This window comes from uncultured Microbacterium sp. (assembly GCF_947489255.1).
Classification (GTDB): Bacteria; Actinomycetota; Actinomycetes; order Actinomycetales; family Microbacteriaceae; genus Microbacterium; species Microbacterium phycohabitans.
The window spans coordinates 509,909-625,251 of the sequence record NZ_CANLCY010000002.1 but is presented as its reverse complement, the minus strand read 5'-3'; the positions used below and the strand labels follow the sequence as shown (position 1 = coordinate 625,251).

The window sequence follows — 115,343 nt, the reverse complement described above, 5'->3', positions numbered from 1 at the left end:
CGGCGTCGCGGTCACCTACGCCCAGGTCGCGGTCAAGGCCGAGGTGCACCAGCGCCTGACGATGGATGCGCGGACCCTGGTCATCCTCGACGAGGTGCACCACGGCGGCGACGCGCTCAGCTGGGGCGACGCCCTCCGCGAGGCCTACAGTCGAGCGACTCGCCGCCTGCTGCTGTCGGGAACGCCCTTCCGCAGTGACACCGCGCCCATCCCGTTCGTGGAGTACCACCCCAACTCCAAGGGCATCCGCCTCTCGCGCACCGACTACGCCTACGGCTACCGCCGCGCCCTCGACGACGGCGTCGTGCGCCCCGTCTTCTTCCTCGTCTACGCCGGTCAGATGCGCTGGCGCACCAAGGCGGGCGAGGAGATGGAGGCCCAGCTCGGCCAGGACAACACCAAGGACATCACCTCGCAGGCCTGGCGCACCGCGCTCGACCCAAACGGCGACTGGATCCCCGCCGTGCTGCGCTCGGCCGATCGCCGCCTCACGGAGGTGCGCGAGACGGTCCCGGATGCCGGAGGCCTGGTCATCGCGACCGACCAGACCGCCGCGCGCGCATACGCCGCCATCCTCGAAGACATCAGCGGCGAGAAGGTCACCGTCGTCCTCTCCGACGAGGCCGAGGCCTCGGGCCGCATCGAGACGTTCTCGAAGGGCACGACCCGGTGGATGGTCGCCGTGCGCATGGTGTCGGAAGGTGTCGACGTGCCGCGCCTCGCCGTCGGTGTCTACGCCACGAGCGCCTCGACCCCGCTGTTCTTCGCCCAGGCCATCGGGCGTTTCGTGCGCGCACGTCGTCGCGGTGAGACCGCGAGCGTGTTCCTGCCCAACGTCCCGCAGCTGCTCGCCCTCGCCGGCGAGATGGAGGCGCAGCGCGACCACGCCCTCGACCGCGACAGCGACGCGGAAGACCAGTGGAACGCCGAAGAAGACATGATGGATGCCGCCGAGCGCGAGGACAAGGCGTCCGACGCGCTCGAGCAGGAGTTCGAGTACCAGGCGCTGGGGTCCCTCGCCCACTTCGATCGGGTGCTGTTCGACGGACAGGAGTTCGGTCAGCTCGCGGTGCCCGGGACGATCGAGGAGGAGGAGTTCCTCGGCATCCCGGGTCTTCTCGAGCCCGAGCAGGTGCACGAGGTGCTCATGTCGCGGGCCACGCGGCAGTCGCGGCACCGTTCGACGCGCGAGGCGAGCGAGAAGGAGAGCGGGGTCGAGCCGCCGTCGGTCGACGAGGGCGGGCTGCCCGGGCCCCTGCACCGCACGCTCAAGGAACAGCGCCAGCTTCTCAACACGATGGTCGGGCTGTACGCCCGCCAGACCGGTGAGCCGCACGGTCTGGTCCACGCCGAGCTCCGACGCCTGTGCGGTGGTCCCGCCGTCTCGCACGCCACCGTCGCGCAGCTGCAGGCGCGCATCGACGTGCTCCGTCGTCGCGTGCACTCCTAGAACCGGACGACCGGATGCCGGGGAGCCGTCATCGGCGTGCCCCGCCGTCGCGTGTACTCCTAGAACCGGACGCCTCGACGCCGCGAGCCGTGGACGCGCATCGACGTGCTCCGCCGTCGCGTGCACTTCTCGAACCGGACGTCCCGACGCCGCGGACCGGTGAAGCGGAACCCGGCACTTTCGCGCCACCGAAACACTGGCATCCCGCCCGCGGGATCCGCGTCTTTCCGGGCTTCGGAGCCCCGAAATGCTGGCAGTATCGACCGACGCGCCCGGGGGAGGGATTCCCCCTCACTACGGTGGGGACGACCCGAAGGAGCCCCCGTGACGACCTCCGCCACACCCACCGCCCGCGATCGCCGTCGATGGGCGCGCTACCTCGTCGACGAACGCGCCGAGGCCCGCGTGTACCGCGAGCTCGCCTCCCGTCGAACGGGTGAGGAACGCGACATCCTGCTCGAGCTCGCCGAGGCCGAGGGCCGGCACGAGCAGCACTGGATCGACCTGCTGGGCGAGACGCCCAAGCGGCTGCCCGCGCCCGGGATCGGCACGCGCCTGCTGGCGTGGATGGCCCGCCGCTTCGGCTCGATCTTCGTCCTCGCCCTCGCGCAGAACGCCGAGGCCCGCTCGCCCTACGCCGACGAGCCCTACGCCACCGCCGCGATGGCCGCCGACGAGCGCGTGCACCACGAGGTCGTGCGCGGCCTCGCCGCCCGCGGCCGTCGTCGCCTGTCCGGAACCTTCCGCGCCGCCGTCTTCGGCGCGAACGACGGCCTCGTCTCCAACCTCGCCCTCGTGATGGGTGTGGGCGCCACCGGCGTGGCGCCCAGCTTCGTGCTGTTCAGCGGCATCGCGGGCCTGCTCGCGGGCGCGCTGTCGATGGGCGCCGGCGAGTTCGTCTCGGTCCGCTCGCAGCGCGAGCTGCTCGAGGCCACCGAGGAGAGCGACTTCGCCGACTCCGCCCTTCCCCACCTCGACCTGGATGCCAACGAGCTCGCCCTCGTGTACCGCACGCGCGGGATGGACCCCGACGCCGCCCTCGACAAGGCACGCGAGGTCGTCACCGCCGCCCAGGCCGGCAGCGCCCCGGTCGCCGCGGCACCGGGGGAGTCGTCGCACGAGGTCGTGGGCAGCGCGTGGGGCGCGGCGCTGTCGAGCTTCCTGTTCTTCGCCTCGGGCGCGATCATCCCCGTGCTGCCGTGGATCTTCGGCATAAGCGGCTTCGGCGCCGTGGCGCTCGCTCTCGGCCTCGTCGGCATCGCGCTGATCGCCACCGGAGCGATGGTCGGTCTGCTCTCGGGCGCCTCGCCGCTCAAGCGCGGTCTGCGCCAGCTCGCGATCGGCTTCGGCGCGGCCGCGGTGACCTACGTGCTGGGTCTGCTGTTCGGGGTCTCGGCGGCCTGATCCCCGCGGGCCCGACGCGCCGCGCCTCAGCGCAGGCGTCGGGCCCGCGCCGGACCCCGGGTCAGCCCCGCTCGGCCGCGGCCACCCGTGCGGCCTCGCGCACCGCACCGACGTTCTTCCGGCCGGCGCGCGAACCGGCGAGCTTCGCGGTGATGTGCTCGCGCACCGTGACCGGCTCGTACAGCGCCGGCGAGTCGGCCGAGACGAATCCCGGGAGCGGGGCGATCACGGCATCCGCGTTGCCGTCGTGGAAGAACGCCGCGGACCGGCGCCGCTCGATCGTGCCGTCGATCACCGGGGGCTTCACCCGGTGCAGGGTCGACAGCCACTTGTCGTTCGTCAATCGGGCGGCCACATCTCCGAGATTCACCAGCAGGGCGCCCTCGGCCGGCGAGACGTCGTTCCACGACCCGTCGAGCCCCAGCACCTGCAGCCCCGCGACCCGATCCGCCCACAGCACGGTCACGAGCCCGAAGTCGGTGTGCTCTCCCATGCCCGTCAGCCCCGCCCCGAGCTCGATCGAGCCCGGCGGCAGGGCGTAGTTGTTCATGCGCAGCACGTCGATCGAGTGGTCGGTGACGTCGCCGAAGAAGTCGTCCGGCACCCGTAGGGCCGCGGCGAAGATGCGGGTGAGGGTCTGCGCCACCCGACGCGCCTCGTCGTAGTAGGTCGTGACGGCGGGTTCGAAGCCGGCGGTGTCGTCGGGCCAGGTGTTCTCGGCGTAGTCCTCGGCGGTCGCCGTCGTGCCCGGATACTCGCGCCACGACGTCCCCACGTTGAACGCCTCGAAGAAGTCGTTCATGCGTGTGACCGGGTCGACTCCCAGGCTGTAGCTGAGCGACTCGCTCTTCGGCGGGCTGTATCCGCGGTTCTCCCCGCCGGGGCGCACGTACTTCTTCTTCGCCTCCAGGGGCAGCGCGAAGAAGTCGTCCAGGCCCTGCTGCAGGTCGTCGATGACCACGTTCGGGATGCCATGCCCCACGATCTGCATGAACCCCACCGTGCGACACGCGTGGTCGACGGCCGCGACGACCGCCGCACGCGCGTCCGGCGAGCCGGGACCCACCCACGCCGAGATGTCGATGGTGGGGACGTGGAAGCGAGCCATGCGTGATCCGATCTGCCGGGGGAACGCCTCGACGCTAAGCGCGCCATGTCACACCGGTGTTTCTGCGGCGTCACGGTTCGCGGAGCCTCCGGCGGTGCCGACCCGACCCCGGACGGATCGGGAGATCGCCCGCGCGGGCGGAACCGTCGGCGGCGCGGGTTCGACCCCGCATGGGTTGCAAGCCCTCCCGCTCCCGCAGCAACGAGAAAGACCCCCGGGGATGAACCCGGGGGTCTTTCTCATGTGTGCGCGAGGGGGGACTTGAACCCCCACGCCCTATACGGGCACTAGCACCTCAAGCTAGCGCGTCTACCTATTCCGCCACCCGCGCATCTGGGTGTTTGTCACTTTCGCAACGAGGAACGACATTACCATGCCCCGGGCCCCGCCTCTAACCGACGGCGACGCCCGGGCGCGTCCCCACTCGGCCACCCTCGCGCGCCGCGCCCCTCTTGTGACGGCGTGCGTCGGGGGAGCGCCCCGGCCGCCGGTACCGTAGTGCGCATGCCCGAGCTCGAAACCGACGTCCCCGAGGTCGCCCGCATCGCATCCGATCTCATCCGCTTCGACACCTCGAACTACGGCGGAGGGCGCGCGAACGGCGAGCGCGAGGCGGCCGAGTACGTCGGGGCCTACCTCGAGGGCCTCGGGCTCGACACGGAGTACTACGAGCCCGTCGAGCGCCGCACCAACGTCTGCGCCCGCGTGCCGGGTCGCGACCGCGACAAGCCGGCACTGATCCTGCACGGACACCTCGACGTGGTGCCCGCCGTCGCCGAGGACTGGAGCGTCGATCCCTTCGCGGGAGAGATCCGCGACGGCATCCTGTGGGGCCGCGGAGCGGTCGACATGAAGGACATGGATGCCATGATCCTGACCTCCGTCGCCGATCTGCTGCGCGCGGGGGAGCAGCCCGAGCGCGACGTGATCGTGACGTTCTTCGCCGACGAGGAGAACGGCGGCGTCGAGGGCTCGGCGCGCGTCGTGAAGGACCGCCCCGAGTGGTTCGCCGGCGCCACCGAGGCCATCAGCGAGGTGGGCGGCTACTCGATCGCCGTCGGCGACCGCCGCGCCTACCTGCTGCAGGTCGGGGAGAAGGCCCTCATCTGGATCAAGCTCGTCGCCCGCGGGCGGGCCGGACACGGCAGCGGTCTGCACGCCGACAACGCCGTCACCCGACTCGCCGAGGCCGTCGCGGCCCTCGGTCGCACCGAATGGCCCGTCCGACTCACCGACACCACGCGTGCGCTCCTGGCGGGCCTCGCCGACATCACGGGTGACGACGCGGGCGATCCCGACACTCTCGCGAAGCGCACGGGCGCGGCATCCAGCTTCATCCGGTCCACGCTGCGCACGACGACCAATCCCACGGGCCTGACCGCCGGGTACAAGCACAACGTCATCCCCGACCGCGCGGAGGCGCTCATCGACGTGCGCGTGCTGCCCGGCACGGAGCAGGCCGCCCTCGACGACATCCGTCGCATCGTCGGCGACGGCGTCGAGATCGAGATCGTGCACCAGGACATCGGTCTCGAGGTGCCCTTCTCAGGCGGCCTGGTCGACGCCATGGTCGCGCAGCTCGGCCGTCACGACCCCGGCGTGCCCGTCGTGCCGTACCTCATGGGAGGCGGCACCGACAACAAGGCGCTGTCGACCCTCGGAATCTCCGGCTATGGATTCGCACCGTTGCGACTTCCCGCCGGTCTCGACTTCACCGGGATGTTCCACGGTGTCGACGAGCGCGTCCCCGTCGACGCGCTCGAGTTCGGTCGACGTGTTCTCGCCGACCTCCTCCGGACGTACTGAAGGACCGCATGCATATCTTCGAGGTCATCATCCTCGGGCTCGTCCAGGGCCTGACCGAGTTCCTCCCCATCTCCTCCAGCGCCCACCTGCGCATCGTGGGGGAGTTCCTCCCCTCGCAGACCGACCCGGGCGCGACGTTCACCGCGATCACGCAGATCGGCACGGAGCTGGCCGTGCTGATCTACTTCCGCAAGAAGATCGGCCGTGTCATCTCGCGGTGGTTCCTCTCGCTCAGCGGCAAGGTGCCGCGCAACGACCCCGACGCCCGCATGGGCTGGCTGGTCATCATCGGCACGATCCCCATCGCGCTGCTCGGCGTTCTGCTGCAGAGCCTCATCCGCGATAACTTCCGGAGTCTCTGGATCACCGCGGTGGTGCTCATCGTCTTCGGCATCCTGCTGGGTCTCGCCGACCACTACGGCAAGCGCCGTCGCGACCTCGACGACCTGACGTACCCGCACGGCATCGCCTACGGTTTCGCCCAGGCGCTCGCGCTCGTGCCGGGCGTCTCGCGCTCGGGGGCGACCACCACGCTCGGCCGCGCCCTCGGGTACAAGCGAACCGCCGCCGCCGAGTACTCGTTCCTGCTGGCCGTGCCCGCGGTCTTCGCGAGCGGTCTGTTCGAGCTGTACAAGAGCTTCGACGAGGGCACCGGCCCCTACACCCTCGGCGAGACGGCCATCGCGACCGTCATCGCGTTCGTCGTGGGCTACCTCGTCATCGCGTTCCTCATGCAGTACCTCAAGCGCGGCAGCTTCCTGCCGTTCGTGATCTACCGCATCGCGCTGGGCCTGCTGATCATCGTCCTGCTGCTGACCGGAGTCATCCCCGCGGTGTCGACGGTCATGACCAGCTGATCCCGGATGCCACGACGGCGCCGTCCCGAGCGGGGCGGTGCCGTCGTCGTGTCCGGACGTCCGGTGTCTTCGTCGGGTTCAGCCGTCTCGCGTGGGATGGGAGGTCCCTGAGCCTGTCGAAGGGACCGGTGCCGTCGTCGTGTCCGGGCGACGGGTGAGTTCGGCGGGCCTAGCCGCCTTCCGACCGACCGCACGCGCCGGCCGGCGCCGCCTAGCGACGCGGCGGGTCGTCGCGACCGGGCTTGGTGGGACCCTCGCCCCCGCGGCGCAGGTACCGCTCGAACTCCTGGGCGATGGCATCCCCCGAGGCCTCGGGCGAGTCCCACGTGTCGCGGGTCTGCTCGAGCTGACGGATGTAGTCACTCATCTCCTCGTCGTCGGCCGCGGCAGCGTCGATCGATGCCTCCCACTGGCGCGACTCGGCTTCGAGATCGCCACGCGGAACCGTGATCCCGGTGATCGCCTCGAGCTTCTCGAGGAGCGCGAGCGTGGCCTTGGGCGAGGGGGTGTGCCCCGCGACGTAGTGCGGGACGCTGGCCCACAGGCTCGCCGTCGGGATGCCGACCTGCTCCGACGCGTGACCGATGGCGCTCAGGATGCCGACGGGGCCCTCGTACAGGCTCCGCTCGAGCCCGAGCGACTGCCGCACGCCGTCGTTGTCGCTGCCGGCGAAGACCGAGATCGGCCGCGTGTGCGGCACGTCGGACATCATCGAGCCGAGCGCGACGAAACCGGTGACGTCCTCGCGCAGGGCGACATCGATGAACTCCGCCGCGAACGCCTGCCAGGCGCGCGCGGGCTCCACGCCCACCAGCAGCCAGATCTCCGCATCGCCCGACCGCTCGGTCGGACGCAGCAGCTTCGCCTCGGGCCAGGTGAGCGTCCGCCGCCCCTCGGCATCCAGGCCGATCTGGGGGCGCGTGTACTGATAGTCGAAGTACAGCTCGGGGTCGACCGTGTGCACGACCTCGTACTCCGCGTCGGCGCGCAGAAGCGCCGCGGCCGCGGACGCGGCTACTCCGGCGTCGTTCCAGCCGTCGAAAGCGGCCACGATGATCCGGCGACCCAGTGCGTCCACGCAACCTCCTCTGCCCCGTCGGGGCTTCGTTCCAGGATAGGCGCACCCGTGCGCGGGCGGTCGGACCCGCCATCCCCCCGGGCGCGGGGGAGGAGCCGCGCCTTCCATAAGATGGAACGATGACTTCTTCCGCCCTCGCTGCGGTCCTCTGGGACATGGACGGCACCCTGGTCGACACCGAGCCCTACTGGATGGCTGCCGAGGTGCCGCTGGTCGAGCGCTTCGGGGGCACCTGGTCGCACGAGCAGGCCCTGGGCATGGTGGGTCTCGCGCTCGAGGACTCGGCGCGCCTGCTGCAGAACGCGGGGGTGCCGTGGGGCGTCGACGAGATCATCGCTCACCTGACCGACGAGGTGCTGCGCCAGCTCGCGAGCACGGGCATCCCGTTCCGTCCGGGCGCTCGCGAACTGCTCGCCGACCTCAAGGCGCACGGGATCAAGACCGGGCTGGTGACGATGTCGATGCGGCGCATGGCGCTCTCGATCGCCGACCTGATCGACTTCCCCGCCTTCGACGTGGTCGTCGCCGGCGACGACGTCGAGCGACCGAAGCCCCACCCCGACCCATACCTGCAGGCGGCCGAGGCCCTGGGCGTCGACATCCGCTCCACCGTCGCGATCGAAGACAGCCCCAACGGCTTGCGATCGGCGATCGCCAGCGGTGCGGTCGCGCTCGGCGTGCCCCTGATGGTGCCGCTCGACGACGTCGGAGCGCACAGCCTCTGGCCGAGCCTCGAGGGCCGCACCGCCACCGATCTCCGCGCCCTCCACGGCGCGCACACCCCGACCCGCCCCTCCGAAACGCGAGCGAACCGATGAGCGAGACCCCCCACCTGAGCGGACCCTTCCGCATCGGCGACCGCGTGCAGCTGACGGGACCCAAGGGCCGCATGCACACGATCACCCTGCGCGAGGCGGGCGAGCTGCACACCCACAACGGCGTGCTGAAGCACTCCCTCCTGGTCGGCCAGCCCGACGGCAGCGTCGTCACCAACAGCTCCGGCCACGACTACCTGGCCGTGCGCCCCCTGCTGCGCGACTTCGTCATGTCGATGCCGCGGGGAGCGGCGATCGTCTACCCGAAGGACGCCGCGCAGATCCTCGCCCAGGCCGACGTGTTCCCCGGCGCCACGGTCGTGGAGGCCGGCGTCGGCTCGGGCGCCCTGTCGCTGTGGCTGCTGCGCGCGATCGGCCCGGCCGGCCGCCTGCTGTCGTTCGAGCGGCGCGAGGAGTTCGCCGACGTGGCCCGCGCCAACGTCGAGACCTTCCACGGCGAGCACCCGGCGACCTGGGAGGTCGTCGTCGGCGACCTCGTCGAGAGCCTCCCGGATGCCGTGGCTCCGGCATCCGTCGACCGCGTCGTGCTCGACATGCTCGCGCCCTGGGAGTGCATCGACGCCGTCGCCGACGCCCTCACCCCCGGCGGCGTGGTGCTCTGCTACATCGCCACGGCCACGCAGCTCAGCCGCGTCGCGGAGTACATCCGCGCGACGGGCCTGTTCACCGAACCGGATGCCAGCGAGACGATGGTCCGCGGCTGGCACGTCGAGGGACTCGCGGTGCGCCCCGACCACCGCATGGTCGCGCATACGGGCTTCCTCATCACGGCGCGCCGCCTCGCTCCGGGCGCGATCCCGCCCGAGGTGAAGCGCCGCGCGTCGAAGTCGAGCTACGGCGACGAGGACGTGGAGCTGTGGACGCCGGGCGCCGTGGGCGATCGCGAGATCACCGACAAGAACCTGCGCAAACGCGTGCGCGAGGCGCAGAAGTCGGCCGAGGGCGTCCGCCAGTCGGTCGCGGGCGCGGCCGCGGTGGTCGAGGAGACCCCGGCGGGGGAGTAGCGCGCCCGCGGGGCGAGAGTCTCGTCCGCCGCCGGTCGAGACGGCGCATGCGGGGCGAGCCCCCCAGGTGGGGCGGCGGGTGAGAGCCGCGGGAGCACCTAAACTGTTCCGGTGCGCAGACTTCCCGCTCTCGTTGCCGTGACCGCTCTGGCCGGAATCGGCCTCGTCGGGTGCTCGGCATCCGCCGCCTCGTCGTGCCCGACCCCCACCGACGCCGGCATCGCGTCGGTCGTCGAGGCGAGCGGCGACCTCGGCTCGGCGCCCACCGTCACGGTGCGCTCGCCCTTCCTCCCGGAAGAGGCCGGCACCGACACGCTGATCGCCGGCGACGGGCAGCGCATCACCAGCGACAAGCAGCTCGCGCTCGTCGACGTCACGGTGCTCGACGCGGCGACCGGCGAGCAGCTCGTCGCCACGAAGTACGACTCCGACCTCTCGACCGCGACGCCGCTGCCGCGTCTCACCCAGGCCGTGCCGTCGATCGCTCCGCTGATGACCTGCGTGGCCGAGGGTTCGCGCGTGGCCGTGGCCATCCCGGGCTCCGACCTCGGCGCCGACGGGGCGAAGGCCCTCGGCGTCACCGAGGGCGACGGTGCCGTCTTCGTCTTCGACGTGCGCAAGGTGTTCCTGCCCGCCGCCGACGGGGCCGACCAGTACAACGCCGATTCCGGCATGCCCTCCGTCGTGCGCGCACCCGACGGGCAGCCCGGCGTCGTGATCCCCGCCGGCGACGCCCCGACCGAGGTCCGTTCGCAGGTCATCAAGAAGGGCGACGGCGACGTGCTGACCGCCGACTCGTCGGCGATCATCCACGTCCAGGGCGTCGCATGGGGCGCGAAGACCACCTTCGCCTCCACGTGGAAGAACGGTGCCCCCGGGCAGGCGACGGTCTCCGCCCTGCCCCCGGCCCTCGCCTCGGCGCTCGAAGGACAGCCGGTCGGCTCGCAGATCCTCGTCGTCGTGCCCGCCGACCAGACGCAGGCGGACCAGCAGGCGCTGCAGGCTCCGGCGAACACCGCGCTGGTCTACGTCGTCGACATCCTCGGCACCATCGGCTGAGTCCGACCCCTCGCGTCGTTTCGAGACCGGCCCACCGCCGCCACTGCGCGCGGGGGCCGGTCTCGGTGGTTCGGGCCCGGCCCCGGCCTAGGATGGGCGGGTGCCCGCCGCTTCCCGCAACGCTCCCGAGGAGCGTCTGGTGAACCTCGTCGTCGCGCTCATGGCGACCGAGCAGGGCCTGACGAAGGACACGATCCTGTCGTCGGTGGCCGGCTACCGCGAGCAGCTCGAAGCGGGGGCCTCGAAGGACGCGCTCGAGAAGATGTTCGAGCGCGACAAAGAGAACCTGCGCGGGCTGGGCGTGCCGATCGAGACGATCGGCAACCGCGCCGACCCCGACGACCTGCGCGAGGCCCGCTATCGCGTGCCGACCGCCGAATACGCCCTTCCCGCCGACATCTCGTTCAGTCCCGCCGAGATCGCCCTGCTCAACATCGCCGGCGGGGTGTGGGGGAGCGAGTCGCTGTCGGTCGATGCGCGCAGCGGTCTGCGCAAGATCCGCGCCCTGGGCATCGCCGTCGACGAGCCGATCATCGGCTACGCCCCGCGCATCAGGGTGCGAGACGCCGCCTTCGGTGCAGTGCAGCGCGCGATCGAGCAGTGTCGCACGGTCACCTTCACGTACCTCCGCCCCGGTGACGCGCATCCTCGCGAGCGCCGCCTGCGTCCTCTCGCTCTCGTGGAGTACGAGGCGCGGTGGCACGTCTACGGCTTCGACGTGAACGTCGGCGCCGATCGCACCTTCCTGCTCTCGCGCATCGTCAGCGACGTGACCCTCACCCGCGAGAAGTTCCCGCCCGCGTTGCGCGAGGGGGCCGGGGAGCGCGCTCTCGGGGGACTGAACGACGTCGCCGCCCGCCAGCGGGCTCTGCTCGAGGTGCACCCGGGCACCGAAGCCGCCCTGCGCCTGGCGCGGCGGGCGGAGCAGGCGCCGCAGGGCATCGTCGTGCCCTACGTCGACCTGCACGTCTTCGCCGACGAGTTGGCCTCCTACGGACCCGAGGTGCGCGTGGTGGAGCCCGCGGGTCTGCGCGCCGAGGTGATCCGACGCCTCCGGGCGACCCTCGAACGGCACGGAGGGGCCGCATGAGCGCCGATCGCCCCGGAGCCGACCGTCCGATCGCCGCCCTCGATCGCGCGGCCCTCCTCCTGCAGCTCGTGCCGTACCTACTGGGCAAGGGCGAGGTGAGCGTCGCGGAGGCCGCCGCCGAGTTCGACGTCGCGCCCGAGCAGATGCGCGCGATGGTCGAACGCCTCACGGTGATCGGACTACCGGGCGAACGGGGCTACTGGCAGCTGCCGCACGACCTCTTCGACATCGACTGGGACCTGCTCGATCGCGACGACGTCATCGCGATCACCAACACCGTCGGGCTCGAGCGCTCCCCGCGCCTGACCGCCCGCGAGGCGGCGGCGCTGCTCGCAGGGCTCCAGCTCGCCCGCAGCCTGCCCGGCGTGGGCGACAGCGACGTGGTGACCGGCCTGCTCGAGAAGCTCGCCCGGGGAGCGGCCGCCGCCCCGCCGCCCGTGATCGTCGCCCCCGGACCCGTCGACGGCGTGCGCGACGTGGTCGACCGCGCCCTTCGCGAGCGCGTCGCCGTGACCTTCACCTACCGGGCTCCGGGTGCCGCCCCGGCGTCTCGGACCGTCGACCCGATCAAGGTGCACATCGCGAACGGCCAGTGGTACCTGCAGGGCTGGGACTACCTCCGCCAGGCCGTGCGCACCTTCCACCTCGACCGGGTGGGCGAACCGACCCTCACCGACATCGCGGCCGTGCACGGCGCCGACCCCGTTCCGGAACTCTTCGCGCCGGGCGACGATGAGGTGGTCGCGCGTTTCCGCTTCCCGCGCGCGGTGGCGCCCCTCCTGGCCGACTACCTCGACCGCGCCGAGATCGAGGATGCCGACGACGACACCGCCGTGGCATCCCTGCGCCTCGCCGACGAGCAGAGCCTGAAACGGCTCGCCGCCCGCCGAGGGGGAGAGGTGGAGCTCCTGGAGCCCCTCGGCGCGCGACGGGCCGCGGCAGCGTGGGCCGCGGCGGGACTGGCGCAGTACGCCGACGGGGACTGACCGGGCGGCGGGCCTGCGGGCTACGGGGCCGCTACCGGGATTTCTCCGCGCGTCGGATCACCCCTCGTGCACGCGGGTTACACTGGAGACTCGCCCGACAACGACGAGGAGTCACCATGCTCGGCAATCTCACCGGATGGCACCTGCTGGTCGTCCTCGCGGTCATCCTCCTTCTCTTCGGTGCGGCGAAGCTTCCCGCGCTCGCCAAGAGCATGGGCCAGTCGGCCCGTGTGTTCAAGAGCGAGATGAAGGAGATGAAGCGCGACGACGAGGTCGCGGCCGCGCAGTCCTCCGACGTCCCGCGCCCCGCCGACAACGGCACCGCGTCGACCGTGGCACCCGAACCGCGCAGGTCGACCGACCCCACCGTCTGACGCGTGGCGACGGCACGATCGCCGCGGATCGACCTCCCCGAGGAGCCGCGGCGCGATAAGCGCATGTCGATCGGGGCGCACCTGGTCGAACTGCGCAAGCGGTTGATGATCGCAGCACTCGCCCTCGTTGTCGGCATGGTGATCGCGTTCATCATCACCGACCCGATCATCCACCTCATCACCGAGCCGATCCGCGAGATCGCGGCGCGGCGAGGCGACGACTTCTCGGCACTGAACTTCACCTCGGTGACCTCGGCGTTCGACCTGCGCATGCGCATCGCCTTCTCGATCGGCATCTTCCTGTCCGCGCCGGTCTGGCTCTGGCAGATCTGGGCGTTCATCATGCCCGGCCTCACGCGCAAGGAGATCCGCTACACCGTCGGCTTCGTGGCATCCGCGGTGCCCCTGTTCTTCGTGGGCTGCTGGGTCGGCCTGCTGATCGTTCCGCACGTGATCGAGCTCATGTGGGGCTTCACCCCCCAGGGCGGAGTCAACTTCTACAGCGCCGTCGACTACTACGACTTCGTCTTCAAGCTGCTCATCGTGGTCGGCGTCTCGTTCGTGCTGCCGGTGTTCCTCGTCGCCCTCAACGTCGCCGGGGTCATGAGCGGCAAGGCCATCCTGAAGGGCTGGCGCGTCGCGATCCTCATCGCGACCGTGTTCTCGGCCCTCGCCACCCCCGCGGCCGACATCGTCAGCATGGTCATGCTCGCCGGCATCCTGGTGGTGCTGTTCTTCGCCGCGGCCGGGGTGTCGATGCTGTTCGACCGCCGCCGTGCTCGTGTGGCGGCCGCCGCGGGTCTGCCGGCCGGACCCATCGCGTGACGTCCCCGAGTCCCGCGGAGCGTTTCGCCCGCGCGAGCGCCCGCTCGTCGCACCCGCACACCGCCGACTTCGCGGAGATGCAGAGGTTCGATCTCGACGACTTCCAGATCGCCGGATGCCACGCCCTCGAAGACGGGCGGAGCGTGCTGGTGGCCGCCCCCACCGGCGCCGGCAAGACGATCGTCGGCGAGTTCGCGATCCACCTCGCCATGCTCGAGCCGGGCGACAAGGCGTTCTACACCACCCCCATCAAGGCGCTGTCGAACCAGAAGTTCCACGAGCTGCAGGAGGTGTACGGCGACGACGAGGTCGGCCTGCTCACCGGCGACACCAACATCAATGCCTCCGCGCGCATCGTGGTGATGACCACCGAGGTGCTGCGCAACATGCTCTACGCCGACTCGCCGGCGCTGCGCGGGCTGCGGTTCGTCGTCATGGACGAGGTGCACTACCTCGCCGACCGCTTCCGCGGCGCGGTGTGGGAAGAGGTCATCATCCACCTCCCGCCGTCGGTGAAGCTCGTGTCGCTGTCGGCGACCGTGTCGAACGCCGAGGAGTTCGGCGACTGGCTCGACACCGTCCGCGGCGACACCGAGGTGATCGTGTCGGAGACGCGCCCGGTTCCGCTCGAGCAGCACGTGCTCGTGCGCGGCGACCTGCTGCCGCTGTTCGACGATCGTGCCGGCGTCGCCACCGCCCAGGTCAATCAGGAGCTGCTGCGCATCCGCGGCGGCAACGCCGGCGGGTACGAGAACAACCGTCGCGCGCAGGAGTACCGCTCCGCGCGGCACGCCGGGGGACCGCGCCACGCGCACCAGCGACGCGGCGGACACAAGCCGCTGCGCGCCCAGCAGGGACCCCGCATCGAACGCATCGACCGGCCCGAGGTCGTCGAGCTGCTGCAGCGCAATCACCTGCTCCCGGCGATCTTCTTCATCTTCAGCCGCGCCGGGTGCGACGCGGCCGTGCAGCAGCTTCGCCGCGCCAACGTGCGTCTGACCTCGGCCGAGGAACGCGTCGAGATCCGGCAGATCGTCGACGAGCTGACCTTCACCCTGAAAGACGAAGACCTCGCGGTGCTGCACTTCTGGGAGTGGCGCGACAACCTCGAGCGGGGCATGGCGGCCCACCATGCGGGGCTCCTCCCGGCCTTCAAGGAGGTCGTCGAAGAACTGTTCCGCCGCAAGCTCGTCAAGGTCGTCTTCGCCACCGAGACGCTCGCCCTCGGCATCAACATGCCCGCGCGCACCGTCGTTCTCGAAAAGCTCGAGAAGTTCAACGGCGAGGCCCGCGTCGCGATCACCTCGGGGGAGTACACCCAGCTGACCGGCCGCGCCGGCCGCCGCGGCATCGACGTCGAGGGTCACGCGGTCGTGCAGTTCACCGAGGGGCTCGACCCCCAGTCGGTCGCCGCCCTCGCGTCGCGCCGTACCTACCCGCTGAACTCGAGCTTCCGGCCGACGTACAACATGGCCGTGAACCTCATCGACCAGTTCGGACGCGCCCGCGCGCGCGAGATCCTCGAGTCGTCGTTCGCGCAGTTCCAGGCCGACCGCTCGGTCGTGGGTCTGGCGCGGCAGGTGAAGGATGCCGAAGAGTCGCTCGACGGCTACGAGAAGGCGATGACGTGCGACCGCGGTGACTTCCGCGAGTACTCCACGATCCGCCGTGAGCTCAGCGACCTCGAGAAGATCAACCGCCGCGACGCCACCGCGCCGCGGCGTCTGCGCGACGAGCGGCAGCAGCAGATCCAGTCGCTGCGGCGCCGGATGCAGCGGCATCCGTGTCAGTCGTGTCCCGACCGCGAGGCGCACGCGCGGTGGGCGGAGCGGTACTGGAAGCTCAAGCGCTCCACCGACAAGACCCGCCAGCAGATCGACCAGCGCACCGGCACCGTCGCGCGCGTGTTCGATCGCGTCGTCGAGGTGCTCGCGGCCCTCGAGTACGTCTCGATCGGAGACGACGGCGAGACCGTGCTCACGCGCGCGGGGCGCACGATGCGCCGCATCTACGGCGAACGCGATCTGCTCGTCGCCGAATCGCTGCGGCAGAAGCTGTGGGAGGGTCTCGACGCCCCCTCGCTCGCCGCGCTCGCGTGCTGCCTGGTGTACGAACCGCGCCGCGACGAAGCCGGGCCGGGGGAGCGGGGTCTGCCCCGCGGGGCGTTCCGGGGAGCCCTGGATGCCACGCAGACGCTGTGGCAGGAGCTCGACGACCTCGAACGCGATCACCGTCTGCCGGGATCGGAGTCGCCCGCCTCGGGTCTCGCCCCCGCGATGCACGCGTGGGCGCGCGGTCTGCCGCTGGACAGCGTGCTGACGCTGGCCGACATGGCCGCGGGTGACTTCGTGCGCTGGGCGAAGCAGACGATCGACCTGCTGGATCAGATCTCGCTCGTGGCCGAACCGCCGCTCGCCAAGACCGCCCGTTCGGCGCTCGACGCGGTGCGCCGGGGCATCGTGGCGTACACGTCGGCATGAGCGGAACGATTCCGCCCGCGCGGCCTCTGCTGCGCCTGGCCTTCGCCGCGCCGCTCTCGGTGGTGGCGGGACTCCTGCTCGTCACCGCCTATCCGGCACTGGCGTGGTGGCCGATGGCCTTCCCCGCCGTCGCCCTGGCCCTCGTCACGCTCATCGGTCGCCGGTTCTGGTCGGCCGTGCTCGTGGGCTTCCTGTTCGGGGTGGCCTTCTTCTCGGTCAACCTCCTCTTCACGGCGCGGTATCTCGGGCCGATCCCCTGGGCGGCGCTGTTCGTCCTCGAGGCGCTCCTGACGGCGGCGTTCGCGGTGCCGATCGCGCTGGCCTACCGGTGGATGCCGCGGGCCGCCCCGGGGGTCCTCGGTCGCACGCTCGTGCTCCCGGTGCTGGTCGCGGGCCTGTGGGTGCTGCGCGAGCAGATCGTCGGCTCGTGGCCGTACGGAGGCTTCCCGTGGGGGCGGATCGGCGTCTCGCAGGTGAACGGGCCGTTCGCCGAGGTCGCGTCGTGGGTGGGGATGTCGGGGCTGTCGTTCCTGATCGTGCTGGTGTGCGCGATGGGGATCGAGCTCGTGCGGCGTCGGCGCTTCCGACGCGGGATCGTCGTCCTGCCCGTTGCCGCTCTCATGGCTGTGCTGCTGCTCCTGCCGCAGTTCCCGACGAGCGCTGCGGGGTCGCTCCGCGTCGGTGCGGTGCAGGGCAACGGTCCGGCGGGGTACTTCGACCAGCGCGCGCGCAACGCCGTGCTGAACGCGCAGCTGGCGGCATCCGCCCCGCTCTTCGGCGAGCGGATGGATGTGCTGCTGTGGCCCGAGGGAGGCGTCGACTCCGATCCGACCGCCAACGGCGCGACGTCCGCCGTGCTGGAGGAGTTGTCGCGTCGCGTCGAGGCGCCGCTGCTGATCTCGGCGGTGACCGAGCGCGGCTCGGAGCTGTTCAACTCCGCCCTGCTGTGGACCGCGGACGGCCAGACGGGCGCGACGTACGACAAGCGGCATCCGGTGCCGTTCGGCGAGTACGTGCCCGACCGGGCCTTCTGGGAGCCCTTCGCCCCCGACCTGATCGGACTGATCGGGCGCGAGTACACCCCCGGCGAGGCGACTCCCCTGATCGACCTGAACGGGGTGGGCGTGGGTCTGGCGATCTGCTTCGACGTCATCTACGACGACGTCGTATGGGACGGCGCGGACGCGGGCGCCCAGGTGTACATGTTCCAGACCAACAACGCCGATTTCCGCGGCACCGACGAGAACCTGCAGCAGCTGGCCTTCGCGCAGATGCGCGCGATCGAGACGGGCCGCTCGGTCGTCAACCTCTCGACGGTGGGCACCAGCCAGGTCATCGCCCCCGATGGGTCGACGCTCGATTCGCTTCCCATCGACACGGCGGGCGCCATGCTCACCGAGGTGCCGCTGCGCACGGGGCTGACGCCCGCGGTGGTCATCGGCCCGGCGGTGAAGATCGTGCTCGGGTGGGGGAGCCTGGCCGGGCTGATCGCGGCGGGGATCGCGGCGCTCGCGAGGTCGCGGGCACGAAAGAAGACGCCGGCCCCCGCGGGGACCGGCGTCTGAATCCTCAGGACGTCCTGATCAGGACGTCAGGCGCTGAGCTTCTCGTTGCCCGCGCCGCGACGGGCGCGCACGAACGCGAGACGCTCTTCGAGCAGCTCTTCGAGCTCGGGGAGCGTACGGCGCTCGAGCAGCATGTCCCAGTGCGTGCGGGCGGCCTTGTCGCCCGAGTGATCGACGGTCGCAGTGCCGTCGCCGATGCGCAGCAGCGCTTCGGCGCCGCACGTGCGGCACTCCCAGGACTCCGGAACCTCGGCGTCGGCAGCGAAGGTCAGGACGGTGTCACGTCCGCAGGTGCTGCAGTTGTAGGTGTGTTGTGCACGGTCGTGGAACACGACGCCGTCTTCGCTCTGGAGGCTTTGGGCGCCGAGTCGGATGCCGCGGAGACTGCGGTCTGCCATTTTGTGGTCCTCTCGTCGGTCACCATGTATAACGCTCGCACCTGTGCGCTTTATTCGAACGGCGACGATCGCGGCGCCTTTCACAGAGGATGCTCAGACAGACGGTGTTCCCCGTTCGTTCACCAGGGCGAGAGCGGCATCGGCGCGGTCGGTGACGAGCCCGTCGACGCCCGCGTCGAGCAGGCGCGCCATGTCGTCTTCGGCGTTGACCGTCCACACGTGCACCTCGACACCGGCCGCGTGAGCGGCGCGGACGAGCCCCGGCGTGACCACGCGGACCGGGCCCTGTCGCTCCGGGATCTGCAGGGCGTCGAGCCCGTCGAGGAGCGCGCGTACGCGGCGGTTCCGCCGCAGCGCGAGGGCGGCGAGGAGCCGGGCCACCGTGGCCGAACCGGGGGAGGTGGCCGGACGCCGCGCCGCCCCGGCGGCCTCGGCCGCGGCGAGAGCGGCCAGACGGCGCTCGTCGGAGAAGCTGGTCACGAGGACCCGGTCGGCGTGCGGGGCGACGAGTCGCCCCACGCCGTCCGCGGCGGCGGCGGCTTTGACGTCGCGGTTGAAGCGCACCTCGGGGAAGGCCTCGAGGGCCTGCGCCAGGGTGATGAGACCGCCGCGCTCGGACATGAGGTCTTCGAGCTCGTGCAGACGCACGTCGGCGATCGCGCGGGGATCGTCCGCGACGCGCCGCAGGTCGTCGTCGTGGAAGAGCACCACCTCGCCGTCCGCGGTCAGGTGGCAGTCCGATTCGACGTAGGCGGCACCCGCGGCGTGCGCGGAGGCCACCGCGGCGAACGAGTTCTCGACCACGCCGTGCTCGGCGGCATCCGGGGTCACGAGTCCGCGGTGGGCGAGCACGCGCGGGGCGTCGGGGGAGAGGTACGGATGCCGCGTCATGAGGCGAACGTACCGCCGGCGGGGCCCTCCTCGGGGGAGTCGGTGGAGCGGGCGACAGGGCCGGCGGCGGCGGGGGAGGTCGGCGCCGGTGAGGACGCGTCGGCGACGCGCGCCCCGAAGGCCCCGGAGATGCCCTTCAGGGCCTCGGTGAACTCGCTCGGGATGATCCAGAGCTTGCTGGAGGCGCTGTCGCTGATCTTCGGCAACGTCTGCAGGTACTGGTAGGCGAGGAGCTTGTCGTCGGGGCGCCCTTCGTGGATCGCCGTGAACACCGAGTGGATGGCCTCGGCTTCACCCTGCGCGCGCAGGACCGCGGCTTGTCGTTCGCCCTCGGCCTCGAGGATGGCCGCCTGCCGGCGCCCCTCGGCCTCGAGGATCTGCGATTGCTTCGACCCCTCCGCGGTGAGGATCACGGCTCGGCGATCGCGCTCGGCGCGCATCTGCTTCTCCATGGAGTCCTGGATCGACAGGGGCGGGTCGATCGCCTTGAGTTCGACACGGCCGACGCGGATGCCCCATTTGCCGGTCGCCTCGTCGAGGACGACCCGCAGCTGACCGTTGATGTTGTCGCGACTGGTCAGCGCTTCTTCGAGGTTCAGACCGCCGACGACATTGCGCAGGGTCGTCGTGGTCAGCTGTTCGACCGCGCCCAGATAGTTCGCGATCTCGTAGGTCGCCGCGCGGGCATCGGTGACCTGGAAGTACACGACGGTGTCGATCGAGACGACGAGGTTGTCCTCGGTGATCACGGGCTGCGGGGGGAACGACACGACCTGCTCGCGCATGTCGATGAGCGGACGCACCCGGTCCACCAGCGGGACGACGAGGTTCAAGCCCGGCAGAAGGGTCTTGTGGTACTTGCCGAGCCTCTCGACGACGCCGGCGCGGGCCTGGGGGATGATCCGGATCGTGCGCACCAGCACGACGACGACGAAGATCGCCACCGCCGCCGCGAGGGCCCACCCGATGGTGAGCGGGATGAGATTCTCGGTGTTCATGAGGTCGCCTCCTGGCGTCGTGCGCGGACGATGGCGGTGGCGCCATCGATACGGACGACCTCGATGCGCGCGGCGGGGTCGAGTCGGGTGTCGGTGTCGGTGCGCGCGGTCCAGACGTCGCCGTTGGCGAGCTTGACCTGTCCCACGACGGACGACGACACCCGCGTCAGCGTGAGGCCCTCGAGCCCGAGGAGCGCCTCGACGTTGGAAGGGCGGGCGTCTGCTCCGCGGTGCAGGCGACGAAGCAGCGGCGGGCGCACGAACGTCAAGAGGGCGACGGCGGCGAGTGCGGCCACGATGATCTGCGCCCAGAGCGGCACGCCCATCAGGCCGGTGACGAGACCGGCCAGACCGCCCACCGACAGCATGAAGAAGGTGAGCTCGCCCGTGAGCATCTCGAACACGAGGAAGACGAGGATCAGGAGAATCCACCCGATCCAGGCCCACGTGTCGAGGGTGGAGAGAACGTCCATTTCGTGCCTCCTGGCCTGAACGTAGCACCGGGTTCGGGTCCCGGGGCCGGTTCTCACGGTCCGCACAGGCGGGGTCGTCCACCGGGGCCCGGCATCCCGGTCGATAGGCTGGAGGTTCGTCGTGTGCGCCCGCGTCGGCCGGCGGCATCCGCTTTTCGAATCGTCAGGAGAAATCCGTGTCCCAGACCCTCCCGTCCGGCTCCCTGAGCGGCAAGACCGCCCTGGTCACCGGCTCCTCGCGCGGCATCGGCGCCGACACCGTGCGCTATTTCGCCGAGGCCGGCGCGAACGTCGTCATCAACTTCCGCAACAAGGCGCCGCGCGCCGAGAAGCTCGCCGCGCAGCTGCGCGAGCTCGGTGTCGAGGCCCTCGTCGTGGGCGCCGACCTCACCGACCCGGAGTCGGTGCAGGCGATGTTCGACGAGGTGAAGCGCACCTTCGGCGGCCTCGACATCCTCGTGCTCAACGCCTCGGGCGGCATGGAGTCGGGCATGGCCGAGGACTACGCCCTGCTGCTCAACCGCGACGCGCAGGTCAACGTGCTCGAGACGGCGCTCCCGCTGCTGAACGACGACGCTCGCGTCGTGTTCGTCACGAGCCACCAGGCCCACTTCATCCGCACCACGCCGACCATGCCCGAGTACGAGCCGGTCGCCCTCTCCAAGCGCGCCGGCGAGGACGCCCTACGCGAGAACATCCCGGCGCTCGAGGAGCGCGGCATCGGCTTCACGGTCGTCTCGGGCGACATGATCGAGGGCACCATCACGGCGACCCTCCTCGAGCGCGCCAACCCGGGCGCGATCGCGGCCCGTCGCGACGACGCCGGCAAGCTCTACAACGTCGCGGAGTTCGCGGCCGAGGTGGCTCGCGCGGCCGTCGACCCGGTTCCCGCCGACAACACCCGCCTCGTCGGAGACACGGGTTCGTTCGGGGGCGAGTGAGCATGCGGCCGACCGACATCGACGCTCTGATCGGGGTCGGTCGGCCCGCGATCTCCGCCGACGGCGCGTTCGCCGTCTTCGCCACCTCCCGTCCCGACCTCGCCGCCGACCGTGCGGTGGGCCAGCTCTGGCGGGTCGACCTGGACGCGGGATCTTCACGCCGTCTCACCCGTGGGGTGCACGACCGGTCCCCGCGCCTCTCGCCCGACGGCACGGTCATCGCGTTCCTGCGCGGTGACGAGCGGGGGCGCGCGCAGATCTTCGTCGTCGACGCCGGCGGCGGGGAGCCCGTACAGGTCACCGATCAGCCCGGGGGAGTGACCGACCTCGCCTTCTCGCCCGACGGCGGACGCCTCGCGTTCTCCGCGCGCGTGCCGGAGCCCGGTCGCTACGGCACCGTCGAGGGGCGGGATGCCGCGGCCGAGCCGCCGCGCCGCATCACCGGCATCCGGTGGCACGCGAACGGCCTCGGGTACCTCGATCGGCCGGCGCAGCTGTTCGTCGTCGATGTGCCCTCGACCGACGCCGAGCCGTTCTACGAGCCCGCGCCCGCTATCGAGAAGCCGGAGACGCGTGTCGTGGCCGCCCCCGCGACGCCGCTCACCGACGGCGACACGAACTGGAACGGCGTGGTCTGGACGACCGACGGCGCCGAACTGCTCAGCGTGCCCGACGTGATCGAGACCGCGCGCCGCGACCTGCGCGATCGGATCGTGGCGGTCTCCGTCGACGGTGGAGCGCAACGCGAGGTGCTGAGCACGGCGGCGAACCTGTCGGTGTCATCCGTCGACGTCGCGCCGGACGGCTCCGTCTTCGCGCTCGCGAACGACGTCGGCGACGACGGCGTCGATTTCGTCGCTCCCGGTGTCGCGCTCTTCGTCCTCGAGGCCGACGGACCGCGCGCGATGACGGATGCCGAGACGATCGATCTCGGCGAGGTGGGGAGTCACCTCTCGTTCGACGGCACCGACGTTCTCGTGCAGGACCGCACCCGCGGGCGTGTGCGCCTGCTGCGGGTGACGAGGACCGGCGCCGTCAGCGAGGTGCTCGGCGGTGACCTCGAGGTCAACGGCCATGCCGCGGCGGCGGGCCGGGTCGTGGCATCCGTCGCCTCACCCGAGTCGTTCGGCGAACTCGTGGCGGTGCACGGGCGCGAGATGCGGGCGCTGACCGCCTTCGGCACCGCGGTACGCGAACGCGGCGTCGTCGTTCCGGTGGAGCGCGAGGTGACCGGTCGCGACGGGTACCCGGTGCACGGCTGGGTCGCGGTGCCCGAGGGCGAGGGACCGTTCCCGGTCATTCTGCAGATCCACGGGGGACCGTACGCCGCCTATGGCGTGCACCTGTTCGACGAGACCCAGGTGCTCGTGGATGCCGGCTACGCGGTGCTCTATTGCAATCCGCGGGGGAGCGCCGGCTACGGCCGTGCCCACGGGCGGTCCATCCGCCACCGCATGGGCACCCTCGACTTCTTCGACGTCATGGACTTCTTCGAGGCCGTCGTCGCGGCCGACCCGCGGCTCGACGGCGAACGCGCCGGCGTCATGGGTGGCTCCTACGGCGGGTACCTGACCGCGTGGATCATCGCGCACGACCACCACTTCGCGGGGGCGATCGTGGAGCGTGGATTCCTCGACCCCGCGGCGTTCCCCGGGGCGAGCGACATCGGCTCGTTCTTCGGCCAGGAGTACGTCGGAACCGACCCGGCGCAGATCGCCGCCCAGAGTCCGATGGCCGTGGTCGACCAGGTGCGCACACCGACGCTCGTGATGCACTCCGAGCTCGACTTCCGCTGTCCGCTCGAACAGGCCACGCGGTACTACTCCGCGCTGAAACGCGCCGGCGTCAATGCGGAGCTGCTCGTCTTCCCCGGCGAAGACCACGAGCTCACCCGTAGCGGTCGTCCGCAGCATCGCGTCCAGCGCTTCGATGCCGTGCTCGAGTGGTGGAGTCGCCACCTGCCGACACCGTGACGGAGAAGGGCCCGGATGCCATGACGTGGCATCCGGGCCCTTCTCGTCCGGCTGATGTCAGACGGCCTTGCCGAACTGGATCGCGCGCACGATCTGGAAGACGCCGAGCACGATGAGGGAGAAGCCGATCAGGATGAACAGCGTCACGGCGCCCAGCAGCGGCGAGAACAGCAGCACGATGCCGGCGAGGATGCTGACGATCGCGAAGAAGATCGTCCACGCGCGGGCCTTCGACTGGTGGCCGGCGGTGGTGAGCGAGACGACGCCCTCGATGATCCAGAGGATGCCGACGAGCGTGCCGATGAAGACGCCGAACCAGGCGGTGGTCGCGGGCAGGTTCGCGAACGAGAAGATGCCGGCGACGATGAAGAGCACGCCGAGGACGATGTAGCCGATGCGCGCCCATCCCGAGCGCCAGAACAGGCCGATGCCGATGTTCACCAGGCCCGCGATGATGACGTAGACGGCGATGATGCCGACGGCGACCTGAGCGGTGCGGCCCGGCCAGATGAGGATCAGCAGACCGATCACGAGCGACAGCGCACCGCTGACGGCGAGGGCGGTGCGGACGGCTCCGACGGCGGGATTCGACGTGGTGGAAGACGGCATGGCGAGCCTTTCTGAGTGAAAGCTGAGAACAGTGCTCACCTTAGACCCGAAGGTGAAACTGCCGCCAACGCGCCGTCGCGCGCGGTCACGCGGGGGAGTGGTCGAGGAGGAGCGCCACCGCGAACAGCACCGGGAGGCATCCGACCGTGGAGATGAACACCACGTCGCGCGAGAGGATCTCGCCCACCCCGTAGCGCTGGGCGAAGTTGAACACGTTCTGCGCGGTCGGCAGGGCCGCGAGCACGACCACCACGAAGACCTGGTCCGCCGGCAGGCCGAACAACGTCGCGACGAGGAACGCGAGCGCCGGCATCGCCACGAGCTTGAGCGCCGAGGCGATGACGACGTCGAGGCGGCGGCCGGGTTCGGTGAGCACGCGCTGGCCGTACAGCGACATGCCGTACGACATCAGCAGCACCGGCACGCACGCGCCCGCGATGAGGTGCAGGGGGTCGAAGACGATGGGCGGCAGGTCGATGTCGAGCACCGCCACCAGCACGCCGAGCGCCGAGCCGATGAGCATCGGGTTCTTCGCCATCTGCGCGAGGATCCGGGTGAGGTTGCGCGAGCCCGAGGTCGCGGCATCCAGGATCGCCAGGGCGATCGGCATGAGAACGAGCAGCTGGAAGAGGATCACCGGGGCCGAGTACGCGGCGTTCCCGAGCATGTAGAGCGAGATCGGGATGCCGATGTTGTTGCTGTTCACCTGACCCGCCGACAGGGCGCCGATCACCGTCTCGCCGACGCGACGGCGCAGGATCAGCGCCGACACCAGCGCGTAGACGCCGATGATGACCGCGGCCGTGATCATCGACACGGGCAGGAGTGCCGAGAACAGCGTCGCCACGTCTGCCTGCGCGAGCACCGTGAACAGCAGGAACGGCGAGAGGACGAAGAACGTCAGCCGACTCAGTACGGGGCGGGCGTGGGGGCCGAGCAGATCGATGCGGGCGATGATGTAGCCCACGACCACCGCGAGCCCGACGACCGCGAACCCGGTGAGGATGCCGCTCACGCGCTCGGCCGTTTCGAGGGCGCGCTGCGGGGGATCATCGCTTCGAGCGTAGCGGGGGAGCGGCGGTGGGTGCGACGCGGTGGGCGCGATGCCGCGCTGCTCAGGGGACGACCCGCGCACAAGACCCGGCCGATCCGTATCTCGACGGTCTACCGTGCGGGGAATGGACATCTACGCCCCGAACCTCACCGCGATCCTCGACCGTGAACCCCTCCCGGCATCCGGAATCGAATCGGGCGACGTCGACTACACCGCCGACGGCGTTCAGTACCGCGGATACCTCGCACGCCCGGCAGGGGAGGGACGACACCCGGGGGTCATGGTCGTGCACGACTGGCTCGGCGTGACCGACTACGTGCGTATGCGCTGCGACATGCTCGCACGGCTGGGGTATACCGCTTTCGCCGCGGACCTGTACGGCGCCGACGTGAGGCCTGCGCCGGAGGATGCCGCCGGGGTCGCCGGTGGCTTCTACCAGGATCGTGCGCTGTGGCGGAAGCGACTGACCGAGGCGTTCGCATACCTGCGCGCGCAGCCGTCGGTCGATGCCGCGCGCACCGCGGCGATCGGCTACTGCTTCGGTGGCTCGTCGGTTCTGGAGCTCGCGCGGACGGGCGCGGACGTCGACGCCGTCGTAAGCTTCCACGGCGGCCTCCTCACCGGGCCCGAGGGTGAAGCGTCGCAGATCACGGCCAAGGTGCTCGTGCTGCACGGAGCCGCCGACCCCGTCGCCCCGGACGACGCGATGCTGGCATTCGAGAACGACCTGCGCACGGCTCCGTCGGTGGATTGGCAGCTCGTGTCGTACGCCAACGCGATGCACGCATTCACGCTTCCGGATGCCGATGCCCCCGAACAGGGCGCGCAGTTCCAGGCGACGGCGGAGCGGCGCAGTTGGGCCGCGATGAAGGCGTTCCTGGCGGAGGTGTTCGGCTGAGCGGTGCGGTGGGCGGATGGGGCGTCACTGCGGATCTAGGGCTCTTGTGCGCATACGCCGATAATGCACATTATGTCAGTTTGAATCCATCCCGCCCTCCTCTCGGGCGAGCGCGCAGCCCAAGCACGCCGCCCCGCGGATCCTCTCGCGTCGACCGACCGCGGGGTTGTGAGCGGGCCCTCGTGGCGGGTTAAGGTCGTTGGCGCCGCCGGACGGAAACGCGTTCTCTCCTTTCCGGACCTCTCGGAACGCTCTCGATCATCCATTTCGACGTCCGGGACACGATCCGACGCTCTTCAGGAACGCCGGCGAAAGTGCGCGTCGCCACCAGCAGGTCCACCTCGTCGCCGACCCCGAACGATTCGCCGCAGCACGCCCACTCCCACCTGTCGAGCCAGACGCGGGTGACAGCGGGCGCGGGCACGGTCAGCGGATCCACTCCGACGTGACGCCGATCACCCGCGAGCCGTCGAGATCGGCCAGTGACAGGCCGGCGAAACGCACCGCCGCCTCGGACGTCTGCCACCGGAACTTCGGTTCGGACGTCGTCGCCGCCTCGATGACGGTCTTCGCGGCATCTTCCGCCGACTGGGCCTGCGCGAACGATGCCGTGGTGCGCTCGAGATAGGCATCGAGCTGGCGCTGGTACGCCCCACCGTCGTACCGCTCCACCGACCCCGTGAACGACGACGCGACCGCGGCCGGCTCGACGATCGCGACGTCGATGCCGAACGGCGCCACGACCGGCGCCAGCGACTGCATGAGCCCCTCGACGGCGAACTTCGCTCCGCAGTACGCGTCGGCGAACGGTTGGCCGACCGCTCCCCCGACGCTGGTGACCGTGACGATGCGTCCGTGCCCGCGCTCGCGCATGCCCGGCAGCACGAGGCGCGTGAGGCGGGCGACCGAGAGGTAGTTCGTGTCCAGCTGCGCCTGGAGGTCGGCATCCGACAACTGCTCGAGCGTGCCGACCGCGCCTCGCCCGGCGTTGTTGACGAGGATGTCGATGGGGCCGATGGCGTCGATCAGGCCCTCAGCGGCAGCGGCATCCGTCACCTCCAGGGAGCGGATGTCGAGCTCGACCCCCACTTCGGATGCCGCGGAGCGCAGGGCGTCAGCGCGCGAGGTGTCGCGGACGGTGGCGATGACCGATACGCCGGCCTTCGCGAGTCCGATGGCCGTGTGCAGGCCGATGCCGCTGGAGGTGCCGGTGACGAGAGCGAGAGTCATACGCCCATCCTGCTCCTGTCGGTGATGACCGGGGTATGTGGGATTCTCTCGACACCGCCTCCGGGCTGACGCGGTGGGAGGCTCGATCAGATGTCGAGGATGCCGCCGACCGGGTCATCTCCGAGAGGTCCTCCGGGATGAGCGAACCGATCATCGCCTGCCCCTCGTCGATGGGATGGAGAGTCTGACAGGGGTGTTCCGTCGCTCTGCGGCGACCTCACCGTCCGAAGACCGGTTCGAGCGTGACCCACCCGCCGCCGAACTTCGGTTCACGCCCGTCGCCCGAGGAGGTGCGACTGAGGCGCCGACGGACCCACGGCCCCACGTGCTCGCGATAGTAGGCCGAGCCCTTCAGCCGCTCGACCTCGGGGATCTCCCGCAGGTGCCACCACTCCCCTGGCGGCGTGAGACCGACGGACTCGATCACGCGGGCGGCGACCCGATGATGGCCCCGGGCGTTCATGTGCAGACGGTCCACCGACCAGAACTCCCCGCCCGCCAACTCGCGGTCGAACCAGTTGTAAGCGGTGATCACGTCGAGGCGCTTCTCGAGGCGCTTCTCGACCGCGTGAGACAGGCGGTCGCCGCGGGCCTCGATGAGCGCGCCGAGCGGAAGACCCGCCGACGGGTTGGCCCCGGACAGCACGATGAGCTGCACGCCCTCCTCGTCGCAGCGCCGCACGACGTGATCGAACAGGTCCACGATGCGCCCGATACCCGTCCGCGGCCGGAGCATGTCGTTCCCGCCGCCATTGAACGACAGGTGCGTCGGCTTCAGTGCGAGCGCCGGTTCGAGCTGCTGGGCGACGATCGGCTCGATGAGCTTGCCGCGGATCGCCAGGTTCGCGTACTGGACCGGCTCCCCCGCGGCATCCGCCCACCCTTGTGCGGCGAGATCGGCCCACCCTCGAACGGTTCCGTCGGGCAGTTCGTCGCCGACCCCTTCGGTGAACGAGTCGCCGATCGCGACGTAGCGCACGGATGCCATCCCCCGAGCCTACGCGCGCCAGCGCGCTCAGCCGCCGTCTCGCGCACCGCTCTGGCATGTCGAGTGTCCAAGACACACCGTTCCGTTGTCGCGTGAAACGGCGTGTCTTGGACGCTCGACGTGGTGTGCGGGTGCGGCCCAGGCGGAGTGAGCCGGTGCGCGCGGGTCAGGAAAGCGCGCGCCCGCGCTGCTCGCGCAGGAACAGGGCGGCCACGACGGCGATCGCGAAGAACGCCGCGAACACGACGAAGAGAAGGGGCGCTCCCCCGAATCCGAGCAGGGGCGGCACGGCGAGCGGAGCGAGGATGGAGGCGATGCGCCCGACCCCGGCCGCCCATCCCGCGCCCGTCGCCCGCAGTGCCGTCGGATAGGTCTCGGGGGTGGCGGCGTACAGCGCGCCCCACGCGCCCAGGTTGAAGAACGACAGGGCCATTCCCGCGGCGATCACCGCGACCTCGCCCGAAGCCGTGCCGAACAGCACCGCCGAGACGGCCGAACCGGCGAGGAACGTCGCGAGCGTCGCGCGTCGCCCCCAGGCCTCGATCAGCCACGCCGCCGCGGCGTATCCCGGCAGCTGGGCCAGCGTGATCACGAGGGTGAAACCGAACGAGCGCACGAGGTCGTAGCCCTGCGAGACGAGGATCGTGGGGATCCAGATGAACGCCCCATAGTACGAGAAGTTCACGCAGAACCACAGCACCCACAGGCTCGCCGTGCGTGCGCGCAGCGCGGGGGCCCAGAGGGCGCGGATGCGGGGCCGCGGAGCGGGAATGGATGCCGCGACTCCCTCGCTCGACGGCTCGAGCGAGACCCGTCCGGCGGCGGCCTCGAGGTCGCGTACGATCGCCGCGGCCTCGGGGTTGCGTCCGCGCGACGCGAGCCAGCGCGGCGACTCAGGCAGTCCCCAGCGCACGAGCAGCGCGTAGACCGCGGGGATCGCGCCGAGCGCGAAGGCCCACCGCCAGCCGTCGGCGGACGCCGGCACCACGAGATAGCCGATCACCGCGGCAGCGGTCCAGCCGACCGCCCAGAACGCCTCGAGGAAGACGATGAGGCGCCCACGCATGCGTGCCGGGGCGAACTCGCTGACGTAGGTCGAAGCCACCGGCAGCTCCGCCCCGAGCCCCAGGCCGACGATGAAGCGCAGCACCAGAAGGGCCGCGAGCCCGCCGACGAGCGCACTCGCCCCGGTGGCCACGCCGTAGACCAGCAGGGTCAGGGCGAAGACGTGGCGGCGACCGAAGCGGTCGGCGAGCAGACCGCCCAGGCTCGCCCCGATCGCCATCCCGGCGAAGCCCGCCGAGGCGATCCACGAGGCCTGCGTCGGAGCGAGTTGCCACTGCACGCTGAGTGCGGCGATGACGAACGAGATGAGCCCGACGTCCATGGCGTCCAGGGCCCACCCCAGGCCCGATCCGCCCAGGATCTTCGCGTGCCGCCGGGTGAAGGGCAGGGCGTCGAGGCGTTCGGACACCCGGATGGTGTCGGTGGTCGTGGTCACCGCGAGACGGGGGCGTCGGCGAGCATGTCGTGCACGAGGGGCAGGACCTGCGTGCCGTAGAGCTCGATGCTGCTCAGCAGGTGATCGTGCGAGATCGAACCGCTGGCCATCTTGAGCTGGAAACGGCTGTTACCCAGCGCGCGCACGGTGGCCGCGATCTTGCGCGCGACCGTCTCGGGCGACCCCACGTACATCGATCCTTCGGGGCCGACGTCGTGCTGGAACCGCAAGCGGTTGTACTCCGGCCAGCCGCGCTCGCGTCCGATCGTGTTGTTCAGCTCCGCGACGCCCTCGTACGCCTCTTCCCACGCCTGCTCGTCGGTCGCTGCGATGTGCCCCGGCGAATGCACCGAGATGGGCATCTGGGGCTTGCCGAGCTCATCGAGTGACCGGCGGTAGAGATCGGCGTAGGGCCGGAACCGCGCCGCCGAGCCCCCGATGATCGCGAGGACGAGGCCGTAGCCGTAGCGGGCCGTGCGCACGACCGACTCTGGCGAACCCCCGACCCCCACCCAGGCCTTCAGGCCGTTCTCGGTCTTCGGGTACACGTCGGCGTCCTGCAGCGCGGCGCGCGTGCGTCCCGACCAGGTGACCGGCTTCTCCTGCAGGAGGAGGGAGAAGAGCTCGAGCTTCTCCTCGAACAGCACCTCGTAGTCGGCGAGGTCGTAGCCGAACAGGGGGAACGACTCGATGAACGAGCCCCGCCCCAGGATCACCTCGGCGCGCCCGTTGGAGACGGCGTCGAGGGTCGCGAAGCGCTCGTACACGCGCACGGGGTCGTCGCTGGAGAGGACCGTGACGGCCGTGCCGAGGTGGATGTTCTCGGTGCGCGCGGCCGCCGCGGCGAGGACGATCTCCGGGCTCGTCACGGCGAAGTCCTTGCGGTGGTGCTCCCCCACCCCGAAGAAAGACACGCCCACCTGGTCGGCGAGCACCGCCTGATCGACGACGTTGCGGATGGTCTGAGCGTCGGACAGCAGCGACCCGTCGGGGCCGCGCGAGATGTCTCCGAAGGTGTCGAGGCCGAGCTCGAGAGGGCGAACGTCCATGGGGTCTCCTTGCATTCGGATGAATGAACTTTACGCGACCGCCGGGTATTCCCCGATCCACGATCCACGCACCGGCGCGATCCGCCCGGAGTGCCTCACCGCCTGACGAGAGGCACCCCGGGCCGGACGCCCGCCGGACTCAGGCGGATGCGAGAGCCGCGCGCAGAGTGTCGAGCCCGACGCCGCCGATGTCGAGGGCGCGCGTGTGGAACTGCTTCATCGAGAAATCCGCTCCGCGGCGTTCCTGCTCCTCGGCGCGCACCTGCTCCCAGATGCGCTGACCGACCTTGTACGACGGCGCCTGCCCAGGCCATCCGAGGTAGCGGTTGACCTCGAAGCGCACGAACTCCTCGCTCATGTTGACGTTCTTCAGCATGAATGCGAGGGCGTAGTCGTGGTCCCAGGTGCCGGCGCCGTCGAGGCGCGGCTTCTGCAGGTGCACGCCGATATCGAGCACCACACGCGCCGCCCGCATGCGCTGCCCGTCGAGCATGCCGAGGCGGTCGGCGGGGTCGTCGAGGTAGCCCAGCTGCTCCATCAGCCGCTCGGCGTACAGGGCCCAGCCTTCGGCGTGACCGCTCGTGCCCGCGAGCAGACGTCGCCAGGAGTTGAGCTCGGCACGGTTGTGCACCGCCTGCGCGATCTGCAGGTGGTGGCCCGGAACGCCCTCGTGGTACACGGTCGTGAGCTCGCGCCAGGTGTCGAAGGTGTCGACGCCCTCGGGCACCGACCACCACATACGACCGGGACGGGAGAAGTCGTCGGTCGGGCCGGTGTAGTAGATCCCGCCTTCGTTGGTCGGGGCGATCATGCACTCGAGGCGACGGATGGGCTCGGCGATGTCGAAGTGCGTGCGGCCGAGTTCTTCCACGGCCCTGTCGCTCGTGCGCTGCATCCACTCCTGAAGGGCGGCGGTACCGCGGAGCTTTCGCGACTCGTCCTTCTCGAGGAAGGCCACGGCCTCTTCGACGCTCGCGCCGGGGAGGATCTCGTTCGCGATCGCCTCCTGCTCCGCGACCATGCGCGCGAGCTCCTCGACGCCCCACTCGTACGTCTCGTCGAGGTCGATCTCCGCGCCCAGGAACCGTCGGGAGTGCAGGGCGTAGACCTCCCGGCCCACCGCGTCGACCTCTCCCGCCGCCGGAGCCAGTTCACTCGACAGGAACGAGGCGAGGGCGTCGTAGGCGACGCGCGCCGCGTTGGAATTCTGCGCGAGGTCGCGAGCGAGGGATGCCGGCAGCTGACCCTCTTCGGGAGCGGCCTCGCCGACGAACTCGGCGAAGAAGCCCGTGTCGGAGGTGTAGCGGGCGATCTGCGTCACGACCTCGATGACCTGTCGGCGCGCCGGGACGACGCCCTGCGCGATACCGCGACGCAGCGTTGCGACGTAGCCGTCGATCGCCCCGGGGAGGGCCTTCATGCGCTCCGAGATCGTGGACCAGTCGTCGACCGTGGCGGTCGGCATGAGATCGAAGGTGGAGCGGATGTCCTGCGCCGGTGAGGCGATGACGTTGAGATCGCGCAGGTGCACGTTCGCCTCGTGGAACTCCACCATCAGGTCGAGCTCGCGCAGAAGATCCATCTTCGTGACGGCGTCGATCGCGTCGACCGGCTCCGCGCCCGCGAGCGCGGCCCGCGTGGCGCGTGCGTCGGCGAAGAGGGCCTCCGCGCCTTCGGGGCTGTAGTCGCCGAAGCGGCCGTTGTGCTCGAACCGGCCGATGTAGGTGGCGAGCGTCGGCTCCCGCTCGGCCAGGGTGTCCACCCACGCGTCGGCGATCGTGTCGATCGGCGTGGGGGTGCGGTGTGCGTCTGTCATCCTCCGAGCCTAGGGAAGCTGCGACGACGGCGCACCCCGTCCCCTCCGGCTGTGCATTCGTCGGCCTGGGGAGGACCGGTCCGTGCCGGACTCAGTGTCCCGCTTCGTCCCAGTCGCCTCCGCGACCGATCTGCACGTCGAGAGGCACCGAGAGCTCGGCGGCGTCGGCCATGCGCGCGCGCACGATCGCCTCCACGGCATCCCACTCCCCCGCCGCCACCTCGACGACGAGTTCGTCGTGGATCTGCAGCAGCACGCGCGAGCGCAGACCCTCGGATGCCAGCTCCTCGCGGATGCGGAACAGCGCCACCTTCATGATGTCGGCCGCGCTGCCCTGGATGGGGGCGTTGAGTGCGGCGCGCTCGGCGTTCTCGCGCAGGACGCGGTTCATGCTCGTGAGGTCGGGGAACGGCCGTCGGCGCCCGAAGATCGTCTCGGTGTAGCCGTCTTGACGGGCCTGCTCCACCGAACCGCGCAGGTAGTCGCGCACCGCGCCGAAGCGCGCGAAGTACTCGAGCATGAGCTTCTTGGCCTCGGACTGCTCGATACGCAGCTGCTTCGAGAGGCCGAAGGCCGAGAGGCCGTAGACGAGGCCGTACGACATCGCCTTCACCTTGGTGCGCATCGCGGGCGTCACGTCTTCGGGCTCGACGCCGAAGACGCGCGCACCCACGAAGCGGTGCAGGTCTTCGCCCGAGTTGAACGCCTCGATGAGTCCTGGGTCTCCCGAGAGGTGCGCCATGATGCGCATCTCGATCTGCGAGTAGTCAGCCGTGAGCAGCGTCTCGTATCCCTCGCCCACCTCGAAGGCCGCGCGGATACGACGGCTCTCCTCGGTGCGGATCGGGATGTTCTGCAGGTTGGGGTCGGTGCTCGACAGGCGACCGGTCTGGCTGCCTGTCTGCACGTACGTGGTGTGGATGCGTCCGTCGGCGCCGGTCGCGGTGTCGAGGGCGTCGATGATCTGCTTGAGTTTCGTCGCTTCGCGGTGGCGCAGCAGCAGGTCGAGGAAGGGGTGCGGGGCGCTCTCCTGGAGGTCGGCGAGAGCCGCGGCATCCGTGGTGTAACCGCTCTTGGTCTTGCGGGTCTTGGGCAGCTGGAGCTCGTCGAAGAGCACCTCCTGCAACTGCTTCGGCGAGCCGAGGTTCACCTCGTGACCGATCGCCGCGTACGCGTCGCGCGCGAGCGCGTCGGCGCGCGCACCGAGCTCGGCCGAGAAGCTCGACAGCTTCTCGTGCGACACGGCGACGCCGGCGAGCTCCATGTCGGCCAGCGCCGTCAGCGTCGGCAGCTCGATGTCGTCGAGAACGCTCGCGACCTTCTCGGGCATGGTGGCGCGCTGCGCAGCGGCGACCCGGCGGGTGAACCACGACAACTGTCCGGGGGTGGCGCCTTCCGTCTCGGGCACGAGCTGGGTGGGATCGGCGACCGGGAGCTTCTCGTCGAGCTCGCGCTCCACGAGGTCGGCGAGCGTCTTGTCGGGGAAGCTCGGACGCACGAGCCATCCGGCCAGCAGCACGTCGAACGCCACGCCGCCCACCGAGACCCCCTCGCGGGCCAGGGCCTTGATCTGGGGTTTGGCGTCGGAGAATACCTTGGGGGCATCGGATGCCAGCCACGGCGCCAGTGCGTCGCGGACCGCCGGGCTCCACTCGGCCTCGACGGCCGCGTCGCCCGACGCGAGGCCGATCGCCGTGGGCGTGGTGCCGGAGAGGCTGAGGGTCACCCCCACCTCGCCCTTCGCGTCAGCCGCCCAGGCGGCGAGGGCGTCGGGTTCCAGGCGTGCGGGCGTCGGAGCGGTCGCAGTCGGCCGCGCCTCTTCGACGATGCCGCCCTCTCCGCCGAGCGCATCGAAGACGCGCGGCAGCAGCGTGCGGAACTCCAGACGGGCGAAGATGTCGCGGACGGCCTGGGCGTCGAGCGGCTGGACCGCGAGGTCTTTCGGACCGACCGGGAGCTCGACGTCGCGCAGCAGGCGGTTCAGCGCGCGGTTGCGCTTGACGGCGTCGAGGTGCTCGCGCAGGTTGTTGCCGACGACGCCGGTGATCTTGTCGGCGTTGTCGAGGAGCGCCTCGAGCGAGCCCCACTGGGTGAGCCACTTGACCGCGGTCTTCTCGCCGACCTTCGGCACGCCGGGCAGGTTGTCGCTCGTCTCGCCGACGAGGGCCGCGATCTCGGGATACTGCGCCGGGGGCAGCCCGTACTTCTCGATCACCGCGTCGGTGTCGTAGCGCTTGAGCTGCGAGACCCCCTGCACGTTGGGATACAGCAGCGTGATGTCGTCGGTCACGAGCTGGATGGTGTCGCGATCGCCGGAGCAGACCAGAACCGAGAAGCCCTGCTCCTCCCCCTGCGTGGCGAGGGTGGCCAGGATGTCATCGGCCTCGAAGTCCTCCTTCTTCAGCACCGGGACGCCCATGGCGGCGAGGCAGTCCTGCAGGAGGGGGATCTGCCCCTTGAACTCGGCCGGCGACTCGCTGCGGTTGGCCTTGTACTCGGTGTACTCCCGGGTGCGGAACGATTGCCGCGAGGTGTCGAACGCGACCGCGAGGTGGGTCGGCTTCTCGGCCTTCACCAGGTTGACGAACATCGACAGGAAGCCGTAAATGCCATTGGTGTGCTGACCGTCTTTCGTCGAGAAGTTGTCGACCGGCAGGGCGTAGAACGCCCGATAGGCCAGCGAGTGGCCGTCGACGACGAGGAGAGTAGGCTTTTCGGCATCCGTCACTCCCCCAGCGTAACGAGAACCACGGACACTCCCCCGGCCCGGCCCGATCACGGCCGCCCGCACGGCACGACGAAGGCGACGATGAGCAGCTCCACGACTCCCGACACCACTTCCGGCCTCGACTGGGCGAAGGAGCGCGGCATGGGCGCCCTCGCCGAGAAGATGGGCATCGAGTGGGTCGAGTTCACGGTCGAGCGCTGCGTGGCGACCATGCCGGTCGAGGGCAACACCCAACCCGTCGGTCTGCTGCACGGCGGCGCCTACGTCGTGCTCGGCGAATCGCTCGGTTCGATGGCGGCGAATCTGTACGCCGGGTCGGGCAAGCTCGCCGTCGGCATCGACATCAACGCCACGCACACGCGGTCGGCCACCTCGGGGGTCGTCACGGGTGTCTGCACCCCGATCCACCTGGGGCGTTCCCTCACCGTGCACGAGATCGCGGTCTCCGACGAGCAGGGCCGCCGTTGCTCGACCATCCGCATCACGAACATGATCAAGGACGCCCCGCGCGCCTGACGCCCCGGGGCGTCCGGTGGCTTCGACAGGCTCAGCCACCTCCAGCGCCGGACCCTGAGCCACCTCGGCGCGGAGGACCCTGAGCCTGTCGAAGGGTCCGAGACCCGCGGCGCCCCACGGAGGCTTCGACAAACTCAGCCACCTCCACCGCAGGACCCTCAGCCACCTCGGCGCGCAGGACCCTCAGCCACCTTGGCACGCAGGACCCTGAGCCTGTCGAAGGGTCCGGGCCCCAACAAAGAATGGATGCCACCGAAGTGGCATCCATTCTCGAAAGGCGCGGGAGTCAGCCCTTCTTGGGCGCCAGCTGCTCGATGATCGCCTTCGCGACGTCCTGCATGGTGAGGCGGCGGTCCATCGACGCCTTCTGGATCCAGCGGAAGGCCTCGGGCTCGCTCAGGCCCATCTTCTCGTTCAGCAGGCCCTTGGCGCGGTCGACCAGCTTGCGGGTCTCGAAGCGCTCGACCATGTCGGCGACCTCGGCCTCGAGCGTGATGATCTGCTCGTAGCGGGCCAGGGCGATCTCGATCGCGGGCAGCAGGTCGTTCGGCGTGAAGGGCTTGACGACGTAGGCCAGGGCGCCGGCCTCGCTGGCGCGCTCCACGAGCTCCTTCTGACTGAAGGCCGTCAGCAGCACCACGGGGGCGATGTGATTCTTGCTCAGCTTCTCGGCGGCGCTGATGCCGTCGAGCTGCGGCATCTTGACGTCCATGATCACCAGATCGGGGCGCAGTTCGGTGGCCAGCTGCACGGCGGTCTCGCCGTCGCCCGCCTCGCCGACGACGTCGAAGCCGTTGTCGCGGAGGATCTCGACGATGTCGAGGCGGATCAGCGACTCGTCTTCCGCGACGACGACGCGACGCGGTGCGGTCGGCGCGGTGGCCGGGGCGGCTTCTTGATCAGTCACGAGACCATCCTAGAACGTGGATTCGCGCACCCACGGGAGACCGCGGATGCGATAGGGCGTACCGGTGGTGGGACTCGAACCCACACGTCTTTCGACAGAGCATTTTGAGTGCCCCGCGTCTGCCATTCCGCCACACCGGCAGGTGCTGCGTTCCCAATGTACCGGGCGGGAACGCGACACGACGCGCGCCGGGGTCACCGGCGCGCGTCGTGAGGGGTCAGACTTCCTGGTACCCGGGGGCCGCGCCGTGCACGGCGTCGCCCACGCGGTGCACGCGCAGGTCGTTCGTCGAACCGGCGATTCCGGGAGGGGAACCCGAGATGACGACGACCTTGTCGCCGACCTTGGCCAGGTCGTTGGTGAGCAGGTAGTCGTCGACCTGAAGGAACATCTTGTCGGTGTGCGACACGTGCTCCACCAGCGTCGAGCGCACGCCCCACGTCAGCGCGAGGCGACGGCGGATGCCGGGCTCCGGCGTGAACGCGATCATCGGGATGGTCGAGCGCAGGCGCGACATGCGACGGGCGGAGTCGCCCGACTCGGTGAAGACGCACAGGTACTTCGCCTCGACGAAGTCGGCGACCTCGACGGCGGCGAGCGTGATGGCGCCACCCTGCGTGCGGGGCTTGTTGGTCAGCGGCGCGATGCGCTCGAGACCGTGTTCCTCGGTGGACTCCACGATGCGGGCCATCGTCTCGACGACCACGACCGGGTAGGCGCCCACGCTGGTCTCGCCCGAGAGCATGACCGCGTCGGCGCCGTCGAGCACGGCGTTGGCGACGTCGGACGTCTCGGCGCGCGTGGGGACGGGGTTGGTGATCATCGACTCGAGCATCTGCGTCGCGACGATGACGGGCTTGGCCATGCGGCGCGCCAGCTCGACGGCGCGCTTCTGCACGATCGGCACGGCCTCGAGGGGAAGCTCGACGCCGAGGTCGCCACGGGCGACCATGATGCCGTCGAAGGCGTCGATGATCTCCTCGAGGTTGTCGACCGCCTGCGGCTTCTCGATCTTGGCGATGACGGGAACGTAGCGCCCCTCTTCGGCCATGATCTCGTGCACGCGCTCGATGTCCTTGGCATCCCTGACGAACGAGAGGGCGATGAGGTCGGCGCCGGCGTTCAGGCCCCAGCGGAGGTCGGACTCGTCCTTCTCGCTCAGGGCGGGGACGTTCACGGCCACTCCGGGCAGGTTGATGCCCTTGTTGTTCGACACGGGGCCGCCGACGATGACCTTGGTGGTCACGACGGTGCCGTCGGTCTCGACGACCTCGACGCGGACCTTGCCGTCGTCGATCAGGAGGAAGTCTCCGGGGCGGACGTCCTGGGGCAGGCCCTTGAACGTCGTGCCGACGATCTCCTTGGTACCGAGGATGTCCTCGATCGTGATCTTGAAGATGTCGCCGGGGAGCAGGTCGTGGGGACCGTTCTCGAACTTGCCGAGGCGGATCTTGGGGCCCTGCAGGTCGACGAGCGCGGCCACCGGGCGACCGGCGTCCTCCGCTGCCTTCCGCACGTTGGCGAAGTTGGCGTCGTGCACGGAGTAATCTCCGTGGCTCAGGTTGAGGCGGGCGACGTCCACCCCGGCGTCGATGATGGCGCGAACCATCTCATACGACGACGTGGCGGGCCCGAGTGTTGCGACGATCTTGGCGCGTCTCATCCGTTTTCAAGCTCCGTGAGGATTTTCGGGAAGTGGCCGATCGGCCCTTGCCAGCTTAGGCGGGCAGGAGGCCGATGGCGACATCGGTCGGGCGCACCGGCGCGGGGAGCACCGTTTCGCCCATGAGGAAGGTGTCGACCTCGGCGGCGGCCGCGCGGCCCTCGGCGATGGCCCACACGATGAGGGACTGTCCGCGTCCCGCATCGCCGGCGACGAAGACGCCCGGCGACGTGGTGGCGTAGGTCGCGTCGCGCTCGACGTTGCCGCGGTCGGTGAACCGCGCACCGAGCTGGCTCTCGAGCAGCTCGCGCTCCGGGCCGGTGAAGCCCATCGCGATGAGCACGAGGTCGGCGGGGATCTCGCGCTCGGTGCCGCTCTTGGGCACGCGACGGCCGTCGATGTACTCCGTCTCGGCCACGCGCAGCGCGCGCACCTCTCCTGCGGCGTTGCCGAGGAACTCCACGGTGGAGGCGAGGAACGTGCGCTCCCCGCCCTCTTCGTGAGCGGATGCCATCTCGAACAGGTTCGGCATCATCGGCCACGGCTGCTCGGCCGGGCGCTCGGAGGGCGGCTGCTTGCCGATCGCGAGGTTGGTGACGCTGAGCGCTCCCTGGCGGTGGGCGGTTCCGATGCAGTCCGCGCCGGTGTCGCCACCGCCGATGACGACGACGTGCTTGCCCTCGGCCGAGATCTGCTGTGGCACCTGATCGCCCGCGACGGCCTTGTTGCCCTCGACGAGGTACTCCATGGCGTAGTGCACGCCGTCGAGGTCGCGCCCCGGGATGGCGAGGTCGCGCGGCACGGTGGAGCCCGTGGCCACCACGACGGCGTCGTAGCGGGCGCGCAGGTCGCTCCACGAGATGTCCTTGCCGATCTCGACCCCCGCGCGGAAGCGGGTGCCCTCGGCCTGCATCTGACGCAGGCGCAGCTCGAGGTGGCGCTTCTCCATCTTGAAGTCCGGGATGCCGTAGCGCAGCAGTCCGCCGATGCGGTCGTCGCGCTCGAAGACGGCGACCGTGTGACCGGCGCGCGTCAGCTGCTGGGCCGCGGCGAGGCCGGCGGGCCCGGAGCCGACGACCGCGACGGTCTTGCCCGTCAGACGCTCCGGCGGCTCGGGCTCGACCCAGCCGTTGCCGAACGCCTCGTCGATGATCGAGACCTCGACCTGCTTGATCGTCACGGCCGGCTGGTTGATGCCGAGAACGCACGAGCTCTCGCACGGCGCGGGGCACAGGCGTCCGGTGAACTCCGGGAAGTTGTTCGTTGCGTGCAGGCGCTCGATCGCGGCTCGCCCTTCCCCGCGCCACGTGAGGTCGTTCCACTCGGGGATCAGGTTGCCGAGCGGGCAGCCCTTGTGGCAGAACGGGATGCCGCAGTCCATGCAGCGGCCGGCCTGGCGCTTGATGACGGCCGAATCACCCGGCTCGTACACCTCTTTCCAGTCCATGATGCGCACGGGCACCGGTCGACGCTTCGGGAGCTCGCGCTCCGTGGTCTTGAGAAAGCCCTTCGGGTCAGCCACCCGTCACCTCCAGAATGCGCTTCCAGACGACGTCGCCGTCGGGGTCGAGCCCCTCGGTGACCGCCTCCTGGCGGGTCTGCAGCACGGCGGCGTAGTCGCGCGGCAGCATCCGGACGAAGTTGTCCACCTCGACCTCGAAGTCGTCGAGCAGACGACGGGCGAGGGTGGAATCGGTCTCCGCGACGTGCTTTTCGAGCAGGTCGCGGAGGATCTCGGCATCCCCCGATCCGAGGGCGCCGAGGACGAGCTCACCGGATGCCATGGCTTCGCGGTTCACCTTGTCGCGGTCGAGCTTGTAGACGTAGGCCTGTCCGCCCGACATGCCGGCGCCCAGGTTGCGGCCCGTGGCCCCGAGGATCACGGCGAGACCGCCCGTCATGTACTCCAGCGCGTGGTCGCCCACGCCCTCCACGACCGCCGTCGCACCCGAGTTGCGGACGAGGAAGCGCTCGCCCACGACGCCGTTCAGGAACATCTGGCCCTGGGTGGCGCCGTAGCCGATGACGTTTCCGGCGATGACGTTCTCGGAGGCCGCGAACGTCGAGCCGCGCGGCGGGCGCACCACGATCGTGCCGCCCGACAGGCCCTTGCCGACGTAGTCGTTCGAGTCGCCCTCGAGCCGCAGCGTGATGCCCGCGGGCATGAACGCGCCGAACGACTGCCCGGCCGAGCCGGTCAGGCGCACGTCGATCGAGTTCTCGGGCAGGCCGTGCTCGCCCCGCGCCTTGGTGACGTGGTGTCCGAGCATCGTCCCGACCGCGCGCGCGGTGTTGCGGATGGGCAGATCGATGGTGAGCTGACCGCCGTTCGCGATGACGTCCTGCGCGCGCTCGATGAGCTGCACGTCGAAGTGCTCCTCGAGCTCGTGGTCCTGATTGCGGGCGTGGCGGCGCGGCTCGTCGTCGGCGAAGCGGGGACCTTCGAGGATCGGTGCGAGGTTGAGGCCTCGCGCCTTCCAGTGCTGGATCGCCTCGTTGGCATCCAGCAGCTCCGAGCGGCCGACGATCTCGTCGATCGAGCGGTAGCCCATCGCGGCGAGGTACTCGCGCACCTCCTGGGCGATGAACTCCATGAAGTTGACGATGTACTCGGCCTTGCCGGTGAAGCGCTGACGCAGCACCGGGTTCTGCGTCGCGACGCCCACGGGGCAGGTGTCGAGGTGGCAGACGCGCATCATGATGCAGCCCGAGACCACCAACGGCGCGGTGGCGAAGCCGAACTCCTCGGCCCCGAGCAGCGCACCGATGATCACGTCGCGACCGGTCTTCATCTGACCGTCGACCTGTACGACCACGCGATCGCGCATGCCGTTGAGCATGAGCGTCTGCTGCGTCTCGGCGAGACCGAGCTCCCACGGGGTGCCCGCGTGCTTGAGCGAGTTCATGGGGCTCGCGCCCGTTCCCCCGTCTTGTCCGGAGACCAGGATGACGTCGCTCAGCGCCTTGGCGACACCCGCCGCGACCGCACCGATACCGGACTGGCTCACCAGCTTGGTGTGGATGCGGGCCTTGGGGTTGGCGCGCTTGAGGTCGAAGATCAGCTGCTTGAGGTCTTCGATCGAGTAGATGTCGTGGTGCGGGGGCGGCGAGATGAGTCCCACGCCCGCGGTCGCGTGACGGGTGCGCGCCACCCACGGGTACACCTTGGTCGGGGGCAGCTGACCGCCCTCGCCGGGCTTGGCGCCCTGGGCGAGTTTGATCTGGATGTCGTCGGCCTCGGTGAGGTACAGGCTCGTCACGCCGAATCGACCGGATGCCACCTGCTTGATGGCGCTGCGGCGCTCGGGGTCGAGCAGACGGTCGACGTCTTCTCCGCCCTCACCGGTGTTGCTCTTGCCGCCGATCCGGTTCATCGCGACGGCGAGCACCTCGTGCGCCTCCTTCGAGATGGAGCCGTAGCTCATCGCACCCGTGGAGAAGCGCTTGACGATGGCAGAGACGGGCTCGACCTCGTCGATCGGCACGGCCGGACGCAGACCCGTGCGCAGACCGAACAGTCCGCGGAGGGTCTTCAGCTCGTGCGCCTGGTCGTCGATCAGCTGCGTGTACTCGCGGAAGATGTCGTACCGACGCTCGCGCGTGGCGTGCTGCAGGCGGAACACCGTGTCGGGGTTGAACAGGTGCGGGGCGCCGTCGCGACGCCACTGGTACTCGCCGCCGGTCCACAGGCGCTCGTGAGCGCGCGCCGCGGCATCCTGCGGGTAGGCGTACTCGTGGCGCGCGGCGTTCTCGGCCGCGATGACGTCGAGTCCCACACCGCCGAGCTTGGACTCGGTGCCGGTGAAGTAGGCCTCGACGAAGTCGCGCGACAGACCCACGGCCTCGAACACCTGGGCGCCGGCGTACGACGACACCGTGGAGATGCCCATCTTCGACATGATCTTCAGCACGCCCTTGCCGAGCGCGTAGATCAGGTTCTTGACGGCCTTCTCGGGCGTGATGTTCGTGATGAAGCCCGCGCGCACGAGGTACTCTACGGTCTCCATCGCCAGGTACGGGTTGACCGCCGAGGCTCCGTAGCCGATGAGGGTGGCCACGTGGTGCACCTCGCGCACGTCGCCGGCCTCGACGACCAGACCCACCTTCATGCGGGTCTCTTTGCGGATGAGGTGGTGGTGCACCGCCGCGAGCATGAGCAGCGACGGGATGGGCGCCAGGTCTTTGTTGGAGTCGCGGTCGCTGAGCACGATGAACTCGGCGCCGTCTTCGATGGCCTGGTCGACCTCGGTGCACATCTGCGTGAGGCGCTTCTGCAGCCCCTTGTGCCCGGCCTCGACGCGGTACAGGCCGCGGATCGTCACCGACGACCGCCCGGGCAGGGCGGTGTCGATGTGCTGGATCTTGGCGAGTTCGTCGTTGTCGATGACGGGGAAGTCGAGGGTCACCGTGCGCGTGTGGTCGGGACCCCAGTCGAGCAGGTTGCGCTCGGGGCCGAGCCCCAGCGACAGCGAGGTCACGACCTCTTCGCGGATCGAGTCGAGCGGCGGGTTGGTGACCTGCGCGAACTGCTGCGAGAAGTAGTCGAACAGCAGGCGCGGGCGGTCGCTGAGCACCGCGACCGGCGCGTCGCTTCCCATGGCGCCGAGAGGCTCGACGCCGCCCTGGCCCATCGGGGTGAGCAGGATGCGCACCTCTTCTTCGGTGTAGCCGAAGGTGCGCTGGCGACGCGTGATCGAGGCGATGGGGTGCACGATGTGCTCGCGCTCGGGCAGCTCGCTGAGCTTCACCCGGCCTTTGTCGACCCACTCGCCCCACGGCTCGAGGGAGGCGAGCTGCGCCTTGATCTCGGCGTCGTCGACGATGCGGCGCGCGGCGGTGTCGACGAGGAACATGCGACCCGGCTGCAGACGACCGCGGCGCTTGATGCGCTCGGGGGCGAAGTCGAGAACACCCGTCTCGGAACCGATCACGACGAGGCCGTCGGTCGTCTCGGTCCAGCGGCCGGGGCGCAGACCGTTGCGGTCGAGCGTGGCGCCCACGAGCGTGCCGTCGGTGAAGATGAGCGCGGCGGGGCCGTCCCAGGGCTCCATCTGCATGGAGTGGTAGTCGTAGAAGGCGCGCAGGTCGGGGTCGATCGTCGCCTGCTTCTCGTAGGCCTCCGGCACCATCATCATGATGGCGTGCGGAAGGCTGCGACCGGTGAGGGTCAGCAGCTCGAGGACCTCGTCGAAGGATGCCGAGTCGCTGGCGCCCTCGGTGCAGATGGGCAGCAGCGGGCGCACGTCGCCGATGAGCTCGGATTCGAGCTGCGACTGACGCGCGCGCATCCAGTTGCGGTTGCCCTTGACGGTGTTGATCTCGCCGTTGTGCGCGAGCATGCGCAGCGGCTGCGCGAGCGGCCACGAGGGGAACGTGTTCGTGGAGTAGCGCGAATGCACGACGGCCAGCTCGGAAGCGAACCGCTCGTCCTGCAGGTCGGGGTAGAACGGCTCGAGCTGCAGCGTCGTGACCATGCCCTTGTAGCCGAGGGTGCGGCTCGACAGCGAGACGAAGTAGGCCTCGAGCTCGTGACGCGCGCGCTTGCGGAGACGGTACACGCGGCGGTCGAGCGCGATGCCCGACAGCGCAGGCTGGTCGCCGACGGCCGGCCGCGACACGAACAGCTGCTCGAAGGCGGGACGGGCCTCGTACGCGAGCTTGCCGAGGTTCTCGGGCTCGACGGGGACCTCACGCCACCCGAGCACCTCGAGGTTCTCGTGGCGGGCGATCTCTTCGATCCCGGCCTTCATCGCGACACGGTCATCGTGTCCGAGGGGCAGGAACACCATTCCGGCGGCGTACTCCCCCACCGGCGGCAGGTCGAAGTCGACGACGGCGCGGAGGAACGCATCGGGCATCTGCGTCAGGATGCCGGCACCGTCTCCGGTGCCCGCGTCGGAGCCGATCGCGCCGCGGTGCTCGAGGTTGCGCAGCGCGGTCAGCGCCAGGTCGATGATGTCGTGACCGGCTTCGCCGCGGAGAGTGGCGACCATGGCGAGGCCACAGGCGTCTTTCTCGAACGACGGGTCGTACATTCCCTGTCGGGCGGGGAATGCTCCTCCGACGGTGTCGGAGCGCAGGCTGGAAGCCATATCAACCGTCCTCACGTTGATGCTTCGAATGGGACGACGTCGGCCCAGAGTGTTAGTTCGTGGCGGGGCTGCTTGTGGCGCTGGTGCCGACGGTGTCGTTCGTCGCGGGCGGCTCGCTCACGTCGACGAAGTCAGAGGGGTCGCCTGAGTCTACAGCCCCCGGAGCCTTCGACTCGCGCCCGGGCACGTACGGCGACGGCTCGAGACCGTGGTGACGACGCGACTGCACGACGAAGATGACGATGCCGAGGACGACGCCGAAGATCGCGGCCCAGACGTTCGTGCGCAGGCCCAGGATGATGTCGCTGGGGTCGATGCGGATGGATTCCCAGACGATACGGCCGGCGCTGTACCAGACGAGGTAGATCGCGAACTGCTTGCCCCACTGCAGCGTGAACCGCTTGCCGACGTACAGGATGACGGCTGCGCCCAGCAGGTTCCAGATGACCTCGTAGAGGAAAGTCGGCTGGAAAAGCGTGCCGGCTGGCAGTCCGACGGGGATGGCCGAGTTGCCGGCGGCGATCTCCAGGCCCCACGGCAGGTCGGTGGGCTGACCGAAGAGCTCCTGGTTGAACCAGTTGCCGAAGCGGCCCATCGCCTGGGCGATGATGAGTCCCGGCGCGAGCGCGTCGGCGAACGTCCAGAAGCGGATGCCGGTCCACCGGCATCCGAGGATCGCGCCGATGGCGCCGCCGATGAGGGCGCCGTAGATGGCGATGCCGCCCTCCCAGATGGCCCACACCGACCCCGGCTGGGTGATGTTCCACGGGTTCGAGCCGGGGCCGAAGTAGAAGCCCAGGTGCGTGACGACGTGGTAGATGCGCGCCACGATGATCGCAAGCGGCACCGCCAGCAGGCAGATGTCGATGACGACCCACTTCTCGGCGCCGCGACGCGTCAGCCGGGCGTTCGTGAGGAGCACCGCGACGATGATGCCCGCGACGATGCACAGGGCATAGAAGTGGATGCGGAGCGGACCGAGATCGACGTAGGAGATCGACGGGCTCGGAATGCTGGAGAGCACGCCGGAGGCGGCGCTCGAGAGGGCGAACGTCATGCAGACGAGTCTAGGCGCGCTGAACGGCGCCCGCGGACAGCTCCCTCGCGAGCGAGGAGAGGCCCTCGACACCGCCGTCGCGGAGCGCCTTGACCAGCGCGGTGCCGACGATCGCGCCGTCGGCGTACTCCACGACGCCGGCGACCTGCTCGGCGTTCGAGATGCCGATGCCCACGCACGCGTGCTGCGCCCCGAACGCCCGGAGGCGCTCGACGAGACCGCGGGCGGCGGCGTCGAGTGAGGCCCGCTCCCCCGTGATGCCCATGGTCGAGACCGTGTACACGAAGCCCGTGGAGGCGTCGACGATCATCTTCAGACGCTCGTCGGAGGAGGTGGGCGCGGCCAGGAACACGCGGTCGAGACCGGTGCGCTCGCTCGCGGTGATCCACGCGGCGCCGGCGTCGGGGGTGATGTCGGGCGTGATGAGGCCCGCACCGCCTGCGGCGACCAGCTCGTCGGCGTAGCGGTCGACGCCGTACTGCTCGACGAGGTTCCAGTAGGTCATGACGAGGATCGGCACGTCGGTGCGCGCCGTGACCTCGCGGATGATCGTGAAGAGATCGCGCATGCGGAAGCCGTTGGCCAGGGCCGTCTGCGTGGCCTCCTGGATGACGAGACCGTCCATGACGGGATCGCTGTAGGGCGGGCCGAGCTCGATGACGTCGGCTCCCGCCTCGGCGAGGGCGACGGCCGCCTCGATGCTGGTGGCGACGTCGGGGAAGCCGGCGGGCAGATACCCGACGAACGCCCCGCGACCCTCCGCGTGGGCGGCGTCGATCGCCGCGGCGACGCGCGAGGTCACAGCTCGACCCCCGCACCGCTCGCGGCGTCGGGTGCCGGCGCGACCTCGACCGGCGAACCGGGGGCGGATGCCACGGTGTCGGCGGCGCGCGTCTGCGCGCGTCCTTCGACGGTGTCCGGCGCGTGCTCCGCGTCGTAGAGGTCGAAGTAGCGGGCGGCGGTGTCCATGTCTTTGTCGCCGCGACCGGACAGGTTGATCGCGATGACGGCATCCGGGCCCAGCTCGCGTCCGATGCGCAGGGCACCGGCGAGGGCGTGGGCGGACTCGATTGCGGGGATGATGCCCTCGGTGCGCGACAGCAGGCGGAGGGCCTGCATGGCCTCGTCGTCGGTGGCCGGGATGTACTGCGCGCGGCCGATGTCGGCGAGCCACGCGTGCTCGGGTCCGACGCCGGGGTAGTCGAGGCCGGCGGAGATCGAGTGCGACTCGGTCGTCTGGCCGTCTTCGTCCTGCAGAACGTAGGTGCGCGCACCGTGGAGCACGCCCGGGCGTCCGCGGCCGATGGATGCCGCGTGCTTGGGCGTGTCGACGCCGTCGCCGGCCGCCTCGACGCCGTAGAGGGCCACGCCCTCGTCGTCGAGGAAGGCGTCGAACATGCCGATGGCGTTGGATCCGCCGCCCACGCACGCGAAGACGGCATCCGGGAGGCGACCGAGGCGCTCGAGGAACTCGGCGCGCGTCTCTTCGCCGATGATCTTCTGGAAGTCGCGCACCATCGCGGGGAACGGGTGCGGGCCCGCGGCGGTGCCGAAGATGTAGTTCGTGGTCTCGACGGAGGCGACCCAGTCGCGGTACGCCTCGTTGATCGCGTCCTTCAGGGTGCGCGACCCCGTCGTGACCGGGACGACCTCGGCGCCCAGCAGGCGCATGCGCGCGACGTTCAGCGCCTGGCGCTCGGTGTCGACCTCGCCCATGTAGACGACGCACTCGAGGCCGAACAGGGCGGCGGCCGTCGCGGTGGCCACTCCGTGCTGGCCGGCTCCGGTCTCGGCGATGACCCGTGTCTTACCGAGACGCTTGGTGAGCAGGGCCTGCCCGAGAACGTTGTTGATCTTGTGCGATCCGGTGTGGTTCAGGTCTTCGCGCTTGAGGAACACGCGCGCCCCGCCGGCGTGCTCCGCGAACCGCGGAACCTCGGTGAGCGCGGAAGGGCGACCGGCGTAGTCGTGCAGCAGGGCGCGCAGCTCGGCGTGGAACTCCGGGTCGGCCATCGCCGACTCGTAGACCGCGGTGAGCTCGTCGATCGCCGCGATGAGCGACTCGGGCATGTAGCGGCCACCGAAGTCGCCGAAGAACGGCCCCTTCTGATCGCGCAGCTTCTGGTCGGGAACGGTGGTCATGACGTCTCCTGGAGGAACGCGCGGAGCGTGGCGACGGGATCGCCGGTCACGAGGGCCTCGCCCACGAGGACGACGTCTGCCCCCGCGGCGCGGTAGTGGGCGACGTCGGCGGGGGCGAGGACGGCGGACTCGGCGATCTTGATCGCGTCGGCCGGGAAGCGGTCGGCGAGCGAACCGAACAGGTCGCGGTCGAGCTCGAACGTCGACAGGTTGCGGGCGTTGACGCCGATGAGCTTCGCGCCCAGCTCGGACGCGCGCTCGAGTTCGTCGGCCGAGTGGGTCTCGACGAGAGCCGTCATGCCGAGGTCTGTGACCATCGCGTACAGCTCGGTCAGTGTCTTCTGGTCGAGCGCGGCGACGATCAACAGCACGAGGTCGGCGCCCGAGGCGCGCGCCTCGAGCACCTGGTACGGCGTGGCGATGAAGTCCTTGCGCAGCACCGGGACGCTCACCGCGGCGCGGACGGCCTCGAGGTCGGCCAGGCTGCCCTTGAACTTGCGGCCCTCGGTGAGCACCGAGATCGCCGACGCCCCGCCCTCCTCGTACAGCCGCGCCTGTCGCGCGGGGTCGGGAATCGAGGCGAGGTCGCCGCGCGAGGGGCTCGCGCGCTTGACCTCGGCGATGACCTTCACGCGATCGGCGGGGGCCAGCATGGCCAGCGCATCACGCGCCGGGGTCTGCGCGAGGGCATCGCGTTCGACGTCCGCGAGCGGGCGCGACTGGGCGCGCTGCTCGGCATCCTCCACCGCTCCGGCCGTCAGATCGGCCAGCACGGTCAGTGCGCCTTCGGGTTGGACTTCGCGCCGCCTGCGCCGTAACCGGCCTTGGTCATGGCCCAGCCGACGATCGCACCGACCACGAGCAGACCCACCGACGCCCACACGAGCACCGGCATGTCGAGCCAGAAGAACAGCGTGCCGAGCGTGAAGGCGACGAGCATGATGATCACGGCCGTCCAGGCGGCGGGCGAGTGTCCGTGGCCGGGATCGCCGATGGGGTTGCTCATGGGACTCCTAACAGTCGCGCGCGGGCGCGGGGGAAAGCTTTGGTCCAGTCTATCGAAGCGCGGTGCGCCTCTCCCGCCGTCGTCTCGATGTCGCGACGTCGGTCTCAGGCGGTGGGGTGGCCCCGCGGCGATGCCGCCGAGAAACGGTGCGTGTGTCGAGACACGCGTCGTCGCGTGGTGTCTCGGCAGGATCGGCGTTTCTCGCGAGGGAGAGCCCGGCGGATCGGGACTCCGGGCCGTGCGTGCGCGTCCTCAGCCGGGGGGTTGCCGCCGCGGGGATGCCGCCGAGAAACGGCGCGTGTGTCGGGACACGCGGCGTCGCGCGGTGTCTCGGCAGATTCGGCGTTTCTCGCGAGGGAGAGCGCAACGGGAACGGGCCCAGCTCGGCGCGCGTGTGCTCAGGCGGTGGGGTCGTCGCCGCGGGAGAGGTCGTCCCACGAGTCGATCGCGTCGTGCGGGCGACCCGTGGCGGTGCCGGCCTCCTCGGCCGTGCGGTACTTCCGGCTCGCGCCCGAGGCCCAGCGCCGGGCGGTCACCAGCGTGAAGACGGCGGCGGCCGCGAGCACGACCTGGGCCAGCAGCGTCACGGCCGGCCACGGCGTCAGCGACAGGCCCGTCACGAGAGAGGCGACGGCATCCGTCCCCGAGATCCCCGTCGCCTCGGTCACGGCCGCCGCCGTCGCCGACACGGGCGTGGCGAACAGCAGCTGCGCGGTGCCGACACCCACGAGCACCGCGATCAGGATGCCGAGCACGCCGAAGAGGTATCGCAGCACCGGGCCGACGATCGACAGCGCGGCCCCGAGGGCCAGGGCGGCCAGACTCAGCGGGGTGAGCACCGGGAGCGCATCGGCTCCGGCCACCGCGATCGTCTGCTGGGCGCCGTCGTCGAGGGTGACGTCGATCCAGGTCTGGGTCGACGCGATCACGCCGATCGCTCCGGCCAGGAGCATCGCCAGCACCGCCGTGGAGCGGGCGCGGCGCATCAGCGCTCCCCCACGACCGGGTGCAGGTCGTCGGCGTCGAAGCACGTGTGGTCGCCGGTGTGGCACGCGGCGCCCACCTGGTCGACCTCGATGAGCAGCGTGTCGCCGTCGCAGTCGAGGCGCGCGCCCTTGACGATCTGGATGTGGCCGGAGGTGTCGCCCTTGCGCCAGTACTCCTGGCGCGAGCGCGACCAGAAGGTGACGCGGCCGGTGGTGAGCGTGCGGTTCAGGGCCTCGGCATCCATCCACCCGACCATGAGCACCTCGCGCGAGTCGAACTGCTGGATCACCGCGGCGACCAGGCCGTCGGCGTCGTATTTCACACGGTCGACGCTCATCGGCGCACCTCGATCCCTTCGGCGGCCATGGCGTCTTTGACCTGTCCCACGGTGAGCTGGCCGGAGTGGAACACCGATGCCGCGAGCACGGCGTCGGCACCTGCCTGGACGGCCGGAGCGAAGTGCTCGAGAGAACCCGCTCCCCCCGAGGCGATCACGGGGACCGCGGCGACCTGGCGCATGAGACGGACGAGCTCGAGGTCGAAGCCCTGCTTCGTGCCGTCGGCGTCGATGGAGTTGATCAGCAGCTCCCCCGCTCCACGCTCGACGGCCTCGCGCGCCCACTCGAGGGCGTCGAGGGTCGTCTCGGTGCGTCCGCCGTGGGTGGTCACGACGAAGCCGGAAGGAGTGGATGCCGCGCGCTTGACGTCGAGCGAGAGCACGATGACCTGTGCCCCGAAACGGTCGGCGATCTCGTCGATCAGGGCGGGGCGGGCGATGGCGGCGGAGTTGACACCGATCTTGTCGGCGCCGACCGCGAGCAGGCGGGCGACGTCGTCGGCCGAGCGCACTCCCCCGCCGACGGTGAGGGGGATGAAGACCTGCTCGGCGGTACGGCGGACGACGTCGTAGGTCGTCGAGCGCTCGTCGACGGTGGCGGTGACGTCGAGGAACGTGACCTCGTCGGCGCCCTGGTCGAAGTAGAGCTTCGCGAGCTCGACCGGATCGCCCATGTCGCGCAGGTCGAGGAAGTTCACGCCCTTCACGACGCGGCCGGCGGCGACGTCGAGGCACGGGATGACGCGACGCGCGAGGGTCATCAGAGCCTCGCGGCGAGGATCTCGGTGACGAGGATCGCGCGCGCGCCGATCGCGTAGAGCGCGTCCATGACCTGGTTGACGTCGCGGCGCGGGCTCATGACTCGCACGGCGACCCACTCGGGGTCGCGCAGCGGCGAGATCGTGGGCGACTCCAGACCCGGTGCGACGGCGACGGCCTGCTCGACGAGGGCGGCGGGAAGGTCGTAGTCGATGAGGACGTATTTGCGGGCGGCGAGGACGCCGCGCAGGCGCCGCAGGAGCGTCTCGGTGCCGTCGGCCTCCTGCGGACCGGCGATGAGCACGGCGTCCGACTCGAGGAGGACGGGCCCGAAGATCTCGAGCCCCGCCTGACGCAGCGTCGTGCCGGTGGAGACGACGTCGGCCACGGCATCCGCCACTCCGAGCTGCACGGCGGACTCGACCGCGCCGTCGAGCGGCACGATGTCGACGGCGATGCCGCGCTCGTCGAGGAAGGCGTCGACCAGGCCCGGGTAGGCGGTGGCGACGCGCAGACCCTGCAGGTCGGCGACGTCGGTGAAGCGCCCGGGGCGGCCGGCGAAACGGAACGTCGAGCCGGCGAAGCCGAGCGACTCGACCTCGCGGGCGCCGGGCATCCGCGCGTCGAGCAGCAGGTCGCGGCCCGTGATGCCGACGTCGAGGGCACCCGAGCCGACGTAGGTCGCGATGTCACGGGGGCGGAGGTAGAAGAACTCGACCTCGTTGACGGGGTCGACGGTGTACAGGTCTTTCGAGTCGCGTCGTCCGGTGTAACCGGCCTCCGAGAGCATCTCGGCGGCGGTCTCGGCGAGCGACCCCTTGTTCGGCACGGCGATTCGCAGCATGACGGGGGCTTTCGTGGTTCGTGGGGGCGGGAAGGGAGAGCGCTGCTCAGAGATGTCGGTAGACGTCCTGCAGCGACAGGCCCTTCGCGAGCATGAGCGTCTGGAGGTGGTAGAGCAGCTGCGAGATCTCCTCGGCCGCGGCCTCGTCGGACTCGTACTCGGCGGCCATCCACACCTCGGCGGCCTCTTCGACGATCTTCTTGCCGATCGCGTGCACCCCGGCATCCAACTGCGCCACGGTGCCGGAGCCCTCGGGTCGCTCGACGGCCTTGGCGCTGAGTTCCGCGAACAGGTCGTCGAAGGTCTTCACGCTTCCAGGGTATCGGGTCGCGGGGGGTGGGGTTGTCGCGGGGTGCGGCCGACAGGGCCCGGCCTCGATAAACGCCGCTGCGTGCGAGACACGCGGAGAGACGGCGTTTCTCCGCAGGAACGGCGTTTATCGAGGTCGCGGCGGTGCCCTGAGCGGCGGCGCCGTCAGTGGCGGTGGCGGGCGGCGGAGGCGCGCAGCGACTGGATCGCGCGATCGGGGTCGTCGGCTCCGAACACCGCGGACCCGGCCACGAACGTGTCGGCCCCGGCTTCGGCGGCCTGGGCGATCGTGGACTCGCCGATACCGCCGTCGACCTGCAGCCAGACGCTCGACCCACGGCGCTTCGCCTCATCGGCGAGGGCGCGGAGCTTGGGCATCGTCTCGGGCATGAACGACTGCCCGCCGAAGCCGGGCTCGACGGTCATCACGAGGATCTGGTCGAACTCGTTGAGCGAGTCGAAGAGGTTGTCCACGGGGGTGCCGGGCTTCACCGCCACCCCGGCGCGCGCGCCGATCGCGCGCAACTGCCGCGCGAGCGCGACCGGTGAGGCGGCCGCTTCGAGGTGGAAGGTGACGGATGCCGCGCCGAGCTCGGCGTAGGCGGGAGCCCAACGGTCGGGGTCGTCGATCATGAGGTGCACGTCGAGGGGCACCGGGCTGGTGTCCTGAATGCGCCCCACCATCTGCGGTCCGAACGTGAGGTTGGGCACGAAGTGGTTGTCCATCACGTCGACGTGCACGAAGTCCGCGCCCGCGATGCGCGCGAGCTCGGCCTCCATGTTCACGAAGTCGGCGGCGAGGATGCTCGGGTTGATGCGGGGAGCGTCGATAGGCACCCGACCATTATGGGCGCGTTCGCCGATCGCGTGAGTCGCCGGAAATCGTCGCTCCGATCCGGACAGAAGCGACGATTGCCGGCGACTCGCGCGGGGTGTTCGAACGCGACTCAGCGCTTGCGGAGCAGGGCGATCGACATGGCGTCGGTGCCGTGGCGGTGCGGCCAGAGCTGGGCGCGCAGCGAGCCGTCGGCCTGGTCGGGCAGATCGATGTCGTCGACCGCCACCTCGCGCACGACGGCACGCGCGTCGAGCTCCTCCACCTCGTCGCCGAGCGTCCGCATCACCTCGGCCAGCACGCCGGAGGTCTCGGCCAGGTGCGGGGAGCACGTGACGTACGCCACGACCCCGCCCGGCTTCAGGGCCTCGAACGCCGCGAGCACGAGCTCGAGCTGCAACGCGGTCAGGTCGGGCACATCGGCCGGCGTCTTTCGCCAGCGCGCCTCGGGACGACGGCGCAGGGCCCCGATCCCGGTGCACGGTGCGTCGACGAGGATGCGGTCGTACTCCCCCGCGGAGCGCGCCGCGCGCTCGCGCCCGTCCTCCTCGCTCACCTCGACCTCGAGCGGGACGGATGCCACGGCCTGCCGCACGAGTCCCGCCCGCGCCGGGGCGATCTCGTTGGCGTCCAGCCGGGCGCCCTGGGCGAGGGCCTCCGCGGCCAGGAGCGCGGTCTTGCCGCCGGGACCGGCGCACAGGTCGAGCCAGCGCTCCCCCGCGCGCACGGGGAGGGCTCGGCTCAGCGCCAGGGCGGCGAGCTGCGAACCCTCGTCCTGCACGCGGACGCGCCCGCCCGTTTCGCGGATGAGGTGCTCGGGGTCGCCCCCGCGCGTGGTGAACGCCGTCGGCGCGAAGCGGGCGGGCGTGGCGTCGTCCGGCACCTCGGCGAGACCGGGAAGCGCGATCATCGCCACGCGCGGAGCGACATTGTCGGCCTCCAGCAGGCCGGGGAGCTCGTCGGCGCGTCCCTCGGCGGTCAGGGCGCGTCGGAGCGCCCGCACGATCCACACCGGGTGCGAGGTCGTGAGTCCGATGCGCTCGTCGTCGCTGCGCGCCCCCTCGGCGATGCGCTCCATCCAGTGCCCCGGGTTGTCGCGCGAGACGCGCCGCAGCACGGCGTTGGCGAAGCCCGCGGCTCCGCGTCCGCCCCCGTTGCGCCGGGCGAGCTCGACCGACTCGTTGACCGCCGCGTGCGAGGCCACGCGCGTGGACAGCAGCTGATGCACGCCGAGACGCAGCGCATCCAGCACCGCGGGATCGATGCGGTCGACCGTGCGGTCGGCGGCGATCGCGATGATCGCGTCGTACGTCCCGCGACGGCGAAGAGTGCCGTACGTCAACTCGGTCGCGAGCCCCGCGTCTTTGGCATCCAGCCCCTGCCGGGCGATCGCGTGCGGCAGCAGGAGGTTGGCGTAGGCCTCGTCACCCGAGACGGCGCGGAGCACCTCGTACGCGGCGGCGCGCGCTCCCTGCACGCTCATGCGCCGAGCACCGGCTGGTCGGTGCGCAGGCCCCGGAACCAGTCGCCCGCGTTCATCGCGCCCTTGCCGGCCGGCTGCACGCTCTCGAGCCGCAACGGAGAGGTGCCCGTGCCGACGAGGATCTCCTTCCCGGATGCCACGACCCGGCCGGGCGGCACGGGCGGCGCGTCGGACGCCGACGCGCGCAGCACCTTGAAGCGCGCGCCGTCGAAGCTCGTGTGCGCGCCGGGCTCGGGGGTGACGCCCGCGATCTGATGCAGGAGCGAGGCGGCATCCCGGGTCAGATCGAGCGCACCGTCGTCGAGGGTGAGTTTGGGGGCCAGGGTGGGCTCCCCCGCCTGCGGGACGGCCCGGGCGGTACCGTCGGCGATGCCCTCGACCACGCGCGCGAGCAGGGGCGCGCCGATCACGGCGAGGGCGTCGAGCACATCGGCCGAGGTCGCCCCGGGCGGCACGTCGTAGCGTTCCTCCGCGAAGACGTCTCCCGCGTCGAGGGCGACGACGAGCTGGAACACGCTTGCACCCGTGACCTCGTCTCCCGCGATGAGGGCGCGCTGCACGGGGGCGGCTCCGCGCCACTTGGGCAGCAGCGAGAAGTGCAGGTTGATCCAGCCGTGACGGGGGGTCGACAGCAGGGGTTCGCGCACCAGTCCCCCGTACGCCACGATCACGCCGAGCTGCGGTTCGAGCGCGGCGATGCGGGCCGTGGCGTCGGCGTCGAGGCGGTCGGCCTTGATCACGGGGAGGCCGAGCTCTTCCGCAGCCTGCGCCACGGGAGACGGCGTGAGGACGCGCTTGCGCCCGAGGGGGGCGTCGCCGCGCGTGACGACCGCGGCGATCTCGTGCGGACCGGATGCCAGGGCGCGAAGGGACGGGACGGCGACGGCGGGGGTACCGGCGAAGACGAGGCGCATGGTTCTCCTCTGACTCTCGGGGACGGATGGACGGGTGCGTGACCCGCTCAGAGATCGGGCTCGGGGATGTCGAGGCGGACTCTGAGCGTACTGCGCGGCTTCGGACCGCGATCCTTGCGCGACCGGCGCGCGCGGAGGGCGTCGGCGATGACCCCGGCACGCAGCGCGTCGGCGACGGCGCGTCCGTGGGCGTAGTCGAAGCGCACCAGTGCGCGGGCCGTCGCGGTATCGGGGTCGGTCGAGGTGTCGACCGGACCGAGGATCGCGAGCGCGTCCAGATCGGGCACCGTCTCGCGCAGGGAGGCCAGCAGCGTGTCGACGCTCCGGGCGTGTCCGTCGACGCTGGCGACGCGCACGGCCGGCGGCATCCGCAGGGGGGCGCGGTCGGCCAGCTCGGCGCGGGCGTAGGCGGGCTGCGTCCACGTCGCGAGCGCCCGCGCGACGGGACCCGCGACGCCGACGAGGTGCACGGGGGCGCCGGGGGCGGCCAGGGCGGCCGCGTTCGACCACCAGCGCAGGCAGTGCTCGCCGATGCGCAGCGCCTCGTTCTGGAGCATGCGGTCGCCGTCGAGCAGGATCACGGCCCGGTAGCCGCCGCGCGCGAGCGGCTCGGCGCCGCGCGTGGCGATGACCAGGGCCGGGGTGGCATCCACCTCGGCGACCTGGTGCGCGCCGTCGGCGATGATCACCCGCGTGTGGGGGAACGCGCGGCCCAGCTCGTCGGCGGTGCGCTCGCTGCCCGACGAGGCCATGCGCAGCTTGACCGAGCCGCAGTGCCCGCACGTCCAGGCGTGGGCGCTGCGGCCGCACCACGCGCACACCGGGGTCGCCCCGGGACGCGCGGCTCGCAGGGGACCGGCGCAGTGCTGACACCGCGCGGGGCGGCGGCAGTCGGCGCACACGAGCGTCGGCGCGTAGCCCGGGCGCGCCACCTGCACGAGCACGGGACCGTGCTGCAGGGCCTCCCGGGCGGCGGCGAAGGCCGACGAGGGCACGCGCGACTGACGCTGCTCGCCCTCGCGCGTCGCGCTGAGCACGACGCGCGGGCTGGGCCGCCTCGCCTGCGGCACCTCGCGCACGTAGCCCACCTCGACGAGGCGCTGCACGTCGGTCGTGCGGGTGTGGCCCGCGAACAGGAGCGCCGAGTGCTCGATCTCTTGTCGCACGAGGGCCGCGTCGCGCGCGTGCACCCCCGGCGAGAGCGGTTCGGCGAGAAGGGAGTCGCCGTCGTCCCAGAGGGCGACGAGGCCCGTGTCGTGGGCGGGGGCGTACACGGCCGAGCGGCGCCCGACGACGATGCACGGGACGGGGGCGAGGGTGCGCAGGTACTGGCCGTAGCGCGCGGGGCCGGACTGGTCGGCGTCGTCGCGGACGATCGCCTCGGCGGGCACGAGCTCCCCGAGCGCGGCCAGCAGCTGCGCCTGGTCGCGGTAGTCGGGGACGACCAGCACGACGCTCTTGCCCCGCGCGAGGGTGCGGGTGGCGGCGGCGGCCAGCAGGTCGGCCCAGGCTCCCCTCGGCAGTTCGGCGTGCGGACGCGGCGGGGCGTCGACCGCGAGGCGTTCTCCGGCGTCGAGCGCGGCCCCGAGCCCGGGATAGGCGCCGAGCACCTCGTCGGCGCGTTCGCGCGCTGCGGGCACGACGTCGGGAGCGGTCGGTGCGGGAGCGGCGGCCCACGCCTTCTCGGCGCGCACCATGCGCTTGGGGACGGCCAGACGCAGGATGTCGCTGACGGAACCGGCCGCGCGATCGGCCACGCGCCGCGCGAGCGTGTACAGCGGCGCGGGGAGCACGGGCGTCGTCGACACCACCGCCTCGACCGAGGACAGCGGACGTTCGGTGCCGTCGTCGGCGACCACCTCGACCACGAAGGCATCCATCATGCGCCCCGCCGACCGCAGGGGAACCTTCACCCGCACGCCCGGCTCGACCTCGGCGACGAGCGGGTGCGGGATGGCGTAGTCGAACAGACGGTCGAGCTGGGGTACGGGCGATTCGAGCTGCACGCGCGCGACGCGGCGCTCGCTCACCGTGGTCCTCCCCCGCGCACCGCCTCGAGCACCGGTCGCTCGGTGCGACGGCCCTCACGGTCGCGTCGCCGCCCGCGCCCCTCGGCGTGGCACGGCAGGAGATCGACGCGTGAGCGGTCGATCGCCCCCGTGTCCGTGCGCAGCGGTGTGCTCGGAGCGCGACCGCGTCCGGTGCGCGCGACGCCCACCCGCACCGTCAGAGTCCGGCGGCCGTGCGCAGCTCGTCGACGCGGTCGGTGCGCTCCCACGTGAAGTCGGAGAGCTCGCGGCCGAAGTGCCCGTAGGTCGCCGTCTGCGCGTAGATCGGGCGCAGCAGGTCGAGCTGCTCGACGATCGCCGCCGGGCGCAGGTCGAACACGTCGCGGATGGCCTTCACGATGACGTCGTCGGCGACGTGCGCGGTGCCGAACGACTCCACGTACAGGCCGACGGGGTTGGCCTTGCCGATCGCGTAGGCGACCTGGACCTCGAGGCGATCGGCCAGCCCCGCGGCGACGGCGTTCTTGGCGACCCACCGCATCGCGTACGCGGCGGAGCGGTCGACCTTGGAGGGGTCCTTGCCGCTGAAGGCGCCGCCACCGTGGCGGGACGCTCCCCCGTAGGTGTCGATGATGATCTTGCGGCCGGTCAGGCCGGCGTCGCCCTTGGGGCCGCCGATGACGAAGGGCCCGGCCGGGTTGATGTAGTACTTCACGTCGGGGAGCTCGAGGCCGGTCTCGGCGAGCACCGGGTCGATGACCGCGGCCTGCACCTCGGCGCGCAGGTCTTCTTGCGAGATGTCGGGGTGGTGCTGCGTGGAGAGCACGACCGAGTCGACGGTGCGGGGGGTGAAACCGTCGTAGCCGAGGGTGACCTGCGTCTTGCCGTCGGGGCGCAGGAACGGCAGCTCGCCGCTCTTGCGGACGGATGCCAGCCGCTCGGCGATGCGGTGGGCGGTCCACGCGGCCATCGGCATGAGCTGGGGGGTCTCGTTCGTCGCGAAGCCGAACATGATGCCCTGGTCGCCCGCACCCTGCAGGTCGCGCGGGTCGACGGAGCCGCGCTCGCGCTGCTCGAAGGCCTTGTTGACCCCGGCCGCGATGTCGGAGGACTGCGCGCCGATCGACACGCTCACGCCGCAGGATTCGCCGTCGAAGCCGGTGTCGCTGGAGGTGTAGCCGATGCGGTTCACCACGTCGCGCACGATCGCGGGGATCTCGACGTAGGCGCTCGTCGACACTTCTCCGGCCACGTGCACGAGCCCCGTGGTGACGAGGGTCTCGACCGCCACGCGACCGGTGGGGTCGTCGGTGAGGATCGCGTCGAGGATGCTGTCGGAGATCTGGTCGCAGATCTTGTCGGGGTGTCCTTCGGTGACGGACTCGGACGTGAACAGGCGCAGGTCGGTCAAGACGACTCCGGGAGGGTAGCGAGCGGGGAACGGGCACAAGTATGCCCCGGGTGGCTCCAGGCCGCCCGGGGCATCGTCACATCTGTGAACAGATCACACCTGTGGATCATTCGGCGGCGCGAAGGCGCAGCTTGTCCTCGTGGATCTCGTGCAGAGCGATCGTCAGCGGCTTGTCCTCGACGGTGGAGTCGACGAGCGGACCCACGTTGTCGAAGAGGTTGCCCTCGTGAAGGTCGGAGTAGTAGTCGTTGATCTGACGCGCACGCTTGGACGCGTAGATGACGAGCTGGTACTTCGAGTCGACCTTGTCGAGCAGAGCGTCGATGGGCGGGTCGATGATGCCCTTGTCACGTCCGGCCATGGGGAACCTCCTGGTTCGGCGGATGGGGTGGATGCGGCGCTGGAGCGCCGAAGCATCCTCTTATTCTAGCCGACGCCCGCCCGGGCTGTGCCGAGGGTCGTCGGGTGGGTCGTGCCCCCGATTCGGGGCGCGTTTCCCGCGTCGGGGCGCGGAATTCACGCCCCGACGCGAGGATGGCGCCCCGGAACCGGCTGTGAGCCCGCGTCAGTGCTGCGCCGCGGCGAGCGCGACGACCTGGGCGGCGGCGTGCGCCACCTCGTCGTTCACTACGCGGTAGTCGAACTCGTTCTGCGCCGCGAGTTCCACGCGCGCCGTGCGCAGGCGACGCGCGCGCTCCTCGGCATCCTCGGTCCCCCGCCCGACCAGGCGCTGGACGAGCTCGTCCCAGCTGGGCGGCAGGAGGAAGACGAGCGTCGCCGACGGGTCGGCCGCGCGCACCTGACGCGCACCCTGCAGGTCGATCTCGAGCAGAGCCGTGCCGCCCTCGGCGAGCACCCGTTCGATGGGAGCGCGCGGGGTGCCGTAGCGGTTCTTGTTGTGGACGACGGCCCACTCCAGCAGCTCCCCCGCGGCGACGAGTCGGTCGAACTCCGCGTCGTCGACGAAGTAGTAGTGCTCCCCCTCGACCTCTCCCGGTCGCGGCGCGCGCGTGGTCGCCGAGACCGAGAGGTGGATCTCGGGGTAGTTCTGCTTGATGTGGGCGGCGACCGTGCCCTTGCCCACGGCGGTGGGCCCGGCGAGCACGATCAGGCGGCTGCGTCCCTCGCGCGGCCCGGGCTCGGGCCACCGGGTGTCGAGGAAGTCGCGCAGCGCGTCGCGCTGGCGGATGCCGAGACCTCCGAGGCGCTTCACCGGCGAGATGGCGAGGGAGGCGAGGATGCGGTCGCGCTTGCTCTCCCCGATGGCCGGGATCGCGGTGAGGAACTCGGTGACGCGCATCGCCCCGGCCGGAGACAGCGGGTCGGCGAGACCCCGCCGCAGCAGCTCCTGCGGGGAGATCACGCGGGTGGAGACATCGCGCTTCAGTGCGGCGCGCTCGCGGCGCGCCTCGACGGCGCGGCGCGAGGCGGCGGCGCGGTCGACCTCGGGCGGACGACGGGTTTCAGCCATGCAGGGACTCCCGGTAGAGCGCGGCGCGCTCGTCGATGCGGGCGGCGAGGCGGTCGGGTCCGACCGCGAGGATGCTGCGACTCTCGTTGGCGACGACGGCGGATGCCACGTAACCGAACAAGCGGCGCAGGTCGGCGGGCGCGGCCCCCTGCGCGCCGAAACCGGGAGCGAGGATCGGCATGCCCGCGAGCGCCACGTCGCCGAGGCCGAACGCGGAGCGGTCGACGGTCGCCCCGACCACCACGCCGACCGGGCCGAGGGCTCCGGGGGCGCCGATGTTCGCCTGGTTGACGTCGTGCGCCACGCGGGCTGCGACGTGCTCGTGATCGCCCACCGCGAGGGCGTCGTCGACGATCGCGCTCTGCAGCGCGCGCGCCTCGGGGTTGCTCGTCGCGGTCAGCACGAACGCGCCCTTGCCGTGGTGCACCGCCACGGACAGCGCCTCGCGCAGCGAGTCGGCGCCGAGGTAGGGCGAAAGGGTCACGGCATCCGCCTCGAGGGGAGAACCCGGCTCGAGCCAGGCGTGCGCGTAGCCCTCCATGGTCGTGCCGATGTCGCCGCGCTTCGCGTCGGCGATCACGAGCAGACCCGCATCCCGAGCGGCGGCCATCACGTCTTCCAGGGCCGCGAAACCGCGGGAGCCGTAGCGCTCGTAGAACGCCACCTGCGGCTTGACCACGCCGACCCGGCCGCGAGCGGCCTCGACCGCGCGCAGGCCGAACTCCCGCGCGCCCTCGGCCGTGGCATCCAGCCCCCACGCCGACAGGAGTGCGGCGTGGGGGTCGATGCCGACGCACAGGGCGCCGTGCAGGTCGAGGGCGGCGGAGAGTCGCTGACCGAACGTCTCGCTCACAGGCGTCCCGCGCGATCCACGGCGTACTCCTGGAGGCTGCGGACCTCGAAGCCGTCCTTCATCGCGCCGAGGGCGCTGACGGCGGCGCCGAGCACGGCCATCGTCGTGAACAGGGCCTTGTCGGCGGCCACGGCCGCCGCGCGGATCTCGTAGCCGTCGGCGCGGGCGGTGCCGCCCGAGGGCGTGTTCACGATCATGTCGATCTCGCCGGCGTTGATCAGGTCGACCACGTTCTGCTGGCCGGAGCCCTGCGTCTCGGAGTACTTCTCGACCACCTTCACGCGGATGCCGTTGCGGGCGAGGATCTCGGCCGTGCCCTCGGTCGCCATGAGCTCGAAGCCGAGCTCCTGGAGGCGGTGGGCGGGCAGGATCACCGCGCGCTTGTCGGCATCGGCCACCGAGATGAACACGGTGCCGGAGGTCGGCATGCCGCCGTAGGCGGCCTCCTGCGACTTCGCGAACGCGGTCGGGAAGTCGCGGTCGATGCCCATGACCTCGCCCGTGGAGCGCATCTCGGGGCCGAGCACGCTGTCGACGGTGTGCCCGTCGGCGGTGCGGAACCGCTTGAAGGGCAGCACGGCTTCCTTGACCGCGACGGGCGCGTCGAGCGGCACACGCGAGCCGTCGCTCTCGGGCAGCAGGCCCTCGGCGATCAGCTCGGCGATCGTGCTGCCGGACATGATGCGGCTGGCGGCCTTGGCGAGCGGGATGCCGAGCGCCTTCGACACGAACGGTACGGTGCGGCTCGCGCGCGGGTTCGCCTCGATGACGTACAGCACGCCGGCCGAGATCGCGAACTGCACGTTGAGCAGTCCGCGGACGCCGACGCCCTTCGCGATCGCGAGGGTCGCCTCGCGCACGCGGTCGACCTCGGTGCGACCGAGCGACACCGGCGGCAGTGTGCACGAGGAGTCGCCGGAGTGGATGCCGGCCTCCTCGAGGTGCTCCATCACGCCGCCGATGTAGAGGTCGGTGCCGTCGTACAGCGCGTCGACGTCGAGCTCGATCGCGTCGTCGAGGAAGCGGTCGACCAGCAGCGGCAGGCCCGGTCCGATGATCGCCTGGTCGGCGACGCGCACGAAGTAGTCGCGCAGGGCGTCGGTCGAGTAGACGATCTCCATGCCGCGACCGCCGAGCACGAAGCTCGGACGAACGAGCACGGGGTAGCCGATCTCCTCGGCCACCGTCACGGCGCCCTCGACGTCGATCGCGGTGCCGCTGCGCGGGGCGACGAGACCGGCCTCGTCGAGCAGGCGCGAGAACAGCTCGCGCTCCTCGGCGAGGTCGATCGCCTCGGGGCTCGTGCCGAGGATCGTGTAGCCCGCCGCCTCGATGCCCTTGGCCAGGCCCAGCGGCGTCTGACCGCCCAGCTGGCAGACCACGCCGAGGATCGTGCCCGACTGGCTCTCGGCGTGCAGCACCTCGAGCACGTCCTCGAGCGTCAGCGGCTCGAAGTACAGGCGGTCGGAGGTGTCGTAGTCGGTCGACACGGTCTCGGGGTTGCAGTTGACCATGACCGTCTCGTACCCGGCGTCCGACAGGGCGAACGAAGCGTGCACGCACGAGTAGTCGAACTCGACGCCCTGGCCGATGCGGTTGGGGCCCGATCCGATGATGACGACCTTGGTGCGCTCCGAGGGGGTCACCTCGGTCTCGGCGTCGTAGGACGAGTAGTGGTACGGCGTGAGCGCGGGGAACTCCCCCGCGCACGTGTCGACGGTCTTGTAGACCGGGCGCACGTCGAGCGCGTAGCGCGCCTCGCGCACCTCGGCCTCGGCGAGACCGCGGATCTCGGCGATCTGGACGTCGCTGAAGCCGTGCTCCTTCGCGACGCGGAGGGTGTCGGCATCCAGGTTCTCGGCCGCCCCGATGAACTCAGCGACCTCGTTGATCAGCACGATCTGGTCGATGAACCACGGGTCGATCGCCGTGGCGTCGAACGCCTGCTCGGCCGTCGCGCCCTTGCGCAGCGCCTGCTGCAGCACGACGATGCGGCCGTCGGTGGGGGTCTGGGCGACCTCGAGCAATTCGTCGACCGAGCGCGACTCCTCGCCCCAGTGGAAGCTCGACCCGCGCTTCTCGAGCGAGCGCAGCGCCTTCTGCAGGGCCGTGGTGTAGTTGCGCCCGATCGCCATGGCCTCGCCCACCGACTTCATGGTGGTGGTGAGGGTGGTGTCGGCGGCGGGGAACTTCTCGAAGTTGAAGCGCGGCACCTTCACCACGACGTAGTCGAGCGTGGGCTCGAAGCTCGCCGGGGTCACCTTGGTGATGTCGTTGGGAATCTCGTCGAGTCGGTAGCCGATCGCGAGCTTGGCGGCGATCTTGGCGATCGGGAAGCCGGTGGCCTTCGATGCCAGCGCCGAGGAGCGCGAGACGCGCGGGTTCATCTCGATGACGATGATGCGGCCCGTCTTCGGGTCGACGGCGAACTGGATGTTGCAGCCGCCGGTGTCGACGCCGACGGCGCGGATGATGTCGATGCCGATGTCGCGCAGGCGCTGGTACTCGCGGTCGGTCAGGGTCAGCGCGGGCGCCACCGTGATCGAGTCGCCGGTGTGCACGCCGACCGGGTCGACGTTCTCGATCGAGCAGACGACGACCGTGTTGTCGGCGGTGTCGCGCATGAGCTCGAGCTCGTACTCCTTCCACCCGAGGATCGACTCCTCGAGCAGCACCTCGTTGGTGGGCGAGTCGTGCAGGCCCGCGCCGCCGATGCGGCGGAGGTCGGCCTCGTCGTACGCGAAGCCCGAGCCGAGGCCGCCCATCGTGAACGAGGGGCGGACGACGAGCGGGTAGCCGAGCTTCTCGGCACCGGCGAGCAGTTCGTCCATGGAGTGGCAGATGACGGATGCCGCGACGTCGGCGCCCGCCTCGATGACGAGCTCCTTGAAGATCTGGCGGTCCTCGCCGCGGTTGATCGCGTCGAAGTCGGCGCCGATCAGCTCGACGTCGTACTTCTCGAGGATGCCGCGCTTGTGCAGCTGGATCGCCGCGTTCAGCGCGGTCTGTCCGCCGAGGGTCGGGAGAACGGCATCCGGCTTCTCCTTGGCGATGATCGACTCGATCACCTCGGGGGTGATCGGCTCGATGTAGGTCGCGTCGGCGAAGTCGGGGTCGGTCATGATCGTCGCCGGGTTGGAGTTGACGAGGATGACGCGCACGCCCTCTTCGCGCAGCACGCGGCACGCCTGGGTGCCGGAGTAGTCGAACTCGCAGGCCTGACCGATGACGATCGGGCCGGAACCGATGACGAGGACGGAGTGGATGTCGTCGCGCTTAGGCATTCTTGGTCTCCGTGTTGATCTGGGTGTTCGCGATCACCATGTCGCGGAAGCGGTCGAACAGGTAGTTGGCGTCGTGCGGACCCGCGGCGGCCTCGGGGTGGTACTGCACGCTGAACGCGGGGATGTCGAGGGCGCGCAGACCCTCCACGACGTTGTCGTTGAGGCCGATGTGGCTGACCTCGACGCGACCGAAGCCGGCCGGGCTGTCGATCACCGCGTCCAGCGGTGCGTCGACGGCGAACCCGTGGTTCTGCGAGGTGATCTCGACGCGACCCGTCGTCTTGTCGAGCACGGGCTGGTTGATGCCGCGGTGGCCGAACGGCAGCTTGTAGGTGCCGAAGCCGAGGGCGCGGCCCAGCAGCTGGTTGCCGAAGCAGATGCCGAAGAAGGGCAGGCCGTCGCCGAGGACGGCGCGCAGCAGCTCGACGTGCTGGTCGGATGCCGCGGGGTCGCCGGGGCCGTTGGAGTAGAACGCCGCGACCGGCTCGATCGCGCGGATCTCGTCGATCGTGGCGGACTGCGGGAACACGTGCACGTCGAAGCCGCGGGCGGCGAGGTTGTCGATCGTGGACCGCTTGACGCCCAGGTCGAGCACCGCGAGGTTGCCGATGCGCTCGGCCGTCGCGGGGGTGACCTCGACCTCGGTGACCGAGACCTCGGCCGAGAGGTTGCGGCCCGCCATGCCCGGGGCTTCGAGCACGCGGCGCAGCTGCTCCTCGGCATCCAGGTGAGCGGCCTCGCCGGAGAAGACGCCGCCGCGCATGCTGCCCGAGGAGCGGATGCGGCGGGTGACCGCCCGCGTGTCGATGCCGGAGATGCCCACGATGCCGTCGTCGACGAGCGCCTCGTCGAGCGAGCGGTCGGCGCGCCAGTTCGACACCATGCGCGAGGGGTCTCGCACGACGTAGCCGGCGACCCAGATGCGCCGCGACTCGGGGTCTTCGTCGTTGACGCCGGTGTTGCCGATGTGGGGTGCGGTCTGCAGCACGATCTGGCCCGCGTACGAGGGGTCGGTGATCGTCTCCTGGTAACCGGTCATGCCGGTGGCGAAGACGACCTCGCCGAGGGTCTCGCCGCGAGCGCCGTAGGCGCGGCCGGTGTAGCGGGTTCCGTCTTCGAGGACGAGGACGGCGGGTTCTCGCGTGGACAGCGAGGAGGGGATCAGGGAGGTCATGCGTCGCTTCCTGTCGAGGTGAGGGGGCGGATGGCGTCGGCCAGTGCTTTGGCCGAGGCCTCCTGAGGGCGGAGGTAGGTGTCGACGACCGTGTCGTCGTCGATGCGCCAGCTGACGCGCGTGAGGCCGTCGCGCTCGACCACGCGGTCGATCGCGACGGTTGCCTGAGCGGCATCCACCAGGCGGTCGCGGGTGAGCGCGATGCGGGGCTGGCCCGGGAGGTCGAGCGCGACGCCGGCCGAGGTGACCGTGACGTCGACGCGGGAGCGGAAGCCGAGACCCTTGATCGCGAGACGCTCGAGCGGCTCGTCGTGTCGGGTCGTGGCGACGTAGAGCCCCGAGAAGACCGCCGTTTCGACGGCGTCCGCGGGCAGCTCCCCCACCGGGGCGGTGTAGCGCGCATCGCGCCGCGTTCGTCGCACCCAGGCCCACGCGAGCAGCGCGAGGAGCGCGACGGCGACGCCGATCATGACGATCAGGGCGCCCTCTCGCGTCACGAGAGGACCCCGGGCGCGTCGAGCACGGCGCCGTCGACGACGGTCGGGATGCCGGCGCGCACGGTCCAGCGCACCTCGCCGGGGAGCTCCCGGCCGAGGTACGGCGAGTTGGTGCTGCGCCCGCGCAGGTCGTCGAGTCCGAACGTGCGCGAGGGACGCGGGTCGTAGAGCGTGAAGGTCGCCGGCTGGCCTGCGGACACGGGCGTGCCGTGCCCGTCGAGGCGGCCGATGCGCGCCGGGGTCGCCGACATCACGCGGGCGACGTCGGCCCAGTCGAGCAGGCCGGTGTCGACCATGGCGTGGTGCACGACGCGCAGCGCGCTCTCGAGGCCCACCATGCCGTTCGCCGCGGCGGCCCACTCGCAGGCCTTCGCCTCGGTGGGGTGCGGGGCGTGGTCGGTGGCGACGATGTCGATCGTGCCGTCGGCCAGGCCCTCGCGCACCGCCAGGACGTCTTCTTCGCGACGCAGGGGCGGGTTGACCTTGAACCGGGCGTCGTAGTCGCGCACGAGCTCGTCGGTCAGCAGCAGGTGGTGCGGGGTGACCTCGGCGGTGACGTTCACGCCGCGCTTCTTGGCCCAGCGGATGATGTCGACCGAACCGGCGGTCGAGAGGTGGCACACGTGCAGACGCGAGCCGACGTGCTCGGCCAGCAGCACGTCGCGCGCGATGATCGATTCCTCGGCGACGGCCGGCCAGCCGGTGAGGCCCAGCTCGGCCGAGACGGCGCCCTCGTTCATCTGCGCGCCCTCGGTCAGACGCGGATCCTGGGCGTGCTGGGCGATGACGCCGCCGAACGCCTTCACGTATTCCAGCGCCCGGCGCATGATCAGCGGGTCGAAGACGCAGAAGCCGTCGTCGCTGAACACACGGACGCGTGCGCGGGAGTCGGCCATGGCGCCGAGCTCGGCGAGGCGCTCGCCCTTCTGCCCGACGGTGACGGCGCCGATCGGCTGCACGTGCACGTAGCCCGCGGCCTCGCCGAGCGCGAGCTCCTGCTCGACCACTCCCGCCGTGTCGGCGACCGGAGAGGTGTTGGGCATCGCGAAGACGGTGGTGAATCCGCCGGCGGCGGCGGCCCGGGACCCGGTGAGGATGGTCTCGGATGCCTCGTACCCGGGCTCGCGCAGGTGCACGTGCAGGTCGACCAGCCCCGGGAGGGCGATCAGGCCATCGGCATCCACGACCGTCGCGCCCTGGTGCGACAGGCCCGAGCCGGTCTCGGCGATGACGCCGTCGCGGATGAGGAGGTCGGTGGCATCTTGACCTTCGACGCGCGCGCCGCGCACCAGAAGGGTCTGGGGGGTGGCGTGGCTCATCGGAGGTCCTCTCTCTCGCTGTCGGGCCGCTCGCCCGCCAGCAGCAGGTACAGCACGGCCATCCGCACGGAGACACCGTTCGTGACCTGCTCGAGCACCGTCGAGCGCGGGGAATCGGCGGCTTCGGCGGAGATCTCCAGGCCCCGGTTCATCGGACCGGGGTGTAGGACGATGCTACCGCCCGGTAGGGCCTGCAAACGCCGCGCGTCGAGGCCGTAGCGGCGGGAATACTCCCGTTCAGTCGGGAAATACGCCGCACTCATGCGCTCGAGCTGGATGCGCAGCATCATCAGTGCGTCGGGTCCGGCGGCGATCGCGCGGTCGAGGTCGTACTCCACCTCGACGGGCCAGCCGCTGACGTCCTGCGGCACGAGGGTGGGCGGGGCCACCAGCGTGACGAGCGCACCGAGGGTGTGCAGGAGCCACACGTTCGAGCGCGCGACGCGCGAGTGCAGCACGTCGCCGACGATCGTGACCCGGATGCCGGAGAGATCGCGGCCGCGGCTGTCGTCGCCGAACAGGCGCTTGCGGATCGTGAAGGCGTCGAGCAGGGCCTGAGTGGGGTGCTCGTGGGTGCCGTCGCCCGCGTTCACCACGCCGGCGCTGATCCAGCCGGAGGTCGCGAGGGTGCGCGGAGCGCCGGATGCGCCGTGGCGGATGACCACGGCATCCGCCCCCATCGCCTGCAGCGTCTGAGCCGTGTCCTGCAGGGACTCGCCCTTGCTGACGCTCGAGCCCTTCGCCGAGAAGTTGATGACGTCGGCGGAGAGGCGCTTGGCGGCGGCCTCGAACGAGATGCGCGTGCGCGTGGAGTCCTCGAAGAAGAGGTTGACCACGGTCTTGCCGCGCAGCGTCGGCAGCTTCTTGACCTCGCGGCTCTGGGTGTCGGCCATGTCCTCGGCGACGTCGAGGATCTCGAGCGCCTCGGCGCGCGAGAGGTGCTGGGTGTCGAGGAGGTGCCTCATGACTCGATCGTCACCTCCTCGATGCCGTCGATCTCGGCGAGGCGCACGTTGACGCGCTCGTCGCGGGCGCTGGGGAGGTTCTTGCCCACGAAGTCGGGGCGGATCGGCAGCTCGCGGTGGCCGCGGTCGATCAGGGTGGCCAGGCGCACGGCGGCGGGGCGGCCGATGTCCTGCAGGGCGTCGAGGGCGGCGCGGATGCTGCGGCCCGAGAACAGCACGTCGTCGATCAGCACGACGGTCTTGCCGTCGATGCCCCCGGCGGGGATCTCGGTCTTGCGCGGAGCCCGCGTGGGATTGCGGTGCAGATCGTCGCGGTACATGGTGACGTCGAGAGAGCCGACCGGGACGGCCGCTCCCCCGAACTCGCCGACGAGGGGGCCGATCCGGTTCGCGAGCGTGACGCCGCGGGTCGGGATGCCGAGGAGGACGAGTCCCTCCGGTCCCTTGTTGGACTCCAGGATCTCGTGCGAGATGCGCGTCAAAGCGCGGGCGATGTCGGCATCGTGCATGACGGTGCGCGTGTTCATCCGCCGCTCCCTTCTCCGCCTCACGGGACGGGGTTAAAGGTTGCTGTGGTTCTTCGTCGAGTCTAGCGGGTGCGGGCGGGTGAACCCTGGGCGGTTGCGGGTGGTGTCGCGCTCCGGCGCTGGTGGCTCGATGACGGCGTTCGTACATTTGTTCTATGAAATCGCACGCGCCGGTCGACCGCCTTCGGGCGGCGAGCGACCGCGTCGTCGCGCTGGTGACGGGCCGGGAGGTCGAGGAGCTGGACGACCGCGAGCTCCTGACGCTGGTGAGCGAGATCACCGCCGCACGCAACGCCCTCGATGTGCTGGCGGCCTGTGCGGCGCGCGTCATCGACGCGCGCTCGGCGCGCGAGCGGGGCGGGGCAGGGCTGGCGCAACGTCAGGGCCACCGGAATGCCACGGACTTGCTGCAGACGCTGACCGGGCGGAGCAGGCGGGAGGTGTCGCGGGCGGTGAAGACCGGGGGCGATCTGCTGCCCTCGCTGCGTTCCTCGATCGCGCCCGGCGGGGGTGGTCCTACGGCCACTCCGGGCGTCGTACCCGAGAACGCCGGCGAGGAGTGGCTCGACCGCATGAGCGGGGCGCTTCGAGACGGGACGCTCAGTCACGCGCAGTTCCAGGCGATCCGCTTGGGGTTGGGCGAGCCGCCCGTCGAGAGGTATCCCGAGCTCGACCCGGCTTTTCTCCCCCGCGCCTGGGTGACGGCCGTCGAACGGTTGATCGACGAAGCAACGCACGTGCCGGTCGAAGAATTGCGGGCGTCTGCGCGGATCGCGCGCGATCGCCTCGACCCCGTCGGCGTGACGCTGCGGTTCGAGGAACGCTTCGCCGCTCGGTCATATCGTTCGTGGGTCGACGAGCACGGGCAGAGGCACGGCCGGTTCGTGTTCGACGACGATGCGGCGGCGTGGGTCGACGCGATCCTGCAGGCGGCGTTGCGGCCGCGGCGGGGTCCGCGGTTCGTGGATGCGGGTGCGGGCGCGGGCGCGGGCGCGAGCGCGGGCGCGGACGCGATGGTGGGTGCCGTCTCCGACGAGCGGTCGGGCGAGCAGATCGCGTACGACACCCTGATCGCCGTCCTGCGCACCGGGGCGGCGGCCGATCCGGCGCAGGCGTTCGGCGACCGGCAGCCCGGGGTGCGGATCGTGGTGGAGGCGTCTGCGCTGACGACGGCCGGGAAGGGAAGCGCCGGCGGGAGCCCGGGCGGAGGGGTACCGCGCATGGTCGACGAAGTCGGCGGCGCGGCGGCGAGCGTCGAGACGGCCGTGCGCGGCGTCGGGCACCTCGAAGACGGTGGGGATGCCCTTCCCGGCGGGGTGGTCGAGAGCTACCTGTGCGACGCGGGTGCGGTGCCGGTGACTCTCGGCGATGCGGGTCGGCCACTCGATGTCGGCCGACATCAGCGTCTGTTCACGCGCGCCCAGCGGATCGCGATCGCGGTGCGCGATGGCGGTTGCGTCGGCATGGGATGCCGTGCCCCGATCTCGCAGTGCGAGATGCACCACATCGATCACTGGGCCTCGGATCGCGGCAGAACCGACGTCGACGACGGCGTTCCGCTCTGCCGAAACCATCACCTCGGGCTCCACAACCGGCGCGAGAGGATCGTGCGGGAGCGGGACCCCGTGACCGGCCGGGATACCTACTGGCTGCACGCCCCACCCGACCCGCGCACCGGCGAGGCGCGGCCGCCCGTGCAGCTGCGGTCGAGATCTCCGCGCCGCTTTGACGCGGCCTGAAGCGGTCCGGGACGGATGCGGATCGCCCGGAAGGGGTGTTCGGCGAGGGGTGCGCGCAGGGGGCGTGCGTCGGGGGGAGCTTTGTGGGGTGCGCGCAAAGAGCGTGCGCCGGTGGTCGAGCCGCGACAGGCTCGGCGACGTCGTCAACGTCAGGTACGGGCCGTCACCGGCACTCCACGTATCCCCGTCGGCCCCCTGTTCGGTCCGCTCGAAGCCGACCGCATGGAGCAGCCATCCCCACTCGGCGTCCGCCACGGAAACGTCGGCGACCCACACCGCGACGTGATGGAGCCCCGGCGAGGATCAGCCCGCGGCGACCTCGGCGGCGGCGCGCTCGCCGCTCGGCGTGGTGCGCACGCGCGACGAGCGGATCGGGTGACCGGTCGTCGTCAGGCAGCGACCGGTCTCCAGGTCCCACTTCCAGTCGTGCAGCGAACAGGTCAGCACGCCGTCCTCGATCTTGCCGGTCTTCGTCAGGTCGGCACGCAGGTGCGGGCAGCGACGCTGCACGGTCCAGTCGCCGATCTCGGCATCCTCGGTCTGATCGCTCTGCTCGGCGTACCAGTTCTCGACGTACTCGATGCGGTCGCGCGAGAGGCACTTGAGGAACGTCGTGAGGAACTCGTTGAACTTGCCCGAACGCCCCACCTCGAACTGCATCGACAGGAAGATCGAATTCGACCAGTCGATCTCGTGGTCGCGGATGTTGGTCGACACGAGGTCGGCGGGGATCGTGTACCAGTAGATGCACTCCTCCCCCGCGTATTCGCGCAGCTTGGCCTTGGGGAAGTCCACGACCATGTCGAGCTCGCCGATGCGGAACCGCACCACGCCACCGACGCCGTTGCGGATCGTGCGGGCGCGACGCAGCAGCGGCTCCCACCACTCCTTCAACGCGGCGAGCATCTCGGCGGGCGGGATGACCTCGGCACGCGTCGCCTCCTCGGCCGTGATCTCGGCCTGACGGCTGTCGCGCTGCTCGGCGAGGTAGTTCCACTTGTCGCCGAACACGCGCTCGATCTCGGCATCGGTGTACAGCGTCTGGGTGACGGTGACGTCCGCCCCCTGCACCTCGACCTCGGTGCCCGGGAGGAACAGGTAGCCCTTCTGGTCGGGGCGCTGCTCCTTCATGTGCGCGAGGAACTCGCGCTGGTCGGTGAAGATCGAGTCGTTCTCCAGGCCCGTGCCGTTGTAGCGGAACAGCTCCTCGCGCAGGAACATCGGCGGGCCCGCCATGGGGAAGACGTGCTCGGCATCCACCTTCTCGATGTAGTACATGGCGCGCTTGTTCTGCGCGTCGCGCTTGAGCTGGGCGAAGTTCTGCTTGGCGTCCTGGGGCAGGTCGTAGACCATCGGCCACCAGATCGCGCCCGACACTTGGGTGAAGTAGGCGTCGGGCTTGCCGAAGTCGAACAGCTTCTCCAGGTCGAGGGGGTGCGAGTCGTTCTGGTTGAGGATGGATGCCGTGCCGTCGTCGAGTGACAGCGACGAGTCGCCGATGGGCCCATCCGACGGGGCGCGCAGCGGCGTCACCATGAGCTTCAGGTCGCCGAACTGCAGGGGCACGCCCGCCTCGGTGCGCACGATGTTCGTGTAGCCGAGGGCGAGGAGGTCCTGCTCGAGGTCGTCGGTCGGGTACTCGGGCAGGAGAACCTTGATGTCCTTCGGCACGTAGCGCTCCAGCAGTGCCGGATCGAAGTGATCGCGATGGCGGTGCGAGATGTAGAGGAAGTCGGCCGTGCCGAACCGCTCCCAATCGAGAGCGCGATTGTCGGGGAACGGGAACCACGAGCCGAAGAAGCTCGGACCGAGGACGGGGTCGCAGATGATGCTGCCGCCGCGCGTCTCGATGAACATTCCCGCGTGGCCGAGGCCGGTGATCTTCATGCCGCTCCTGTGTCGTTGGCGAACCCGTCGAGTCTACGCGGGGCTCCGGGAAGAGGCCTGAGAGGGGCGGGGGTGTCCGCGTCAAGCCGTCCGCACCCACACTCACCGGAGGTAGCGTGCAGAGCCCCACGAAAGGACCCCCATGCCCCTGGTGATGATCGACACGATCCGCGGACGCTACGACGAGACCGAGCTGCGCACGATGCTGGACGCCGTGCAGGATGCCGTCGTCGAGGCGTTCGGAGTTCCCGACACCGACCGCTACCAGATCCTCACGCAGCACGAGCCCTTCGAGCTGATGGCGTTGGACACCGGACTCGGCATCGAGCGCTCGGAGCGGCTCGTGATCGTGCGCCTGTCGTCGAAGCAGCGCACCGACGACGCCAAGGTCGCGCTGTACCGCCTGCTCGCGGAGAAGCTGCACGAGCGGATCGGACTCGCCGGGAGCGACCTCGTCGTCAGCGTCACCGAGAACGGTGATGCCGATTGGTCGTTCGGTCACGGCCGCGCTCAGTTCGTGACGGGCGAGCTGGGCTGATCGCGCAGCCGACGAGGGCGCCGCCGCGCGTGCGTCACGGCCCCAGCAGACCCCGGATGTCGTCGGCGTCGAGGGATGCCGCGAACGCCTCGCCGTCGCCGATCACCGCGTCGAACAGCGCGGCCTTGCGCTGCTGGAGCGCGCGCACCTTCTCCTCGACCGTGCCGGCGGCGATCAGCCGATAGACGAACACGCTCTCGGTCTGCCCGATGCGGTGCGCACGGTCGATCGCCTGGTTCTCCGCCGCGGGGTTCCACCACGGGTCGAGCAGGAACACGTACTCGGCCTCCACGAGCGTCAGGCCGAATCCGCCCGCCTTCAGGCTGATGAGGAACACCGGGGCATCGCCCTCGCGGAATCCCTCGACCACCTCGCCCCGCCGAGCGGTGCTCCCGTCGAGATGCGCGTAGGTCAGGCCCGCCGCATCCAGACGCTCCGCTGCGAGATCGAGGAACGAGGTGAACTGGCTGAACACCAGCGCGCGGTGCCCCTCGGCGGCGACCTCGACCAGGCGCTCGAGGAGCACGTCGAGCTTCGCCGAGCCCAGATGCGCATCGCGCTCGTCGACCAGGCCCGGGGCCAGCGCGAGCATCCGCAGCAGCGTGAGCGACCGGAACACGATGAAGCGCTGACGATCGAGGTCGTCGAGCAGCCCGAGCACCTTCTGCCGCTCGCGCTGCAGCACCCGGTCGTAGACCTCCTGATGCGCCGGGCCCAGCGGCACCACGATCTCCTGCTCCTGCTTGGGAGGAAGATCGGCGGCCACGACGTCTTTGGTGCGCCGCAGGAGGAACGGCCGCACCCGGCGACGGAGGCGATCCAGCGTCTTCTCACGATGCGCGCTCGACGCGGCGGCGGAGAGTGCCGTGGGCTGGTCGGTCGGCAGCTGCTCGATGGCGCGGGTGTAGTCCTCGCGGAACTGCCGGATCGAGGGGAAGAGCCCGGGCGCGGTCAGCGCCAGCAGCGCCCACAGATCGTCGAGGCCGTTCTCGATCGGCGTCCCCGTCGCGGCGAAGACGGCGTCGGTGGACAGGGCCCCGATCGCGCGGTGGATCCGCGTCGCGGGGTTCTTCACGAACTGCGCCTCGTCGAGCACGACGCCCGACCAGTGCGGGACGGCGAACTCGGCGGCATCCGCCCGGACGACGCCGTAGGAGGCCACCACCACATCGGCATCACCCGCGAGGGCGGCGACGGTGTGCTCGCGGCGCACCGCCGTGGCCTCGATCACGCGCACGCGGAGCCCCGGGGCGAAGCGCGCCGCCTCGTCGCGCCACGTGGGCAGCACCGAGGTGGGCGCGACGACCAGCCACGGGCGCCGGTCGCCGAGCGCGCGGGTGTGCGCGATGAGGGCCAGCAGTTGCAGCGTCTTGCCGAGTCCCATGTCGTCGGCCAGGATGCCGCCGAGCCGGTGCCCGTGCAGGAGCGCGAGCCACGAAAGCCCGTCGCGCTGATACGGCCGCAGCGCGGCGAGGAAGCCCGGCGGCGTCGGCACGGCGGGTACCTCGTCGGCCTCGCGCAGTGCCCGCGCGAGGCCGCGCCACTCGACGGCGGCCTCGGACTGATCGGCGAGGTCTTCGAACTCGGACCACAGCGCGAGGTGCGTCCGCGGAAGGCGAGGGCCGGTCTCCCACTCGTCGAGTGCCGCGGCCTCCTCGAGCAGGTCGCGCAGGCGCTGCAGCGAGGGATGCGCGAGCGAGAACCATGCCCCGTCGGACAGCTTGATGCGCGTGCGGCCCCGCGACAGCGCCGAGAACAGCGTGCCGAACGGGATCGTCCGCCCGTCGATCGTGACCACGATGCCCAGGTCGAACCAGTCGCGGTCGACGGATTCGACGGCCGTGACGCGCAGCGTCGGATCGCCGCGCAGCTCGCGGAACGCCGGAACGGCGCCGCTCGTGCGCACCCGCACCTCGTCCACCACGTCGACGGCGGGGAGCACGCGCGTGCAGAACGCGGCCGCATCGGCGTCGTGCAGGCGCGCGCGGGCGGCGATGGGCAGATCGGATGCCGTCATCCAGGCGGTCTCGAAACGCTCGCCGATCCGGGCTTCGGCGCGCGGGTCGCGCTCGGAGCCGCTCGTTCCGGCATCCACCGCGTCGAGGGCGACCGACTCGGGGGCGACCGTGGCACCGGAGCCCTCACCGCTGGCCGCGCGGGCGGGACCGGTGCCGGGGTGCTCGCTGTCGTACGCGAAGCGGAGGGACCCCGGGTACACCCAGTCGAGGCGGTACGAGACCTCGTCGTCGGCATAGGTCACCGCGACCTCCAGCGTCGGCCGCGCGGCGGGTGGCGCGGGGACCCCGGCGCCCACCGCCAGCGGTGCCCGGCGCGCCAGACGCGGGTAGGCCTCCGTGAGGAACTCCTCCGCCTCCGCGCGCGGGATGTCGACACCGTCGGTGCCCACCAGGGCGGGCAGGGGCGCCGGCAGGGGGACGGGCGCCAGCACGATCGGCACCGGATCGCGCTCGAGCGCGAAGGTGAACAGTCCCGATGAACCGATCGCGCGCGCGTGCGCGGCCGGCACGGACTCGCCGTCGACCGAAACGCGGGCGGTCAGGCGCAGCCCTCCCCCGCCCACCGCGTCGATGGCCACGCGCGCCTCTGCGGAACCGGCCAGTCGCACGCTCTGCTGCGGGTGCATCGCGACGATCGGGATGCCGAACTCCCCCGCCGCGGCCAGATGCGACCACAGCAGCGGGGAGTCGACGGCGTCGAGGGCCACCGTGTCGCCCGAGGCGGCGAACGGTCCGGTCGTGCGCAGCGCCTGAGCAAGGGCGTGCAGCTCGGCGAACCACCGGACGTGGGCCGGGTCGAAGCGTCCGGAGGATCGGCGCACGGCATCCCAGGTGGCATCCGCTCGGATCCATGTCTCGCGGGCACCGCGCACGAGGGGGCGGGCGACGAGCTGCAGGTCGTCCTGCCGTCGGGCGAGCAGGCGGGGCGTCACCGCCACGACGGCTCGCGCTTCCCAGCGCGCCGGGTCGTAGGCCTCGCGCTGGCGCAGCTCGACGCCCAGGGCGAGCGCATCGAACGACGCACGCTCCGCCCCGGGCAGCAGGTCGCGCCACGAACTCACGGAATGATCCTCTCCCCGACCCCCGACATCGCCCGGCGCGCTGCGGACCGCCGCGGTCCCCGGAAACGCCGCGACGCGACCTCCGACGCTCTGTCGGGGCCGCGTCGGAGCACGTCGGGCGGCGTGATCAGGACGAGCGCGCGATCCGCGCCAGCACGCCGTGCACGAACGAACCGGAGTCGTCGGTGGAGAACTCCTTCGCCAACTCGACGGCCTCATCGATCGCGACGGCCGTCGGCACCTCGTCGTTGTAGAGGATCTCCCACGTGCCGATGCGCAGGAGCGCGCGGTCGACGGCGGGCATGCGCTGCAGCGACCAGTCCTTGGCGAAGGTGGTGATCTGCTCGTCGATCGCGTCGCGGTTGTCGATCACGCCGTCGACGATGTCGCGGGCGTACAGCCACGAGGCCTGACGGTCGGGCTCGGAGGCCGCACGCTTCGCTTCGGTGGCGAGCATGACGGGCAGTTCCTCACCGCGCACGTCGGCCTGGAACAGGATGTCGAGGGCGCGCTTGCGCGCCTTGGTACGAGCACTCATTCTGTCGGGATCGAGACGTCAGCTGATACGGCCGAGGTACTCGCCGGTGCGAGTGTCGACCTTGATCTTGGTGCCGGTCTCGAGGAACAGCGGAACCTGCATCTCGTAGCCGGTCTCGACGGTGGCGGGCTTGGTGCCGGCCGACGAGCGGTCGCCCTGCAGGCCCGGCTCGGTGTAGGTGACCTCGAGGATGACCGACGGCGGGAGCTCGATGTAGAGCGGGTTGCCGTTGTTCAGCGCGATCTGCACCTGCTGGTTCTCGAGCAGGAAGTTCGCCGCGTCGCCGACGGTCGCCGCGCCCACGGTGATCTGGTCGTAGTCGGCGACGTCCATGAAGACGAAGCCCTCGCCGTCGTTGTAGAGGTAGGTGAAGTCGCGACGGTCGACGTTCTCGACGTCGACCTTGGCGCCGGCGTTGAACGTGCGGTCGACGACCTTGCCGCTCATGACGTTCTTGAGCTTGGTGCGGACGAACGCCCCGCCCTTGCCGGGCTTGACGTGCTGGAACTCCACGACGCTCCAGAGCTGACCGTCGATGTTCAGGACGACGCCGTTCTTGATGTCTGCGGTGGATGCCATGAGTGCCGATATTCCGTTTCGTGAGTCGAAGTGGGCGAGAGCCCGACGTCAGAGTCTACGTGATCCGCACCCTCAGCCGTCGGCGCGGCCCGAGACGACCTCCACGAGCAGGTCGACGGCTCGCGCGTACCCCGGCACGCCCTCGCCGATCACGTGCACCGCCGCGACCGCTTCGATGTACGAGAAGTGCCGGAACGCCTCGCGCTCCTTGATGTTCGAGATGTGCACCTCGGCGACCGGGAGGTCGACGGATGCCAGGGCGTCGCGCAGCGCGACCGAGGTGTGCGTGAGTCCCCCGGCGTTGATGACGATGCCCGCGCAGTCGAGCCGGGCGGCGTGGATCGCGTCGATGAGGACGCCCTCGTGGTTGCTCTGGACGGCCCGGACCTCGAGGCCGTGGCGCTCGGCGGCCGCGGTCGTGACCCGCTCGACGTCGGCAAGGGTGTCGCGGCCGTAGATCTCGGGCTGGCGGGTGCCGAGCAGGTTCAGGTTGGGGCCGTTGACGAGCAGCAGTCGGCGGGGCGTGGTCATGTCCGGCACGCTATCAGCGGCGCCCCTGCGCGCTGAGGCGCACGGGCGCCGTGCCCGCGCCGTACCCGGCGTACGAGCCCCCGCGCTCGACGAACTCGAGGAACACCTCGCCGATCGTGCGCGTGTAGAAGTGCAGGTAGGTGCCCGCGGCATCCTGGTCGTATCCGAGGTGCAGCTCGCGCAGCTCGGCGACGGCCTCGGCGGGCAGGTCGAAGCGGGCCGCGATGTCGTCGTAGTAGTTGCCGGGCATCGCCAGCGGCACGAAACCCCGTTCTCGGGCGGCGCGGGCGAGCGCGCGGACGTCGGCGCAGCGGAAGGCGACGTGCTGGGGCAGCGCGGCCCTCTCCCCCGCCAGGATCGGGGGCGCGACGTTCAGCGGCAGCCGCACCTCTCCGCCGGGCGAGCCGAGCACGCGGCTCGCGACGAGTCCCTGGGGGCCGGGGACCTCGGTGCTGCTGTCGACGCGGAGGGCGAAGCCCGCCGTATAGAACAGCGTGGCCTCCTCGATCGCCTGCCACGGCTGCGACAGGCTGACATGATCGACGCCCTCGATCGCGGTGGGGGCCTCGGGTCCGCCGTGCTCGAACTCGGCCACCCAGCCGGGTTCTCCCTCGTCGGCGGCCTGCGCCCAGTACACCTCGGTGCCGTCGGGGGCCACGGCACCGTCGAGGCGCTCCTCGGTCGCGTACGTGCGGCGGTAGGCGCGCGGCACGTGCAGCTCGAGCATGCGCAGATCGACGGCCTCGGCGTCGTCGACCTCCAGTCCGATCGCGGCCAGGCGCGGCTCCCACCCCCGGGCGTGCTGCTCGTTGAGCACGACGCGCGCGCGACCGGCCGTCCACAGCGTCACCGGCTTGGTGCGGTGCCGACCCCGCGGGGTGAAGCCGAGCTGCCCGAGCAGCTCCTCGACCGCGGAGGTGTCCTCGGCCTTGATCTCGACGAAGTCGACCGCCGACGGCGCGGCGGAGTCGGGGAGCATCTGCAGATCGCCCGGGGCGTCGGTGAGCGTTCGCGAGACCGCATCCTCGAGCCAGCGCAGCGAGCGCCGCGCGTGACGGGCGGTGCGCCGGGCATCGGTCTGGCGGAAGGTGTCGTTGAAGACCTCGAGCGACCACGGGCCGGAGTACCCGGCATCCACGATCCGCGCCGTGAAGTCGGCGAGGTCGAAGTCGCCCTCGCCGGGGAAGAGACGGTGGTGCCGGCTCCACGACAGCACGTCCATGCTGAGGCGCGGGGCGTCGGCGAGCTGGACGAAGAAGATCTTCTCGCCCGGGATGTCGGCGATCGCGGCGGGATCGTGTCCGCGCGAGAGGATGTGGAACGAGTCGAGGCACACCCCCACCGCCGGGTGGTCGGCGAGCTCGACGACGCGCCACGCGCGACGGTAGTCGTCGATGAAGCGTCCCCAGGCGAGGGCTTCGAACGCGATCCGGATGCCGTAGCCCGCGGCCAGGTCTCCGAGGCGCCGCAGCTGGTCGGCGCTCACCGCGTCGTCGTCGACCGTGGCCGTGGCGACGTTGCTGCAGCAGAGCACGAGGTCGATGCCGAGCCGGTTCATCAGACGGAACTTCGCCTCGGCGCGCCGGAGGACCGCTTGGAAGGCGTCCTCGTCGACGCCTTCGACGTCGCGCATCGGCTGGTAGAGGTCGAGGGTGAGTCCGAGACGGGCGGCCAGGGCGGCGATCTCCTCGGGGCTCTCGGGAGCAGCGAGCAGGTCGGGTTCGAAGATCTCGACGCCGTCGAATCCCGCCTCGGCGCACGCGTGGAGCTTGTCGGCCAGGGTGCCGCTGATGCAGACGGTCGCCATCGAGGTCTTCATGGCGGCTGAATGTACCAGTTAGTACAAAGCGGGTCCACCCCGCGCGTCCAGTAGGTTGGGCCCATGGCCGAGGCACGTCGAGACGCCGAACGCACGCGTTCCGAACTGCTGGCGGTGGCCACCGAGGTCTTCGCCGAAGACGGGTTCTCGGGCGCCCGGGTCGACGAGATCGCCGCGCGCACGCGCACGACCAAGCGGATGATCTATTACTACTTCGGCGGCAAAGAGGGCCTCTACCGGGCCGTGCTCGAAGAGGCCTACCGCGGCATCCGCGAGGCCGAGCGCGCGATCGACGTCGACCACGCCGACCCCGTGGACGCCATCCGCGCCCTCGCCGAGCTGACTTTCGACCATCACGTGGGCCACGATGCGTTCATCCGCCTCGTCGCGATCGAGAACATCCACCGCGGGGCGTTCATCCGGCAGATCGAGGGGCTGCGGACCCAGTCTCAGCCCGCGAAGGGGCTGCTCGACGAGATCCTGGAGCGCGGGCGTGCGGCCGGGATCTTCCGCGCCGACGTGGATGCCATCGACGTGCACCTCGTGATCAGCTCGTACTGCGTGTTCCAGGTCGCCAACCAGTACACGTTCGGCCACCTGTTCGACGTCGACCTCGCCTCCCCCGACCGCCGGTCGCACCTCCGCGCGGTGATCGGCGACGTGGTCGTCGGCTGGCTCACCGCGCCCGCGCGCTGACTCCCCGCGGCCGGCATCGGCGCGACGGATCGGGCTGCGGCATCCGCGCTCGCGCGCCCGTCCGCGCCGTGGCCCCGGCATCCGTCGAGTGTCCGAGACACGCCGACTGGGGACTCTCGCGTGCGGCGTGTCCTGGACACTCGATGGGTGGGAACGTCCCGCACGCGGGGTGGGCCGACGCCGCGTTGCGCGAGTGCGGCCGTGGTGGCGCGACACCCGGAATCCGTCGTTGACACGAGCAGGCGAGCGTGGTTTCCTCTGAACGTACCGGTTAGTACATTGACCGGTGTCGCGGAGACGAAGGAGTACCGTGAACGACTCGCACCCCTACCTCGTGGGCCTCATCGGCACGGGTGTGCTCCCCTCGCTGACGCCGCCGATGCACATGGCCGAAGCCCGCGCCCTCGGTCTCGCCTACGTCTACCGTCCGCTCGACCTCACCGCGCTCGGCATCGACCCCGCCCGCATCGGCGAGGTGCTCGCGTGGGCCGAACGCCTCGGATACGACGCCGTCAACGTCACCCACCCCTGCAAGCAGAGCGTCCTGGCCCACCTCGATCGCATCGACCCCGTCGCCGCCGCTCTCGGAGCGGTCAACACGGTGCTGTTCACCCCGACCGGGCGCGTGGGCCACAACACCGACACCACCGGTTTCGCCGCGGCCTTCACCGACGGACTCCCGGATGCCGAGACCCGGCACGTGGTCCAGCTCGGCGCGGGCGGGGCGGGCTCCGCCGTCGCCGACGCGCTGCTGCGCCTCGGCACCGCCCGCCTGAGCATCGTCGACCTCGACGCCGCTCGCGCCCGGGCGTTGGCCGACGACCTGGCGGCACGGCATCCGCTCGCCCTCGTCGACACCGCAGCGCCGGCCGATCTCGCCGCCGTGCTCGCGACGGCCGACGGCCTCGTGCACTGCACGCCGGTCGGCATGGCGGAGCACCCCGGGCTCCCCCTCGACGCCGGCCTGCTGCGCCCCGAGCTGTGGGTCGCCGACATCGTCTACCGCCCCCTCGACACCGAACTCCTCGTCGCCGCGCGCGAGCGCGGCTGCCGCACCCTCAGCGGCGGACGCATGGCGGTCCACCAGGCCGTCGATGCGTTCGCCCTCATCACCGGGACGCGACCCGATCCCGACCGCATGACCGCCCATTTCCTCGACCTCGTCACGTCCGACGGAGCCCTCGACCGACCCGTCGACCCGGCTCTCGCCCGCTAAAAGGAGCACTCGTCCATGACCACCCCCGCAACGACGCGGAAGACTCCCGTGAAGGCGGCCACCGCCAGCTTCATGGGCAGCGCCGTGGAGTACTACGACTTCTTCCTGTTCGGCTCTGCCGCGGCCCTCATCTTCCCGACGGTCTTCTTCCCGTCGGGCGATCAGGCGGCCCTGGTGATGTCGTTCGCCACCTTCGGTTTCGCCTACATCGCCCGTCCCGTCGGCGCCGTCATCCTCGGCCACTTCGGCGACCGCATCGGACGCCAGAAGGTGCTGATGTTCACGCTGGTGCTGATGGGCCTGTCGACGTTCATCATCGGCTGCCTCCCCGGCTTCGCGCAGATCGGCTGGTTCGCTCCCGCCCTCCTCGTGCTGTGCCGTCTCGCCCAGGGCCTGTCGGCCGCGGGTGAGCAGGCCGGAGCCTCGTCGCTCACGCTCGAGCATGCCCCCGACGGACGTCGTTCGTTCTTCACCTCGTGGACCCTGACCGGAACGCAAGGCGGTCAGATCCTCGCCGCCTTGATCTTCATCCCCGTCGTCGCCCTGCCCGATGAGATCAAGTTCTCGTGGGGATGGCGCGTGCCGTTCTGGCTCAGCGCCGTGGTCGTCGTCGTGGCGTTCTTCATCCGCCGGAGCCTGCACGAGACGCCCGAGTTCGAGCAGGCGAAGGCCACCGGACAGATCGCCCGGATGCCGTTGCTCCCGCTGCTGAAGAACCATTGGCGCGACGTGCTGCGCGTGATCTGCTGCGCGTTCATCGCCGCGGTGTCGACCGTGTTCGGCACGCTCGCGATCGCCTACGGCAAGGAGCAGGGCCTCGCCGCGAGCGTCACCCTGTGGCTCGTCGTGGTCGCGAACGTCGTCGCGCTCTTCACCCAGCCGTTGTTCGGCAAGCTCGCCGACCGCATCGGCCGCAAGCCCGTCTTCATCTACGGTGCGCTGTCGTCGGCGGCCTTCATGCCGTTCTACATGCTGTCGATGGGCGCCGGGAACGACCTCGTCACCTTCGGCCTCGCCATCCTCACCTTCTCGTGCGGATACGCCGCCGCGAACGCCGTGTGGCCCTCGTTCTACGGCGAGATGTTCAGCACCCGCGTCCGCTTCTCGGGCATGGCGATCGGCACCCAGCTCGGCTTCCTCATGGCCGGATTCGCCCCGAGCATCGTCGCGGCCCTCGGCGGCGGCGCGGCCGGCGGATGGGTCGTGATCAGCGTCTTCACCGCCGTGATCGCCGTCATCGCCTCGGTGAGCGCGCTGACCGCTCGCGAGACGAAGGACGTCCCCACCGACCAGCTCGGCCTCGCCGCCGAGCGCCGGGTGCCCGTCTCGGTCTGACCGGCGTCAGCGAGCCCCGTCTTCTCCGGAAGGCGGGGCTCCCGCGCGTCGTCGCGCGGCGGCGGATGGGCCCGTGCACATCGGCAGGAATCTCGCGGGACACGCCGTGTCGTCCCGTCCGGGGCCGGCGTGTCGGGAACGCGCCCCGCCGTCGGGAACGCGCCCCGCCGTCGTGCTCGCCGGCATCCGCTCCTGCCCAGCCGCCCGGCGCATCCCGCTGGTCCGGGCACGACGGCGGGAGACCCGCGCACACGCTCCGCTGCGGCATCCAGAGTCGGCGCGTCGGCGAATCGCTCCGCCGTCGTGCTCGTCCACCCGGGGTGAGGGTGGGCCGCCGGGTCGAAACGGCGTCAGAGCGCGCGCAGCGAGCGGCTCATCGCGCGCTCGGCGCCGATGGGCCCCGTGAAGGTCTCCCCCGTCGCCACGAAGCCGGCGCGCCGGTACACCGCCTGCGCCCGGACGTTGTCGACGTGGACGTCGAGCGAGAGCGTCTCGAAGCCCCGAGCGGCGCACCAGCGCGCCGCGGCGTCGAGAAGCGCGTCGATCGCTCCGCGTCCGCGGTGGGCCGGGTCGACGTAGACGCCGACGACGTCGGCGCGGTCGGTCGTCGACCGCCGTCCGGTGTGGTCGAGGTCACCCGCGCGCCGCACGAGCACGGTGCACGTGCCGATCCACTCCTCACCGCGCTCCGCGATGAACATCGCCGCGGACTCCCCGTCGGCGCCGCCCGCCGCGCGTTCGTCCCAGAACGGCTGGTCGCGCTCGAGCTCCTGCTCGTACGTGGTGAGGAAGGCGATGGATGCCGCGGGGTCGCTCACGGCGCGCAGACGCAGCTCGCGCACCCGGGCGCCTTCCCCGGCGCGCACGCGCCGCACGGTCGCGCCGCCGGCCCGCCCCTCCGTCACGAGGCGCTCCGGGTCACGCACCGACCTCCTGGTAGGCCGCGAACAGCAGCGACTCGTCGGGCGCCTGCAGCACGGTCGGGCGGGCGAGGTCGTCGAGCACGATGAAGCGCAGCATGCTGCCGCGGCTCTTCTTGTCGCGCTGCATCGTGGCCTTCAGCGTCTGGAAAGCGCCGGCGCGGTACGTCGTGGGCAGGCCGAGCGACTCGAGCACGGTGCGGTGGCGCTGCGCGACGTCGTCCGACAGGCGCCCGGCGAGGCGCGACAGCTCGGCGGCGAACACCATGCCCACCGAGATCGCGGCGCCGTGACGCCAGCGGTAGCGCTCGGCGTGCTCGATGGCGTGGCCGAGCGTGTGCCCGTAGTTCAGCACCTCGCGAAGACCCGCCTCGCGCAGGTCTTCGCCCACGACACGTGCCTTCATGTCGATCGCGAGCTCGACGCACCGACGGAACGCGTCGCCCTTCGGGTCGACGATCCCCGTGGGGTCGGCCTCGATGAGGTCGAGGATCTCCGGATGCCAGATGAAGCCCGCCTTCACCACCTCGGCGAAGCCCGCGGTGGCCTCGTTCTTCGACAGCGTGTCGAGCAGGTCGAGATCGCACACCACGGCGACCGGGGGCCAGAAGGCGCCGACGAGGTTCTTGCCCTCGGCGGTGTTGATGCCGGTCTTGCCGCCCACCGCGGCATCCACCATCCCCAGCACGGTCGTCGGCACCTGCACGAGCGCGACGCCGCGCAGCCAGGTGGCCGCGACGAAGCCCGCGAGGTCGGTGACCGCTCCCCCACCGAAGCCGACCACGACATCGGTGCGCGTGAAGTCGGCCTGGCCCATGACCTGCCAGCAGAACGCCGCCACTTCGACGCGCTTGCCCTGCTCGGCGTCGGGGATCTCGGCCAGCAGCACCTGACGGTCGCCCACCAGCTGCGCGCGCAGGGCCTCGGCCTGTGCGGCGAGGGTGGGCGGGTGCACCACGAGCACCTTCCGCGCGGCGGCGGGCAGCTTCTCGCCCAGCGTGGTCAGCAGGCCCCGGCCGATGGTGATGTCGTAGCCGGGGTCGCCGGCGACGCTGATCGTGGTGGTGTCGCTCATGATCTCTCCTGGGCCGGAACGCTCTGCGCCCAGGCCACGATGTCGTCGACGACGCGGGACAGGGGCCCCGACGACGTGTCGATGGTGATGTCGGCGGCGGCCTCGTAGACGGGGCGCCGCTCTTCGTAGATGCGCCGCCAGCGCTCGGCCGGGTCTTCTCCGCCGAGCAGGGGCCGTTCGTCGCCGTGGATGCGGGATGCCACCACGTGCGGCGCGACCGTCAGCAGCACGACGCGATGCGCGGTGAGGCGTTCCCGGGTCGAGGGGTCGAGCACGGCTCCCCCGCCGAGCGCGACGACGCCCCCGCGGCCGAGCGCCTCGACGACCGCGTCGCGCTCGAGGGCGCGGAAGTGCGCTTCGCCGTGGGCGAGGAACAGATCGCGGATCGGCCCGTGGTCGCGTACGACGAGCTTGTCGGTGTCGGTGAAGGCCGTGCCCAGGGCGCGCGCGACGCGGCGCCCGACACTGGTCTTGCCCGCGCCCATCGGACCGATGAGCACCACGGCCGATCCGGCCCCGGTCACCGCTGCGCGGTCGTCCGGGCCGGCAGCGCCGGAGGGCGCCTGCTCAGGCGAGGTCATGCGCGAGAAGCGCGGCGTCCGACGCGTCGGTCGTGCGCAGGGTCTCGGGCAGGTTGGCGAGGTACGACTCGAGGTTGCGGCGCGTCTCGGCGACGTTGTCGCCTCCGAACTTCTCGAGCACGGCGTCCGCGAGGGTCACCGCGACCATGGCCTCGGCGACGACGCCCGATGCGGGGACGGCGCACACGTCGGAGCGCTGGTGGTGCGCGGCGGCGGTGTCGCCGGTGGCGACATCGACCGTGCGCAGGGCCTTGGGAATCGTCGCGATCGGCTTCATGCCGGCGCGCACGCGCAGCACGGTGCCGGTCGACATGCCGCCCTCGGTGCCACCGGCGCGGTCGGACGAGCGGGTGATGCCGTCTTCGGTGGCGAAGAGCTCGTCGTGCGCCTGCGAGCCGCGGCGGGTCGTGGTGAGGAAGCCGTCGCCGACCTCGACGCCCTTGATCGCCTGGATGCTCATGAGGGCCTGGGCGAGCTTGGCATCCAATCGACGATCCCACTGCACGTGCGAGCCGAGCCCCGGCGGCAGGCCGTAGGCGAGGACCTCGACGATCCCGCCGAGCGTGTCGCCCGCCTTCTTGGCGTCGTCGACCTCGGCGACCATCGCCGCGCTCGTCTCGGCGTGGAAGCACCGCAGCGGATCGGCGTCGAGACGGTCGACGTCGTCGGGGGTGGGCAGCTCGGCGTCGTCGGGAACCCGCACGGGCCCGATCGACAGCGTGTGGCTGACCAGACGGATGCCGAGCTCGCTCAGGAACGAGCGGGCCACCGCGCCCAGCGCCACGCGAGCCGCGGTCTCCCGCGCGGAGGCCCGCTCGAGGATGGGCCGGGCCTCGTCGAAGCCGTACTTCTGCATGCCGACGAGGTCGGCGTGCCCGGGGCGCGGGCGGGTGAGCGCGGCACCGCGTCCGCGCGAGCGGTCGGAGAGCTCGACGGGCTCGGGGCTCATCACCTCGGTCCACTTCGGCCACTCGGTGTTGCCGATGCGCAGAGCGATCGGGCTCCCGATCGTGAAGCCGTGCACGATGCCCGTCGACAGGGTCAGTTCGTCTTCCTCGAACTTCATGCGCGACCCGCGGCCGTACCCGAGTCGGCGGCGCGCCAGTTCGGCGCGGATCTGGGCCGAGGAGACGGGGACGCCGGCCGGCATCCCCTCCATGAGGGCGATCAGTTCGGGGCCGTGGGACTCGCCGGCGGTGAAGACGCGAAGCATTCGTCTAGTCTCCCATGAGCGCGATGCGCATTGCGGCCAGCACCTCGTCCTCGTGGACGAGGGGCCGAGCGGGGTCGCCTGCGACGAACACGCGCACCTGCAGCAGCGCCTGGTGGAGCAGCATCGCGAGCCCGTCGTGCGCGGCCACCCCCGCACGCTCCCACTCCCGCGCGAGGGGCGTGGGCCAGCCGCCGTAAACGACGTCGACGAGGGGTCCGGACGTGGATGCCAACGGCCCGGCGAGAGCGCCGAGGTCGGTGCCCCCGGGCAGGGCGGCGATCGTCGCATCGACCGAGACGGGATCGGGCGCGTCGAGCGCGGCGATCCGCACCGCGACGCCCAGGAGCGCGCCGAGCTCGGCGAGAGGGGCAGCGGCGTCGGGGCGCCGTGCCCGCACCTCCACCTCGACCGCCCCGGCGCGCACTGCCGAGACGACGGCCGAGGTCGCCGTCGCGCCCGCACCGAGCACGCGCACGCGCTCGGGTCGACGCACGCCGACCTCGTCGAGGGCGCGGGCGAGCCCGCCCACGTCGGTGTTGAAGCCCCGGGGGCCTTCCTCGGTCAGCAGGTAGGTGTTGACGGCGCCCGTCAGGCGCGCGTCGTCGTCGAGGCTGATCGCGCGCTCCGCGGCGACGTGCTTGAGCGGCATCGTCAGCGACAACCCGCGCCAGGCGGCATCCAGCCCCTCGATCTCGGTCGCGAACGTGTCGTCGTCCACGCGCCGACGCCCGTACTCCCAGTCGAGCCCGAGCACGCCGTAGGCGGCGGCGTGCAGCCGGGGCGACCGCGAGTGCGCGATCGGGTCGCCCCAGACGGCCAGCCGTGTCGCGCCGGTCAGCATCCGCCGTCGGGATTGTCGCGACACCACGCGCGGAACTGGTCCACGGCCTTGAGCTGGTCGGCGTAGGTGGTGGAGAACACCGTCTCACCCGTGGCGAGGTTGACGGTGGTGAAGTAGTACCACGGGCCGTCCACCGGCTTCATGGCCGCATCGATCGCGAGGTCGCCGGGGTTGGCGATGGGGCCGATCGGCAGACCCGGACGGATGTAGGTGTTCCACGGGTTGTCGCTGGTGAGGGCGTTCTCGGACGACGACGAGGAACCGGCATCCAGCTCCCCCGCGCCGTACTGGGCGGTCGAGTCCATCTGCAGCAGACCATGGGTCTCGGTGTTGTCGGGCTGCAGGCGGTTCTCGATGACGCGAGAGACCTTGTAGAAGTCCTCGCTGCTGCGCGCCTCGCGTTCGATGATCGAGGCGACGATGAGGATGCGCTCGCGATCGGTCTCCGGGACTCCCGCGGCGTCGAGCGACTGGATGGTGCGCTGCACCATGCGCTCGATGACCTGCTGCGCGGTGACCCCCTCGTCGAAGTCGTACGTCGCCGGGAAGATCCAGCCCTCGAGCGTGGAGGCCGGCACGCCGTACGCCGAGGGATCGGCGACGGCCGCGTCGAGGTCGGCGCGCGGGAGACCGAGCTGCTCCGCGATGACGTCGAGCGACTGCGTCAGGGTGAGACCCTCGCGCAGCTGCACGGAGTAGTTCAGTCGGCTCGCGGGGTCGCGGAGCGCGGCGAGGACCGCCTCCGACGTCATCTGCTGCTGCAGCTTGTAGACGCCGGGCTGGAAGGTGAAGGCGACGGAGTTGTCGACCATGTACTTGTACAGCGAGTTCGAGGCCTTCGTGACCCCGGCCTCGAACAGCTTCGGCGAGACGGACTCCCCCGTGTCGCCCGAGACGATGGTGATGCGGGCCTCGCCCTTGGCCTGGCCCGCCTCGTAGTCGAGGGGCTCGCCGTTGCCCAGGAATGCTTGGATGCGATCGCCGTAGGTGTTCCACACGACCGCGCCGCCCGCGGCGAGACCGCCGAGGAGAACGAGCACCACCGCGAGGGCGATCCACCCTCCGATGCGACGACGCTTCTTGGGCGGTCGCGGGGCGCTCTGGCCGATCTCGTGGGTCGTGGTCTGACCGGTGAAGAGGTCTTCGAGCGACCCGGACGGGATGCCGCCGCCGGCAGGTGCCGTGCGTCCGGCCGTGCCGACCCCGGCGCCGACGAGCGCCGGCTCCGCGTCGCGCGGGGCGTCGGCGGACGCCGAGGGACGACGCGCACCGTCCGCTGTGGTCGACGGTGCTCCCGTACGGCCGGGTCCGGGCGCGGCCTCTCCCCCGTCGCGCAGGGCGCCGGAGGATGCCGGGGCGGATGCCGTGACTCCGGCGTCGGCGGAGCGAGGGGCCGGGGCGGGCTCGGGGGCGCGGGCCGCGGGCTCGGCGGCACGGGGCGCCGGAGTCGGCTCCGCAGCGCGCGGAGCGGGCTCGGCGGCGCGCGGCGCGGGCGCGGAATCCGCAGCACGGGTCGGTTCCGGCATCCCGTTCCCGGCGGTCTCGCCCGGTGCGCGGCGGGCGACGTCGAACCGGGGCGCCGGGGTGGCGGCACCGTTCGCGGCCGGAGCTTCGGCGGCGGGGTTCGTGTCGGTGGGACCGGTCTGCGCGCGTCGCGCCTCGCGAGCGGCGCGCCGGGACGGCGGAGCGGCGTCCGCGGAACCGTCGGCCGAGCGCGCACCGGTGCGCGGGTCGGGGAGGCGGCTGTAGAGGTCCGCGAACGGATCGCTCCCGGGGGGCTGGTTCTCGGGCATGTCAGGCGGGCTCCTGTCCCGGTGATATGGCGGGTCCGGCCGGCTCGCCGGACTGTCGCTCCACGTCGAGCGCCTGCTGCAGCAGCACCACAGCGGCGACTTGGTCAACAATGCTACGAGAGTCGCGCTGGGAACGACCTGCCTCCCGCAGGACGCCGTGCGCCGACACGGTGCTCAATCGCTCGTCGACGAGCCGCACCGGGATGGGCAGGGCCGACGCGAGCTGGTCGGCGAACCGACGTGCGTCGGTGGTCGACGGGGTGTCCTCTCCGCGGAGGTTGAGCGGCAGACCCACCAGCACCTCGAACGCCTCGTACTCGGCCACGAGGGCGACGATGCGGCGCACCGGTTCGCCCTTGCGCGGCACCGTCTCCACCGGCACGGCCAGCACCCCGTCCGGATCGGACCGGGCGACGCCCACGCGCGCACGCCCGACGTCGATTCCCAGACGGATGCCGCGCCGGAACGCCGTCACGCGGTGGTCGCCCGGACGTCGGCGACGATGCCGTCGAGCGCCTGGGGCAGGGCCGCGGCATCCGTTCCGCCACCTTGCGCGACGTCGGGCCGACCGCCGCCACCGCCACCGAGGACGGCGGCAGCGGCTTTCGCGAGGGCACCGGCGGCGAGACCGCGCTCGCGCGCGGCGTCGTTGGTGACCACGACGACGGTCGCGCGGCCGCCCGCGACCGAGGCGAGCGCGACGACCGCGGGGTCACTGCCGAGGCGATCGCGCACCTGCAGGGCGAGCGAGCGGACGTCGTCGGCCGATGCACCCTCGCCGAGACTCTGGGCCACGACGCGCACGGTGCCGACGGCCACGGCCGACTCGACGAGTTGCGGCAGACGTCCGGTCAGGGCCTGCGCCTCGAACGCGGCGATCTTCTTCTCCGCGGCCTTGAGGCTCGCGGCGAGCTCGCCGATGCGAGTGGTGAGCTGCTCGCGCGGGGTCTTCAGGCTCGTGCTGAGCTGCGAGACGATGGCGCGCTCGGCGGCGAGGTCGCGGAACGCGTCGAGACCCACGAGGGCCTCCACGCGGCGGTTCGACGCGCCGACCGACTGCTCGCCGACGAGGTTGACCAGACCGATCTCGGCGCTGCGCGCGACGTGCGTTCCGCCGCAGAGCTCGCGCGACCACGGACCGCCGATGTCGACCATGCGCACGGTGTCGCCGTACTTCTCGCCGAACAGCGCCATGGCGCCCGCGGCCTTCGCCTCATCCAGCGACATCACGCGCGTGGTGACCTCGAGGTTGTCGCGGACGGCGTTGTTGGCGATGTCCTCGATCTCGGTGCGGGTCTCGGGCGAGAGCGCCGATCCCCAGCTGAAGTCGAAGCGCATGTACCCGGCGCGGTTGAGCGACCCCGTCTGCGTCGCGGTCTTGCCGAGAGTGTCGCGGATCGCCGCGTGCACGAGGTGCGTGGCGGTGTGCGCCTGCTGCGCCGCGTGGCGGTTGAGCCCGTCGACCACGGTGGTGGCCGGGGCGCCCACGGCGACCTCGCCGGTGGTCACCTCGACCGTGTGGCTGACCAGACCCGGAACGGGACGCTGCACGTCGAGCACCTCGAGCTCGTAGCCCGGGCCGACGATGACGCCCTTGTCGGCCACCTGACCACCGGACTCGGCGTACAGCGCGGTCTCGGCGAGGATGACCTCGGCGATCTGTCCCTCCGAGGCGCGATCGGTCCCCTGCCCCTGGACCAGGATGCCGAGCACCGTCGACTCCGTCTGCAACTCGGTGTACCCGGTGAACACCGTCTCGCCGAGCGCGCGGAACGGGCGGTACGCGCTTTGATCGGCGATGGTGCCCTTGCGGGCGCGGGCGTCGGCCTTGGCGCGCGTGCGCTGCTCCTGCATGAGCGTGTCGAACGCGGCGCGATCGACGCTCAGCCCGGCCTCCTCGGCGATCTCGAGCGTGAGGTCGATGGGGAAGCCGTACGTGTCGTGGAGCAGGAATGCTTCGGAGCCGGAGAGCGTCGAGCCGCCGCCGGTCTTGGCTTCGGCGACCGACTGGTCGAGGATGGCCGATCCGGCCGCGAGGGTGCGCAGGAACGTCTGCTCCTCGGCGATGGCGTAGGCCGAGAGACGGGCGTAATCCGCCTCCACCTCGGGGTACGACTCCTTCATCGCGTCGCGAGAGGCGGCGAACAGCTCGGGGAAGGTCGCGCCTTCGACGCCGAGCAGGCGCATCGAGCGGATCGCGCGACGCATGATGCGGCGCAGGATGTAGCCGCGGCCCTCGTTCGAGGGGGTGACGCCGTCGGCGAGCAGCATGAGCGAGGAGCGCACGTGGTCGGCGACGATGCGCAGACGCACGTCGTCCTCGTGGGATTCGGCGCCGTACGCCTTGCCCGCGAGCTTCGCGGCCAGGTCGAGCACGGGGCGCACCTGGTCGGTCTCGTACATGTTGTCGACGCCCTGCTTGATGAACGCGATGCGCTCGAGGCCCATGCCGGTGTCGATGTTCTTCGCCGGCAGCTCGCCGACGATGTCGAAGTCGTACTTCGAGCGCACGTTGGTGATCTCGTACTGCATGAACACGAGGTTCCAGATCTCGACGTAGCGGTCGTCGTCGGTCGCGGGACCGCCGTCGATGCCGTAGGCCGGACCGCGGTCGAAGAAGATCTCCGAGCAGGGGCCCGCGGGACCCGGGAGTCCGGTCGACCAGTAGTTCGTGTCCTTGCCGAGACGCTGGATGCGGTCCTCGGGAAGAGAGCTGAGCTTCAGCCAGAGGTCGTGCGCCTCGTCGTCCTCTTCGTAGACGGTGACCCACAGGTCCTTCGGGTCGAAGGCGAGGCCGCCCTCGGACTCGGGGGCGGTGAGCAGCTCCCACGCGAAGCGGATCGCATCTTCCTTGAAGTAGTCGCCGAACGACCAGTTGCCGAGCATCTGGAAGAAGGTGCCGTGGCGCGGGGTCTTGCCGACCTCTTCAATGTCGTTGGTGCGGATGCACTTCTGCACGTCGGCCGCGCGCGGGTAGGGCGGCGGCACGACGCCGCTCAGGTACGGGATGAAGGGCACCATGCCCGCCACGGTGAACAGCAGGGCCGGATCGTCGGTGACGAGCGAGGCCGAGGGGACGATCGTGTGATTCTTCTTCTCGAAGAAGTCGAGGAAGCGCTGGGCGATCTCGGCGGTTTTCATGGCGGGTCTTTCCGTGCGCGTGCGGGATCGTCCCGCGGGGCGGGACGACGGATCGCAGAGAGGTCAGTCGGAGGTCGTGAGGGTCTTCTTGGCGGCGGAGGCCGCGTCGCCCGCGGCGTCCACGGCATCGCCGACGGCACCGGCGACACGGTCGGCCGCCGAGGAGGTGACGGCCTTGGCGTCATCGATGATGTCCGACAGCCGCGTCTCCTGGGCGTGGTAGGCGTCGGTCATGCGGTCGGTGAACTCGCCGATGCGCGCATCGAGTTGCGCGAAGATCTCCTGCCCGCGCGGGTCCTTGTTGACCAGGTGGGCGGCGACGAAACCGCCGGCGATCCCCACTGCGAACCAGAACAGGCTTCTCACGATGACCACTTCTTCCTCGATACGACGCCGCGGTCGCGGCATCCCTCATCGTAGGCGACGGCCCCTGTGCCGCGCGCGAGCACACACCACCGGGGGAACGACGGCCGGGCGGGAACGACGAAGGGCGCCGGGAGAACCCGACGCCCTTCTGTGCTCGCTGGGATCAGCGGGCGGCGTAGTACTCGACGACGAGCTGCACGTCACACGTGACGGGCACCTCGGCGCGCTTGGGGCGACGCACGAGCTTCGCCTGGAGCGTCGAGAGGTCGACCTCGAGGTAACCGGGAACGGGGGGCAGCACCTCGGCGTGCCCACCGGCGGCGGCGACCTGGAAGGGCTCGAGGCCCTCGCTCTTCGGCTTGACGTGGATCTGCTGACCCGGCTTGACGCGGAACGACGGGCGGTCCACGAGCTGGCCGTCGACCAGGATGTGGCGGTGCACGACGAGCTGGCGAGCCTGCGCGGTGGTGCGGGCGAAGCCCGAACGCACGACGAGGGCGTCCAGACGCATCTCGAGCAGCTCGACCAGGTTCTCACCGGTCAGGCCGTCGGTGCGGCGGGCCTCGTTGAACGCGATGCGCAGCTGCTTCTCGCGGATGCCGTACTGCTCGCGCAGACGCTGCTTCTCGCGCAGACGCACGGCGTAGTCGCTGTCGGCCTTGCGCTTGGTGCGGCCGTGCTCACCGGGAGCGTAGGGACGCTTCTCGAGGTAGCGGGCGGCCTTGGGGGTGAGTGCGACGCCGAGGGCGCGCGACAGACGCACCTTGCGGCGGTCCTGAGACTTCGTGGTCACGAAGTTCTCCTTCCGATGACGTGGCCGCGCCTTTCACGGCTCACGGGCGTATCGCCCCCTTCCGCCCGATCCGAAGCGCACGCCGGGGCGCACCGGAAGGTGATCACAGGAAGGAGGGGATGCCCGAAAACCCTGTTTCGAGCCGGTTCATGCTATCAGAGCGCGCTGCGGAGCCTCTGCGCGCGTCACTTCCCCTCGAGGATGCGGCGGATCTTCTCCAACCGTGCCGACACGTCGCGCTCGGTGCCGTGGTTGGTCGGCTCGTAATAACGGCGTCCGCGCAGCTCGTCGGGCAGGTACTGCTGCGCGACGATGCCGATCTCGCTGTCGTGGGCGTACTTGTACCCCTTGCCGTGACCGAGTCGTTTGGCGCCCGGGTAATGCGCATCGCGCAGGTGCATCGGCACGCGGCCGAATCCGCCGCCCCGCACGTCGGCGATGGCGGCGTTGATGGCGTTGTAGGCGGCGTTGGACTTGGCGGTCGTGGCCAGGTAGATCGTCGCCTCGGCGAGGGGGATGCGCCCCTCGGGCATCCCGATGAAGGCGACCGCGTCGGCGGCGGCCACGGCGATCTGCAGCGCCTGCGGGTCGGCCATGCCGATGTCTTCGGCGGCCGAGATCACCAGGCGGCGCGCGATGAATCGCGGATCTTCCCCGGCCTCGATCATGCGCGCGAGGTAGTGGATGGCGGCATCCGGATCGGATCCCCGCACCGACTTGATGAAGGCGCTGATGACGTCGTAGTGCTCGTCGCCCTGGCGGTCGTAGCGGAGCAGGGCCCGGTCGACGGCCTGCGCGATGTGGTCGGCGGTGATGACGGGTGGATCGGCGTCGCCCGGCTCGAACGGCGCTCCGTCGTCGTCATCGTCGTCGTTGTCATCGTCGTCATCGTCGTCGTGTGCCCGGATGACGTCGCCGGACGCTCCCCCGTCGTCTCCCGCGACCGAGGCCGCCGCCTCGAGGGCGGTCAGTGCGCGTCGGGCGTCTCCCGAGGCCAGGCGCACGAGCGCTGCCCGTGCGTCGTCGTCGAGCACGACGCGTCCGGCGAGACCGCGCGGATCGGCGACCGCGCGATCGACGAGCGCTCCGAGGTCGTCGTCGCCGAGCGGGCGCAGGGTCAGCAGCAGGGAACGCGAGAGCAGGGGCGAGATGACCGAGAACGAGGGGTTCTCCGTGGTCGCCGCGATCAGCACGACCCACCCGTTCTCGACCCCGGGGAGCAGGGCGTCCTGCTGCGCCTTGGTGAACCGGTGGATCTCGTCGAGGAACAGGATGGTGGACTGCCCGTAGAGATCGCGCTGCGTCAGCGCCTCTTGCATGACCTCTCGCACGTCTTTGACCCCGGCGGTGATGGCCGACAGCTCGACGAAACGCCTCCCCGACGAGCGCGCGATCGCCTGCGCCAAGGTCGTCTTGCCGGTGCCGGGCGGTCCCCACAGGATGACGGAGACCGCGGCGCCGGATGCCGAGGAGTCGGTGGTGGCGAGGGTGACGAGCGGCGACCCGGGGCGCAGTAGATGACCTTGACCCGCGACCTCGTCGAGGCTCACCGGGCGCATCCGGACCGCGAGCGGCGTCTGGCCCTGGAAGAGCGCGGAGGAAGGGGTCACCCCTCCAGGCTAGCCGCGGCCTCCGACACCGGTTCCGTGCGCGGCGGCGGCACGGTGCACCTCTCGGCGGGGTTTGTAGGATCGAGGGGCCCGTCGGTGGGCGGAGGAGGTCGATGTGGCGACGCGCGGGAAAGACCGGCAGACGCGGGAGCAACGCGAACGCGCCCGTGCCTATCAGGCTCGGGTGGCCCTGCATGAACGGCAGGTCCGACGCCGCACCCGTGACAACGTGCTCGGCGTGGTGGTCGGTCTCGTCGTCATCGCCGGGGCGATCGGCGCGCAGACGGCGTACTTCGTCGCCGGTCCGGGCGCGCCCGCGCCGTCGCCGAGCCCTTCCGCGCCGGCGACCGAGGCACCCGCCTCACCCTCCGGCGCCCCGTCGACGACGCCCTGACCCGGCGCTCCGCCCGCACGGCGCTCGTCCACCGCCGTCCCCATGCCTGTGGCGGCGCGGCCGCTCGTACTAGGCTCGGAGAGTCCTTCTCCCCCAGGCGGTTCTGCCGCGATGAGGTGCTACCCGTGACTTCCGTTCCCTCCCCCGAGACCTCCGACCCGCGCGACGACGCGAGCACGCCCGAGGTCGATCCCGCCGCGACCCAGACCGCGGCCGACACGACGGATGCCGAGGCCTCCGCGTCGTCGATCTCCGACGCGACCGACGAATCGGCGGATGCCGCGACCCCGGCCGCCGATGGCACGGACGCCGTCGAGGCCGCCGACGCCGCGTCGCAGCCCGCCGAGAGCGCAGAGAGCGGGGAGCCCGCGGCGCAGTCCCCGTCCGGTGACGCCGTCTCCGCCGAGCCGGAGACTTCGGAGTCCGAGACCGCCGAGTCCGAGACCGCCGAGTCCGAGTCCGCCGAGCCCGATGCTGCGGAGCCCGAGGCCGTCGAGCCCGAAACCGCCGAGTCGGACGCTGCGGAGCCCGATGCTGCGGAGCCCGCGTCCACCGAGCCCGCGTCCGAAGAGGTCCCCGCCGCGCCGCAGCCCGCGGCCCGACCCGTTCCCGGCGCGCGCATCCCCGGCCCCCCGCCGGGTGCCACGGCCTCCAAGACGGCGAGCCAGCCCTGGGGCCGTGTCGACGACGAGGGCACGGTCTCGGTCCGCGAGGCCGACGGCTGGCGCGTCGTGGGGCAGTACCCCGACGGCACCCCCGCCGAGGCGCTCGCGTACTTCCAGCGCAAGTTCGCCGACCTCGCCGGCGAGCTGACGCTGCTCGAGACCCGTCACCGTCGCGGTGGTGCCTCGGCATCCGATCTCCGTGCGACCGCGAAGACGCTGCGCGCCAAGCTCGACGGAGCGGCCGCGGTCGGAGACCTCTCCGCGCTGATCGGTCGTGTCGACGCCCTCACGGCCGAACTCGCGGAGGCGAGCGAGACCGAGGCCGTCGCGAACAAGCAGGCCTCCGAGGAGGCCGTTCGCGAACGTACTGCGATCGTCGAAGAGGCCGAGGCCCTGGCCGCCCGCGACCCGCAGTCCGTGCAGTGGAAGCAGATGACCGCCGACATGGCGGCGCTGTTCGATCGCTGGCAGGCCCACCAGCAGAACGGTCCGCGCCTGTCGAAGTCCACGGCGCAGCAGCTGTGGCGTCGTTTCCGCGACGCCCGCGCCACGGTCGACCGCCACCGCCGCGAGTTCTTCTCGTCGCTCGACGAGACGCACAAGGCCGCCCGCGAGGCGAAGACCCGCCTCGTCGAGCGTGCCGAGGCCCTCGCCCCCCGCGGAGAAGACGGCATCGGGGCGTACCGCGATCTGCTCGACGCGTGGAAGGCCTCGGGTCGTGCCGGTCGGAAGGTCGACGACGCCCTGTGGGCGCGCTTCAAGGCTGCCGGTGACGCCCTGTACGGTGCGCGCATCGAACGCGAGACGGCCGACGCCGAAGCGTCCAAGGAGAAGATCGAGCAGAAGCGCGCGCTCCTCGAACAGGCGGCGCCGATCGTCGACGAGAAGAACCTCGCGACGGCCCGTCAGAAGCTCACCGCCATCCAGCGCCAGTGGGACGAGATCGGTCGCATCTTCCCGCGCGACAAGGAGCGCGCCCTCGACGACGAGCTCCGCAAGATCGAGCAGTCCGTCCGCACGCGCGAAGACGCCGACTGGAAGCGCAACGACCCGGAGCAGAAGGCGCGCGCCAACGACATGACGCGTCAGCTCACCGACGCGATCGACAAGCTCGAGGCCGAGCTCGCCGACGCAGAGGCCCGCGGAGACAAGCGTGCCGCGGCGCAGGCGTCGGAGGCGCTCGAGGCGCGCCGCACCTGGCTGCGCGCCCTGGGCGGCTGATCGGCTCTCCACAGATCCGACGGGTCACCGTCATGGGCGACACCGCCCCGCCACAATGGCGGGATGGTGTCGCCCTTCCTCTTCTTCGCCGACGAACGGCTCTCGCTCGCCGAGCTGACCGCGGCGTGCCTCGACGGTGCGCTTGTGCCGCTGGGCGAGGGCTTCATCCCGGCCGACGCCGCCGAGACGAGGTGGATGCGCGCGCGCAGCCTGGCGCCTCTCCTCGGCGATCGGTGGGCCGCAGTTCGACTCACGGCGGCGTGGGTGCACGGCGGTGCCGCGAGCGAGCCGGCGATCCATCACCTGCAACGCGTCCGCGACGTCCGCCTCCGCACGCGGCGCGACCTGCGCGCCGTGTTCCACGACGTGCGTCTCCCGAGCGACGACGTGGTGTCGATCGCCGGGGTCTGCGTCAGCACCCCGACACGCACGCTCGTCGATCTCGCCCGCTCCGACGACCGCGACGAGACCGCCGCGGCGCGGGCGTGGGCGTCCCGCGACCCCCTGCTCCGCGCGGATGCCGTGGCGTGGTTCGAGCGGCATCCGCGGTTCCCGCACGTCCACCGGGCCACCCGCCTGCTCCGCTCCGGCACCGCGGGCGAGGCCGCCGCGGAAGGTGAGGTGGCGGATGCCGACGAGTGAGGCGAGATCGGACGGGCCGGATCCGGCGCGCACGGGGCGACGCGGTGGAGGCTCCGAAGAGCGCGAGAGGGCCCCTCCGCGAGGAGGTCACGGGCTCTGCGCCGTGGGCTGGGACTGCGAGTCCCGGCTCAGGACGAGGTGACGCGGTACACGTCGTACACCGCATCGATGCGGCGGACCGCATTGAGCACGCGATCGAGGTGCACGGTATCGCCCATCTCGAAGACGAATTTGCTGAGCGCGAGCCGGTCGTTGGTCGTCGACACCGTCGCCGAGAGGATGTTGACGTGGTGCTCGCTCAGCACGCGGGTCACGTCGCTCAGCAGACCGGAGCGATCGAGTGCCTCGACCTGGATCTGCACGAGGAACACGCTCTTGGTCGTAGGCGCCCACTCGACGTCGATGAGACGATCGGGCTCCTCCTTCAGCGACCGCACGTTCGTGCAGTCGCCGCGGTGCACCGAGACGCCGCTTCCACGGGTCACGAAGCCCACGATCTCGTCGCCCGGAACCGGCGTGCAGCACTTGGCGAGCTTGACCAGGATGTCCGGCGCTCCGCGCACCAGCACGCCGGAGTCGCCGCCGCGCGGCGCGCGGCTACGTCCGACCGGGATGTCGATGGGACCGGTGTTGGTCTCCTCGACGCTGACCAGCGCGGTGACCTTCTCGATCACCGACTGCGTCGAGACGTGCCCCTCGCCCACGGCCGCATACAGCGCCGAGACGTCTTCGTAGTGGAACTGCCGCGCGACTTCGGTGAAGGAATCCTGGTTCATCAGGCGCTGCAGGGGCAGATTCTGCCGACGCATGGCGCGGGCGATCGAATCCTTGCCCTGTTCGATGGCCTCTTCGCGACGCTCCTTGGTGAACCAGCCGCGGATCTTGTTGCGCGCGCGCGTGCTCTTGACGAAGCCGAGCCAGTCCTGACTCGGGCCGGCGTCGGGGTTCTTCGAGGTGAACACCTCGACGACGTCGCCGCTCTGCAGCGTCGATTCGAGCGGCACGAGACGCCCGTTGACCTTGGCGCCCATCGTGCGATGGCCGATCTCGGTGTGCACGGCGTAGGCGAAGTCCACCGGGGTGGCACCCGTCGGCAGACCGACGACACGACCCTTCGGCGTGAAGACGTAGACCTCTTTCGCGCCGATCTCGAAGCGGAGCGAGTCGAGGAACTCCCCCGGATCGGCGGTCTCGGCCTGCCAGTCGGAGATGTGCGCGATCCACGCCATGTCAGCGTCGACGGCCTTGGCATCCGTCTTCCCGCCCGCCATCCGCTCCTTGTACTTCCAGTGCGCGGCGACGCCGAACTCCGCCTGCTGGTGCATCTCGTTCGTGCGGATCTGGATCTCGACGGTCCGCCCGCCCGGGCCGATCACCGTCGTGTGCAGCGACTGGTACAGGTTGAACTTGGGCGTGGCGATGTAGTCCTTGAAGCGCCCCGGCAGCGGCGTCCACCGCGCGTGGATCGCCCCGAGCACCGCGTAGCAGTCGCGTACGGTGCCGACCAGGATGCGGATGCCGATGAGGTCGTAGATGTCGTCGAACTCGCGCCCGCGCACGACCATCTTCTGGTACACGGAGTACAGCTGCTTCGGACGCCCCATGACGCGGCCCCGCACGCGCAGTTCGCGCAGGTCGGCGTCGACCGCGTCGATGACGTTCTGCACGTACTGCTCGCGCTGCGGGGTGCGCTGCTTCACGAGGCTGTCGATCTCGGCGTAGAGCTTGGGGTGCATGACGGCGAACGAGAGGTCTTCGAGCTCGCTCTTGATGGCCTGGATGCCGAGGCGATGCGCGAGCGGCGCGTAGATCTCGAGCGTCTCGGTGGCCTTCTTCGCGGCTTTGTGCGGGGGGACAAAACCCCAGGTGCGCGCGTTGTGCAGACGGTCGGCGAGCTTGATGAGCAGCACGCGGATGTCCTTCGACATCGCGACGATCATCTTGCGCACCGTCTCGGCCTGGGCGCTGTCGCCGTACTTGACCTTGTCGAGCTTGGTCACGCCGTCGACGAGCATCGCGACCTCGTCGCCGAAGTCGGCGGCGAGCTCGTCGAGCGGATAGCCGGTGTCCTCGACCGTGTCGTGCAAGAGGGCGGCGGCGATCGCCTTCGGCCCGAGCCCCAGTTCCGCGAGGATCTGCGCGACGGCGAGGGGATGCGTGATGTAGGGCTCACCGCTCTGACGCTTCTGGCCGTCGTGCGCCTTGTCGGCGACGGCGTACGCACGCTCGATGATCGCGAGGTCGCCCTTGGGATGGTGGGTGCGGACGGTGCGCAACAGCTTGTCGACGTCGTCGCGGCGAGCGGCGCGGGAGAAGATGCGCGGAACCAGGCGTCGCAGCGACGACGGCGGCGGCGGCGCGGAAGAAGCGGTCTCGGTCATCGTCACCCCCTCCTCGTGGCCAGTCGATCAAGTCTACGCTCCCCCGGCGTGCCGAAGCGGGCACACCGGGGGATGTCGAGCGCGCACCACGTGCGTGCGCTGCTACGGCGGTCAGGCCGGGATGCCGGCCTTCTCCCGGGCGGCCCGTACGCGCTGGTCTCGCTGGGCGATCGGCTTCTCGCGCTCGCGCAGCAGGGCGTACATGGGCACGGCGACGAACAGCGTCGAGTACGCCGCGACGATCGTGCCGACGAAGATCGACAGCGAGATGTCGCTGAGGGTCCGCGCTCCGAGAGGCACACCGATGAACAGGATCGCGCCGACGGGCAGGATCGCGACCACGGTGGTGTTGATCGAGCGGATCAGTGTCTGGTTCGCCGCGAGGTTGACCGACTCGGCGAACGTGCGGCCGGAGATCTCCCCGTCGTCCCGCGTGTTCTCCCGCACCTTGTCGAAGACGACGGTGGTGTCGTAGAGCGCGTAGGAGAGGATCGTGAGGAAGCCGATGACGGCGGCGGGCGAGATCTCGAAACCGAAGACCGCGTAGACGCCGATCGTGATGACGAGCACGTCGACGAGGCCGATGATGGCGGCGACCGACATCTTCCACGTACGGAAGTAGAGCGCGAGGATGAGGAACGTCAGCGCGAGGAAGATCGACAGTCCCCACAGCGACTGCCGCGTGACGTCGGCACCCCAGGTGGGGCCGATGAAGGAGTCGGTGATCTCCGACGATGGCACGTCGTACGCGGTGGCGAGAGCGGCCGAGACGGCCTGGGTCTCGTCGGGCCCGAGCTGATCGGTCTGCACGCGCACGGCCTGATCGCTGATCGTCGTGACGCGGGTGGTGGCCCCCGGAACGACGGACGTGACGGCGTCGGTGGCGAGGGCCTGATCGAACGATGCCGGGTTCGACACGGTGAACTGCGACCCGCCGGTGAACTCGATGGAGAACTGCACGGGTCGGAACAGCGGCACCAGCGCGGCGCCGATCACGAGGACGGCGGCGATGATGAACCACAGGCGACGACGCTGCACGAACGGGAAGGAGGTCTTCCCGGAGTAGAGGTCGTTACCGAGCTGCGACATGGAGCGGGGCATCAGTCGTCTCCCTCCTTCGTGGAGCGGCTATCGCCGCGGGCTGCGGCCGCGAGTTCCGCCTGCTTGCGCTCGGCGATCGTCTGGCGGCGCTGTGCTTCGCCGCGGGAGCGCGAGGTGCGACCCGCGTTCGCGACGGGAGCGCGGAACTGGGCACGGCCGCGGTAGACCGCGCCGAGAGCGTTGGGATCCATGCCCGAGAGCGGGTGGCCGGAGCCGAAGAAGCGCGTGCGCGCGAGCAACTGCATCACCGGGTGCGTGAACAGGATGAAGATGAGCACGTCGATCGCGGTGGTCAGCCCCAGCGTGAAGGCGAAGCCCTTCACCGTGGAGTCGGCGAGGATGTAGAGCACGACGGCGGCGAGGACGTTGATCGACTTGGAGATGTAGATCGTGCGCTTGGCCCGCGACCATCCGTCTTCGACCGCGGCGGTGATCGACTTGCCGTCGCGAAGCTCGTCGCGGATGCGTTCGAAATAGACGATGAACGAGTCGGCCGTGAAGCCGATCGTCACGATCAGGCCCGCGACGCCGGCCAGCGACAGGCGGAATCCCGCACGCCACGCCAGGATGCACAGGGCGAGGTAGGTGAGCACCGCCATCACGGCGAGCGAGGCGATGATCACGGTGCCCAGCGCCCGGTACACGATGAGCGAATAGATCGCCACGAGTCCGAGGCCGATCAGACCGGCGATGAAGCCGACCTGCAGCTGCTGCGATCCGAGCGTGGCCGAGACGGTGTCGGAGCTGACGACCGTGAAGCTCAGCGGGAGGGCGCCGTACTTCAGCTGGTCGGCGAGGGCCTTGGACGACTCCTGCGTGAAGCTGCCCGTGATGCTCGGACGACCGTCGACGATGATGCCGTTCATCGACGGCGCGGACAGCACGCTGCCGTCGAGGACGAAGGCGAACTGGTTGAACGGGGCCTGAGCTCCGTACAGACGCTGGCTCACCTCGGCGAACTTCTGCGTGCCCTGGTCGTTGAACACGAGGTTGACGGCCCACTGGCCGGTGTTCTGCTCCTGGCCGTTGGTGGCGTCGGAGATGTCGTTCCCGTCGAGTTCGACGGGGCCGAGGATGTACTTCGCCTGCCCGTTGACGTCGCACGTGATCATCGGCTGGTCGGCCGGGGCCTGGGCGGGGTTGGACGACGGGTTGGCGCAGTCGTACGAGAGGAACTCGGCCTGCAGCGCCGGCGTGATGTACGCGGGGTCGCTCGCGTTGGTCGGCGACGCGGTGGGGGTCGCCGGCAGGCTCGGGTCGGGTGTCGGGTACGGGGTGTTGTTGCCGTCCTCGCCGACGAACGACGTGGCCGGCGAACCCGTGAACAGCACCGGCCGCAGCTGCAGCTGAGCGGAGCTCTGGATGCGCTGACGCGTGGCGTCGTCGGCCTGGCCGGGGATCTGCACGACGATGTTGCGCCCGCCCTCGGTGGCGACGTCCGCCTCGCCGACGCCCGAGGCGTCGACGCGCTGGCGGATGATCGTGACGGCCTGTGCCAGCTGGTCGCTGTCGGGGGCCGCGCCGTCGGTCGTCTGGGCTTGCAGGATGATCTGCGTCCCGCCCTGGAGATCGAGAGCGAGCTCGGGAGTCCAGGAGCTGGCGTTGAAGACGTACACGCCCAGCGCGTTGATGCCGAAGAGCACGCCGACGATGGCGAGCAATCCGGTCAGTACGCGCCAGGCATGACGGACAGGGGTCGAGGGCGCCACGGAGTCGGCTTTCTGTGCGGCGGGCGGGAACGGCGGAGCGGGCGTCAGGCCTGCGGGCGGTCCTTGTCGGTCTGGTCGGGGTCGGCGGCGTGCTGACGAGCGGCGCGCTGGTCGTCGCTGATCGAGGTGATGTCGCCGTCGGCGACGCCCGCGACGTACTCGGCCTCGGTCTCCTCCGCCTCGATGAACTCGTCTTCGGTGACCGCGCCCTGGGCCGGGTCGACGATGCGCAGCACGGCCTGGCTGTGAACCTTGATGACCACGCCGGGGGCGATCTCGACGAGGGCGGGCTTGTCGAGGTCGACGCCGTCGTACTCGACGACGGTGCCGTAAAGGCCGCCCTGCAGGAGCACCTCGGCGCCGGGAACGGTCTCGCGCGACTTCTTCTCGAGCTCCGCCTTCTGCTTCTGCATGCGGCGCCGCGAGCTGTAGAACATGAAGATCAGCAGGGCGATGAGCAGGATGACGATGCCGTAATCGGCGAAGAACCGGGCGATATCCATCGAGGCGGTGCACCTTTCGAGTCAGGCGCGCCGTGCGGCACTGCCTAGCGTGAGTCAAGCGGGGGTCGGGGAATCCCTCGCCGAGTATAGGTCATGACCCCTGGCTGAACCGGAGCAGGCCGTCGGGGTGAGGGGCGCCGAGGTGGTCGTACGCCTCGGGCGTGGCGACGCGGCCGCGCGGGGTGCGACCCATGAAGCCGATCCGGACGAGATAGGGCTCGACGACCGATTCGATGGTCTCGGGCTCTTCGCCGACGGCCACCGCGAGAGTGCTGAGTCCCACCGGTCCCCCACGGAAGCGACGCACGAGCGCATCGAGCACGGCGCGGTCGAGGCGGTCGAGCCCGATGGCATCCACGTCGTAGAGGTCGAGGGCGGCGCCGACCGTACGCACGTCGGCGTCGCCGTCGTCGGTGCCCGCCGAGGGGCCGTGGACCACGAGGTAGTCGCGGACGCGCCGGAGCAGGCGGTTCGCGATACGGGGCGTTCCTCGCGAGCGGCGGGCGATCTCGGAACGCGCGGTGCCGGGGAGGCCGACGTCGAGCATCGCCGCCGACCGCGACACGACGCGCTCGAGCTCCTCCGGTTCGTAGTACTCCAGATGCGCGGTGAAGCCGAAGCGGTCGCGAAGCGGGTTGGGGAGGAGTCCCGCGCGCGTGGTCGCTCCGACCAGCGTGAACGGCGAGAGGTCGAGAGGGATGCTGGTGGCACCCGCCCCCTTGCCGACCATGATGTCGATGCGGAAGTCCTCCATCGCCAGGTAGAGCATCTCCTCCGCAGAGCGCGCCATGCGGTGGATCTCGTCGATGAACAGTACTTCTCCGGGCGTGAGCGACGACAGCAGCGCGGCCAGGTCGCCGGCGTGCTGGATCGCGGGACCGCTCGACAGGCGCAGCGGTCGTCCGCTCTCGTGCGCCACGATCATCGCGAGGGTCGTCTTGCCGAGGCCGGGAGGGCCCGAGAGCAGGATGTGGTCGGGCGAGCGCTGCTGGATGCGCGCGGCGTCGAGGAGGAGCTGGAGCTGGCCGCGCACCTTCTGCTGACCGACGAACTCCGCGAGCGAGGTGGGACGCAGGGCCCCCTCGATCGCGAGCTCGGTCTCGTCGTCGGGAGTGCCGGCGTCGCGGACGTCAGCCACCCACGCTCTCCTTCCGCGCCGGACCGAGCATCGCCAGGGTCAGTCGAAGCAGGGCCTGGACCGACGCCCGATCGGCCTCGGAGGCGTTCGCGGCGACGGATGCCACCGCCTCGGCCGCGGTGCGCTCGGTCCACCCGAGCCCGACGAGCGCCTGGGTCACCTGGACGGGGACCTGCCCGTGCGGGGCGACCGCGGCGGGGGTGGATGCAGGCTGAACGGCGAGCTTTCCGGCCAGCTGCACGACGATGAGCTTGGCCGTCTTCGGACCGATGCCCGACACGCGCCGGAAGGGGGCGTCGTCGTCGTCGGCGACGGCCTGGGCGATCTGCGGGACGGTCAGCGACGACAGCACACCGAGCGCCGATTTGGGACCGACGCCCGTGACGCTGATGAGCTGCGTGAAAACGGTGAGCTCTTCGCGCGTCTCGAAGCCGTACAGCGACAGGGCGTCTTCTCGCACGATGAGGTTGGTGTGCAGGTGGACGTCGTCGCCGAGGTGGACCGTGCGCGCGAACTGCGCGGTGACGGCGACCGAGAAGCCCACGCCTCCGACGACGACCACGAGCGAATCGTCGGCGACGTGCGCCGCCGCCCCATGCAGCGAAGAGATCATGAGACGAGCCTACGCGTCCGTTCGTACATGTGTTCGAGCGACACGGGGCTGTGGAGAACGCCGCTTCTCGGCATCCCGCCACGCCCGCTGGGCCGGCGTGAGGGCGGCCTCCGCCGAGGGCGTCGCCGCGCCTCCTCGCCACGCGTGGCACAGTGCGATCGCGAGGGCGTCGGCGGCGTCCGCCGGCTGGGGCAGGGCATCGAGACGGAGCACGCGCGCGACCATCGTCTGCACCTGGAGCTTGTCGGCCGACCCGTAGCCGGTGATGGCCGCTTTGACCTCGCTGGGCGTGTGCGTGGCCGCGGCCAAGCCGTGCTCGGCGGCGAGGAGCAGCGCGATGCCGCTGGCCTGCGCCGTGCCCATCACGGAATGGCGGTTGTTCTGCGCGAAGACGCGCTCGACGGCGACGACGTGCGGCTGGTGGGCGACGAGAACCTCGCGGATGCCGGCGGCGATGGCCGCGAGACGCTTCTCGATCGGATCGCCGGGCGCCGACCGCGCGACGCCGACGTGCACGAGCGAGGCGGTGCGGTTCGGCGAGACGTCGACGACGCCGATGCCGCAGCGCGTGAGGCCGGGGTCGATGCCGAGGACGCGCAGAGAACGGGACACGGCCCCCACGCTAAGCGCAGGGGCCGTGTCGCGGCGAAGGGCGCGCCCTTACTCGTCGTTCTCGAGCTCGGCCTGCACCTCGGGGGTGAGGTCGAAGTTGGTGTAGACGTTCTGCACGTCGTCGCTGTCTTCGAGCGCATCGATGAGGCGGAAGACCTTGCGGGCGGTGTCGGCGTCGACCTCGACCTTGAGGGAGGGGACGAACTCGACGTCGGCGGAGTCGTACTCGATGCCGGCGTCCTGGAGCGCGGAGCGGACCGACACGAGGTCGCTGGCCTCGGTGATCACGCCGAAACCTTCGCCGTGCGGCTCGACCTCTTCGGCGCCGGCCTCGAGCACGGCGAGCATGACGTCGTCTTCGGTCGTGCCCTCGGCGGGGACGACGATGACGCCCTTGCGGCTGAAGTTGTAGGCGACGCTGCCCGGGTCGGCCAGGGTGCCGCCGTTACGGCTGAGGGCGGTGCGCACCTCGGCCGCGGCGCGGTTCTTGTTGTCGGTCAGGCACTCGATGAGGAAAGCCACGCCGTTCGGGCCGTACCCCTCGTACATGATCGAGGCGTACTCGACGGCCTCGCCGCCGATGCCGGCACCGCGCTTGATCGCGCGGTCGATGTTGTCTTTGGGGACCGAGGTCTTCTTGGCCTTCAGGACCGCGTCGAACAGCGTCGGGTTGCCCTGGAGGTCGGCTCCACCGAGCTTCGCCGCGACCTCGATGTTCTTGATGAGCTTGGCCCACGACTTGGCGCGGCGGGAGTCGATGACCGCCTTCTTGTGCTTGGTCGTGGCCCATTTGGAGTGTCCGGACATTTCTCCAGTTTACGATGCGGGGGCGCTGATGCCGCGTCGGTTGCGCACGTGCTGCAGGAACCGCTCGTGGAAGCGCGTCTCCCCCGTCGATTCGGGGTGGAACGCCGTCCCCATCAGCACCCCCTGCTCGATCGCGACCACGCGCCCGTCGGGAAGGGATGCCAGGGGCTCGGCATCCGGGCCCCACTCGACCACCGCGGGCGCCCGGATGAACACGGCGTGCACCGGTGGCGCGCCCAGGGCGGGCACGTCGAGATCGGTCTCGAACGACGCGGTCTGGCTGCCGAAGACGTTGCGTGCGGCGCGCGCGTCGATGCCGCCGAAGGTCTGCTGGCTGGCGATCGCGCCGTCGATGCGGTCGGCGAGGAGGATGAGCCCGGCGCAGGTGCCGTACATCGGCATCCCCGCGGCGATCGCCGCCCGGATCGGGTCGAAGAGGCCGAAGGCCCGCGCGAGCTTGTCGATGACGCTCGACTCGCCGCCGGGAAGCACGAGGCCCTCCACGGCGGCGAGTTCCTCGGGCCGACGCACGGGCTGCGCGTCGGCTCCGAGGGAACGCAGCACGGCGAGGTGCTCGCGCACATCGCCCTGTAGGGCGAGCACCCCGACGAGAGGGCTGTTACCAGCCACGCTCGGCCAGGCGGTGCGGGGCGGGGAGGTCGCTGACGTTGATGCCGACCATCGCCTCGCCGAGTCCGCGAGAGGCTTCGGCGACGATCTTGGGGTCGTCGTGGAAAGTCGTGGCCTTGACGATCGCGGCCGCGCGCTGGGCGGGGTTGCCCGACTTGAAGATGCCCGAGCCCACGAACACGCCGTCGGCGCCGAGCTGCATCATCATGGCGGCGTCGGCGGGGGTCGCCACTCCCCCGGCGGTGAAGAGGACGACCGGGAGCGTGCCGGTCTCGGCGATCTCGGCGACGAGCTCGTACGGGGCCTGCAGCTCCTTGGCGGCGACGTACAGCTCGTCCTTCGTCTTCGCGCGCAGCGCGTTGATCTCTCCGCGGATCGTGCGGATGTGCTTGGTGGCCTCGGACACGTCGCCCGTTCCCGCCTCGCCCTTGGAGCGGATCATCGCGGCGCCCTCGGTGATGCGGCGCAGGGCCTCGCCGAGGTTCGTGGCACCGCACACGAACGGCACGGTGAAGTTCCACTTGTCGATGTGGTTCACGTAGTCGGCGGGCGAGAGCACCTCGGACTCGTCGATGTAGTCGACGCCGAGCTCCTGGAGGATCTGCGCCTCGACGAAGTGACCGATGCGCGCCTTGGCCATCACGGGGATCGACACGGATGCCACGATGTCGTCGATCAGGTCGGGGTCGCTCATGCGGGCCACGCCGCCCTGGGCGCGGATGTCGGCGGGCACGCGCTCGAGCGCCATCACGGCGACGGCGCCGGCGTCTTCGGCGATGCGGGCCTGCTCGGCGGTGACGACGTCCATGATGACGCCGCCCTTGAGCATCTCCGCGAGTCCGCGCTTGACGCGGGAGGTTCCGGTGTCGGTCATGACTGCTCCGTTCCGCGCTTCGGGGCGCGATCTATTGGCTTAGGCCAAACCGTAGCATGGCGCAGGACATAAGCTGGGCGAAAGCTTTGGGGGCGTATGACCATCGACATCACCGGCCGTTCGGCATCCGAGATCGCCGCGGGCCTGCGCACGCGCATCGAGCGCGGAGAGCTGCCTCCGGGCACGCTCCTGCCGCCGGTCCGCACGCTCGCGGCCGAGCGGGGCGTGAACCGGAACACCGTCGTCGCCGCCTATCGGCAACTCGCTCAGGCCGGGCTCGTCGAGGCCCGCGGCCGCGGGGGCACGAGGGTGGCCGACCGCGCCGCGGTGGCGCAGGAGGGCTACGCACCCGACACCGTGCTGCGCGACGTGGGCACCGGCAATCCCGATCCCGCGCTCATCCCCGACCCCACCGCAGCGCTCGCCCGCTCCGCCCGCCCGGTGCTGTACGGCGAACCCGTCATCGACCCGGGACTGGAGGCGTGGGCGCGCGAGTGGATGGCCGACCAGCTCCCCCACGACGACATGCGCATCACGGTCACCAGCGGCGCGAGCGACGCGATCGAGCGTCTGCTCGCGCAGGCGCTCCAGCGCGACGACGCGGTGGCGCTGGAAGACCCCTGTTTCCTGTCGGCGCTGCACACCGTCCGCACCGGCGGGTACCGCGCGGTCCCCGTGCCCGTGGATGCCGAGGGTATGACGGTCGAGGGGCTCCGGGAGGCACTGGCCGCCGGCGTCCGTGCGGTGGTCGTGACGCCGCGGGCGCACAACCCCACCGGCGCGAGTCTCAGCGCGGAGCGGGCGACGGCCCTGCGCGCGGTGCTCGCCGGACATCCCTACGTGCTGGTCATCGAAGACGATCACTTCTCGCTGCTCTCGCGTGCTCCGCTGCACTCCGTGATCGGCCCCGCCCAGCGGCGGTGGGCGCGCATCCGCTCGATGTCGAAATTCCTCGGACCCGACACGTGCCTCGCCGTCACGGCATCCGACGCCGACACCGCCGACGGTCTCGCCCTGCGGCTCACCCCCGGCACGACCTGGGTGAGCCACATCCTGCAGCGGCTGACGCTGGCGCTCGTGACCGACGCGGCCGTGCGGGCCGACATCGAGAGGGCCGCCGAGCACTATGCCGATCGCAATGCCGCTTTCGCCCGCGCCCTCGGCGAACGCGGTCTGGCCGTGACGCCCGGCGACGGTCTCAACCTCTGGGTGCCGCTCCCCGTCGCCGCCGCACGCGTGCGCGAGGAGCTCATGCATCGCGGGTGGTTGGTGCGCGAGGGCGACCCCTTCTTCCTGGGCGACGGCGACCACGGCTCCTTCCTGAGACTGACGGTGCACGACCTCGACGGCGACTCCGCCCGTGTCCTCGCCGACGACATCGCGCGCGCCTGCGGAGTGCTCCGCGCCGACGTGGGAAGTGGAAGGATCGAGGCATGAAGGTTCTCTCGATCCAGTCCGCCGTCGCGTACGGACACGTCGGCAACTCCGCCGCCGTCTTCCCCCTCCAGCGCATCGGCGTCGAGGTGCTCCCGGTGTACACGGTGAACTTCTCCAACCACACCGGCTACGGCGCATGGCGCGGCCCGCTCATCTCGCCCGACGACGTCGCCGCGGTGATCGCGGGCATCGAGGACCGCGGCATCTTCCCCGAGATCGACGTCGTGCTCTCGGGCTACCAGGGCGGCGAGGGGATCGGCGACGTCATCATCGACGCCGTCTCGCGCGTGAAGAAGGCCAACCCGGATGCCGTGTACGCCTGCGACCCCGTCATGGGCAACGCCAAGTCGGGGTGCTTCGTGGCCCCGGCCATCCCCGAGCTGCTGCGCGAACGCGTGGTGCCCGTGGCCGACATCATCACTCCGAACCAGTTCGAGCTCGGCTTCCTCACCGGCACCGAGCCCGGAAGCATCGACTCGACCTTGGAGTCGGCGGATCTCGTGCGTGCCCGTGGCCCGCGCACCGTGCTGGTGACCAGTGTCGAACGTCCCGACCGCGAGGCCGACACGATCGAGATGATGGTCGTCGACGATGCCGGTGCGTGGATCGTGCAGACTCCCCTCATCCCGATGAAGGCCAACGGCTCGGGAGATGTCACGGCGGCATTGTTCACCGCGCACTACCGTCGCACGGGGGATGCGGCGGACGCCCTGGCCCGCACCGCCTCGAGCGTCTTCGACCTCCTGTCGAACACGTACGAGTCGGGCTCGAGAGAGCTCCGCCTCGTCGAGTCGCAGGAGGCCTACGCCCACCCGCGCCTGCAGTTCGGCGTGCGTCAGGTGCGCTGAGCGGTCGGAGAGATCCGAGACCGTCGACCCGACAGGCGACGCGTTTCAGCTCTCGTAGACCTCGCGGTAGGCGGCCGCCCACCGCGCCCCGTCGTCGGGGCAGAGATGGAGGGCGCCGGACACCATAGTCCCGGCGAAGTCGGCTTCGGCGATGAGCCTCTGGTCGTCGGCGACACCCGGTTCGATCAGGTAGTCGAACAGCTCGGAGAAGGCGACGTGGTGTCGGAGGAGCTCGGCGTTCACGTCGTGCTCGTTGAGGATGGCGACACCGCAGCCTTCGAAGGCGAGGCTCAGCGCGATGGTCTGCTCGTCCGGGTTCCATTCCCAGCCGCGCTCGGCGAAGACCGCCTGCTGCTCGGCGACGAAGGCCTCCTGCGCGGGAGTGGTCGCCGTCAGCGGACTCGTCTCGTCGTCGGGGTAGTTCTGGGCCGCGAAGAAGGTGTCGTACTCGGCCAGCACATCTTCCTCGATGCCGTCGAGCGCGGCCTGTCCGCTCACGCTCGCGGTGACCGTCGGCTCCGGCTCCCGGGTCGCGGGGCCCTGCGGGGCGCATCCGCTGAGGCCGATCAGTCCCACCGAGAGGATCCCGAGCGCCGACATGAATGAGCGCATCATGCTCACACGTTAGCGTTCGCACGGCCCGGACCGGGAACGTGCCGTCAGCCCCCGTACACCTGCTGATACGCGGCGACCCACGCGTCGCCGTCGTCGGGGCAGAGGAACGTCGTCCCGAAGACCATCACGCTCGCGATGGGCGCCTCCGCCTGAGTGCGGGCCGCACCGTCGAGCTCGGCGGGGATGAGCTGTGCGAACAGCGGAGACGTCGTGACGTGGGCGATGAGGGTCGAGGAGTCCACCTCATGCCGGCTCAGGATGGCGGTCTCGCACGCGTCTCCCGTCAGGGCCAGAGCCAGGTTCTCGTCGGATGCCGTCCACTGCAGCCCCTGCTGTTCGACGTATGCGCGCTGCTGGGCGATGAAGTCCTGCTGAGCCGGGGTCACCGCGACCAACGGCGTGCCGTCCATGGGGAGCTGCTGCTCGCGGAAGAACTCGTCGCGCTCGGCGTACACATCGGCGAAGTCGTCGGGATCGGCCGTCGCCTCGTCACCGGGCGTGGACGGCTGCGAAGCGGCGGGGGCCGGGGCGGACGCCTCCCCCGCCTCCCCGCGCTCGAGCGGGCTCGGAAGCGGGAGGCACGCGGTGGTCGCGCCGAGCACGGCGGCGAGAGTCAGCGAGAGCACGAAAGGGCGAGTCCGAGCGTTCATCGGAACACCATAGCCACGCCCGCTGCCCCGGCGGACGGGGTTGTGGATGACGCCGATTCAGGCGTCCCACGCCTCCGACACCGTCCGGCGCACGTCGCCGAGCAACTGCGGGAGGGCCTTCGTCTTCGCGATGATCGGGAAGAAGTTCGCGTCCGATGCCCATCGCGGCACGATGTGCTGGTGCAGGTGCGCGTCGACGCCCGCGCCCGCGATCGCCCCCTGGTTCATCCCCAGGTTGAAACCGTCGCAGTTCGACACCGCGCGGAGCACGCGCATGCCCCGCTGCGTGAGGGCGCCGATCTCCGCCACTTCCTCGTCGGTCGCCTGGTCGTAGGTGGCGATGTGGCGGTACGGGCACACGAGCAGATGCCCCGAGTTGTAGGGGAAGAGGTTGAGCAGCACGTAGGCGGTCTTCCCCCGCGCGACGATGAGCCCGTCTTCGTCGCTCTTGTCGGGTGCGGCGCAGAAGGGGCAGTTCTTCTCCATCGGCTCGCGGCCGGCGGAGATGTAGGCCATGCGGTGCGGCGTCCACAGGCGCTGGAACTCGTCGGGGACGCCCGGCAGGGTCATCGCGTCGACGAGCTCCGCGTCGGTGGTGGGCGCCCCGGATGCCGCCGCGTCGGTCGCGGACGTCGACTCCCCCGCGACGGCTTCCGGGTCGATCGTCACGCGAGGTCCTCCGCGGTGTTCACGAGCGCGCGCCCGCTGATCGCTCCGGTGATGCGCGCGACGGCCTCGTCGACCGGGATGCCGTTGAGCTGGGTGCCGTCGCGGAAGCGGAACGAGACCGTGCCGTTCGAGCGGTCCTGCTCGCCGGCGATCAGCATGAGCGGCACCTTCTGCGTGGTGTGCGTGCGGATCTTCTTCTGCATGCGGTCGTCGCTGTGATCGGCCTCGGCGCGGACGCCCCGGGCCTTCAGATCGGCGACGATCCCCTGGAGGTAGTCACCGTACTCGGCGGCCACCGGCACGGCCACGACCTGCACGGGGGCGAGCCACACCGGGAAGGAGCCCGCGTAGTGCTCGAGCAGGATCGCGAAGAATCGCTCGACCGAGCCGAACAGGGCGCGGTGGATCATCACCGGGCGGTGCTTCTCCCCGTCGGGGCCGGTGTATTCGAGCTCGAAGCGCTCGGGCTGGTTGAAGTCGAGCTGGATCGTCGACATCTGCCACGTGCGGCCGATCGCATCGCGCGCCTGCACCGAGATCTTCGGGCCGTAGAACGCGGCTCCGCCCGGGTCGGGGACGAGTTCGAGGCCGGAGGCCTCGGCGACCTCGCGCAGGGTCTCGGTCGCCTCGGTCCAGAGGGCGTCGTCGCCGATGAACTTCGGGTTGCCCTCCTCCTTCGTCGACAGCTCCAGGTAGAAGTCGTTCAGACCGTAGTCGCGCAGCGTCTGCAGCACGAAGTCGAGGCTGTGCGTCAGCTCGCCCTTCACCTGGTCGGCGGTGACGTAGATGTGCGTGTCGTCCTGGGTCATGCCGCGCACGCGCGTGAGGCCCGCGAGGGTTCCGCTCTTCTCGTAGCGGTAGACCGAGCCGAACTCGCTGAGGCGCAACGGGAGTTCGCGATAGCTGCGTCCGCGCGAGCGGAAGATCAGGTTGTGGAACGGGCAGTTCATGGGCTTCAGGTAGTACTCCTGGCCCTCCCGCGACACGTGCCCGTCGGCATCCACCACCTCGTCGAGCACCATCGGGGGGTACATGCCGTCGGCGTACCACTGGAGGTGGCCGCTGGTCATGAACAGGTCGCCCTTGGTGATGTGCGGGGTGTTGACGACGTCGTAGCCGTTCGCGAGCAGGCGCTCGCGCATGTACCGCTCGATCTCGTAGCGGATGATGCCGCCCTTGGGGTGGAACACCGCCAGGCCCGGCCCGATCTCGTCGGGGAACGAGAAGAGGTCGAGCTCCTTGCCGAGCTTGCGGTGGTCGCGCTTCGCGGCCTCCTCGAGGCGGTGCTGGTAGGCGCGGAGTTCGTCCTTCGTGGGCCACGCGGTGCCGTAGATGCGCTGCAGCTGCGGGTTCTTCTCGCTGCCACGCCAGTAGGCGCCGGCGATGCGGGTGAGGTCCCACCCGTTGCCGATCAGGCGCGTTCCGGGCACGTGCGGACCGCGGCACAGGTCTTTCCACGCGGTCTCGCCGTCGCGGGTGACGTTGTCGTAGATGGTCAGCTCTCCGGCTCCGACCTCGACGGACGCACCCTCGGCGGCCTCGGCGGACCCGCCCTTGAGGCCGATGAGCTCGAGCTTGAACGGCTCGTCGGCGAGCTCGGCTCGCGCCTCGTCATCGGTGACGACACGGCGTACGAACCGCTGGTTCTCGCGGACGATGCGCTCCATCTCCTTCTTGATGACCTTGAGGTCGTCGGGGGTGAAAGGCTCGTCGACCTGGAAGTCGTAGTAGAAGCCGTCGGTGACGGGCGGGCCGATGCCCAGGTTGGCCTGGGGCTTGACACGCTGGACGGCCTGGGCGAGAACGTGCGCCGTGGAGTGGCGGAGGATCGAGAGCCCGTCGGCGCTGTCGATGGTGACCGGCTCGACCTGATCGTCGGCCGTCACGGTCGTGGCCAGGTCTTTCAGCTCCCCGTTGACGCGCAGAGCGACGACCGAACGGTCAGGGAAGAGGGCGAAGCCATCGGCGGGGAAATCAGTCACAGAACATCTCCTGAAGGGGTCGGTTCCAGGCTACCGGGCGGGCGTGGCCTCGATCGCACCGGACGTGCCCCATAGTGGAGCGGTGACTCTGGCCATCATCGGCGGCGTGCTCTGGATCCTCGGGATCGTCGCGCTGCTCACCGGCGCCTTCCCCGCCGACGACGCCCTCGCCGTGGCCGACCGCGTCTGGCCGATCCTGCTGTTCGTGGTCGCCGTCACGATCGTCGCCGAACTGGCATCCAAAGCGGGGCTCTTCGACGTGGTCGCAGCCCGACTGGCGAAGCTCGCTCGCGGTCGCACCGCTCTGCTGTGGGCCCTCGTCGTCCTCCTCGCGACCGTGGCGACCGCCTTCCTCTCGCTCGACACCACGGCGGTGCTGCTGACGCCCGTCGTGGTCGCAATGGCGGTCGCGCGCCGGATGGACCCCCTGCCCTTCGCCTTCGTGACCGTGGTGCTCGCGAACACCGCGTCGCTCGTGCTGCCGGTGTCCAACCTCACCAACCTGTTGGCATCCGAGTCCCTCGGCGGCGGACACGACCCCGTGGCGTTTCTCGCCCTGCTCGGGCCCTCGGCGCTCATCGCGATCGCGGTGTCGGTCCTCGTGCTGACGGTCGTGTTCCTCCGGCGCCTGCCGAAGACCTACCCGGATGCCGCCGCTCCCACCGTGTCGGACCCCGTGCTCCTGCGCGTCGCCGGCATCGTCACGCTGGCGCTCCTGCCGCTGCTGGTGGT

102 protein-coding genes and 2 tRNA genes (2 of these 104 running past the window's edge) are annotated in these 115,343 nt (G+C 70.8%); 28 read left to right on the top strand and 76 right to left on the bottom strand.

Annotated features, from left to right (window positions below; genetic code table 11):
• Together Q0818_RS06900 and Q0818_RS06895 are read left to right on the top strand one after the other, a co-directional pair.
• Nucleotides 1–1,450, top strand: partial view of a DEAD/DEAH box helicase gene (locus tag Q0818_RS06900; protein ID WP_298873158.1) — the 3' portion only. Its footprint begins 386 nt before the window's first position; the window shows 1,450 of its 1,836 coding nt (coding positions 387–1,836); the start codon falls outside the window, past its left edge; the stop codon is at nt 1,448–1,450.
• Nucleotides 1,451–1,774: 324 nt separating this feature from the next.
• Nucleotides 1,775–2,854: a VIT1/CCC1 family protein gene (locus Q0818_RS06895; protein WP_298872982.1), complete on the top strand. Its 1,080-nt coding sequence runs from the start codon at nt 1,775–1,777 to the stop codon at nt 2,852–2,854.
• Between the two features lie 61 nt (nt 2,855–2,915).
• On the opposite strand, the gene Q0818_RS06890 is transcribed toward Q0818_RS06895, so the two are convergent.
• Nucleotides 2,916–3,962, bottom strand: a complete 1,047-nt coding sequence (locus tag Q0818_RS06890) for a 2-oxoglutarate and iron-dependent oxygenase domain-containing protein (protein ID WP_298872981.1) — start codon at nt 3,960–3,962, stop codon at nt 2,916–2,918.
• 246 nt (nt 3,963–4,208) lie between these two features.
• A tRNA-Leu gene (locus tag Q0818_RS06885) sits at nt 4,209–4,293 on the bottom strand.
• 173 nt (nt 4,294–4,466) lie between these two features.
• Here Q0818_RS06885 and Q0818_RS06880 point away from each other — a divergent pair.
• A complete protein-coding gene (locus Q0818_RS06880) occupies nt 4,467–5,768 on the top strand; it encodes a M20/M25/M40 family metallo-hydrolase (RefSeq protein ID WP_298872980.1) in 1,302 nt (433 codons plus the stop codon).
• Between the two features lie 8 nt (nt 5,769–5,776).
• Entirely contained in the window at nt 5,777–6,625 is an 849-nt protein-coding gene (locus tag Q0818_RS06875; protein WP_298872978.1) for an undecaprenyl-diphosphate phosphatase, read from the top strand.
• A gap of 211 nt (nt 6,626–6,836) precedes the next feature.
• Here the strand turns inward: Q0818_RS06875 and Q0818_RS06870 are convergent, their stop codons facing one another.
• Nucleotides 6,837–7,703 carry a PAC2 family protein gene (locus Q0818_RS06870; RefSeq protein WP_298872977.1) on the bottom strand — a complete coding sequence of 289 codons (867 nt, stop codon included), beginning with the start codon at nt 7,701–7,703 and terminating at the stop codon, nt 6,837–6,839.
• A 119-nt stretch (nt 7,704–7,822) separates the two neighbouring features.
• Between Q0818_RS06870 and Q0818_RS06865 the strand changes: the two genes are divergently transcribed.
• From Q0818_RS06865 to lnt, 9 genes are all read left to right on the top strand, one after another.
• Complete coding sequence (locus Q0818_RS06865; protein WP_298872976.1) at nt 7,823–8,521, top strand: HAD family phosphatase; 699 nt, start codon at nt 7,823–7,825, stop codon at nt 8,519–8,521.
• Nucleotides 8,518–9,543, top strand: a complete 1,026-nt coding sequence (locus Q0818_RS06860) for a tRNA (adenine-N1)-methyltransferase (RefSeq protein ID WP_298872975.1) — start codon at nt 8,518–8,520, stop codon at nt 9,541–9,543. Before Q0818_RS06865 ends, Q0818_RS06860 begins: the two co-directional genes overlap by 4 nt.
• 111 nt (nt 9,544–9,654) lie before the next feature.
• On the top strand, nt 9,655–10,602 hold the full coding sequence (locus tag Q0818_RS06855) for a hypothetical protein (RefSeq protein ID WP_298872974.1): 948 nt from the start codon (nt 9,655–9,657) through the stop codon (nt 10,600–10,602).
• A 100-nt stretch (nt 10,603–10,702) separates the two neighbouring features.
• The gene (locus Q0818_RS06850) at nt 10,703–11,692 is read left to right on the top strand and encodes a WYL domain-containing protein (RefSeq protein WP_298872972.1); all 990 of its coding nucleotides are present in this window, start codon (nt 10,703–10,705) and stop codon (nt 11,690–11,692) included.
• Nucleotides 11,689–12,678 (top strand): YafY family protein, encoded by a 990-nt coding sequence (locus Q0818_RS06845; RefSeq protein WP_298872971.1) that lies wholly within the window; start codon nt 11,689–11,691, stop codon nt 12,676–12,678. The genes Q0818_RS06850 and Q0818_RS06845 overlap by 4 nt, the downstream gene beginning before the upstream one ends.
• 116 nt (nt 12,679–12,794) lie before the next feature.
• Nucleotides 12,795–13,052 (top strand): Sec-independent protein translocase subunit TatA, encoded by a 258-nt coding sequence (tatA, locus tag Q0818_RS06840; RefSeq protein WP_298872969.1) that lies wholly within the window; start codon nt 12,795–12,797, stop codon nt 13,050–13,052.
• Between the two features lie 63 nt (nt 13,053–13,115).
• Nucleotides 13,116–13,877, top strand: coding sequence for a twin-arginine translocase subunit TatC (gene tatC, locus Q0818_RS06835; RefSeq protein WP_298873156.1), 762 nt, complete (start codon nt 13,116–13,118; stop codon nt 13,875–13,877).
• On the top strand, nt 13,874–16,357 hold the full coding sequence (locus Q0818_RS06830; protein ID WP_298872968.1) for a DEAD/DEAH box helicase: 2,484 nt from the start codon (nt 13,874–13,876) through the stop codon (nt 16,355–16,357). The genes tatC and Q0818_RS06830 overlap by 4 nt, the downstream gene beginning before the upstream one ends.
• Entirely contained in the window at nt 16,354–17,922 is a 1,569-nt protein-coding gene (lnt, locus tag Q0818_RS06825; protein WP_298872967.1) for an apolipoprotein N-acyltransferase, read from the top strand. Before Q0818_RS06830 ends, lnt begins: the two co-directional genes overlap by 4 nt.
• A 26-nt stretch (nt 17,923–17,948) precedes the next feature.
• Here lnt and Q0818_RS06820 read toward each other — a convergent pair whose 3' ends face one another.
• The 4 genes from Q0818_RS06820 to Q0818_RS06805 all read right to left on the bottom strand — a co-directional run bounded on the left by Q0818_RS06820 (nt 17,949) and on the right by Q0818_RS06805 (nt 20,682).
• Nucleotides 17,949–18,320: an RNA polymerase-binding protein RbpA gene (locus Q0818_RS06820; RefSeq protein WP_076675446.1), complete on the bottom strand. Its 372-nt coding sequence runs from the start codon at nt 18,318–18,320 to the stop codon at nt 17,949–17,951.
• 93 nt (nt 18,321–18,413) lie between these two features.
• The gene (locus tag Q0818_RS06815; RefSeq protein WP_298872966.1) at nt 18,414–19,211 is read right to left on the bottom strand and encodes a glycerophosphodiester phosphodiesterase family protein; all 798 of its coding nucleotides are present in this window, start codon (nt 19,209–19,211) and stop codon (nt 18,414–18,416) included.
• Complete coding sequence (locus tag Q0818_RS06810) at nt 19,208–20,209, bottom strand: SPFH domain-containing protein (RefSeq protein ID WP_298872965.1); 1,002 nt, start codon at nt 20,207–20,209, stop codon at nt 19,208–19,210. The genes Q0818_RS06815 and Q0818_RS06810 overlap by 4 nt, the downstream gene beginning before the upstream one ends.
• A complete protein-coding gene (locus Q0818_RS06805; protein ID WP_298872964.1) occupies nt 20,206–20,682 on the bottom strand; it encodes an NfeD family protein in 477 nt (158 codons plus the stop codon). Before Q0818_RS06805 ends, Q0818_RS06810 begins: the two co-directional genes overlap by 4 nt.
• Before the next feature lie 176 nt (nt 20,683–20,858).
• On the opposite strand from Q0818_RS06805, the gene Q0818_RS06800 reads away from it, so the two are divergent.
• Nucleotides 20,859–21,623, top strand: coding sequence for an SDR family oxidoreductase (locus Q0818_RS06800; RefSeq protein ID WP_298872963.1), 765 nt, complete (start codon nt 20,859–20,861; stop codon nt 21,621–21,623).
• Nucleotides 21,624–21,625: 2 nt separating this feature from the next.
• The gene (locus Q0818_RS06795; protein ID WP_298872962.1) at nt 21,626–23,596 is read left to right on the top strand and encodes a S9 family peptidase; all 1,971 of its coding nucleotides are present in this window, start codon (nt 21,626–21,628) and stop codon (nt 23,594–23,596) included.
• Between the two features lie 57 nt (nt 23,597–23,653).
• Here Q0818_RS06795 and Q0818_RS06790 read toward each other — a convergent pair whose 3' ends face one another.
• Nucleotides 23,654–24,205, bottom strand: coding sequence for an HdeD family acid-resistance protein (locus tag Q0818_RS06790; protein WP_298872961.1), 552 nt, complete (start codon nt 24,203–24,205; stop codon nt 23,654–23,656).
• Nucleotides 24,206–24,290: 85 nt separating this feature from the next.
• Complete coding sequence (locus Q0818_RS06785) at nt 24,291–25,220, bottom strand: AEC family transporter (RefSeq protein ID WP_298872960.1); 930 nt, start codon at nt 25,218–25,220, stop codon at nt 24,291–24,293.
• 163 nt (nt 25,221–25,383) lie between these two features.
• Between Q0818_RS06785 and Q0818_RS06780 the strand changes: the two genes are divergently transcribed.
• A complete protein-coding gene (locus Q0818_RS06780) occupies nt 25,384–26,157 on the top strand; it encodes a dienelactone hydrolase family protein (RefSeq protein WP_298872959.1) in 774 nt (257 codons plus the stop codon).
• Between the two features lie 190 nt (nt 26,158–26,347).
• Here Q0818_RS06780 and Q0818_RS16710 read toward each other — a convergent pair whose 3' ends face one another.
• From Q0818_RS16710 to polA, 7 genes are all read right to left on the bottom strand, one after another.
• Nucleotides 26,348–26,581: a DUF6578 domain-containing protein gene (locus Q0818_RS16710; RefSeq protein ID WP_366943125.1), complete on the bottom strand. Its 234-nt coding sequence runs from the start codon at nt 26,579–26,581 to the stop codon at nt 26,348–26,350.
• Nucleotides 26,582–26,583: 2 nt separating this feature from the next.
• Nucleotides 26,584–27,387 carry an SDR family NAD(P)-dependent oxidoreductase gene (locus tag Q0818_RS06775; RefSeq protein ID WP_298872958.1) on the bottom strand — a complete coding sequence of 268 codons (804 nt, stop codon included), beginning with the start codon at nt 27,385–27,387 and terminating at the stop codon, nt 26,584–26,586.
• 217 nt (nt 27,388–27,604) lie between these two features.
• The gene (locus Q0818_RS06770) at nt 27,605–28,375 is read right to left on the bottom strand and encodes an SGNH/GDSL hydrolase family protein (protein ID WP_298872957.1); all 771 of its coding nucleotides are present in this window, start codon (nt 28,373–28,375) and stop codon (nt 27,605–27,607) included.
• 166 nt (nt 28,376–28,541) lie between these two features.
• Complete coding sequence (locus Q0818_RS06765; RefSeq protein ID WP_298872956.1) at nt 28,542–29,876, bottom strand: MFS transporter; 1,335 nt, start codon at nt 29,874–29,876, stop codon at nt 28,542–28,544.
• Entirely contained in the window at nt 29,873–30,925 is a 1,053-nt protein-coding gene (locus tag Q0818_RS06760; RefSeq protein ID WP_298872955.1) for an LLM class flavin-dependent oxidoreductase, read from the bottom strand. The genes Q0818_RS06765 and Q0818_RS06760 overlap by 4 nt, the downstream gene beginning before the upstream one ends.
• 139 nt (nt 30,926–31,064) lie before the next feature.
• The gene (locus Q0818_RS06755) at nt 31,065–32,741 is read right to left on the bottom strand and encodes a DUF885 domain-containing protein (RefSeq protein ID WP_298872954.1); all 1,677 of its coding nucleotides are present in this window, start codon (nt 32,739–32,741) and stop codon (nt 31,065–31,067) included.
• A gap of 91 nt (nt 32,742–32,832) precedes the next feature.
• Nucleotides 32,833–35,469, bottom strand: coding sequence for a DNA polymerase I (polA, locus tag Q0818_RS06750; protein WP_298872953.1), 2,637 nt, complete (start codon nt 35,467–35,469; stop codon nt 32,833–32,835).
• A gap of 81 nt (nt 35,470–35,550) precedes the next feature.
• On the opposite strand from polA, the gene Q0818_RS06745 reads away from it, so the two are divergent.
• Nucleotides 35,551–35,985, top strand: coding sequence for a hotdog fold thioesterase (locus Q0818_RS06745; RefSeq protein WP_298872951.1), 435 nt, complete (start codon nt 35,551–35,553; stop codon nt 35,983–35,985).
• Between the two features lie 286 nt (nt 35,986–36,271).
• Here the strand turns inward: Q0818_RS06745 and Q0818_RS06740 are convergent, their stop codons facing one another.
• The 29 genes from Q0818_RS06740 to pyrR form a co-directional block, all read right to left on the bottom strand.
• Entirely contained in the window at nt 36,272–36,892 is a 621-nt protein-coding gene (locus Q0818_RS06740; RefSeq protein WP_076675473.1) for a response regulator, read from the bottom strand.
• A 59-nt stretch (nt 36,893–36,951) separates the two neighbouring features.
• Nucleotides 36,952–37,032 (bottom strand) — tRNA-Leu (locus Q0818_RS06735).
• Between the two features lie 77 nt (nt 37,033–37,109).
• Nucleotides 37,110–38,555 (bottom strand): pyruvate kinase, encoded by a 1,446-nt coding sequence (gene pyk / locus Q0818_RS06730; RefSeq protein WP_298872950.1) that lies wholly within the window; start codon nt 38,553–38,555, stop codon nt 37,110–37,112.
• 55 nt (nt 38,556–38,610) lie between these two features.
• Nucleotides 38,611–40,077: a glutamate synthase subunit beta gene (locus Q0818_RS06725; protein WP_298872949.1), complete on the bottom strand. Its 1,467-nt coding sequence runs from the start codon at nt 40,075–40,077 to the stop codon at nt 38,611–38,613.
• Nucleotides 40,070–44,647 carry a glutamate synthase large subunit gene (gene gltB, locus Q0818_RS06720; protein WP_298872948.1) on the bottom strand — a complete coding sequence of 1,526 codons (4,578 nt, stop codon included), beginning with the start codon at nt 44,645–44,647 and terminating at the stop codon, nt 40,070–40,072. Before gltB ends, Q0818_RS06725 begins: the two co-directional genes overlap by 8 nt.
• A gap of 52 nt (nt 44,648–44,699) precedes the next feature.
• Nucleotides 44,700–45,704 (bottom strand): prolipoprotein diacylglyceryl transferase, encoded by a 1,005-nt coding sequence (lgt, locus tag Q0818_RS06715; protein ID WP_298872947.1) that lies wholly within the window; start codon nt 45,702–45,704, stop codon nt 44,700–44,702.
• A gap of 10 nt (nt 45,705–45,714) precedes the next feature.
• Nucleotides 45,715–46,506: a tryptophan synthase subunit alpha gene (gene trpA / locus Q0818_RS06710; protein ID WP_298872946.1), complete on the bottom strand. Its 792-nt coding sequence runs from the start codon at nt 46,504–46,506 to the stop codon at nt 45,715–45,717.
• Nucleotides 46,503–47,846, bottom strand: coding sequence for a tryptophan synthase subunit beta (trpB, locus tag Q0818_RS06705; protein ID WP_298872945.1), 1,344 nt, complete (start codon nt 47,844–47,846; stop codon nt 46,503–46,505). Before trpB ends, trpA begins: the two co-directional genes overlap by 4 nt.
• Nucleotides 47,843–48,619, bottom strand: coding sequence for an indole-3-glycerol phosphate synthase TrpC (trpC, locus tag Q0818_RS06700; RefSeq protein ID WP_298872944.1), 777 nt, complete (start codon nt 48,617–48,619; stop codon nt 47,843–47,845). Before trpC ends, trpB begins: the two co-directional genes overlap by 4 nt.
• Before the next feature lie 2 nt (nt 48,620–48,621).
• Nucleotides 48,622–48,852, bottom strand: coding sequence for a DUF6704 family protein (locus Q0818_RS06695; RefSeq protein WP_298872943.1), 231 nt, complete (start codon nt 48,850–48,852; stop codon nt 48,622–48,624).
• Nucleotides 48,853–49,250: 398 nt separating this feature from the next.
• Nucleotides 49,251–49,838 carry a Trp biosynthesis-associated membrane protein gene (locus Q0818_RS06690; RefSeq protein ID WP_298872942.1) on the bottom strand — a complete coding sequence of 196 codons (588 nt, stop codon included), beginning with the start codon at nt 49,836–49,838 and terminating at the stop codon, nt 49,251–49,253.
• Complete coding sequence (gene hisI / locus Q0818_RS06685) at nt 49,838–50,176, bottom strand: phosphoribosyl-AMP cyclohydrolase (protein WP_076675490.1); 339 nt, start codon at nt 50,174–50,176, stop codon at nt 49,838–49,840. Before hisI ends, Q0818_RS06690 begins: the two co-directional genes overlap by 1 nt.
• Nucleotides 50,173–50,937, bottom strand: a complete 765-nt coding sequence (gene hisF / locus Q0818_RS06680; RefSeq protein ID WP_298872941.1) for an imidazole glycerol phosphate synthase subunit HisF — start codon at nt 50,935–50,937, stop codon at nt 50,173–50,175. The genes hisI and hisF overlap by 4 nt, the downstream gene beginning before the upstream one ends.
• The gene (hisG, locus tag Q0818_RS06675; protein WP_298872940.1) at nt 50,937–51,779 is read right to left on the bottom strand and encodes an ATP phosphoribosyltransferase; all 843 of its coding nucleotides are present in this window, start codon (nt 51,777–51,779) and stop codon (nt 50,937–50,939) included. The genes hisF and hisG overlap by 1 nt, the downstream gene beginning before the upstream one ends.
• 46 nt (nt 51,780–51,825) lie before the next feature.
• A complete protein-coding gene (locus Q0818_RS06670) occupies nt 51,826–52,089 on the bottom strand; it encodes a phosphoribosyl-ATP diphosphatase (RefSeq protein WP_076675494.1) in 264 nt (87 codons plus the stop codon).
• Nucleotides 52,090–52,253: 164 nt separating this feature from the next.
• On the bottom strand, nt 52,254–52,925 hold the full coding sequence (gene rpe, locus Q0818_RS06665) for a ribulose-phosphate 3-epimerase (RefSeq protein ID WP_298872939.1): 672 nt from the start codon (nt 52,923–52,925) through the stop codon (nt 52,254–52,256).
• A gap of 110 nt (nt 52,926–53,035) precedes the next feature.
• Nucleotides 53,036–54,406, bottom strand: coding sequence for a transcription antitermination factor NusB (locus Q0818_RS06660; RefSeq protein ID WP_298872938.1), 1,371 nt, complete (start codon nt 54,404–54,406; stop codon nt 53,036–53,038).
• Nucleotides 54,403–55,320 (bottom strand): methionyl-tRNA formyltransferase, encoded by a 918-nt coding sequence (gene fmt / locus Q0818_RS06655; protein WP_298872937.1) that lies wholly within the window; start codon nt 55,318–55,320, stop codon nt 54,403–54,405. Before fmt ends, Q0818_RS06660 begins: the two co-directional genes overlap by 4 nt.
• A gap of 47 nt (nt 55,321–55,367) precedes the next feature.
• Nucleotides 55,368–57,350 (bottom strand): primosomal protein N', encoded by a 1,983-nt coding sequence (locus Q0818_RS06650; protein WP_298872935.1) that lies wholly within the window; start codon nt 57,348–57,350, stop codon nt 55,368–55,370.
• Nucleotides 57,351–57,546: 196 nt separating this feature from the next.
• On the bottom strand, nt 57,547–58,740 hold the full coding sequence (gene metK / locus Q0818_RS06645; protein ID WP_298872934.1) for a methionine adenosyltransferase: 1,194 nt from the start codon (nt 58,738–58,740) through the stop codon (nt 57,547–57,549).
• A 106-nt stretch (nt 58,741–58,846) separates the two neighbouring features.
• A complete protein-coding gene (gene rpoZ, locus Q0818_RS06640) occupies nt 58,847–59,101 on the bottom strand; it encodes a DNA-directed RNA polymerase subunit omega (RefSeq protein ID WP_055837405.1) in 255 nt (84 codons plus the stop codon).
• 204 nt (nt 59,102–59,305) lie between these two features.
• Nucleotides 59,306–60,211, bottom strand: coding sequence for a guanylate kinase (gene gmk, locus Q0818_RS06635; protein WP_298872933.1), 906 nt, complete (start codon nt 60,209–60,211; stop codon nt 59,306–59,308).
• Nucleotides 60,204–61,064 carry an orotidine-5'-phosphate decarboxylase gene (pyrF, locus tag Q0818_RS06630; protein WP_298872932.1) on the bottom strand — a complete coding sequence of 287 codons (861 nt, stop codon included), beginning with the start codon at nt 61,062–61,064 and terminating at the stop codon, nt 60,204–60,206. The genes gmk and pyrF overlap by 8 nt, the downstream gene beginning before the upstream one ends.
• A complete protein-coding gene (carB, locus tag Q0818_RS06625; RefSeq protein WP_298872931.1) occupies nt 61,061–64,348 on the bottom strand; it encodes a carbamoyl-phosphate synthase large subunit in 3,288 nt (1,095 codons plus the stop codon). The genes pyrF and carB overlap by 4 nt, the downstream gene beginning before the upstream one ends.
• Entirely contained in the window at nt 64,341–65,522 is a 1,182-nt protein-coding gene (gene carA / locus Q0818_RS06620) for a glutamine-hydrolyzing carbamoyl-phosphate synthase small subunit (RefSeq protein ID WP_298872930.1), read from the bottom strand. The genes carB and carA overlap by 8 nt, the downstream gene beginning before the upstream one ends.
• The gene (locus Q0818_RS06615; RefSeq protein ID WP_298872929.1) at nt 65,519–66,019 is read right to left on the bottom strand and encodes a hypothetical protein; all 501 of its coding nucleotides are present in this window, start codon (nt 66,017–66,019) and stop codon (nt 65,519–65,521) included. Before Q0818_RS06615 ends, carA begins: the two co-directional genes overlap by 4 nt.
• A complete protein-coding gene (locus Q0818_RS06610; RefSeq protein ID WP_298872928.1) occupies nt 66,016–67,338 on the bottom strand; it encodes a dihydroorotase in 1,323 nt (440 codons plus the stop codon). The genes Q0818_RS06615 and Q0818_RS06610 overlap by 4 nt, the downstream gene beginning before the upstream one ends.
• Nucleotides 67,335–68,303: an aspartate carbamoyltransferase catalytic subunit gene (locus tag Q0818_RS06605; RefSeq protein WP_298872927.1), complete on the bottom strand. Its 969-nt coding sequence runs from the start codon at nt 68,301–68,303 to the stop codon at nt 67,335–67,337. The genes Q0818_RS06610 and Q0818_RS06605 overlap by 4 nt, the downstream gene beginning before the upstream one ends.
• Nucleotides 68,300–68,830, bottom strand: coding sequence for a bifunctional pyr operon transcriptional regulator/uracil phosphoribosyltransferase PyrR (pyrR, locus tag Q0818_RS06600; RefSeq protein ID WP_298872926.1), 531 nt, complete (start codon nt 68,828–68,830; stop codon nt 68,300–68,302). The genes Q0818_RS06605 and pyrR overlap by 4 nt, the downstream gene beginning before the upstream one ends.
• 155 nt (nt 68,831–68,985) lie before the next feature.
• On the opposite strand from pyrR, the gene Q0818_RS06595 reads away from it, so the two are divergent.
• Entirely contained in the window at nt 68,986–70,569 is a 1,584-nt protein-coding gene (locus tag Q0818_RS06595) for an HNH endonuclease signature motif containing protein (protein ID WP_298872925.1), read from the top strand.
• Nucleotides 70,570–70,872: 303 nt separating this feature from the next.
• On the opposite strand, the gene Q0818_RS06590 is transcribed toward Q0818_RS06595, so the two are convergent.
• Complete coding sequence (locus Q0818_RS06590) at nt 70,873–72,456, bottom strand: MBL fold metallo-hydrolase (RefSeq protein WP_298872923.1); 1,584 nt, start codon at nt 72,454–72,456, stop codon at nt 70,873–70,875.
• A gap of 142 nt (nt 72,457–72,598) precedes the next feature.
• Here Q0818_RS06590 and Q0818_RS06585 point away from each other — a divergent pair, with 142 nt between their 5' ends.
• Entirely contained in the window at nt 72,599–72,994 is a 396-nt protein-coding gene (locus tag Q0818_RS06585; RefSeq protein WP_298872922.1) for a tautomerase family protein, read from the top strand.
• Nucleotides 72,995–73,028: 34 nt separating this feature from the next.
• Here Q0818_RS06585 and Q0818_RS06580 read toward each other — a convergent pair whose 3' ends face one another.
• From Q0818_RS06580 to Q0818_RS06560, 5 genes are all read right to left on the bottom strand, one after another.
• Nucleotides 73,029–76,073 carry a DEAD/DEAH box helicase gene (locus Q0818_RS06580; RefSeq protein ID WP_298872921.1) on the bottom strand — a complete coding sequence of 1,015 codons (3,045 nt, stop codon included), beginning with the start codon at nt 76,071–76,073 and terminating at the stop codon, nt 73,029–73,031.
• Between the two features lie 127 nt (nt 76,074–76,200).
• The gene (gene nusB / locus Q0818_RS06575; protein WP_298872920.1) at nt 76,201–76,611 is read right to left on the bottom strand and encodes a transcription antitermination factor NusB; all 411 of its coding nucleotides are present in this window, start codon (nt 76,609–76,611) and stop codon (nt 76,201–76,203) included.
• 18 nt (nt 76,612–76,629) lie between these two features.
• Nucleotides 76,630–77,190, bottom strand: coding sequence for an elongation factor P (gene efp / locus Q0818_RS06570; protein ID WP_298872919.1), 561 nt, complete (start codon nt 77,188–77,190; stop codon nt 76,630–76,632).
• A 72-nt stretch (nt 77,191–77,262) separates the two neighbouring features.
• On the bottom strand, nt 77,263–77,721 hold the full coding sequence (locus Q0818_RS06565) for a type II 3-dehydroquinate dehydratase (RefSeq protein WP_298872918.1): 459 nt from the start codon (nt 77,719–77,721) through the stop codon (nt 77,263–77,265).
• Between the two features lie 13 nt (nt 77,722–77,734).
• The gene (locus Q0818_RS06560; RefSeq protein WP_298872917.1) at nt 77,735–79,540 is read right to left on the bottom strand and encodes a sugar phosphate isomerase/epimerase and 4-hydroxyphenylpyruvate domain-containing protein; all 1,806 of its coding nucleotides are present in this window, start codon (nt 79,538–79,540) and stop codon (nt 77,735–77,737) included.
• Between the two features lie 63 nt (nt 79,541–79,603).
• Here Q0818_RS06560 and Q0818_RS06555 point away from each other — a divergent pair, with 63 nt between their 5' ends.
• From Q0818_RS06555 to Q0818_RS06545, 3 genes are all read left to right on the top strand, one after another.
• On the top strand, nt 79,604–80,236 hold the full coding sequence (locus Q0818_RS06555) for a TetR/AcrR family transcriptional regulator (protein ID WP_298872916.1): 633 nt from the start codon (nt 79,604–79,606) through the stop codon (nt 80,234–80,236).
• Between the two features lie 310 nt (nt 80,237–80,546).
• The gene (locus Q0818_RS06550) at nt 80,547–81,452 is read left to right on the top strand and encodes a shikimate dehydrogenase (RefSeq protein WP_298872914.1); all 906 of its coding nucleotides are present in this window, start codon (nt 80,547–80,549) and stop codon (nt 81,450–81,452) included.
• A gap of 15 nt (nt 81,453–81,467) precedes the next feature.
• Entirely contained in the window at nt 81,468–82,787 is a 1,320-nt protein-coding gene (locus Q0818_RS06545) for an MFS transporter (RefSeq protein ID WP_298872912.1), read from the top strand.
• A gap of 350 nt (nt 82,788–83,137) precedes the next feature.
• On the opposite strand, the gene Q0818_RS06540 is transcribed toward Q0818_RS06545, so the two are convergent.
• The 11 genes from Q0818_RS06540 to Q0818_RS06490 form a co-directional block, all read right to left on the bottom strand.
• Nucleotides 83,138–83,713 (bottom strand): GNAT family N-acetyltransferase, encoded by a 576-nt coding sequence (locus Q0818_RS06540; protein WP_298872910.1) that lies wholly within the window; start codon nt 83,711–83,713, stop codon nt 83,138–83,140.
• A complete protein-coding gene (aroB, locus tag Q0818_RS06535; protein ID WP_298872908.1) occupies nt 83,706–84,782 on the bottom strand; it encodes a 3-dehydroquinate synthase in 1,077 nt (358 codons plus the stop codon). Before aroB ends, Q0818_RS06540 begins: the two co-directional genes overlap by 8 nt.
• The gene (locus Q0818_RS06530) at nt 84,779–85,267 is read right to left on the bottom strand and encodes a shikimate kinase (protein WP_298873154.1); all 489 of its coding nucleotides are present in this window, start codon (nt 85,265–85,267) and stop codon (nt 84,779–84,781) included. The genes aroB and Q0818_RS06530 overlap by 4 nt, the downstream gene beginning before the upstream one ends.
• Before the next feature lie 82 nt (nt 85,268–85,349).
• Complete coding sequence (aroC, locus tag Q0818_RS06525) at nt 85,350–86,576, bottom strand: chorismate synthase (RefSeq protein ID WP_298872906.1); 1,227 nt, start codon at nt 86,574–86,576, stop codon at nt 85,350–85,352.
• A 4-nt stretch (nt 86,577–86,580) separates the two neighbouring features.
• Complete coding sequence (locus Q0818_RS06520; RefSeq protein ID WP_298872903.1) at nt 86,581–87,417, bottom strand: shikimate dehydrogenase; 837 nt, start codon at nt 87,415–87,417, stop codon at nt 86,581–86,583.
• Nucleotides 87,411–89,210 (bottom strand): endolytic transglycosylase MltG, encoded by a 1,800-nt coding sequence (gene mltG / locus Q0818_RS06515; protein WP_298872901.1) that lies wholly within the window; start codon nt 89,208–89,210, stop codon nt 87,411–87,413. Before mltG ends, Q0818_RS06520 begins: the two co-directional genes overlap by 7 nt.
• A 1-nt stretch (nt 89,211) precedes the next feature.
• Nucleotides 89,212–89,685 carry a Holliday junction resolvase RuvX gene (gene ruvX / locus Q0818_RS06510; protein WP_298872899.1) on the bottom strand — a complete coding sequence of 158 codons (474 nt, stop codon included), beginning with the start codon at nt 89,683–89,685 and terminating at the stop codon, nt 89,212–89,214.
• Nucleotides 89,682–92,351, bottom strand: coding sequence for an alanine--tRNA ligase (gene alaS / locus Q0818_RS06505; RefSeq protein ID WP_298872897.1), 2,670 nt, complete (start codon nt 92,349–92,351; stop codon nt 89,682–89,684). Before alaS ends, ruvX begins: the two co-directional genes overlap by 4 nt.
• 63 nt (nt 92,352–92,414) lie before the next feature.
• Nucleotides 92,415–92,717, bottom strand: a complete 303-nt coding sequence (locus tag Q0818_RS06500; RefSeq protein WP_298872895.1) for an ATPase — start codon at nt 92,715–92,717, stop codon at nt 92,415–92,417.
• Nucleotides 92,718–92,880: 163 nt separating this feature from the next.
• Nucleotides 92,881–93,510 (bottom strand): 30S ribosomal protein S4, encoded by a 630-nt coding sequence (gene rpsD, locus Q0818_RS06495; protein ID WP_013586600.1) that lies wholly within the window; start codon nt 93,508–93,510, stop codon nt 92,881–92,883.
• Nucleotides 93,511–93,695: 185 nt separating this feature from the next.
• The gene (locus Q0818_RS06490) at nt 93,696–95,120 is read right to left on the bottom strand and encodes a replication-associated recombination protein A (protein ID WP_298872894.1); all 1,425 of its coding nucleotides are present in this window, start codon (nt 95,118–95,120) and stop codon (nt 93,696–93,698) included.
• A gap of 184 nt (nt 95,121–95,304) precedes the next feature.
• Here Q0818_RS06490 and Q0818_RS06485 point away from each other — a divergent pair, with 184 nt between their 5' ends.
• From Q0818_RS06485 to Q0818_RS06475, 3 genes are all read left to right on the top strand, one after another.
• Nucleotides 95,305–95,514, top strand: coding sequence for a hypothetical protein (locus tag Q0818_RS06485; RefSeq protein WP_298872892.1), 210 nt, complete (start codon nt 95,305–95,307; stop codon nt 95,512–95,514).
• Nucleotides 95,515–95,639: 125 nt separating this feature from the next.
• On the top strand, nt 95,640–97,400 hold the full coding sequence (locus Q0818_RS06480; RefSeq protein ID WP_366943117.1) for a DUF349 domain-containing protein: 1,761 nt from the start codon (nt 95,640–95,642) through the stop codon (nt 97,398–97,400).
• A 63-nt stretch (nt 97,401–97,463) separates the two neighbouring features.
• Nucleotides 97,464–98,042, top strand: coding sequence for a hypothetical protein (locus tag Q0818_RS06475; RefSeq protein ID WP_298872891.1), 579 nt, complete (start codon nt 97,464–97,466; stop codon nt 98,040–98,042).
• Nucleotides 98,043–98,170: 128 nt separating this feature from the next.
• On the opposite strand, the gene Q0818_RS06470 is transcribed toward Q0818_RS06475, so the two are convergent.
• From Q0818_RS06470 to pdxS, 10 genes are all read right to left on the bottom strand, one after another.
• Nucleotides 98,171–100,423: a bifunctional (p)ppGpp synthetase/guanosine-3',5'-bis(diphosphate) 3'-pyrophosphohydrolase gene (locus tag Q0818_RS06470; protein WP_298872889.1), complete on the bottom strand. Its 2,253-nt coding sequence runs from the start codon at nt 100,421–100,423 to the stop codon at nt 98,171–98,173.
• A gap of 111 nt (nt 100,424–100,534) precedes the next feature.
• Complete coding sequence (gene secF, locus Q0818_RS06465; RefSeq protein WP_298872887.1) at nt 100,535–101,524, bottom strand: protein translocase subunit SecF; 990 nt, start codon at nt 101,522–101,524, stop codon at nt 100,535–100,537.
• Nucleotides 101,524–103,233 (bottom strand): protein translocase subunit SecD, encoded by a 1,710-nt coding sequence (secD, locus tag Q0818_RS06460; RefSeq protein ID WP_298872886.1) that lies wholly within the window; start codon nt 103,231–103,233, stop codon nt 101,524–101,526. The genes secF and secD overlap by 1 nt, the downstream gene beginning before the upstream one ends.
• 44 nt (nt 103,234–103,277) lie before the next feature.
• Entirely contained in the window at nt 103,278–103,736 is a 459-nt protein-coding gene (locus Q0818_RS06455) for a preprotein translocase subunit YajC (RefSeq protein WP_298872885.1), read from the bottom strand.
• Nucleotides 103,737–103,827: 91 nt separating this feature from the next.
• Nucleotides 103,828–104,874 (bottom strand): Holliday junction branch migration DNA helicase RuvB, encoded by a 1,047-nt coding sequence (gene ruvB / locus Q0818_RS06450; protein WP_298872884.1) that lies wholly within the window; start codon nt 104,872–104,874, stop codon nt 103,828–103,830.
• Nucleotides 104,867–105,487, bottom strand: coding sequence for a Holliday junction branch migration protein RuvA (gene ruvA, locus Q0818_RS06445; protein ID WP_298872883.1), 621 nt, complete (start codon nt 105,485–105,487; stop codon nt 104,867–104,869). The genes ruvB and ruvA overlap by 8 nt, the downstream gene beginning before the upstream one ends.
• A gap of 9 nt (nt 105,488–105,496) precedes the next feature.
• A complete protein-coding gene (gene ruvC / locus Q0818_RS06440; protein ID WP_298872880.1) occupies nt 105,497–106,099 on the bottom strand; it encodes a crossover junction endodeoxyribonuclease RuvC in 603 nt (200 codons plus the stop codon).
• A gap of 48 nt (nt 106,100–106,147) precedes the next feature.
• Nucleotides 106,148–106,906 (bottom strand): YebC/PmpR family DNA-binding transcriptional regulator, encoded by a 759-nt coding sequence (locus Q0818_RS06435; RefSeq protein WP_298872878.1) that lies wholly within the window; start codon nt 106,904–106,906, stop codon nt 106,148–106,150.
• A gap of 9 nt (nt 106,907–106,915) precedes the next feature.
• Complete coding sequence (pdxT, locus tag Q0818_RS06430; protein WP_298872876.1) at nt 106,916–107,536, bottom strand: pyridoxal 5'-phosphate synthase glutaminase subunit PdxT; 621 nt, start codon at nt 107,534–107,536, stop codon at nt 106,916–106,918.
• Nucleotides 107,526–108,410 (bottom strand): pyridoxal 5'-phosphate synthase lyase subunit PdxS, encoded by an 885-nt coding sequence (gene pdxS, locus Q0818_RS06425; protein WP_298872873.1) that lies wholly within the window; start codon nt 108,408–108,410, stop codon nt 107,526–107,528. The genes pdxT and pdxS overlap by 11 nt, the downstream gene beginning before the upstream one ends.
• A 96-nt stretch (nt 108,411–108,506) precedes the next feature.
• Here pdxS and Q0818_RS06420 point away from each other — a divergent pair, with 96 nt between their 5' ends.
• Nucleotides 108,507–109,847 carry an aminotransferase class I/II-fold pyridoxal phosphate-dependent enzyme gene (locus Q0818_RS06420; protein WP_298872870.1) on the top strand — a complete coding sequence of 447 codons (1,341 nt, stop codon included), beginning with the start codon at nt 108,507–108,509 and terminating at the stop codon, nt 109,845–109,847.
• Nucleotides 109,844–110,695, top strand: a complete 852-nt coding sequence (pdxY, locus tag Q0818_RS06415; protein ID WP_298872867.1) for a pyridoxal kinase PdxY — start codon at nt 109,844–109,846, stop codon at nt 110,693–110,695. The genes Q0818_RS06420 and pdxY overlap by 4 nt, the downstream gene beginning before the upstream one ends.
• A 45-nt stretch (nt 110,696–110,740) precedes the next feature.
• Here the strand turns inward: pdxY and Q0818_RS06410 are convergent, their stop codons facing one another.
• From Q0818_RS06410 to thrS, 4 genes are all read right to left on the bottom strand, one after another.
• Nucleotides 110,741–111,310, bottom strand: coding sequence for a hypothetical protein (locus tag Q0818_RS06410; protein WP_298872864.1), 570 nt, complete (start codon nt 111,308–111,310; stop codon nt 110,741–110,743).
• A 44-nt stretch (nt 111,311–111,354) separates the two neighbouring features.
• Nucleotides 111,355–111,960 carry a hypothetical protein gene (locus Q0818_RS06405; protein ID WP_298872861.1) on the bottom strand — a complete coding sequence of 202 codons (606 nt, stop codon included), beginning with the start codon at nt 111,958–111,960 and terminating at the stop codon, nt 111,355–111,357.
• A 57-nt stretch (nt 111,961–112,017) separates the two neighbouring features.
• Complete coding sequence (locus Q0818_RS06400; protein ID WP_298873150.1) at nt 112,018–112,530, bottom strand: HIT domain-containing protein; 513 nt, start codon at nt 112,528–112,530, stop codon at nt 112,018–112,020.
• A 95-nt stretch (nt 112,531–112,625) separates the two neighbouring features.
• A complete protein-coding gene (gene thrS, locus Q0818_RS06395) occupies nt 112,626–114,611 on the bottom strand; it encodes a threonine--tRNA ligase (protein WP_298872856.1) in 1,986 nt (661 codons plus the stop codon).
• A gap of 82 nt (nt 114,612–114,693) precedes the next feature.
• Between thrS and Q0818_RS06390 the strand changes: the two genes are divergently transcribed.
• Nucleotides 114,694–115,343, top strand: partial view of an SLC13 family permease gene (locus Q0818_RS06390; RefSeq protein WP_298872853.1) — the 5' portion only. 502 nt of this gene lie beyond the right edge of the window; 650 of the gene's 1,152 nt are visible here — the first part of the coding sequence; the start codon lies at nt 114,694–114,696; its stop codon lies beyond the right edge, outside the window.

Excerpts from the sequence above, each read along its gene's own strand:
- Q0818_RS06890 (WP_298872981.1), bottom strand. The coding sequence starts at position 3,962 with ATGGCTCGCTTCCACGTCCCCACCATCGACATCTCGGCGTGGGTGGGT.
- Q0818_RS06880 (WP_298872980.1), top strand. The coding sequence starts at position 4,467 with ATGCCCGAGCTCGAAACCGACGTCCCCGAGGTCGCCCGCATCGCATCC.
- Q0818_RS06875 (WP_298872978.1), top strand. The coding sequence starts at position 5,777 with ATGCATATCTTCGAGGTCATCATCCTCGGGCTCGTCCAGGGCCTGACC.
- Q0818_RS06865 (WP_298872976.1), top strand. The coding sequence starts at position 7,823 with ATGACTTCTTCCGCCCTCGCTGCGGTCCTCTGGGACATGGACGGCACC.
- Q0818_RS06860 (WP_298872975.1), top strand. The coding sequence starts at position 8,518 with ATGAGCGAGACCCCCCACCTGAGCGGACCCTTCCGCATCGGCGACCGC.
- Q0818_RS06845 (WP_298872971.1), top strand. The coding sequence starts at position 11,689 with ATGAGCGCCGATCGCCCCGGAGCCGACCGTCCGATCGCCGCCCTCGAT.
- tatA (WP_298872969.1), top strand. The coding sequence starts at position 12,795 with ATGCTCGGCAATCTCACCGGATGGCACCTGCTGGTCGTCCTCGCGGTC.
- tatC (WP_298873156.1), top strand. The coding sequence starts at position 13,116 with ATGTCGATCGGGGCGCACCTGGTCGAACTGCGCAAGCGGTTGATGATC.
- lnt (WP_298872967.1), top strand. The coding sequence starts at position 16,354 with ATGAGCGGAACGATTCCGCCCGCGCGGCCTCTGCTGCGCCTGGCCTTC.
- Q0818_RS06820 (WP_076675446.1), bottom strand. The coding sequence starts at position 18,320 with ATGGCAGACCGCAGTCTCCGCGGCATCCGACTCGGCGCCCAAAGCCTC.
- Q0818_RS06815 (WP_298872966.1), bottom strand. The coding sequence starts at position 19,211 with ATGACGCGGCATCCGTACCTCTCCCCCGACGCCCCGCGCGTGCTCGCC.
- Q0818_RS06810 (WP_298872965.1), bottom strand. The coding sequence starts at position 20,209 with ATGAACACCGAGAATCTCATCCCGCTCACCATCGGGTGGGCCCTCGCG.
- Q0818_RS06805 (WP_298872964.1), bottom strand. The coding sequence starts at position 20,682 with ATGGACGTTCTCTCCACCCTCGACACGTGGGCCTGGATCGGGTGGATT.
- Q0818_RS06795 (WP_298872962.1), top strand. The coding sequence starts at position 21,626 with ATGCGGCCGACCGACATCGACGCTCTGATCGGGGTCGGTCGGCCCGCG.
- Q0818_RS06790 (WP_298872961.1), bottom strand. The coding sequence starts at position 24,205 with ATGCCGTCTTCCACCACGTCGAATCCCGCCGTCGGAGCCGTCCGCACC.
- Q0818_RS06780 (WP_298872959.1), top strand. The coding sequence starts at position 25,384 with ATGGACATCTACGCCCCGAACCTCACCGCGATCCTCGACCGTGAACCC.
- Q0818_RS06775 (WP_298872958.1), bottom strand. The coding sequence starts at position 27,387 with ATGACTCTCGCTCTCGTCACCGGCACCTCCAGCGGCATCGGCCTGCAC.
- Q0818_RS06770 (WP_298872957.1), bottom strand. The coding sequence starts at position 28,375 with ATGGCATCCGTGCGCTACGTCGCGATCGGCGACTCGTTCACCGAAGGG.
- Q0818_RS06760 (WP_298872955.1), bottom strand. The coding sequence starts at position 30,925 with ATGGACGTTCGCCCTCTCGAGCTCGGCCTCGACACCTTCGGAGACATC.
- Q0818_RS06755 (WP_298872954.1), bottom strand. The coding sequence starts at position 32,741 with ATGACAGACGCACACCGCACCCCCACGCCGATCGACACGATCGCCGAC.
- Q0818_RS06745 (WP_298872951.1), top strand. The coding sequence starts at position 35,551 with ATGAGCAGCTCCACGACTCCCGACACCACTTCCGGCCTCGACTGGGCG.
- pyk (WP_298872950.1), bottom strand. The coding sequence starts at position 38,555 with ATGAGACGCGCCAAGATCGTCGCAACACTCGGGCCCGCCACGTCGTCG.
- gltB (WP_298872948.1), bottom strand. The coding sequence starts at position 44,647 with ATGGCTTCCAGCCTGCGCTCCGACACCGTCGGAGGAGCATTCCCCGCC.
- lgt (WP_298872947.1), bottom strand. The coding sequence starts at position 45,704 with ATGACGTTCGCCCTCTCGAGCGCCGCCTCCGGCGTGCTCTCCAGCATT.
- trpB (WP_298872945.1), bottom strand. The coding sequence starts at position 47,846 with ATGACCACCGTTCCCGACCAGAAGCTGCGCGATCAGAAGGGGCCGTTC.
- Q0818_RS06695 (WP_298872943.1), bottom strand. The coding sequence starts at position 48,852 with ATGAGCAACCCCATCGGCGATCCCGGCCACGGACACTCGCCCGCCGCC.
- Q0818_RS06690 (WP_298872942.1), bottom strand. The coding sequence starts at position 49,838 with ATGCGCCGCGCCCGCTCCACGGCGGTGCTGGCGATGCTCCTGGCCGGA.
- hisI (WP_076675490.1), bottom strand. The coding sequence starts at position 50,176 with ATGAGCGTCGACCGTGTGAAATACGACGCCGACGGCCTGGTCGCCGCG.
- hisF (WP_298872941.1), bottom strand. The coding sequence starts at position 50,937 with ATGACCCTCGCGCGTCGCGTCATCCCGTGCCTCGACGTCGCCGCCGGC.
- hisG (WP_298872940.1), bottom strand. The coding sequence starts at position 51,779 with ATGCTGCGAATCGCCGTGCCGAACAAGGGGTCGCTCGCCGAGACCGCC.
- Q0818_RS06660 (WP_298872938.1), bottom strand. The coding sequence starts at position 54,406 with ATGAGCGTGCAGGGAGCGCGCGCCGCCGCGTACGAGGTGCTCCGCGCC.
- fmt (WP_298872937.1), bottom strand. The coding sequence starts at position 55,320 with ATGCGCCTCGTCTTCGCCGGTACCCCCGCCGTCGCCGTCCCGTCCCTT.
- rpoZ (WP_055837405.1), bottom strand. The coding sequence starts at position 59,101 with ATGGCCGGACGTGACAAGGGCATCATCGACCCGCCCATCGACGCTCTG.
- gmk (WP_298872933.1), bottom strand. The coding sequence starts at position 60,211 with ATGGCTGAAACCCGTCGTCCGCCCGAGGTCGACCGCGCCGCCGCCTCG.
- carB (WP_298872931.1), bottom strand. The coding sequence starts at position 64,348 with ATGCCTAAGCGCGACGACATCCACTCCGTCCTCGTCATCGGTTCCGGC.
- carA (WP_298872930.1), bottom strand. The coding sequence starts at position 65,522 with ATGACCTCCCTGATCCCCTCCTCGCTGTCCACGCGAGAACCCGCCGTC.
- Q0818_RS06610 (WP_298872928.1), bottom strand. The coding sequence starts at position 67,338 with ATGAGCCACGCCACCCCCCAGACCCTTCTGGTGCGCGGCGCGCGCGTC.
- Q0818_RS06605 (WP_298872927.1), bottom strand. The coding sequence starts at position 68,303 with ATGAGGCACCTCCTCGACACCCAGCACCTCTCGCGCGCCGAGGCGCTC.
- pyrR (WP_298872926.1), bottom strand. The coding sequence starts at position 68,830 with ATGAACACGCGCACCGTCATGCACGATGCCGACATCGCCCGCGCTTTG.
- Q0818_RS06595 (WP_298872925.1), top strand. The coding sequence starts at position 68,986 with ATGAAATCGCACGCGCCGGTCGACCGCCTTCGGGCGGCGAGCGACCGC.
- Q0818_RS06590 (WP_298872923.1), bottom strand. The coding sequence starts at position 72,456 with ATGAAGATCACCGGCCTCGGCCACGCGGGAATGTTCATCGAGACGCGC.
- Q0818_RS06585 (WP_298872922.1), top strand. The coding sequence starts at position 72,599 with ATGCCCCTGGTGATGATCGACACGATCCGCGGACGCTACGACGAGACC.
- nusB (WP_298872920.1), bottom strand. The coding sequence starts at position 76,611 with ATGAGTGCTCGTACCAAGGCGCGCAAGCGCGCCCTCGACATCCTGTTC.
- efp (WP_298872919.1), bottom strand. The coding sequence starts at position 77,190 with ATGGCATCCACCGCAGACATCAAGAACGGCGTCGTCCTGAACATCGAC.
- Q0818_RS06565 (WP_298872918.1), bottom strand. The coding sequence starts at position 77,721 with ATGACCACGCCCCGCCGACTGCTGCTCGTCAACGGCCCCAACCTGAAC.
- Q0818_RS06560 (WP_298872917.1), bottom strand. The coding sequence starts at position 79,540 with ATGAAGACCTCGATGGCGACCGTCTGCATCAGCGGCACCCTGGCCGAC.
- Q0818_RS06555 (WP_298872916.1), top strand. The coding sequence starts at position 79,604 with ATGGCCGAGGCACGTCGAGACGCCGAACGCACGCGTTCCGAACTGCTG.
- Q0818_RS06545 (WP_298872912.1), top strand. The coding sequence starts at position 81,468 with ATGACCACCCCCGCAACGACGCGGAAGACTCCCGTGAAGGCGGCCACC.
- aroB (WP_298872908.1), bottom strand. The coding sequence starts at position 84,782 with ATGAGCGACACCACCACGATCAGCGTCGCCGGCGACCCCGGCTACGAC.
- Q0818_RS06530 (WP_298873154.1), bottom strand. The coding sequence starts at position 85,267 with ATGGGCGCGGGCAAGACCAGTGTCGGGCGCCGCGTCGCGCGCGCCCTG.
- aroC (WP_298872906.1), bottom strand. The coding sequence starts at position 86,576 with ATGCTTCGCGTCTTCACCGCCGGCGAGTCCCACGGCCCCGAACTGATC.
- Q0818_RS06520 (WP_298872903.1), bottom strand. The coding sequence starts at position 87,417 with ATGCTGACCGGCGCGACACGGCTGGCCGTCTGGGGCGACCCGATCGCG.
- mltG (WP_298872901.1), bottom strand. The coding sequence starts at position 89,210 with ATGCCCGAGAACCAGCCCCCCGGGAGCGATCCGTTCGCGGACCTCTAC.
- alaS (WP_298872897.1), bottom strand. The coding sequence starts at position 92,351 with ATGAAAACCGCCGAGATCGCCCAGCGCTTCCTCGACTTCTTCGAGAAG.
- Q0818_RS06475 (WP_298872891.1), top strand. The coding sequence starts at position 97,464 with ATGGTGTCGCCCTTCCTCTTCTTCGCCGACGAACGGCTCTCGCTCGCC.
- Q0818_RS06470 (WP_298872889.1), bottom strand. The coding sequence starts at position 100,423 with ATGACCGAGACCGCTTCTTCCGCGCCGCCGCCGCCGTCGTCGCTGCGA.
- secF (WP_298872887.1), bottom strand. The coding sequence starts at position 101,524 with ATGCCCCGCTCCATGTCGCAGCTCGGTAACGACCTCTACTCCGGGAAG.
- Q0818_RS06455 (WP_298872885.1), bottom strand. The coding sequence starts at position 103,736 with ATGGATATCGCCCGGTTCTTCGCCGATTACGGCATCGTCATCCTGCTC.
- ruvA (WP_298872883.1), bottom strand. The coding sequence starts at position 105,487 with ATGATCTCTTCGCTGCATGGGGCGGCGGCGCACGTCGCCGACGATTCG.
- Q0818_RS06435 (WP_298872878.1), bottom strand. The coding sequence starts at position 106,906 with ATGTCCGGACACTCCAAATGGGCCACGACCAAGCACAAGAAGGCGGTC.
- pdxS (WP_298872873.1), bottom strand. The coding sequence starts at position 108,410 with ATGACCGACACCGGAACCTCCCGCGTCAAGCGCGGACTCGCGGAGATG.
- Q0818_RS06420 (WP_298872870.1), top strand. The coding sequence starts at position 108,507 with ATGACCATCGACATCACCGGCCGTTCGGCATCCGAGATCGCCGCGGGC.
- pdxY (WP_298872867.1), top strand. The coding sequence starts at position 109,844 with ATGAAGGTTCTCTCGATCCAGTCCGCCGTCGCGTACGGACACGTCGGC.
- Q0818_RS06410 (WP_298872864.1), bottom strand. The coding sequence starts at position 111,310 with ATGATGCGCTCATTCATGTCGGCGCTCGGGATCCTCTCGGTGGGACTG.
- Q0818_RS06405 (WP_298872861.1), bottom strand. The coding sequence starts at position 111,960 with ATGAACGCTCGGACTCGCCCTTTCGTGCTCTCGCTGACTCTCGCCGCC.
- Q0818_RS06400 (WP_298873150.1), bottom strand. The coding sequence starts at position 112,530 with ATGACCCTGCCGGGCGTCCCCGACGAGTTCCAGCGCCTGTGGACGCCG.